Annotated in this window: 93 protein-coding genes, 1 tRNA gene, 1 pseudogene and 1 riboswitch (1 of these 96 running past the window's edge); of the genes and pseudogenes, 48 read left to right on the forward strand and 47 right to left on the reverse strand. The window is 71.8% G+C overall.

The features are described from left to right. On the forward strand, positions 1–483 hold a 483-nt coding region (locus ABTY62_RS06550; RefSeq protein ID WP_502997414.1), incomplete at its 5' end, for an NsdA family TPR-like regulatory protein. A 96-nt stretch (positions 484–579) separates the two neighbouring features. Here the strand turns inward: ABTY62_RS06550 and ABTY62_RS06555 are convergent. From ABTY62_RS06555 to ABTY62_RS06575, 5 genes are all read right to left on the reverse strand, one after another. Beyond that, positions 580–1011 (reverse strand): hypothetical protein, encoded by a 432-nt coding sequence (locus ABTY62_RS06555; RefSeq protein WP_352128290.1) that lies wholly within the window; start codon positions 1009–1011, stop codon positions 580–582. Positions 1012–1122: 111 nt separating this feature from the next. After that, positions 1123–1195 (reverse strand) — tRNA-His (locus ABTY62_RS06560). A gap of 95 nt (positions 1196–1290) precedes the next feature. Further along, positions 1291–1899: an oligoribonuclease gene (gene orn, locus ABTY62_RS06565; RefSeq protein WP_352128291.1), complete on the reverse strand. Its 609-nt coding sequence runs from the start codon at positions 1897–1899 to the stop codon at positions 1291–1293. A 5-nt stretch (positions 1900–1904) separates the two neighbouring features. Next, positions 1905–3212, reverse strand: a complete 1308-nt coding sequence (locus tag ABTY62_RS06570) for a helix-turn-helix domain-containing protein (RefSeq protein ID WP_352128292.1) — start codon at positions 3210–3212, stop codon at positions 1905–1907. 438 nt (positions 3213–3650) lie between these two features. Beyond that, a complete protein-coding gene (locus ABTY62_RS06575) occupies positions 3651–3977 on the reverse strand; it encodes a hypothetical protein (protein ID WP_352128293.1) in 327 nt (108 codons plus the stop codon). Between the two features lie 452 nt (positions 3978–4429). Between ABTY62_RS06575 and ABTY62_RS06580 the strand changes: the two genes are divergently transcribed. Beyond that, on the forward strand, positions 4430–4951 hold the full coding sequence (locus tag ABTY62_RS06580; protein ID WP_311729707.1) for a universal stress protein: 522 nt from the start codon (positions 4430–4432) through the stop codon (positions 4949–4951). 305 nt (positions 4952–5256) lie between these two features. On the opposite strand, the gene glmS is transcribed toward ABTY62_RS06580, so the two are convergent. Together glmS and ABTY62_RS06590 are read right to left on the reverse strand one after the other, a co-directional pair. Then, positions 5257–7098: a glutamine--fructose-6-phosphate transaminase (isomerizing) gene (gene glmS / locus ABTY62_RS06585; RefSeq protein ID WP_352128294.1), complete on the reverse strand. Its 1842-nt coding sequence runs from the start codon at positions 7096–7098 to the stop codon at positions 5257–5259. Positions 7099–7143: 45 nt separating this feature from the next. Further along, positions 7144–7419 carry a hypothetical protein gene (locus ABTY62_RS06590; RefSeq protein WP_352128296.1) on the reverse strand — a complete coding sequence of 92 codons (276 nt, stop codon included), beginning with the start codon at positions 7417–7419 and terminating at the stop codon, positions 7144–7146. Between the two features lie 177 nt (positions 7420–7596). Here ABTY62_RS06590 and ABTY62_RS06595 point away from each other — a divergent pair, with 177 nt between their 5' ends. From ABTY62_RS06595 to ABTY62_RS06605, 3 genes are all read left to right on the forward strand, one after another. Next, positions 7597–8259 carry a response regulator transcription factor gene (locus tag ABTY62_RS06595; RefSeq protein WP_352128297.1) on the forward strand — a complete coding sequence of 221 codons (663 nt, stop codon included), beginning with the start codon at positions 7597–7599 and terminating at the stop codon, positions 8257–8259. Between the two features lie 86 nt (positions 8260–8345). Continuing rightward, on the forward strand, positions 8346–9635 hold the full coding sequence (locus tag ABTY62_RS06600; RefSeq protein ID WP_352128298.1) for a sensor histidine kinase: 1290 nt from the start codon (positions 8346–8348) through the stop codon (positions 9633–9635). 92 nt (positions 9636–9727) lie between these two features. Further along, on the forward strand, positions 9728–11326 hold the full coding sequence (locus ABTY62_RS06605) for a S41 family peptidase (RefSeq protein ID WP_352128299.1): 1599 nt from the start codon (positions 9728–9730) through the stop codon (positions 11324–11326). A 42-nt stretch (positions 11327–11368) separates the two neighbouring features. Here the strand turns inward: ABTY62_RS06605 and ABTY62_RS06610 are convergent, their stop codons facing one another. Then, the gene (locus tag ABTY62_RS06610; RefSeq protein WP_352128300.1) at positions 11369–12295 is read right to left on the reverse strand and encodes a DUF4429 domain-containing protein; all 927 of its coding nucleotides are present in this window, start codon (positions 12293–12295) and stop codon (positions 11369–11371) included. A 127-nt stretch (positions 12296–12422) separates the two neighbouring features. On the opposite strand from ABTY62_RS06610, the gene ABTY62_RS06615 reads away from it, so the two are divergent. Further along, complete coding sequence (locus tag ABTY62_RS06615) at positions 12423–14045, forward strand: beta-N-acetylhexosaminidase (RefSeq protein ID WP_352128301.1); 1623 nt, start codon at positions 12423–12425, stop codon at positions 14043–14045. Between the two features lie 36 nt (positions 14046–14081). On the opposite strand, the gene ABTY62_RS06620 is transcribed toward ABTY62_RS06615, so the two are convergent. From ABTY62_RS06620 to ABTY62_RS06635, 4 genes are read right to left on the reverse strand one after another with little or no spacing between them, the layout of a single operon-like run. After that, positions 14082–15248, reverse strand: coding sequence for an acyl-CoA dehydrogenase family protein (locus tag ABTY62_RS06620; RefSeq protein ID WP_352128302.1), 1167 nt, complete (start codon positions 15246–15248; stop codon positions 14082–14084). Positions 15249–15251: 3 nt separating this feature from the next. Further along, on the reverse strand, positions 15252–16196 hold the full coding sequence (locus ABTY62_RS06625; RefSeq protein WP_352128303.1) for a hydroxymethylglutaryl-CoA lyase: 945 nt from the start codon (positions 16194–16196) through the stop codon (positions 15252–15254). Continuing rightward, a complete protein-coding gene (locus ABTY62_RS06630) occupies positions 16196–18424 on the reverse strand; it encodes an acetyl/propionyl/methylcrotonyl-CoA carboxylase subunit alpha (RefSeq protein WP_352128304.1) in 2229 nt (742 codons plus the stop codon). Before ABTY62_RS06630 ends, ABTY62_RS06625 begins: the two co-directional genes overlap by 1 nt. Positions 18425–18454: 30 nt before the next feature. Continuing rightward, entirely contained in the window at positions 18455–20107 is a 1653-nt protein-coding gene (locus ABTY62_RS06635; protein ID WP_352128306.1) for a carboxyl transferase domain-containing protein, read from the reverse strand. 95 nt (positions 20108–20202) lie between these two features. Between ABTY62_RS06635 and ABTY62_RS06640 the strand changes: the two genes are divergently transcribed. The 3 genes from ABTY62_RS06640 (at position 20203) to ABTY62_RS06650 (ending at position 23098) form a co-directional block, all read left to right on the forward strand. Next, complete coding sequence (locus tag ABTY62_RS06640; protein WP_352128307.1) at positions 20203–20880, forward strand: SACE_7040 family transcriptional regulator; 678 nt, start codon at positions 20203–20205, stop codon at positions 20878–20880. Positions 20881–20987: 107 nt separating this feature from the next. Beyond that, positions 20988–22145 carry an acyl-CoA dehydrogenase family protein gene (locus ABTY62_RS06645; RefSeq protein WP_352128308.1) on the forward strand — a complete coding sequence of 386 codons (1158 nt, stop codon included), beginning with the start codon at positions 20988–20990 and terminating at the stop codon, positions 22143–22145. A gap of 50 nt (positions 22146–22195) precedes the next feature. Then, the gene (locus ABTY62_RS06650; RefSeq protein WP_352128309.1) at positions 22196–23098 is read left to right on the forward strand and encodes an acyl-CoA thioesterase; all 903 of its coding nucleotides are present in this window, start codon (positions 22196–22198) and stop codon (positions 23096–23098) included. A 37-nt stretch (positions 23099–23135) separates the two neighbouring features. On the opposite strand, the gene ABTY62_RS06655 is transcribed toward ABTY62_RS06650, so the two are convergent. The 3 genes from ABTY62_RS06655 to ABTY62_RS06665 form a co-directional block, all read right to left on the reverse strand. Continuing rightward, positions 23136–23936 (reverse strand): phosphatase, encoded by an 801-nt coding sequence (locus ABTY62_RS06655; protein WP_352128310.1) that lies wholly within the window; start codon positions 23934–23936, stop codon positions 23136–23138. A gap of 66 nt (positions 23937–24002) precedes the next feature. Continuing rightward, the gene (locus tag ABTY62_RS06660) at positions 24003–25487 is read right to left on the reverse strand and encodes a DEAD/DEAH box helicase (protein WP_352128311.1); all 1485 of its coding nucleotides are present in this window, start codon (positions 25485–25487) and stop codon (positions 24003–24005) included. 169 nt (positions 25488–25656) lie between these two features. Next, a complete protein-coding gene (locus ABTY62_RS06665; RefSeq protein WP_311729690.1) occupies positions 25657–25860 on the reverse strand; it encodes a cold-shock protein in 204 nt (67 codons plus the stop codon). A gap of 351 nt (positions 25861–26211) precedes the next feature. Between ABTY62_RS06665 and speB the strand changes: the two genes are divergently transcribed. The 5 genes from speB (at position 26212) to ABTY62_RS06690 (ending at position 29263) form a co-directional block, all read left to right on the forward strand. After that, entirely contained in the window at positions 26212–27195 is a 984-nt protein-coding gene (gene speB / locus ABTY62_RS06670) for an agmatinase (protein ID WP_311729689.1), read from the forward strand. Positions 27196–27251: 56 nt separating this feature from the next. Then, entirely contained in the window at positions 27252–27542 is a 291-nt protein-coding gene (locus tag ABTY62_RS06675; RefSeq protein ID WP_352128312.1) for a hypothetical protein, read from the forward strand. Positions 27543–27730: 188 nt separating this feature from the next. After that, positions 27731–27886, forward strand: a complete 156-nt coding sequence (locus ABTY62_RS06680) for a hypothetical protein (protein WP_352128313.1) — start codon at positions 27731–27733, stop codon at positions 27884–27886. A 35-nt stretch (positions 27887–27921) separates the two neighbouring features. Beyond that, on the forward strand, positions 27922–28464 hold the full coding sequence (locus ABTY62_RS06685; protein WP_352128640.1) for a sigma-70 family RNA polymerase sigma factor: 543 nt from the start codon (positions 27922–27924) through the stop codon (positions 28462–28464). After that, entirely contained in the window at positions 28448–29263 is an 816-nt protein-coding gene (locus ABTY62_RS06690) for a hypothetical protein (protein WP_352128314.1), read from the forward strand. Before ABTY62_RS06685 ends, ABTY62_RS06690 begins: the two co-directional genes overlap by 17 nt. A 134-nt stretch (positions 29264–29397) precedes the next feature. On the opposite strand, the gene ABTY62_RS06695 is transcribed toward ABTY62_RS06690, so the two are convergent. Beyond that, on the reverse strand, positions 29398–29865 hold the full coding sequence (locus tag ABTY62_RS06695; protein ID WP_352128315.1) for an ATP-binding protein: 468 nt from the start codon (positions 29863–29865) through the stop codon (positions 29398–29400). A gap of 141 nt (positions 29866–30006) precedes the next feature. On the opposite strand from ABTY62_RS06695, the gene ABTY62_RS06700 reads away from it, so the two are divergent. From ABTY62_RS06700 to ABTY62_RS06710, 3 genes are read left to right on the forward strand one after another with little or no spacing between them, the layout of a single operon-like run. Further along, entirely contained in the window at positions 30007–30861 is an 855-nt protein-coding gene (locus tag ABTY62_RS06700; RefSeq protein WP_352128641.1) for a helix-turn-helix domain-containing protein, read from the forward strand. An 11-nt stretch (positions 30862–30872) separates the two neighbouring features. Further along, on the forward strand, positions 30873–31091 hold the full coding sequence (locus tag ABTY62_RS06705) for a DUF397 domain-containing protein (RefSeq protein ID WP_352128316.1): 219 nt from the start codon (positions 30873–30875) through the stop codon (positions 31089–31091). Beyond that, positions 31088–32071, forward strand: a complete 984-nt coding sequence (locus tag ABTY62_RS06710) for an aldo/keto reductase (RefSeq protein ID WP_352128317.1) — start codon at positions 31088–31090, stop codon at positions 32069–32071. Before ABTY62_RS06705 ends, ABTY62_RS06710 begins: the two co-directional genes overlap by 4 nt. 9 nt (positions 32072–32080) lie before the next feature. Here the strand turns inward: ABTY62_RS06710 and ABTY62_RS06715 are convergent, their stop codons facing one another. Further along, a complete protein-coding gene (locus ABTY62_RS06715) occupies positions 32081–33250 on the reverse strand; it encodes a serine hydrolase domain-containing protein (RefSeq protein WP_352128318.1) in 1170 nt (389 codons plus the stop codon). A 319-nt stretch (positions 33251–33569) separates the two neighbouring features. Here ABTY62_RS06715 and ABTY62_RS06720 point away from each other — a divergent pair, with 319 nt between their 5' ends. After that, a complete protein-coding gene (locus ABTY62_RS06720) occupies positions 33570–34421 on the forward strand; it encodes a calcium-binding protein (RefSeq protein ID WP_352128319.1) in 852 nt (283 codons plus the stop codon). A 43-nt stretch (positions 34422–34464) separates the two neighbouring features. Here ABTY62_RS06720 and ABTY62_RS06725 read toward each other — a convergent pair whose 3' ends face one another. Next, positions 34465–35730, reverse strand: a complete 1266-nt coding sequence (locus ABTY62_RS06725; RefSeq protein WP_352128642.1) for a M20 metallopeptidase family protein — start codon at positions 35728–35730, stop codon at positions 34465–34467. Between the two features lie 323 nt (positions 35731–36053). Here ABTY62_RS06725 and ABTY62_RS06730 point away from each other — a divergent pair, with 323 nt between their 5' ends. From ABTY62_RS06730 to ABTY62_RS06750, 5 genes are all read left to right on the forward strand, one after another. Further along, positions 36054–36887, forward strand: coding sequence for a hypothetical protein (locus ABTY62_RS06730; protein ID WP_352128320.1), 834 nt, complete (start codon positions 36054–36056; stop codon positions 36885–36887). An 84-nt stretch (positions 36888–36971) separates the two neighbouring features. Next, entirely contained in the window at positions 36972–39704 is a 2733-nt protein-coding gene (locus tag ABTY62_RS06735) for a discoidin domain-containing protein (protein ID WP_352128321.1), read from the forward strand. A gap of 234 nt (positions 39705–39938) precedes the next feature. Then, entirely contained in the window at positions 39939–40229 is a 291-nt protein-coding gene (locus tag ABTY62_RS06740; RefSeq protein ID WP_352128322.1) for a helix-turn-helix domain-containing protein, read from the forward strand. Positions 40230–40332: 103 nt separating this feature from the next. Continuing rightward, positions 40333–41451, forward strand: a complete 1119-nt coding sequence (locus ABTY62_RS06745) for an esterase-like activity of phytase family protein (RefSeq protein WP_352128323.1) — start codon at positions 40333–40335, stop codon at positions 41449–41451. Positions 41452–41583: 132 nt separating this feature from the next. Then, the gene (locus tag ABTY62_RS06750) at positions 41584–45534 is read left to right on the forward strand and encodes an ABC transporter ATP-binding protein (protein ID WP_352128324.1); all 3951 of its coding nucleotides are present in this window, start codon (positions 41584–41586) and stop codon (positions 45532–45534) included. Between the two features lie 111 nt (positions 45535–45645). Here the strand turns inward: ABTY62_RS06750 and ABTY62_RS06755 are convergent, their stop codons facing one another. Next, positions 45646–46089: a hypothetical protein gene (locus tag ABTY62_RS06755; protein WP_311729675.1), complete on the reverse strand. Its 444-nt coding sequence runs from the start codon at positions 46087–46089 to the stop codon at positions 45646–45648. A gap of 146 nt (positions 46090–46235) precedes the next feature. On the opposite strand from ABTY62_RS06755, the gene ABTY62_RS06760 reads away from it, so the two are divergent. The 4 genes from ABTY62_RS06760 (at position 46236) to ABTY62_RS06775 (ending at position 52629) form a co-directional block, all read left to right on the forward strand. Next, on the forward strand, positions 46236–47651 hold the full coding sequence (locus ABTY62_RS06760) for a S28 family serine protease (protein WP_352128325.1): 1416 nt from the start codon (positions 46236–46238) through the stop codon (positions 47649–47651). A 236-nt stretch (positions 47652–47887) separates the two neighbouring features. Continuing rightward, positions 47888–48052, forward strand: coding sequence for an SCO0268 family class II lanthipeptide (gene lanA, locus ABTY62_RS06765; RefSeq protein ID WP_311729673.1), 165 nt, complete (start codon positions 47888–47890; stop codon positions 48050–48052). An 81-nt stretch (positions 48053–48133) separates the two neighbouring features. Beyond that, the gene (locus tag ABTY62_RS06770) at positions 48134–51277 is read left to right on the forward strand and encodes a lantibiotic dehydratase (RefSeq protein WP_352128326.1); all 3144 of its coding nucleotides are present in this window, start codon (positions 48134–48136) and stop codon (positions 51275–51277) included. Further along, on the forward strand, positions 51274–52629 hold the full coding sequence (locus ABTY62_RS06775; RefSeq protein ID WP_352128327.1) for a lanthionine synthetase C family protein: 1356 nt from the start codon (positions 51274–51276) through the stop codon (positions 52627–52629). Before ABTY62_RS06770 ends, ABTY62_RS06775 begins: the two co-directional genes overlap by 4 nt. Before the next feature lie 24 nt (positions 52630–52653). On the opposite strand, the gene ABTY62_RS06780 is transcribed toward ABTY62_RS06775, so the two are convergent. The 3 genes from ABTY62_RS06780 to ABTY62_RS06790 form a co-directional block, all read right to left on the reverse strand. After that, positions 52654–54627, reverse strand: coding sequence for a glycoside hydrolase family 3 protein (locus ABTY62_RS06780; RefSeq protein WP_352128328.1), 1974 nt, complete (start codon positions 54625–54627; stop codon positions 52654–52656). Positions 54628–54809: 182 nt separating this feature from the next. Continuing rightward, positions 54810–55334, reverse strand: a complete 525-nt coding sequence (locus ABTY62_RS06785; protein ID WP_352128329.1) for a hypothetical protein — start codon at positions 55332–55334, stop codon at positions 54810–54812. A 758-nt stretch (positions 55335–56092) separates the two neighbouring features. Further along, positions 56093–56998: a LysR family transcriptional regulator gene (locus ABTY62_RS06790; RefSeq protein WP_352128330.1), complete on the reverse strand. Its 906-nt coding sequence runs from the start codon at positions 56996–56998 to the stop codon at positions 56093–56095. 88 nt (positions 56999–57086) lie between these two features. Between ABTY62_RS06790 and ABTY62_RS06795 the strand changes: the two genes are divergently transcribed. Next, positions 57087–58067, forward strand: a complete 981-nt coding sequence (locus tag ABTY62_RS06795; protein ID WP_352128332.1) for an EamA family transporter — start codon at positions 57087–57089, stop codon at positions 58065–58067. Here ABTY62_RS06795 and ABTY62_RS06800 read toward each other — a convergent pair. Then, positions 58057–58731, reverse strand: a pseudogene (locus ABTY62_RS06800) (sugar phosphate isomerase/epimerase family protein); the annotation flags it as partial. The gene ABTY62_RS06795 and the pseudogene ABTY62_RS06800 sit on opposite strands and share 11 nt — an antisense overlap. A 45-nt stretch (positions 58732–58776) precedes the next feature. Beyond that, positions 58777–59925, reverse strand: coding sequence for a methyltransferase (locus tag ABTY62_RS06805; protein WP_352128643.1), 1149 nt, complete (start codon positions 59923–59925; stop codon positions 58777–58779). Between the two features lie 196 nt (positions 59926–60121). Between ABTY62_RS06805 and ABTY62_RS06810 the strand changes: the two genes are divergently transcribed. Beyond that, positions 60122–60832, forward strand: coding sequence for a lytic polysaccharide monooxygenase auxiliary activity family 9 protein (locus ABTY62_RS06810; protein WP_311729666.1), 711 nt, complete (start codon positions 60122–60124; stop codon positions 60830–60832). 239 nt (positions 60833–61071) lie between these two features. On the opposite strand, the gene ABTY62_RS06815 is transcribed toward ABTY62_RS06810, so the two are convergent. After that, the gene (locus ABTY62_RS06815; protein WP_352128333.1) at positions 61072–62124 is read right to left on the reverse strand and encodes a LacI family DNA-binding transcriptional regulator; all 1053 of its coding nucleotides are present in this window, start codon (positions 62122–62124) and stop codon (positions 61072–61074) included. A 180-nt stretch (positions 62125–62304) separates the two neighbouring features. Between ABTY62_RS06815 and ABTY62_RS06820 the strand changes: the two genes are divergently transcribed. The 11 genes from ABTY62_RS06820 (at position 62305) to ABTY62_RS06870 (ending at position 74148) form a co-directional block, all read left to right on the forward strand. Then, a complete protein-coding gene (locus ABTY62_RS06820) occupies positions 62305–63471 on the forward strand; it encodes a Gfo/Idh/MocA family protein (protein WP_352128334.1) in 1167 nt (388 codons plus the stop codon). Between the two features lie 2 nt (positions 63472–63473). Further along, positions 63474–64439, forward strand: coding sequence for a DUF6807 domain-containing protein (locus ABTY62_RS06825; protein WP_352128335.1), 966 nt, complete (start codon positions 63474–63476; stop codon positions 64437–64439). Between the two features lie 7 nt (positions 64440–64446). Further along, positions 64447–65196 (forward strand): cupin, encoded by a 750-nt coding sequence (locus ABTY62_RS06830; RefSeq protein WP_352128336.1) that lies wholly within the window; start codon positions 64447–64449, stop codon positions 65194–65196. Between the two features lie 90 nt (positions 65197–65286). Then, on the forward strand, positions 65287–66576 hold the full coding sequence (locus tag ABTY62_RS06835; protein WP_352128337.1) for an ABC transporter substrate-binding protein: 1290 nt from the start codon (positions 65287–65289) through the stop codon (positions 66574–66576). Beyond that, entirely contained in the window at positions 66573–67538 is a 966-nt protein-coding gene (locus ABTY62_RS06840) for a carbohydrate ABC transporter permease (protein WP_352128338.1), read from the forward strand. The genes ABTY62_RS06835 and ABTY62_RS06840 overlap by 4 nt, the downstream gene beginning before the upstream one ends. Next, positions 67535–68416: a carbohydrate ABC transporter permease gene (locus ABTY62_RS06845; protein ID WP_352128340.1), complete on the forward strand. Its 882-nt coding sequence runs from the start codon at positions 67535–67537 to the stop codon at positions 68414–68416. The genes ABTY62_RS06840 and ABTY62_RS06845 overlap by 4 nt, the downstream gene beginning before the upstream one ends. A 6-nt stretch (positions 68417–68422) precedes the next feature. Next, positions 68423–69058 (forward strand): hypothetical protein, encoded by a 636-nt coding sequence (locus ABTY62_RS06850; RefSeq protein ID WP_352128341.1) that lies wholly within the window; start codon positions 68423–68425, stop codon positions 69056–69058. Beyond that, complete coding sequence (locus tag ABTY62_RS06855; protein WP_352128343.1) at positions 69055–70854, forward strand: hypothetical protein; 1800 nt, start codon at positions 69055–69057, stop codon at positions 70852–70854. Before ABTY62_RS06850 ends, ABTY62_RS06855 begins: the two co-directional genes overlap by 4 nt. Positions 70855–70997: 143 nt before the next feature. Continuing rightward, entirely contained in the window at positions 70998–72149 is a 1152-nt protein-coding gene (locus ABTY62_RS06860) for a Gfo/Idh/MocA family protein (protein WP_311729657.1), read from the forward strand. Continuing rightward, the gene (locus ABTY62_RS06865; protein ID WP_352128344.1) at positions 72146–73318 is read left to right on the forward strand and encodes a dihydrodipicolinate synthase family protein; all 1173 of its coding nucleotides are present in this window, start codon (positions 72146–72148) and stop codon (positions 73316–73318) included. Before ABTY62_RS06860 ends, ABTY62_RS06865 begins: the two co-directional genes overlap by 4 nt. After that, on the forward strand, positions 73315–74148 hold the full coding sequence (locus tag ABTY62_RS06870; protein WP_352128346.1) for a sugar phosphate isomerase/epimerase family protein: 834 nt from the start codon (positions 73315–73317) through the stop codon (positions 74146–74148). Before ABTY62_RS06865 ends, ABTY62_RS06870 begins: the two co-directional genes overlap by 4 nt. A gap of 178 nt (positions 74149–74326) precedes the next feature. Here ABTY62_RS06870 and ABTY62_RS06875 read toward each other — a convergent pair whose 3' ends face one another. Further along, complete coding sequence (locus tag ABTY62_RS06875) at positions 74327–75202, reverse strand: glycosyltransferase family 2 protein (RefSeq protein ID WP_352128347.1); 876 nt, start codon at positions 75200–75202, stop codon at positions 74327–74329. Between the two features lie 97 nt (positions 75203–75299). After that, positions 75300–75387: riboswitch (ZMP/ZTP riboswitch) on the forward strand. Positions 75388–75409: 22 nt separating this feature from the next. Between ABTY62_RS06875 and ABTY62_RS06880 the strand changes: the two genes are divergently transcribed. Continuing rightward, positions 75410–76270, forward strand: a complete 861-nt coding sequence (locus tag ABTY62_RS06880; RefSeq protein WP_352128348.1) for a bifunctional 5,10-methylenetetrahydrofolate dehydrogenase/5,10-methenyltetrahydrofolate cyclohydrolase — start codon at positions 75410–75412, stop codon at positions 76268–76270. A 336-nt stretch (positions 76271–76606) separates the two neighbouring features. Further along, positions 76607–77623 carry a phage baseplate protein gene (locus ABTY62_RS06885; protein WP_352128349.1) on the forward strand — a complete coding sequence of 339 codons (1017 nt, stop codon included), beginning with the start codon at positions 76607–76609 and terminating at the stop codon, positions 77621–77623. Positions 77624–77696: 73 nt separating this feature from the next. On the opposite strand, the gene ABTY62_RS06890 is transcribed toward ABTY62_RS06885, so the two are convergent. Then, positions 77697–78578, reverse strand: a complete 882-nt coding sequence (locus ABTY62_RS06890; RefSeq protein WP_352128350.1) for a fructosamine kinase family protein — start codon at positions 78576–78578, stop codon at positions 77697–77699. A gap of 43 nt (positions 78579–78621) precedes the next feature. Further along, complete coding sequence (locus tag ABTY62_RS06895) at positions 78622–79728, reverse strand: alkene reductase (RefSeq protein ID WP_352128644.1); 1107 nt, start codon at positions 79726–79728, stop codon at positions 78622–78624. A gap of 73 nt (positions 79729–79801) precedes the next feature. On the opposite strand from ABTY62_RS06895, the gene ABTY62_RS06900 reads away from it, so the two are divergent. Further along, the gene (locus tag ABTY62_RS06900; RefSeq protein WP_311729647.1) at positions 79802–80245 is read left to right on the forward strand and encodes a MerR family transcriptional regulator; all 444 of its coding nucleotides are present in this window, start codon (positions 79802–79804) and stop codon (positions 80243–80245) included. On the opposite strand, the gene ABTY62_RS06905 is transcribed toward ABTY62_RS06900, so the two are convergent. Next, a complete protein-coding gene (locus ABTY62_RS06905) occupies positions 80169–81725 on the reverse strand; it encodes a substrate-binding domain-containing protein (RefSeq protein WP_352128351.1) in 1557 nt (518 codons plus the stop codon). The two genes, ABTY62_RS06900 and ABTY62_RS06905, sit on opposite strands and share 77 nt — an antisense overlap. A gap of 84 nt (positions 81726–81809) precedes the next feature. Continuing rightward, a complete protein-coding gene (locus ABTY62_RS06910) occupies positions 81810–82499 on the reverse strand; it encodes an SDR family NAD(P)-dependent oxidoreductase (protein ID WP_352128352.1) in 690 nt (229 codons plus the stop codon). A gap of 89 nt (positions 82500–82588) precedes the next feature. On the opposite strand from ABTY62_RS06910, the gene ABTY62_RS06915 reads away from it, so the two are divergent. Then, on the forward strand, positions 82589–83005 hold the full coding sequence (locus ABTY62_RS06915; protein ID WP_352128353.1) for a MerR family transcriptional regulator: 417 nt from the start codon (positions 82589–82591) through the stop codon (positions 83003–83005). Between the two features lie 101 nt (positions 83006–83106). After that, positions 83107–84204, forward strand: coding sequence for a serine hydrolase domain-containing protein (locus tag ABTY62_RS06920; protein WP_352128354.1), 1098 nt, complete (start codon positions 83107–83109; stop codon positions 84202–84204). 59 nt (positions 84205–84263) lie between these two features. Here the strand turns inward: ABTY62_RS06920 and lanM are convergent, their stop codons facing one another. From lanM to ABTY62_RS06975, 11 genes are all read right to left on the reverse strand, one after another. After that, positions 84264–89300 carry a type 2 lanthipeptide synthetase LanM gene (lanM, locus tag ABTY62_RS06925; RefSeq protein WP_352128355.1) on the reverse strand — a complete coding sequence of 1679 codons (5037 nt, stop codon included), beginning with the start codon at positions 89298–89300 and terminating at the stop codon, positions 84264–84266. A gap of 1 nt (position 89301) precedes the next feature. Then, the gene (locus ABTY62_RS06930) at positions 89302–92340 is read right to left on the reverse strand and encodes a type 2 lanthipeptide synthetase LanM family protein (RefSeq protein WP_352128356.1); all 3039 of its coding nucleotides are present in this window, start codon (positions 92338–92340) and stop codon (positions 89302–89304) included. Between the two features lie 127 nt (positions 92341–92467). After that, on the reverse strand, positions 92468–92668 hold the full coding sequence (locus ABTY62_RS06935) for a class II lanthipeptide, LchA2/BrtA2 family (protein ID WP_311729640.1): 201 nt from the start codon (positions 92666–92668) through the stop codon (positions 92468–92470). Positions 92669–92694: 26 nt separating this feature from the next. Beyond that, positions 92695–92898 (reverse strand): lichenicidin alpha family lanthipeptide, encoded by a 204-nt coding sequence (locus ABTY62_RS06940; protein WP_311729639.1) that lies wholly within the window; start codon positions 92896–92898, stop codon positions 92695–92697. A gap of 149 nt (positions 92899–93047) precedes the next feature. Then, positions 93048–93836 (reverse strand): AfsR/SARP family transcriptional regulator, encoded by a 789-nt coding sequence (locus ABTY62_RS06945; protein ID WP_352128357.1) that lies wholly within the window; start codon positions 93834–93836, stop codon positions 93048–93050. Positions 93837–94316: 480 nt separating this feature from the next. Further along, a complete protein-coding gene (locus ABTY62_RS06950; RefSeq protein WP_352128358.1) occupies positions 94317–95147 on the reverse strand; it encodes an endonuclease/exonuclease/phosphatase family protein in 831 nt (276 codons plus the stop codon). A 285-nt stretch (positions 95148–95432) separates the two neighbouring features. After that, positions 95433–95837 carry a D-ribose pyranase gene (rbsD, locus tag ABTY62_RS06955; protein WP_352128359.1) on the reverse strand — a complete coding sequence of 135 codons (405 nt, stop codon included), beginning with the start codon at positions 95835–95837 and terminating at the stop codon, positions 95433–95435. Then, positions 95834–96814 (reverse strand): ribokinase, encoded by a 981-nt coding sequence (locus tag ABTY62_RS06960; RefSeq protein WP_352128360.1) that lies wholly within the window; start codon positions 96812–96814, stop codon positions 95834–95836. Before ABTY62_RS06960 ends, rbsD begins: the two co-directional genes overlap by 4 nt. Before the next feature lie 95 nt (positions 96815–96909). After that, the gene (locus tag ABTY62_RS06965; protein WP_352128361.1) at positions 96910–98865 is read right to left on the reverse strand and encodes an ABC transporter permease/substrate-binding protein; all 1956 of its coding nucleotides are present in this window, start codon (positions 98863–98865) and stop codon (positions 96910–96912) included. After that, a complete protein-coding gene (locus ABTY62_RS06970) occupies positions 98855–100387 on the reverse strand; it encodes a sugar ABC transporter ATP-binding protein (RefSeq protein ID WP_352128645.1) in 1533 nt (510 codons plus the stop codon). The genes ABTY62_RS06965 and ABTY62_RS06970 overlap by 11 nt, the downstream gene beginning before the upstream one ends. A gap of 71 nt (positions 100388–100458) precedes the next feature. Then, positions 100459–101466 carry a LacI family DNA-binding transcriptional regulator gene (locus tag ABTY62_RS06975; protein ID WP_352128362.1) on the reverse strand — a complete coding sequence of 336 codons (1008 nt, stop codon included), beginning with the start codon at positions 101464–101466 and terminating at the stop codon, positions 100459–100461. Between the two features lie 195 nt (positions 101467–101661). Between ABTY62_RS06975 and recD2 the strand changes: the two genes are divergently transcribed. Then, positions 101662–103872, forward strand: a complete 2211-nt coding sequence (gene recD2, locus ABTY62_RS06980) for an SF1B family DNA helicase RecD2 (protein WP_352128363.1) — start codon at positions 101662–101664, stop codon at positions 103870–103872. Between the two features lie 203 nt (positions 103873–104075). Then, entirely contained in the window at positions 104076–105365 is a 1290-nt protein-coding gene (locus ABTY62_RS06985; RefSeq protein WP_311729631.1) for a citrate synthase, read from the forward strand. Positions 105366–106007: 642 nt separating this feature from the next. On the opposite strand, the gene ABTY62_RS06990 is transcribed toward ABTY62_RS06985, so the two are convergent. The 3 genes from ABTY62_RS06990 to ABTY62_RS07000 form a co-directional block, all read right to left on the reverse strand. Next, positions 106008–108359 carry a heavy metal translocating P-type ATPase gene (locus ABTY62_RS06990; protein ID WP_352128364.1) on the reverse strand — a complete coding sequence of 784 codons (2352 nt, stop codon included), beginning with the start codon at positions 108357–108359 and terminating at the stop codon, positions 106008–106010. An 82-nt stretch (positions 108360–108441) separates the two neighbouring features. Then, a complete protein-coding gene (locus tag ABTY62_RS06995; protein WP_352128365.1) occupies positions 108442–108681 on the reverse strand; it encodes a heavy-metal-associated domain-containing protein in 240 nt (79 codons plus the stop codon). A gap of 180 nt (positions 108682–108861) precedes the next feature. Next, positions 108862–109521 (reverse strand): TetR/AcrR family transcriptional regulator, encoded by a 660-nt coding sequence (locus tag ABTY62_RS07000; protein ID WP_352128366.1) that lies wholly within the window; start codon positions 109519–109521, stop codon positions 108862–108864. 173 nt (positions 109522–109694) lie between these two features. Here ABTY62_RS07000 and ABTY62_RS07005 point away from each other — a divergent pair, with 173 nt between their 5' ends. Beyond that, the gene (locus tag ABTY62_RS07005) at positions 109695–112004 is read left to right on the forward strand and encodes an MMPL family transporter (protein WP_352128367.1); all 2310 of its coding nucleotides are present in this window, start codon (positions 109695–109697) and stop codon (positions 112002–112004) included. A gap of 36 nt (positions 112005–112040) precedes the next feature. On the opposite strand, the gene ABTY62_RS07010 is transcribed toward ABTY62_RS07005, so the two are convergent. The 3 genes from ABTY62_RS07010 to ABTY62_RS07020 all read right to left on the reverse strand — a co-directional run. After that, complete coding sequence (locus ABTY62_RS07010) at positions 112041–112247, reverse strand: helix-turn-helix transcriptional regulator (RefSeq protein WP_311729626.1); 207 nt, start codon at positions 112245–112247, stop codon at positions 112041–112043. Between the two features lie 189 nt (positions 112248–112436). Beyond that, positions 112437–113456 carry a Gfo/Idh/MocA family protein gene (locus ABTY62_RS07015; RefSeq protein ID WP_352128368.1) on the reverse strand — a complete coding sequence of 340 codons (1020 nt, stop codon included), beginning with the start codon at positions 113454–113456 and terminating at the stop codon, positions 112437–112439. A 66-nt stretch (positions 113457–113522) separates the two neighbouring features. Next, positions 113523–114275, reverse strand: the 3' portion of a protein-coding gene (locus ABTY62_RS07020; protein WP_352128369.1) for a sugar phosphate isomerase/epimerase family protein. The gene runs 165 nt beyond the window's last position; only the last 753 of its 918 coding nucleotides appear in the window; the start codon falls outside the window, past its right edge — the gene reads right to left on this strand; the stop codon is at positions 113523–113525.

Consider the following 114275-nt stretch of genomic DNA (forward strand, 5'->3'; position numbering starts at 1 on the left):
GTCGTGCACGCCCACACCCTGGCCAAGTCCGGGCAGCGGCGGGCAGCCATTGCCGAGGCTGAGCGGGCGCGGACCCTCCTGGCCGCCGACCGGGGAGACGAGGTGCCCTTCTGGGCCCTCGCCTGGGGGCCGCCTGCCGCGTCGGTCTACTCGCGCAACGCGAAGGTCTACGAGACGCTGGGCGACCGAAAGACAGCAGCGGAGCAGTACGCGCGGGCCGCCGCATCCCGCCCAGCAGACTATGCGCGGATAGTTGCCCTCGACCTGGTGGCGAGCGCCGAAATGCAGATCAAGGGCGGCAGCATCGAGCAGGCATGTGCCACCTGGAATCGGGCGATGGACCACATGGACGGTGTGCGATCCGTCCGCACCCGCAAGGCCGTGACTCGGATGCGCAGAGATCTCGCCCGCTTCCGCGCCCGCGGCGTGCGCTGTGCAGCAGACCTGGACGAGCGGGCTATCGAATTCCTGCGTCCGAGCTGATCGGCGCCGAGCACCTCACTGCGGGCAGGAAGGAAGCCCCTCGCTGGCCCGGAGGCCGACATGAGGGGATGCGCACAGGTGCCCGAAGCATCGGACTTATGATCCAGCCGTGGACATCCCCGACAGACTCATCACCCAGTCGGTGACGTCGTCCTCGGTCAGGTTGGCGATCGTCGCGGGTACGACCTGGCCGGTCGGCTCGACGTGCTGGAGCAGGGAGAGGTGCAGCCGGATCTCGCGGTGGTAGTCCTCCCGGGTGCGGTCGTCGATGCCAGTGAGTCGGTTGACGTAGCGCTCGGCGTAGGCCAGGAAAGTCATGTCGCCGGGGACCTCGGGCTGCTCGACGAATCCCTCGCCGCGGACCCAGCCGTATGGCCAGCGGCCGCTGTGGGCCTCGACGAGGCTCTTGAACGCGTCGGCGCTGTCCTGGTCGCCGAACTTCTCGGTCTGCCACTCGCCGTCTTGGCGCCACTTCACCTGAAAGGTGCTGGTGCCGTCCTTCCTGGGGCGTTCCACGATGCTCGCCATGGACGGACCATACGACCGGATCAGGGCGGGGGTGTTCCCGTCGTGTTTCCAAATCTTTGGACATGACAAAGGGCTGACCTGTTTACCCAGGTCAGCCCCTTGACTATTCAGGGTGAGTAACGGGACTCGAACCCGCGACATCCTGGACCACAACCAGGTGCTCTACCAGCTGAGCTATACCCACCATGACCGGCGCTTTCCGTTCCGCACCGGCCGAGAAAAAGTGTACAGGGTCCGCGGGGGTGCTCGCTCCCGGCTTTTCGGGCCGGGAGCGAGGCGTCACGGCCGCCGGGCGGGAAGGACGTGCTTCGCCGCGATCGACTTGGCCGTGTCGGAGTCCGGGCCGGGCTGCGGGACGAAGACCGCCTCCCGGTAGTAGCGCAGCTCCGCGATGCTCTCGTGGATGTCCGCGAGGGCGCGGTGGTTGCCGTTCTTCTTCGGGCTGTTGAAGTAGGCCCGCGGGTACCAGCGGCGGGCCAGCTCCTTGATCGACGAGACGTCGACGATCCGGTAGTGGAGGTAGCTCTCGAGCTCGAGCATGTCCCGGAGCAGGAAGCCGCGGTCGGTGCTGACCGAGTTCCCGCACAGGGGCGCCTTGCCGGGCTCCGGGACGTGCTCGCGGATGTACGCCAGGACCTGCCGCTGGGCGTCCTCCAGCGTGGTCCCGCCGTCCAGCTCCGCGAGCAGTCCGGAGGCCGTGTGCATGTCGCGCACCACCTCGGGCATGGTGGTCAGCGCTTCGGCCGGCGGCCGGACAACGATGTCCACTCCTTCGCCCAGGATGTTCAGCTCGGAGTCGGTGACCAGCGCGGCCACCTCGATAAGCGCGTCGTCCGACAGCGAGAGCCCCGTCATCTCGCAGTCGATCCACACCATGCGATCGTTCATACGTCTCACCCTACGGGGCGCTCCCGCTGGCCGGGCAGGGTCGGGCGGCCCGGCACACGCCCGGTGGCCTGCTCGGGCAGGCGCGGGACGTAGGCGTCGGACTCCGGCTTGCCGGGGTCCCCGCCGCCGTGCGGGTGCGGGGCGTGATGGGGGTGGGCGGGATGCCCGAGGGGCCCGCCGGGGCGCCGCAGCGGCATGGAGTGCTCTCCGGGCCGCTGCTCGCCCAGCTCGGCCCTCTCCAGCCGGTCGGCCCGCTCCAGGCGCTCCGGGCGGTCCGCACGGTCGGGGCCGCCGCCCTGGGGCCTACGGGCGCGGTACGCGGCCCGGTAGGCGGCCGGGGAGGACCCCAGCTGCCGCCGGAAGTGTCCGCGCAGCGCGACCGGGGAGCGGAAGCCGCAGCGCCCGGCGACCTCGTCGACGGAGTAGTCGGAGGTCTCCAGGAGACGCTGGGCCTGGAGCACCCGCTGGGTGATCAGCCACTGGAGTGGAGCGCTCCCAGTGAGGGAGCGGAACCGGCGGTCGAAGGTGCGCCGGCTCATATAGGCGCGGGCGGCCAGGGCCTCGACGTCGAACTGCTCGTGCAGATGCTCGAGCGCCCACGCCACGACCTCGGCGAGCGGATCCGCGCCGATCTCCTCTGGTAAAGACCTGTCCAGATATCGCTCCTGCCCCCCGCTGCGGCGCGGCGGCACGACCAGGCGGCGGGCCAGCGCGCCCGCGGCGTCGGCTCCGTGGTCGGTGCGCACGATGTGCAGGCACAGGTCTATGCCCGCGGCCGTGCCCGCCGAGGTCAGGATGTCGCCGTCGTCCACGAACAGCTCGCGCGGGTCGACGTGGACGGACGGATAGCGCTTGGCGAGCGTCGGCGCGTACATCCAGTGGGTGGTCGCCGGGCGGCCGTCCAGCAGCCCCGCGGCGGCGAGTACGAAGGCCCCGGTGCAGAGGCCCACGATGCGCGCGCCCTCCTCGTGCGCGCGGCGCAGCGCGTCGAGCGCGGCGGTCGGTGGCGGCTGCGTGATCGACCGCCAGGCCGGTACGACGACGGTGCCGGCCCGGGACAGCGCCTCCAGGCCGTATGGTGCGGTCAGTTCCAGTCCGCCGGTCGTTCGCAGTGGCACATCTTCGCCCGCGCACACCAGCAATCGATACCGCGGGACTCCGGCGTCCTGACGGTCGATGCCGAAGACGGAGAGCGGGATGGAGCTTTCGAAGATAGGGCCGCCGCTGAAGAGCAGCACCGCGACTATTTCTCGTCGCCGGCGTCCGGAGAGCTTGCGCGAGGTCTCCGGTACGGTCGTGGAGTCCTGGCTCATCGAACTAAGCCCCCCTCGGTGGTCGCGTCCTCTCGGTCCTGCACGTTTCCCCTCGGTCCTGAACGGTTCCCCCGCCGGTCATGGCCAAGATCGAATCTACTGTGTCGCGTGTGGTCGCCGTGACCAGTTCACCACCCGCCACTATGTCGACATGACAACTTGGCGGGAAGCATTCGATCACGAAGCGTTGCACTCGTGGGCCTCCCTGTGAAGTACGCCTAGCCTTCGTACCCACTTCGCGTAGGGGGTACGGCCCGCTCATACCCCTTTCCGCGCTGGTCGGAGGGGGTTGGGCCCGGCGTTTGCCAAGGAAAGAACTTTCACGGGAAGTTGGCTGAAAAGGAGTGGGCGCAGACGTACGGAAGGGTCCTCCGCCGGGCGTACGACCCGCACGGTGACTCTCACCACTGTGTACCCGGAGCGCTACGGAGCGCGCCTTCAGCCGCGCCGGCCGCCCCTGTGCGCCCCGATTCCGGTGCGCCCATGTCGTCCACGATGTGGACTCACCACCGTGCCGGCGAGCCGGGCGGCGGTGCGCTCGTAGCGGCGCAGCAGCGTCCGGCAGACGGCGGTGACCGCGGCCAGCCCGAGGGCGGCGCCTGCCGCCGCGCCGAACGGCGAGCCGCACGCCAGCAGGACGACCGGCACCAGGGCGCAGCTGAAGGCGCCCCAGCGGATCACCTCGTCCGCCGCCTCGCCGGCCGGGGTCGGGGAGGGGTGGCCCCGGCCGTCGCGGGGCGCGTCGTACTCGGGGGTGGCGGGCACGTATCTGCTCCTCGGAGAGCGGGCGGACGGGGGGCCGGGGCGGTCGCGATCACCGCGCGGCTACTACAACGCCGGGCGGGCTCCCGGGTCACTGCCGACCATCCGCACGGTGTACGCGGGGCGACGACTCGGGGTTTGCTCAAGGCTCACTCAGGCCACGCCGCACAGCCGCACATCGGCACTGTCGGGACCACTTGGGGCATTGCGTTACCGGCCGCCCTCCGGCATGCTCCGTGGAACGCCTCGGGCGGTTCGCCGTCCAAGAGCTCTCTGGGCAGGAGGGGAGTGGCGCCGTACCCTTAGGGGTAAGGGCTTGGAAAGATGAATCCCGGACGGATTCGGTTCGTTCGATACGCTCCCCCGAGCGCCGGCGAGCCGCCGCCCCCGACAACCGCAACCCCTCAAGCCCCCGCCGATCCCTCCTCACGAGGACTTCCTTCGCCGAGACACCGATGGCCGGTCACGAATTCCCCGAACCCGCGGACCGCAAGCGGGTCGCCGATCACATGGCGCACCCCGAAGCGGCGGAAGAATCACGTCATTCCTGCGATCCGGCGTTCCAGCACGGCGTCGTGGTGGGATTCGACGGTTCGACATCGAGCGAGCGCGCCCTCGCGTACTCGATCGGCATGGCCCGGCGCTCCGGCTCCGGCCTGATCATCGTCCATGTGGCCAACCGGCTGCCGACGACGGTGTGGGCCGGGTGCGAGCCCCCGGTCTTCGTGGATGTGCCCGACCATCGCACCGAAGTGCTGGGCCTGGAGCTGGCCTGCGCGGACCATCTCGCCGAAGTGCCCTGGATCCTGGTGGAGCGGGGCGGGGACATCTGCCATGAGCTGGAGGAGGTCGGCCGGGAGTACGCGGCCGACGCGATCGTGGTCGGCTCCACGCACGGGCTGGTGGGGCGGATCTTCGGCTCGGTCGCGGGGCGGCTGGCCCGGCGGGCGCAGCGGCCCGTGGTGGTCATTCCCTGACCCGGCACCCACCGGTTTCCGGTGGGCCGGCGGCGGGCGTTGGGAATCGGACACGGCCAACTCCCCTTGACAGCTGGTGAGATGGCGACAAGTCCCGCTTGACAGTCGATAAATCTACCCGTGCGTAGAGGTGGATTGTGCGTTTGTGACGGGTACAAACCGAGCGAACGGGCGAGTGTTCACGTGCCGTCGGCCGGGAAGTGACGGTTCCTGTCGGCGGCCCACCTGCCGGCGTTAGGGCGACGCCGGCACAGGGGAGGCGGCCCCCGCGTGCGTGGTGGCTCACGCGGGGGACCGCCGAGCGGTCACTCCACCGTCACGGACTTCGCCAGGTTCCGCGGCTTGTCGATGTCGCGGCCGAGCGCCAGCGCCGTGTGATACGCGAGGAGTTGCAGCGGAACGCCCATCAGAATCGGGTCCAGCTCCACCTCGTTGCGCGGGACCACGATCGTGTGGTCCGCCTTCTCCTGTTCCTGGTGCGCCACGGCCAGGATCCGGCCGCTGCGGGCCTTGATCTCCTCCAGCGTCGCGCGGTTCTTCTCCAGCAGGTCGTCGTCCGGGAGCACCGCGACGGTCGGCACCTCGGGCTCGATGAGCGCCAGCGGGCCGTGCTTGAGCTCGGAGGCCGGGTACGCCTCGGCGTGGACGTAGGAGACCTCCTTGAGCTTCAGGGAGGCCTCGCGGGCGACCGGGTAGCCGCGCACCCGGCCGATGAACATCATGCTCTTCGCATTCGCGTATTCCGCGGCGAGCTCCTTGATCTTCTCCTCGCCGCGCAGCACCTCCGCGATCTGGTCCGGCAGCCGCCGCAGTCCGGCGATGATCCGCTTGCCGTCGGCGACCGACAGATCGCGGATCCGGCCGAGGTGGAGGGCGAGCAGGGCGAAGGCGACGGCCGTGTTGGTGAAGCACTTGGTGGACACCACACAGACCTCGGGGCCCGCGTGGACGTACACCCCGCCGTCCGTCTCGCGGGCGATCGCGCTGCCGACGACGTTGACGACGCCCAGCACGCGCGCGCCCTTGCGCTTGAGCTCCTGGACGGCGGCCAGGGTGTCGTAGGTCTCGCCGGACTGGCTGACCGCGATGTAGAGGGTGTCCGGGTCGACGACGGCGTTGCGGTAGCGGAACTCGCTCGCGGGCTCGGCGTCCGCGGGGATACGGGCCAGCTCCTCGATCAGCTGGGCGCCGATCAGGCCCGTGTGGTACGCCGAGCCACAGCCGAGGATCTTCACCCGGCGCACCCCGCGCGCCTCGCGGGCGTCCAGGTTGAGCCCGCCGAGACGCACGGTGGCGAAGCGGTCGTCGATCCGCCCGCGCAGCACCCGGTCCACGGCGTCGACCTGCTCGTGGATCTCCTTGTGCATATAGGTGTCGTGGCCGCCCATGTCGTACGACTCGGCCTCCCACTCCACGGTGGTCGGCGTCGCGGAGGTGCGGGAGCCCTCGGTGGTGTACGTGCGGAAGTCGTCGGCCTTGAGGGTGGCCATCTCGCCGTCGTCGAGGGTGACCACCTGGCGGGTGTGGCTGACCAGGGCGGCGACGTCCGAGGCGACGAACATCTCCTTCTCGCCGATGCCCAGCACCACGGGGGAGCCGTTGCGGGCGACGACGATCCGGTCGGGGAAGTCCGCGTGCAGCACGGCGATGCCGTACGTCCCCTCGACCAGGGCGAGGGCCTGGCGGACCTTCTCCTCCAGCGTGGCGGCCTGCGAGCGGCCGATCAGATGGGCCAGGGTCTCGGAGTCGGTGTCGGAGGCCAGCTCGACGCCGTCGGCGGTGAGCTTGGCGCGCAGCTCGGAGGCGTTGTCGATGATGCCGTTGTGGACGATCGCGACCTTGCCGTCCGCGTCCAGGTGCGGATGCGCGTTGACGTCGTTGGGCGCGCCGTGGGTGGCCCAGCGGGTGTGCGCGATGCCGACGGTGCCCGCGAAGCGCTTGGGGAGCCTGGCCTCCAGCTCGCGGACCCGGCCCTTGGCCTTGGCGGTCTTCAGGCCGGGGGACTGTGCCGCCTGACCGGACTTGGCGGGCTTGGCGTGGATCGCGATCCCGGCCGAGTCATAGCCGCGGTACTCCAGGCGCTGAAGGCCCTCGAGCAGCAGCGGCGCCACATCGCGTTTCCCGATATATCCGACGATTCCGCACATGGTGGTGTCAGTCCCTCCCTGGTGGGTCGCTCATGAGTGCTCGGCTCAGCCGTAGACGATGCGGCGCAGCTGGCGCAGCGAGAGGTCCGGCGGCGCCATCGCGCGGTGCGGCAGCTCGGCTGTGATCCGCTCGAAGATGTCCGGGTTGGTCAGCCCGCCGGACTGGAGCTCCCGATGGCGGCGGCGGACGTATTCCTCGGTCGTCTCGTCGAAGTACGCGAGCACGTCCAGCACCACCCGGGCGGCCTCGCCGCGGCTGAGCGGCGTGCTGCGTACCAGGTGGTCGATGAGGTCATCGTGGGACATACGGCGATCGAGCACCCGTTGATACTGCGGTGAGCCGCCCCGTTTCGCAAGAATCCTGCCCGATATCGGGCAGGGGGACCAGCTCGATGCGTGCCCGGTGTGTCACTGGTACGTTCGCCCGGCCGGCGCCGGAGCCGGCCCGGTGGGGCTGCGGGGCGCCGGGACGACGACACGAGAGGGGGTGCCGGGGGGATGCGCGTGCTCATCGTCGATGACGACGAGGAGATGGCACAGGTGGTCGCGGTGGGCCTGCGCCGTGCGCAGATGGCCGTCGACGTGGCGTTCGACGGTACGGAGGCGCTGGAACGGCTGGGCGGCGCCGACGGCGACGCGTACGACGTGGTCGTCCTGGACCGGGACCTGCCCGGGACGCACGGCGACGAGGTCTGCGCGGCGCTGATCACCGCCGGGTGCCGCAGCCGCATCCTGATGCTCACCGCCGCGGGAACGGCGGACGACATCGTGGACGGGCTGGGCCTGGGCGCCGACGACTACCTCCCCAAGCCCTTCGATTTCCCCGTACTCGTCGCCCGGATCGCCGCCCTGGCCCGCCGTGCGCATCCGGCCGTACCGCCCGTGGTGCGCCACGGCGACCTCCTGGTCGACAGCGCTCGGCGCACCGCCGTACGGGCGGGCCGGGCGCTGGCCCTCACGCCCAAGGAGTTCGGCGTCCTCGAACTGCTCCTCGCCGCCGGGGGCCGTGCCGTCTCCGCCGAGGAGCTGCTCGAACGGGTCTGGGACGAGGCCGCCGACCCCTTCACCAGCGCCGTGAAGATCACGATCAGCCGGCTGCGGGCCAAACTCGGGGCGCCGCCGGTCATCGAGACGGTGGCCAGGAGCGGTTACCGGATCTGAGGGGTTGCGGGGGCGGAGCGGCCGGGCCCGTCGGCCGCTCCGACCGAGCACAGCGCAGGATCCAACCGAAAGGTCGCCACGTTCACATGCCTGTCCGCGTCCTCGCGCCCGCCGCTCTGCGCCGGCTCACCGGCCGGATCGTGCGCGCGGGTCTGCCCCGCCGCACCGTACGGTTGCGGCTGACCGCCTTGTACGGAGGGCTGTTCCTGGTGTCCGGCGCCGCGCTGCTCGCGGTCACGTACGGCCTGGTGGCCGGCGCCGTCGACCGTCCGCCCACGGTCCTGAAGCGGGAGGTGACCGTGGCCGCCCCCAGCCCGAGCGCACCGGAGGGGACACGGCCTGCCGAGCCCGGCGACCGGGCCGCCATGGACACCGCCATGGCGGCCCTGCAAAAGGACGTACAGCGGACCGTCGACCACCAGAAGTCCGCCATGCTGCACACCCTGCTGGTCCAGTCGGGGATCGCCCTGGGGCTGATGTCGCTGACATCCGTGCTGCTGGGCTGGGTGGTGGCCGGCCGTGTCCTGCGCCCGCTGCGGACCATCACCTCCACCGCGCAGGACATCTCGGCGACCAGCCTGCACCGGCGGCTGGCCCTGGCCGGCCCGCGGGACGAACTGCGGGAGCTGGGCGACACGTTCGACGCGCTGCTGACCCGGCTCGACGGTTCCTTCCAGGCGCAGCGGCAGTTCGTGGCCAACGCGTCCCACGAGCTGCGTACGCCGCTGGCCCGGCAGCGCGTGCTGGGCCAGGTCGCCCTGGCCGACCCCGAACCGACCGTCGAGTCCCTGCGCACGGCCCACGAACGGATACTTGCCGCCGGACGGCAGCAGGAACGGCTCATCGAAGCGCTGCTGACCCTGGCCCGCGGCCACGCGGGCCTCGACGAGCGCCACCCCTTCGACCTGGCCCGGCTCGCCCGGGAAGCCGTGGCGGCGCGCGCCACCGCGGCCCACGAACGGCAGGTGACGCTGCGCCCCCGGGCCGGCGCGGCCGTCTCCTCGGGCCACCGGGCGCTCGCCGAGCGGCTGGTGGCCAATCTGCTGGACAACGCGATCCGCTACAACATGCCCGGCGGGCAGGTGGACGTCACCACCGGCACACAGGCCGGCCGCGCGGTCCTCACGGTCGCCAATACCGGCCCGGACGTCCCCGCGGACGCCGTCGAGCGGATCCTCCTGCCCTTCCAGCGCCTCGGCCCGGCTCGCACCGGCAGCGGGGCCCGCGGCGCGTCGTCCCAGGGGTTCGGCCTGGGCCTGTCCATCGTCTCGGCCATCGCGGCCGCCCACGATGCCACCCTCACCGCCGCCCCGCGGCCCGGCGGCGGCCTGGTCGTCACGGTCGGCTTCCCCACCGCGACGACGCAACCGCCGTGAAACCGCCCGCCGCGTAGAACGTCCGTCAGCGACGCCGCGCCGACCGCGGCGACGCCCACGGCACGACCGACGCGAGTTCAGGAGCACTCCGCATGAGCGACACACCGGCCGACCCGCTGCCGGCCGCAACCACACCGGCCGACCCGCTACCGGCCGACCCCACACCGGCCGAGACCCCGGCCGCCCAAGCGCCGTCGGCCGGCCGCGGGCTCGGCCACCGCCGGATCGGGCTGCTGCGGCAACGGCGTGTACTGGTCACGACCGGGATCGCCGTACTCGCGGGCAGCGTGCTCGTCACCGCCCTGACCGCGTCCGCCAGCCCATCGGCAGAGCCGCACCAGGCCGACCGGCCCGCCGCCTGCGCACCGCAGGACCCGACCGGCCCCCAGCCGCCCGCGCAGGACCCGGCCCCGACCTCCGTCAGCACGGTGGAGCAGGCGTACTACTGCATCTTCGACAACTATTACGGCGGGTCCCGGCTCGATGACCGCCCCCTGCTCCAGTACGCCGCCCAGGCCGTCGTCCGGGAACTGCGCAAACGCGATGTCGACCAGCCGTTCGCCGTCCTGCCGGCGCTGACCGGCGACCGGGACAAGGACTGGCCGCTCTTCGCCGAGCGGCTCCAGGAAGTGCTGGACGCGGTGCCGGACGACCAGGCACTGCGCTCCTCGCTCGCCGTCGCCGCGATCCAGGGGATGCTCACCGCCCTGCACGACAACCACGCCGACTACCAGGGTCCCGGCAGCCCGGGTGCCACGCCGGACGCCCACCCGTGGGGCCTGGGCATCGGCCTGAACAGAACCCTCCCCCCGGCCGCGACCGCCCCGGACTTCACCGGTCCGCTCTTCCTCACCACGGTCGGCACCGGTACTCCCGCCGCCGCGGCCGGGCTCAAGCCCGGAGATGTCATCGAGGCGGTGAACAATGTCCCGGTCTTCACCAACGGGCAGCTCAACCCGGGAGTTGTGGACTCCCTCCGCCCCTCGTATCCCCGGCGCGTCCCGGTGACCCTCACCGTACGGCGGCCCGCCACCGACCGGACCCGGCGCGTGCGTGTCACCCCCGGCCCGCTGCCCGCGCAGCCCAAGCCGCGCGTGGACGTCACCCTGGTGGCCGGCGGTATCGCCGACGTCCGCTTCGACGCCTTCTATCCGGGCGTCGCCCAGGAAGCCCTCAAGGCCATCGCCGACCTCAAGGCGACCACCAAGCTCACCGGCATCATCTTCGACCTGCGCGGCAACCGTGGCGGCGTCGCCGACGAGGGCAACAAACTGATGGGCGCGTTCGTCCACGACGCGACGGCCGTCTCCTTCTGCGACGCCGACGGCGACTGCGACCCCCAGCCCGTCGACAACAGCACCCCGCTGCTGCACCTGCCCATGGTCACGCTCACCGACGACGGCTGCGCCTCCGCGTGCGAGGTGTTCGCGACGGGCGTCAAGGACCTCCACCTGGGCGCGCTCGTCGGCACCCGCACCGCGGGAGTGAACTCCGGCCCCGCCCGCCTGTACGCGCTCAACGATCACACCAGCCTGATCCGCTTGCCGTCGCAGCGCGTCATCGGCGCGAACGGCGAGATCATCGACGGTGTCGGCGTCCCCCCGGACCACTTCGCGCCGCTGACCGCGGCGGACGTGTCCGCCGGCAAGGACCCGGCCCTCGACAAGGCGACGGCGATCCTCTCGTCGTAGCCGACGCGGCGGCCCTGCCTCTGGTGAACTGCGGATCGAGTCTCAGAAACGGCGGAGCACGGCCTGTTTGACGGTGCTGAACTCCTCCTCCGTGAGCACCCCGTCGCGGCGCAGCTCGCCGAGCTCGCGCAGCCGGCGCAGCAGCGCGTCGTGATCCGCGTCACCGCCCCCGCCCTGCCCGGCCCCGGCCCCGATCTCAGCGGGATCCTTCGTCAGCGCCACCGGGACGGCGTCGGCGGGCTCCGGCGGCCCGGCGGGGTGCGGCGGCCCGGCGGGGTGCGGCAGCCGGGCCGTGACCGCGGCCGCGACCAGGGCCATCAGCGGGTCCCGCTTGAGGCCGTACATCACGACGGCGTACGGGTCGTACTTGGGCGGGGCCGAGGTCGGGACCTTGAACAGGGCGAAGCGGAGGTAGCCGTTCTCCAGGCCCTTGGCGGGGCTCCACTGCACCGCCTCGACGTCCGACACCGGGAAGACGCGCGGCCCGCCCGACTTTTTCGCCTGCTCGGTCTTCCAGTTCCACTCCAGGCGGATCTGCTCGCCGTCGAAGGAGGCCGTGCCGTCGCCCGCCGAGGCCGACAGCGGCACCGAGGGGCCCGGGAGCAGATAGCGGTCGCAGGGCCCGGCGTCCACCTGCTCCAGCAGCAGCGCCTGGCGCACCTCGTCGACCATGTACTCGGCGACGCCCGCGCGCTCGGAATCCACCGGCAGCTGATACGGGTCGGCGGCCTCCGGCAGCTCGCCGCCCGCCGCCTGGAGCAGCGGGTCCGCGCCCTCGCGCAGCTTCAGCCGCAGCCGCCCGGTCCGGCGCCCCGGCTCGTACGCGATGCCCGCCAGCGCCTCCAGCGGCACCGCGAGTTCGCCGAGCGCCTGGCGCGCCGGGTTCACGCGCTTGTCCCGGCCGGGGACGATCCGCACGGTGTCGCCGTCGAAGCTCCACGTTCCATCGCGCTGGGTGATTTCCGCCATGGCGTGAATTCTGACAGGTGAACAGACACGTATTGGTCTGGACCTTGACCTCAACTGGGCCGCGCGGTACGCAGGATGTACGCCTGGTTCGCTTGGTCCGCCTTGTCCGTCTGCCGAAGGAGACGCCATGGGACGACGCCGGATCCGCCTCCGACTCCTGTGCTCCCTGCTGCTCGCCGTGGCGGCGAGTACGGGGACCGCCGGCGCCGCGCAACCGGGCGCCACCGAGGCGGGCGCCACGGCCGCCGGGGCGCGGCCGGTGCCGCTGGACCGGGTGGTGCCCGCCCCCGCCTCCGTACGGCCCGCGGAGACCCCGTACACGCTCGGCCCGCGCACCCGGATCCTGGTGGACCCCGGCTCCCGCGCGGCGCGCCAGGTGGGCGACTATCTGGCGGGCGTGCTGCGCCCGTCCACCGGGTACCGGCTGCCGGTCGCCGCGCACGGGGGCGGCGAGGGCATCCGGCTGCGGCTCGTCGGCGAGGCGGCCGGCGGGCGCGGCCTCGGGGCGGAGGGCTATCGGCTGGAGGTGACCCGGCGCGGGATCACCATCAGCGCCCGCGAGCCCGCGGGCCTGTTCCACGGCGTCCAGACCCTGCGCCAGCTGCTGCCCGCCGCCGTCGAGCGGAAGACCTCGCAGCCCGGCCCCTGGACCGTCTCCGGCGGCACCGTCACCGATGTGCCGCGCTACGCCTACCGGGGCGCGATGCTCGACGTGTCCCGGCACTTCTTCACCGTCGGCCAGGTCAAGACCTATATCGACCAGCTCGCCCTCTACAAGATCAACACCCTGCATCTGCATCTGTCGGACGACCAGGGGTGGCGGATCGCCATCGACTCCTGGCCCAGGCTCACGACCTACGGCGGCTCCACCCAGGTCGGCGGCGGGCCCGGCGGCTTCTACACCAAGGCCGACTACCGGGAGATCGTGCGGTACGCGGCGAGCCGCCACCTGACCGTCGTCCCCGAGATCGACATGCCGGGCCACACCAACGCCGCCCTCGCCTCCTACGCCGAGCTGAACTGCGACGGCGTGGCGCCCCCGCTCTACACCGGCACCGAGGTCGGCTTCAGCTCGCTGTGCGCGTCCAAGGAGGTGACGTACGACTTCGCGGACGACGTCATCCGGGAGCTCGCCGCGCTCACCCCCGGCCGCTATCTCCACATCGGCGGCGACGAGGCGCACTCCACCAGCCATGAGGACTTCGTGGCCTTCATGGACCGGGTCCAGCCGCTCGTCGCCAAGTACGGCAAGACGGTGATCGGCTGGCATCAGCTGACCGGTGCCCGGCCCGCGAAGGGGGCCATCGCCCAGTACTGGGGGCAGGACGGCAGCGAGAAGGAGGTCGCGGACGCGGCCAGGGCGGGCACCCGGCTGATCCTCTCGCCCGCCAACCGCGCCTACCTCGACATGAAGTACGACAAGGACACGCCGCTGGGGCAGGACTGGGCCGGGCTGGTGGACGCCCGGCAGTCCTACGACTGGGACCCGGGCGCGTATGTCCAGGGAGCGCCCGCCTCCTCGGTCCTCGGGGTCGAGGCGCCGCTGTGGACGGAGACCCTCTCGACGAGCGCGCACCTCGAGTACATGGCCTTCCCCCGGCTCCCGGGCATCGCCGAGCTCGGCTGGTCCCCGTCCGCCACACACGACTGGGCCGCCTACCGGGTGCGGCTGGCCGCGCAGGGGCCGCGGTGGGACGCGCTCGGCATCGACTACTACCGCTCGCCCCAGGTGCCGTGGCCCACGCGCTGAGCGGCGCGGGCCACGGCCGTGCGGGCGCCCTCGCTGTCAGCCCACGAGGCCCAGATCGCGGGCGATCAGCATCCGCTGGACCTCGCTGGTGCCCTCGCCGATCTCCAGGATCTTGGAGTCCCGCCACATCCGGGCCACCGGATACTCGTTCATAAAGCCGTATCCGCCGTGCACCTGGGTGGCCTCCCGGGCGTTGGTCACCGCGACCTCGGAGGAGTAGAGCTTGGCGATCGACGCCTCCTTCTTGAACGGCTCTCCGCGCACCAGCCGGGAGGCCGCGTCCCGCCAGGCCACCCGGGCCATGTGCGCCCGCATCTCCATGTCCGCGATCTTGAACTGGATGGCCTGGTTGGCGCCGATGGGGCGGCCGAACGCCTCGCGGGTCTTCGCGTACGCCACCGACTCGTCCACACAGCCCTGGGCCAGGCCGGTGGCCATCGCGGAGATCGCGATCCTGCCCTCGTCCAGGATCTGTAGGAACTGGGCGTAGCCGCGGCTCTTCTCGCCGAGCAGATGGTCCGCCGGGACCCGGCAGTCGGCGAACGACAGCTCGCGGGTGTCCGACGCGTTCCACCCGACCTTGGAGTAGGGCGCGGCGACCGTGAGGCCGGGGGTGCCCGAGGGCACGATGATCGTGGAGATCTCGGGGCCGCCGTCGGGCTTGCGGCCGGTGACCGCGGTGACCGTGATCAGCGCGGTGATGTCCGTGCCGGAGTTGGTGATGAAGCACTTGGTGCCGTTGATCACCCACTCGCCCGTGGCCTCGTCCAGCCGGGCGGTGGTGCGGGTGGCCCCCGCGTCCGAGCCGCCGCCGGGCTCCGTCAGGCCGAACGCGCCCAGGGACTCGCCCGAGCACAGGCCCGGCAGCCACTGGCGCTTCTGCTCCTCCGTGCCGTAGCGGAAGATCGGCATCGCGCCCAGCGAGACGCCCGCCTCCAGGGTGACCGCCACGGAGGAGTCCACCCGGGCCAGCTCCTCGATGGCCAGACAGAGCGTGAAGTAGTCGCCGCCCATGCCCCCGTACTCCTCGGGGAAGGGCAGCCCGAACAGGCCCATCCGGCCCATCTCGCGGACGATCTCGTACGGGAACTCATGCTGCTCCCAGAACTCCCCGATCTTCGGGGCCACCACGTCGTGCGCGAACGCCTCGACGGTACGGCGCAGTTCCTCGTGCTCGGGAGAGAGACGGTGGTCGGTCGACATGGCTCAGATCTCCTTCGGGGAGAGCGCGCGGACGGTACGGGAGGGGCTCGGGCGGCCCAGATGGCGGGCCATCCACGCGCTGGTGGCGGCGAGCCGGCGGAGGTCGACCCCGGTCTCGATGCCGAGGCCGTCGAGCATCCACACCAGGTCTTCGGTGGCGAGATTGCCGGTCGCGCTCTTCGCGTACGGGCAGCCGCCGAGGCCGCCGGCGGAGGCGTCGACGCAGGTGACGCCGTACTGGAGCGCCGTGAGGGTGTTGGCCAGCGCCTGGCCGTAGGTGTCGTGGAAGTGGACCGCCAGCTTCTGCGCCGGGATGCCCGCCTCGCTCAGGGTGGCCAGCAGCTCCAGCACATGGCCGGGGGTGGTCACGCCGATGGTGTCGCCCAGGCTCAGCTCCTCGCACCCCATGTCCAGCAGGCGGCGGGCGACCGACACCGTCTGCGAGACGGGGACCGCGCCCTCCCACGGGTCGCCGAAACACATGGACAGATAGCCGCGCACCCCGGCGCCCGCGGCGCGGGCCTCGGCGACCACGGGCTCGAACATCTCCAGCACCTCGCCCACCGAGCGGTTGAGGTTGGCGCGGGCGAAGGACTCGGTGACGCTGGCGAAGACGGCGACATCGCGCGCGCCGAGCGCCAGCGCGCGCTCCAGGCCGCGCTTGTTCGGCACCAGCACCGGCAGCCGGGCCTCGGTGCCCTCCAGCAGCGGCATCAGCTCCTCGGCGTCGGCCAGCTGGGGCACCCACTTGGGGTGGACGAAGCTCGTCGCCTCGACGGTGGTCAGCCCCGCCTCGACGAGCCGGCGGATGAACTCCGCCTTCACCGCCACGGGGACCAGCGTCTTCTCGTTCTGAAGCCCGTCCCGGGGGCCCACTTCATGGATGCGCACCCGGGCGGGCAGCCCGGGGGCCGGGAAGGTCATCGGGAGGGTGTCGGGGAGGGCCATCACTCACGCTCCTCGGTGTCGTGCGGGGTGACGACCGCCAGCGGCTGGTCCATGGCGACCGTGGAGCCGGGGGCCACATCGAGTTCGGTGACGGTGCCGTCGTGCGGGGCGGAGATGACGTGCTCCATCTTCATGGCCTCGACCACCACCAGCCCCTGCCCGGCGGTGACCCGGTCGCCGACGGCCGCCTTGACCACCGTGACCGTGCCGGGCATCGGCGCGGTGAGCTCCCCGGCGTGGACGCCGGCGGCCCCGCCGCGCAGCGCCGCCTCCACCGGGTCGTGGCCGGCCACCTGCCAGGCGTCGCCGTCCCGGCCCAGCCAGTGGCCGGAGCCCTGCGCGGCGTACGCGAAGGTGTGGGTGACGCCGCCCCAGTCCAGCACGGCATGGGCGCCGTCCCCGTCGAGGCGGCCCGCCCTTCCGGCCGCCGGGCCTGCGGCGGGCAGCACCGTCAGCCGCGCCCGGACGATCCGGGGCTCGCCGCTGTCGGCGGCTGCCGTGTCGCCGTGGGCCTCGGCCGGCGCTTCACTGCGGCCGGGCGCTGCCGCGGCTCCCGGGGGCGCGCCCCCGGCGCCGGCCTCCTCCACCCACACCTCCGCGTCGTGGGCCCGGCCGCGCACCCGGACGGTCACCGGGGCGTGTCCGGGCACCTGCAGCGCATGGATGGTCCAGGCCGGCTCGCCGCCCAGCCGCCAGCCGGTCGGGACGGAGAACGGGTCGACCCAGCCCCGCGGGCCGCTGGACCCGGAATGCCCGCCCGGCGCGGAGAGCCCGTCCGCGGCAGGCCCGCCCGGCTCCAGTGCCGCCTGGCGCAGCAGGGCCGCCGCCGCGTACACCTCGTCCGGGACGGTGGGGGGCACCAGGCCGGGGGCCTCGCGGTCGACGAGGCCGGTGTCCAGGTCGCCTGAGGCCACGGCCGGGTGGGCGGCGAGGCGGCGCAGAAAGCCGGTGTTGGTGTCCAGGCCCAGGGTGGTGGTGCGGGCCAGCGCGGCACGCAGCCGGCGCAGGGCGGTGGGACGGTCGGGGCCGTGGGCGACGACCTTGGCGAGCATCGGGTCGTACACCGTGCCGACCTCCGTGCCGACGGCCAGCCCGGAGTCGACCCGCACGCCCTCCCCGTCCGGCTCGGACAGCGCGAGCACGGTGCCCGCCGAGGGCAGGAAGTCGACGGTGCCCGAGGCGGTGATACGGGCGGTCTCCGCGCAGATGCGGGCCTCGACGGCGTGGCCGGTGAAGGTGATGTCGTCCTGGGCGAGCGGCAGATGCTCGCCGGCCGCGATCCGCAGCTGCCACTCCACCAGGTCGAGCCCCGTGATGAGCTCGGTCACCGGGTGTTCGACCTGGAGGCGGGTGTTCATCTCCATGAAGCAGTACGCCGCCGGGTCGTCGCCCGGGACGATGAACTCCACCGTGCCCGCGCCCACATAACCGCAGGAGCGCGCGGCCTGGACCGCGGCCTCGCCCATGACCGCCCGGGTGGCGGCGTCCAGCAGGGGGCTCGGCGCCTCCTCGATGATCTTCTGATGGCGGCGCTGCAACGAGCACTCGCGCTCGCCGAGGTGGATGACGTGGCCATGGCCGTCGGCCAGCACCTGGATCTCGATGTGCCGGGGGCGGTCGATCCAGCGCTCGACCAGCAGCGTGTCATCGCCGAACGCGCCGCGGGCCTCGCGCCGCGCGGCCGCGATCTCATCCGCGAGCCGCGCCTCCTCCCGCACCAGCCGCATGCCCTTGCCGCCGCCGCCTGCCGAGGGCTTGAGCAGCACCGGCATGCCGATCTCGCGGGCGGCGTCCGCGAGCTGGGCGTCGGTGAGGGCGCTGCCGGTGGAGCCGGGCACCACGGGCACGCCCGCGGCCCGCACGCTCTCCTTGGCGCGGATCTTGTCGCCCATCAGCTCGATCGCGGCCGCGGGCGGGCCGATGAAGGCGAGCCCGGCGCCGGTGCAGGCGCGCGCGAAGGCCGCGTTCTCCGCGAGGAAGCCATAGCCGGGGTGCACGGCCTGGGCGCCGGCCCGGTCGGCCGCGTCCAGCAGCCGCTTGGCCGACAGATAGCTCTCGGCGGGGCTCGCCGGGCCCAGCCTGACCGCCGTGTCCGCCTCGCGCACATGCAGCGCGTCCGCGTCGGCGTCGCTGAACACGGCGACCGAGCGCACACCGAGCCGCCGCAGCGTACGGATCACCCGGACGGCGATCTCCCCGCGGTTGGCCACCAGGACTGTCTCGAACATCGGGCTCACACTCTTCAGCTCCACGGTCCCTCACATCCGGAAGACGCCGAAGCCGGGCGTCACGGGATCCTGGCCGGGCTTGCCGGGAAGCGGCGCGTTCGCACAAGCGGTGAGGGCGAGGCCCAGCACCGTGCGGGTCTCCAGGGGGTCGATCACGCCGTCGTCCCACAGCCGCGCCGTCGCGTAATAAGCGTTTCCCTGGGTCTCGTACTGCTCGCGGATCGGCGCCCGGAACGCCTCCTCCTCGTCCGCCGGCCACTCCTCGCCGCGCGCCTCCAGCTGGTCGCGCTTGACGGTGGCCAGCACGGAGGCCGCCTGCTCGCCGCCCATCACCGAGATCTTCGCGTTCGGCCACATCCACAGGAAGCGCGGCGAATAGGCGCGCCCGCACATCGAGTAGTTCCCCGCGCCGTACGAGCCGCCGACGACGACCGTGAGCTTGGGTACGCGGGTGCAGGCCACGGCGGTGACCATCTTGGCGCCGTGCTTGGCGATGCCGCCCGCCTCATAGCTGCGGCCGACCATGAAGCCCGAGATGTTCTGAAGGAACACCAGGGGGATGCCGCGCTGGTCGCACAGCTCGATGAAATGGGCGCCCTTCTGGGCCGATTCGGAGAACAGGATGCCGTTGTTGGCGACGATGCCCACCGGATGGCCCATGATGTGCGCGAAACCCGTCACCAGGGTCGTGCCGAACTCGGCCTTGAACTCGGCGAACCGCGAGCCGTCCACCACCCGCGCGATCACCTCGCGCACGTCGTACGGCGTGCGCGAGTCGACCGGCACCGCCCCGTAGAGGCCCGCCGGGTCGACCGCGGGCTCCTCGGAGGGTCTCACCGCCCACGGCAGCTCCCCGCGCGCGGGCAGCGGCTCGGGGAGCGTCGAGACGATCGTGCGGACGATGCGCAGGGCGTGGGCGTCGCTCTCCGCGAGGTGGTCGGTGACGCCGGAGACCTTGGAGTGGACCTCGCCGCCGCCCAGCTCCTCGGCCGTGACGACCTCGCCCGTCGCCGCCTTCACCAGCGGCGGCCCGCCCAGGAAGATGGTGCCCTGCCCGCGCACGATGACCGCCTCGTCGCTCATCGCCGGGACATACGCCCCGCCCGCCGTGCAGGACCCGAGCACCGCCGCGATCTGCGGGATGCCGGCGCCCGACATCCGCGCCTGGTTGTAGAAGATCCGGCCGAAGTGGTCACGGTCGGGGAAGACCTCGTCCTGCATGGGCAGGAAGGCGCCTCCGGAGTCGACCAGATACACGCACGGCAGGCGATTCTCCAGCGCGACCTCCTGGGCGCGCAGATGCTTCTTGACCGTCATCGGGTAGTAGGTGCCGCCCTTGACCGTGGCGTCATTGGCGATCACGACCACCTCTCGGCCCGCCACCCGCCCGATCCCCGCGATCACGCCCGCCGCCGGGGCCTGGCCGCCGTACATCCCGTCGGCCGCGAGCGGGGCCAGCTCCAGGAACGGCGAGCCCGCGTCGAGCACGGTGTCGACCCGGTCGCGGGGGAGCAGCTTGCCGCGCGCGGTGTGCCGCGCCCGCGCCTTCTCGCCGCCGCCCAGCCGCGCCGCGGCCAGCTTCTCGCGCAGCCGCGCGGCCAGCTCGCGGTGCGCGGCCTCATTGGCCGCCCAGGCGTCGGACGCCGGATCGGCGGCGCTGCCCAGCACCGGTGCCTGCTCCATGACTACGGGCTCCCTTGCTCGTGGTCCGGTTAATGAGCGTTAACCCATCCCTGCCAGGTTAACGACCACTAACGCCGCTGTCTAGAATCTCTTCCATGAGCACGCAAGCCCCTGCCCCCACCCGCCGCGAGCAGATCCTGAAGGAGGCGGCGCGGCTGTTCGCCGAGCGCGGCTTCCACGGCGTCGGCGTCGACGAGATAGGCGCGGCGGTCGGCATCAGCGGACCGGGCCTCTACCGCCACTTCGCGGGCAAGGAGGCCATGCTGGCGGAGCTGCTGGTCGGCATCAGCGGCCGGCTCCTGGCCGGCGGCAAGCAGCGCGCCGCCGAGGCCTCGGAGCGGGAGCGGGACCCGGCCGCGGTGCTGGACTCGCTGGTCCGGAGCCATATCGACTTCGCCCTCGACGACCGCCCGCTGATCATCCTCCACGACCGCGAGCTGGACCGGCTCCGGGACACCGACCGCAAGCTGGTGCGCTCGCTCCAGCGGCAGTACGTCGAGCTGTGGGTCCAGGTGGTGCGCGAGGTCCATCCGCGGCTCGCCGAGCCCGAGGCCCGGGTGTGCGTCCACGCCGTGTTCGGCCTGCTCAACTCCACCCCGCACCTCAGCCGCCCCGGCACCCTCCCGGGCCGCGCCGCCGCCGCCGGGCTGCTGCACCGCCTGGCGCTCGGCGCCTTCAACGCCGCGGCGGACGGGGGCGCTCCGGACGCCGGGGACGAAGCCGGATCCGAAGCCCGGCCCGAAGCCGGGTCCGGGGCCGGGTCCGAGAGCTGAGCCGCGGGCCCTCCGGGCGGGGGCGGACGGGCCTGGACAGGCGGCCGACCGGCCGGTAGCTTTCGCTGAGCAAGCGCTTAGCCAGCTGACCGAGGAGGCCGCCGCAGATGCGTCGCACGGTGTTCAACGAGGACCACGAGGCGTTCCGGGAGACCATCCGCGACTTCATCGCCGCCGAGGTCGTGCCGTACTACGAGGAGTGGCGGGAGGCGGGCCAGGCCCCGCGCGAGTTCTACAAGAAACTCGGCGAGCTGGGCATCTTCGGCATCGAGGTGCCCGAGGAGTACGGCGGCGCGGGCGAGACCAGCTTCAAGTTCAACGCGATCATCACCGAGGAGGCCGCCCGGGCCGGGGTCAGCTTCGGCGGCAGCAGCGTGCACACCGCGCTGTGCCTGCCGTACCTCCTCAAGTACGCCACCGAGGAGCAGAAGCGGCGCTGGCTGCCCCCGTTCGTCTCCGGCGACCTGATGACCGCCATCGCCATGACCGAGCCGGGCACCGGCTCCGACCTGGCCGGTATGAAGACCACCGCCAAGCTGTCCGAGGACGGCACGCACTACGTCCTCAACGGCGCCAAGACCTTCATCACCGGCGGCGTGCTCGCCGACCGCGTCCTGGTCTGCGCCCGCACCGCCCCCGCCACCCCCGAGGACCGCCGCGGCGGCATATCCATCCTCGTCGTCGACACCAGGAGCGAGGGCTACGCGGTCGGCCGCAAGCTGGAGAAGCTGGGCCTGAAGACCTCCGACACCGCCGAGCTGTCCTTTACCGACGTCAAGGTGCCGGTCGAGGACCTGCTGGGCGAGGAGGGCCGGGCGTTCGCGTACCTCACCCACAACCTCCCGCAGGAGCGCCTGGGCATCGCCGTCAGCGCGTACGCGCAGGCCGCCGCGGCCGTCGAGTTCGCCAAGGCGTATGTGGCGGACCGTACGATCTTCGGCAAGACGGTGGCGTCCTTCCAGAACACCAAGTTCGTGCTCGCCGACTGCAAGTCCGAGGTGGACGCGATGCAGGCGGTCGTCGACCGGGCCCTGGAGGCGCACGACGCCGGCGAGCTCACCGCCGCCGACGCCGCCTCCGCGAAGCTCTTCACCACCGAGCGCGCGGCCGTCGTGATCGACAAGTGCCTCCAGCTGCACGGCGGTTACGGCTACATGATGGAGTACCCCATCGCCCGGCTGTACGCGGACACCCGCGTCACCCGCATCTACGGCGGCACCAGCGAGGTCATGCGGTCCATCGTCGCGAAGTCCATGGGCCTGTGAGACCCGCCCGTAAGACCCGTGCAATCTTGGTCTGCAAAACTCCTTAAACCATGAACGAAGCACCACAAAGCGCGCTCCAGAACCTGCTGGATCTGCTCGACCTCGAGCGGATCGACGAGGACATCTTCCGCGGCACCAGCGGCGCGGCACCCCTGGTGCCGCGCGTCTTCGGCGGACAGGTCGCCGCCCAGGCCCTGATCGCGGCCGGCCGTACCGTCCCGGCCGACCGCCCGGCGCACTCGCTGCACTCCTACTTCCTGCGCCCCGGCGACCCGAACGTGCCCATCGTCTACACCGTCGACCGCATCCGCGACGGCTTCTCCTTCACCACCCGCCGGGTGGTCGCGGTCCAGCACGGCCGGCCGATCTTCCACCTCTCGGCGTCCTTCCAGCGCCACGAGGAGGGCCTCGAGCACCAGGAGCCGATGCCCGACGTGCCCGACCCGCTCACCCTCCCGGCGGGCGAGGAACTGCTGCCCCGGTACGCGCACCTCTTCAGCGGCCCGAGCGTGATCGAGCGGATGCTGGAGGCGCGGGGCGCGATCGACCTGCGGTACGTGGACGCGCCGCCGTACGCGAGCGTGGGGCAGCCGCGCGAGCCGAAGTCGCAGGTTTGGTTCCGGACGAACGGCAAACTGGACGGCGCCGCCGACGACCCCCTGATGCACATCTGCCTGGTCACCTACGTCTCCGACATGACGCTGCTGGACTCGGTGCTGCTCGCCCACGGCCGCGGCGGCTGGGTGGTCGGCGACATCGTCGGCGCCAGCCTGGACCACGCCATGTGGTTCCACCGCCCGTTCCGCGCGGACGAGTGGCTGCTGTACGACCAGGAGAGCCCCTCCGCGTCCGGCGGGAGGGGCCTGGCCAAGGGTCGTATCTTCACCGCCGACGGTCAGCTGGCGGTCTCGGTGATCCAGGAAGGCGTCATGCGCGTCCCGCGCCCCCGTTAACGACAGGCCCTGGGGGTCTGGTTCGGGCCCGCTCGGGTCAGAACCGGGCCGTGAGCCCCGCCGCGTCCAGCAGATAGGCGACCATCGGGTCGTAGAACCGCGGGCTGGTGACATGGTCGTCCAGCGGCACCACCACCTGGAGCGTGCCCTCCGCCTCGCCGAGGAACAGTGCCGGGTCGTTGCAGTCCGCGTACCCCACCGCGTCGATGCCCCGCTGCCCCGCGCACCCCGCCCAGCCGTGGTCGGCGACCACCAGATCGGGCAGCGGCCGCCCCTCCCGCTCCAGCCCGTCCAGGATCGCGGCCATCGGGGCGGGGGAGTGGGTGTGCCACAGCGTGGCGCCGCGCTCCAGCATCGCCACGTCGCAGAACTGGAAGACGTACCCCTCGTCCGCCTCCAGGCCGCCCGGGATCTCCACGATCTCGCACCCCGCGGCCCGCAGCGCCGCCGCCGTGGAGCGGTGCACCTCCAGCAGCCCGCCCGGGTGCCCGGTGGCGAACAGCACCCGCTCCTTCGCCTCGGCCGCCTTGCGCAGCACCGAGGCCATCCGGTCCAGCGCCCCGACCGTGAGCTCGGGGTCGATGGTGTCCTGCCCCATCCGGTGCTGCGGGTCGTCGACCACGCCGCAGCGCTCCGCCATGACCGCCAGCACGTCCTGTTCATCGGCCCAGCGGTCGCCCAGCTCCAGACCCAGCCAGTAGTGGCGGTCGCCGTTCGCGAGCTTGCGGTAGTGGGAGAGGTTGTTGTCTCTGGGCGTGGCGACGTCGCCGGCGATGCGAGTACGGACCAGGTGGTCGATCAGTTCGGCCCGGCCGGGCACGGAGCTGGGTATCGGCATGGGGCCTATTGTCGCCCCTCTCACGAGGAAATGGGGGCGACTACCGAGGTGCGGGCCCTGACAGGATCATGATGCCGACCTCGGCCGGGACGCCCCCGCCCGGCGGCCGCGCCGCCGGCCACGGCCCCGGCGCTGCCCGCCGGCGCCCGGCGCCGCCTGATCCGGGGCCGGTGCGCTGATGGTGACGGGGACACCGGAGGGGGCCTGCGCGCCGGTGATCCGGGCCAGCTCGGCGTCCTCGGAGTGGACCCGGGCGATGTGCGGGGAGATGCCCGCGTCCGTCATCAGGCCGGTCATCGCACGGCGCTGGTCGGGCAGGACGAGGGTGACGACGGTGCCGGAGCCGCCCGCGCGGGCGGTGCGGCCGCCGCGGTGCAGATAGTCCTTGTGGTCGGCCGGCGGGTCGACGTTGACGACGAGATCGAGGTCGTCGACGTGGATGCCCCGGGCGGCGACATTCGTGGCCACCAGCACGCTGACGTGGCCGGTCTTGAAGTAGTCCAGCGTCCGGGTGCGCTGCGGCTGGGATTTGCCGCCGTGCAGCGCCGCCGCCCGCACCCCGCTGGCCAGCAGGTGCTTGGTCAGCCGGTCGACCGCGCGCTTGGTGTCCAGGAACATGATGACGCGGCCGTCGCGGGCGGCCACCCGGGTGACGACGGTGCGCTTGTCGGTGTCCGCGATGTGCAGCACATGGTGCTCCATCGTGGTGACGGCGCCCGCGGAGGCGTCGACCGAGTGCACGGCCGGATCGTTGAGGAAGCGGCGCACCAGCTGGCCGACGTTGTGGTCGAGGGTCGCCGAGAACAGCATGCGCTGACCGTCGGCCGGGACCTGCCGCAACAGCCGGGTCACCTGGGGGAGGAAGCCCATGTCGGCCATCTGGTCGGCCTCGTCGAGAACCGTGATGCGCACCTGGTCCAGGTGGCAGTCGCCGCGTTCGATCAGATCGTGAAGCCGTCCCGGGGTGGCTATGACCACCTCGGCGCCGTCGCGCAGCGCGCCCGCCTGGCGGCCGATCGACATCCCGCCGACCACGGTGGCCGCGCGCAGCCGCAGCGGCCTGGCGTACGGGGTGAGCGCGTCGGTGACCTGCTGGGCCAGCTCCCGGGTGGGCACCAGGATCAGGGCGAGCGGGTGGCGGGGTTCGGCGCGCTGCCCGGCGGTACGGGCCAGCAGGGCCAGGCCGAAGGCCAGGGTCTTGCCGGAGCCGGTCCGTCCACGGCCCAGGACATCGCGCCCGGCGAGCGCGTTGGGGAGCGCGGCCGCCTGGATCGGGAAGGGCACGGTCACGCCCTGGCGCGCCAGCTCGGCGGCGATCCCGTCCGGCAGGTCCAGCTCGGTGAAGGAGTCGACGGCGGGCAGCAGCGGGGTGGTGCTCGGCGGCAGGGCGAACTCGTTCCCGTCGGCCGGTATGGGGGCGGGCGCGGCGGCAGGGCGACGGTTGCGGGGGCGCGCGGAGCCGTTGCGGGACGAGGCGCTGCGGGACGACGCGCTGCGCGCGGAGGCGCTGCGGGGCGAGGCACTGCGGGACGAGCGGGCGGGGCGGTTCATGCGGAGCCTTCCTCGTACGGCGCGTTTCGAGGGGGACTCCTCAGCGGGGATGATCCCGGGAACGAGAGATTGCAGAACGTGCCGGAGAGCGGAATGGGTGACGGGCAGGCGCGAGCCGGGGCCCGCACCCTTTCGGGCGCGGGCCCCGGCTCACTCACTGTGTACTACGTCAGGCGGGCACGATGTTCTCGGCCTGCGGGCCCTTCTGGCCCTGCGTGACGTCGAACGAGACCTTCTGGCCCTCGTGGAGCTCGCGGAAGCCCTGGGTGGCGATGTTCGAGTAGTGGGCGAAGACGTCGGCGCCGCCGCCGTCCTGCTCGATGAAGCCGAAGCCCTTTTCCGCGTTGAACCACTTCACGGTGCCAGTCGCCATGTCATTCTCCTTTGACAGGTGCAGAACCGAAATCCGAACCTTACGGATTCCGCGTCGCCGCAATGACCCCATCCGGAAATGACCGGAAAAACAGAAATGCGCCTGATCGCTACATACTCGTCAGGCGCACATAACGTTCATGGGTACCAAAACTGCAACTACTAACACGCTAGCACGTGTGGTACCCGGGCGGGGGAGCCACGCCGTGTGATTCTGCGCGTCCGCATCGGGCCGCGGGCCGGCGGCCCGATGCCAAAACGGGCGGGACATGGACGTGGCGTCCAAAACGGCCGCCGTGATCATCGGGAACGTACATGTGCCGGGATGCCCGGCCTGCCTACCCTCTGAGCCATGACCACAGCAGACCGCCGCCCCCTCGGCCCCGTCGACTCCTCCCGCGTCCCCCGCTACGCGGGCCCCGCCACCTTCGCCCGGCTCCCGCGCGTCGACGAGGTCGGCGGCGCGGCGGACGTCGCCGTGGTCGGCGTGCCCTTCGACAGCGGCGTCTCGTACCGCCCCGGCGCCCGCTTCGGCGGCAACGCCATCCGCGAGGCGTCCCGGCTGCTGCGCCCCTACAACCCGGCCCAGGACGCGTCCCCCTTCGCCCTCGCCCAGGTCGCGGACGCCGGTGACATCGCCGCGAACCCCTTCAACATCAACGAGGCCGTCGAGACCGTCCAGGCCGCCGCCGACGACCTGCTCGCCACCGGCGCCCGCCTGATGACCCTCGGCGGCGACCACACCATCGCCCTGCCCCTGCTGCGCGCCGTCGCCCGCAAGCACGGCCCGGTCGCCCTCCTCCACTTCGACGCCCACCTGGACACCTGGGACACCTACTTCGGCGCCGAGTACACCCACGGCACGCCCTTCCGCCGAGCCGTCGAGGAGGGCATCCTCGACACCTCCGCCCTCTCGCACGTCGGCACGCGCGGCCCCCTCTACGGAAAGCGGGACCTGGACGACGACGCCAAGATGGGCTTCGGGATCGTCACCTCCGCCGACGTCATGCGGCGCGGCGTGGACGAGGTCGCCCAGCAGCTGCGTGAGCGCATCGGCGACCGCCCCCTCTACATCTCCATCGACATCGACGTCCTCGACCCCGCCCACGCCCCCGGCACCGGCACCCCCGAGGCGGGCGGCCTCACCTCCCGCGAGCTCCTGGAGATCCTGCGCGGCCTGGCCTCCTGCCACCTGGTCTCCGCCGACGTCGTCGAGGTCGCCCCGGCCTACGACCACGCCGAGATCACCTCCGTCGCCGCCTCCCACACGGCGTACGAGCTCACCACGATCATGGCCCGCCAGATCGCGGCGGGGCGCGCTTCCGGCGGCGCCTGAGGGGGCCTCAACGGGCAGGGTGTGCTTGGGCGGTGGCACGGCATAGCGTCGGCCGTGTGATGATCGAAGACCTCAAACACGGCCGGTGTGCTTCTTGCGGAAGCCAAGAGATCTACCAGGCGGAGATCTACGTCTCAGCCGGGCGGTTCAGCATCCGCAAGCCCGGTCGCTTCAAGGTGAGGCGGGCTGAGTTTTCGGCCTTCGTCTGTGCCTGGTGCGGCTTTGTCCAGTGGCATCTGATGCTCGACCAGCACGCGCGCCACTGGCTCCAGACCACGTTGCCCCGCGTCCCGTCGAGCCCGGCCCAGCCGCCTGCGCCGCCCCAGCCCCCTCAGCCGCCTGTGTGACGGCCGTCGCCGCCGGTGTCGGCAGGGCCGTCTGTAACCGGACCGGTGCAGTCCGTAAGAATTTCGTATTGTCTGATGCACATTCGGACTCTCGCGAACGCTAGAGGTAACAGAGGGCGCAAGTTGGCGCACTCGCGGGGCGGGGACGGGGCCGCCTCGTACGACCGATAGAAGGACAGCGAAAGTCCGTGAATCTTCAACTCATAGGGGATCTCGCCACCGCCGCGCTCGTCATGCGCGTTTTCGGCGGCGACGTCATGGCCCTGCTGCGCCGCGCCGCCGCGGCCGGGGTCCGCGTGGGCATCTCGGAACTGCACCAGGGACACGAGGAGGGGAAGCGGTGACGCGGGACCACCTCCACCCGCGGGGTGTGACCTCGATGACCGGACTGCCCGACGAACTCCCACCGGACTTCCGCGCCTTCCACCAGCTTCACCGCGGCGCCTATGTCCACCGGGCCGAGGTCTACCTCGGCAACCGCGCCGACGCTGAGGAAGCCGTCGACGAGGCGTTCGAACAGCTCGCCCGTTCCTGGACCCGTGTCCTGGCCATGGAGAACCCTGCCGCCTATGCCTGGAAGGTGATGAAGCACCGCGCCATCGACGTGGCGCGTGCGCGAAAGCGCGGCCCCTGCCTCGTGGACAACGCGACCTTCGAAACCGCCGCCCTGCGCGACGCGATCGACCCCATCGCGATGCTCGAGGAGAGCCTGAACCTCTATCAGGCGATCAAGAAGCTCCCGGAACGCCAGCAGGACGTGGTCATCCTGCTCCACTGCCGTGGCTACACCGTCGCCCAGACCGCCACCCACCTCGGCATCACCGAGGCCGGCGTACGTTCCACCGCGCGCTACGCCCGTCGCCGCCTTCAGCAACTCCTCGAGACCAGCGAAGGAAACAATGCCGATGACCTCGCTCATTGACCACGTCCTGGCGCGGGCTCTGCTCAACCCCACCCCTGCCCCCGACCTCGCCGCCGCCGAGGCCCGCCTCGCCGCCCGCCTCGCCGACGGTTCCCCGGACTGCGCGGCGACGGCCGACGGCCGGGACCCCGTCGCCGGCCATGTGCCGGATACGGACGAGCGGATGGCGCGGGACCTGCGAACCCTGTGCGAGGCGATCATCGGGCGAGACGGCGCTCTGGCGCAGTTGCAGGAGGTCATCACCCACCGCATCCTCGAGCCGCCCGGCGCGCGAGTTCTGGGCTGCGTCCTGCAACTCGCCGGCCACGAAGACAGCGCGCAGTTCTGGTGGCAGTTCGCCGGCGGCGCCGGTGACCCCGCCGCCGCCTACTGTCTCTACCTCCACCACATGGCCCTCGGGGAGGAGGCCCAGGCCCACTGGTGGCTGGCCTGGTGGCACGAACAGGCGGGCAGAGGCATTCCACCCGTGACCGACCCGGAGAAGGAGTCGGCCACCACCGACCACGAGATGGCCATCGCCCTGCGCATCCTGCGCGGTCTCAAGAAGGGCACCGTCGCCCCCGCGGCCACCACCGCGGTCATCGAGTACGTCGCCCAGGCCGTGGACTTCATCGACGACCTGGACCTGCCCCTGCCCGAACCGGAGTTCGCCGACCGCATCGAAGACCTCACCGCCACCGAGACCGTCACCTTGAGCGCGGCCCCGCCCGGCAGGGCCCTCCTCCCCGAACGCCGGTCCGGCCACCCATCCGGGTGCGGCAGGGCCCGGGGAGCGGTGAAGGCGACCAGCGGCGCGTGAGGGCCCGCGCGGAATTGATCGACCCCGGCATCCGAACTGGCGGGGTCGATCAACAGCCGTGCGGTGGGCGCAGGTCCCGCCGGGTCGAACCCTGTCGCGTCGGGTGTGCGCGGGCTCGGGATGGCGGAGCTCCCCTACAGAGCTTTGAGTACCGGAGCATCGGACAGCGAGAACCACACGCTTTTGCTGGTGGGGTGTAGCCCGCCGTGCCACACCGTCCCCCAGGCGTCGGCACACGCCTGGACCAGCAGGAGGCCACGCCCGTGTTCCGCGTCGGCCTCCGCCTCGGGGGTGCGGGGTGCAGGCGGCCAGGGGGTGCCATGGGGGTCGTCGTCCCGTACGGATACGTGAAGTTGGTGGCCCCGGACCGTCGCTTCGAGTGAGAGCAGCGGCACCTTGGTGTGCAGGTGGACGTTTGCGACGACCTCGCTGACCAGGAGGCGCGCGGTCTCGACGAGGGCGGGGTGGCCGGTGGCCGCCAGGAGGCCCGCGACCATGTCGCGCGCCACTTTGGCGGTTTCGGGGATGTTGGGGGCGCGGAGTCGGTAGCGGTGGGCCGGTTCGGTTGCCTCGATGAGGAGTTGGGCTGGCAGGTCGGCCATGGTGGTACTTTCCGGCGCCGCGCGCGTGTCACATCAGTAGCGGTACGATCACAGACGGTATGGATAAACTCTGTGCCGGTACAAGGTTTTTCTCCGTGTCTCACTCGTGTGGGTGGCGGAGAAGGAAGGACTGTGACGGCCATGCCGCCAAGGGACACTCCGACGGTTCGACAGATGCGCCTCGGGTCCGAGCTGCGGAGAATGCGGGAGCGAGCGGGCAGGACCGCCCGGGAGACCGCGGCGCTGCTCGGCGTCGACCAGGCCAGGGTGAGCAACATCGAAGCGGGCCGGATCGGGATCAGCGGCGAGCGCATCCGCCGGCTCGCCACCTTCTACGCGTGCGCTGACGCCGCGTTGGTCGACGCGCTGTGCGCCATCGCGGAGGAGCGGCGGGGGCAGTTCTGGTGGGACGAGTATCGCGGAATCCTTGCACCGGGCTTTCTGGATGTCGCCGAGATGGAACACCATGCCGTGTACGTCCGGTCCATGCAGGCGATGGTGATCCCGGGTCTGTTGCAGACCGAGGACTACGCGCGTGTTCTCTTCCAGGGCGTTGTTCATTCGCTGCCAACCGAGGAGATCGACGCAAGGGTTGAGCACCGAATGCGGCGGCAGACGATCCTGGAGCGCGACGAGCCCGTACGGCTGACGGCGACGATCCACGAGGCGGCGTTGCGCATGCGGTTCGGCGGTCGCAAAGTGGCTCGCGCGCAGCTTGAGCACCTGATGACAGCGTCCGACCAGGAAGCGGTCACCGTGCGCCTCGTCCCCTTCACCAACGAACACTTCGTCGAGACCACCAACCCGATCCTGTATGCCGGGGCGCCGATTGCCCAACTGGACACGGTTCAGGTGGACAACGTCGTCGGGGGACGCTTCCTGGACGCCGAGGCCGAGCTTCACAGGTATCAAAAGCTGCTCGACAGGGCTGAACGCCTGGCGCTCGATGCGGAAGAATCGCGGCAGCTCATCCATCACATCGCGCGAGAACTGTGAGAGGCGTGGTCATGAGTGCATCGATCCAGTGGCGGAAGTCATCATTTTCGGGCGGTGACGGGCCGGAGTGCGTCGAGCTCGCCCGGCGCGCCGACACCACCCTCATACGCGAGAGCGACGACCCCCACGTCGTCCTCGCCGCCACCCGCCCCGGCCTCGCCGCGTTCATAGCCGCCGTGAAGGCAGGGGACTTCGACGACCTGGCCGTACGAGGAGGATCCGCGGGATGAGGACGAACCGGCTCGGGCGCAGCGCGGTCGAGGTTACGGAGCTGGGGTTCGGGGGCGGGCCGCTGGGTGGGCTGTTCGAGGCGCTGGACGACGAGACCGCGGCCGGCGCGCTGGCCGAGGGGTGGGACCTCGGCATCCGGTACTTCGACACCTCGCCCCACTACGGCATCGGCCACTCCGAGCGCCGGATGGGCGAGCTCCTCCGCGACAAGCCGCGCGACGAGTACACGCTGTCGACGAAGGTCGGCAGGCTGCTCGTCCCGCAGGACCCGGCGGGCCGCATGGATGAGGCGTTCCAGGTGCCCGCCACACACCGCCGCGTGTGGGACTTCTCCCGCGACGGCATCCGCCGCAGCGTCGAGGACTCCCTCACCCGCATGGGCGTCGACCGCATCGACATGCTCTTCCTCCACGACGCCGAGAAGCACTTCGAGGACGCCCTGCGCACCGGCTACCCCGCGCTCGCCGAGCTGCGCGCCGAGGGCGTCGTGGGCGCCATCGGCGCCGGGATGTACCACACCGGCATGCTCACCAAGCTGGTCCAAGAGGCGGACGTGGACGCGGTGATGCTGTCCGGCTACTACACGCTCCTCCAGCACAACGCCCTCGACGACCTGCTGCCCGCATGTACCGAGCGCGGCGTCTCCGTACTCGCGGCGTCGATCTTCAACTCGGGTCTGCTCGCCACCCCGCGCCCGGCCGAAGGTGCGCACTTCGAGTACGCGCCCGCCTCGCAGGAGCTGGTCGGCCGGACGCATCGCATCGCCGATGTCTGCGAGGCGCACGGCGTGACGCTTCCGCAGGTGGCGATGGCGTTTCCGCTGCGGCATCCGGTCGTCGCGGGCATCGTCGTCGGCATGCGCACCGCCGAGGAGGCGCGGAGCAACGTCGAGTCGTTCGGGGCCGGGATCCCGGACGGGGTGTGGGCCGATCTGCGGGGCGAGGGGCTGCTCGACGAGCGGGCGCCGACCACTGCGTAAGGCCTGAATTCAACCGGCCTTCTCGAAGGCGGCGTTGATGACGGCCATGACGTAAGGCCGTTCGGAGGCGGTGCCCGTGGGGTTGAGGGAGTAGACCACACGGCGTGTCAGGTCGCGGGTGGCGAACACGCCGTTGGTCCACCCCGGGAGGGAGCCGGTCTTGCCCCACACGGTGACGCCGTTGTCGAGTGTGACCCGCATCAGGCCGCCGGCGCTGAAGCAGCTCGTTCCGTTGATGCAGTTCGTGTTGGTCGGCGCGCTGGCTACGTCGGGCACGGTGAATGCCAGCTTCTGCTGGGCGGGCGGGAGGAGCCGGCCTCGGAACAGGGCGGTCATGAACCGGTCCAGATCGGCGGCGGTGGAGATCATTCCGCCCTCGGCCCAGGCCCAGGGGCTCTGCTCGGTCACCTCGTCGGCACCGACGTGGACGCGAGCGTGCGGTGTGGCGATCGACAGGTCGTCCGATGCGGGGAGGCTGGTGTCGCCCAGCCTCAGCGGCAGGATGATGCGGCGGGTGAGTTCGTCGCCGAAGCTGCGGCCGGTCACCTTTTCGACCAGCAGGCCGAGGACGAATGTGTTGACGCCGTTGTACTGCTGGACACTGTCGGGCTCGGTCGGCTGAGTTCTCTGGCTCGCGGCGGCCGCGAACGCATTGCGCACCACGTCCCGCGGCGACACGCTCTTCCGCCACCAACCGGGGCCGTCGGCAGGCCCGGGTATCCCGGCCGGGGCCGGCAGACCGCTGGTGTGGTCCAGGAGTTCGCGTACGGTGACCGCGCCGTACGCGGCCGGGATGAGGTCGGGCAGATAGCGCCGGACGGGCGCGTCGACGGCGATCCGGTGCTCGGCGGCCAGCTGGAGCACGACCGTGCTGGTGAAGATCTTCGTCACGCTCCCGATGCGGAAGTGAGCGTCCCGGGACACGTCCCCCGCGGTTCCGGCCCACGGCATCGCCGGGCCGTCCCCCGCCACCATGACCAGCGCACCGGCGACAACCGGATCGGGGAGGCGAGCGAGCAGATCCCGCATCGGCGCGGGGTCGAACGAGGCGGCGACCGCCGCGCGTTGCGGCACCGCGGCAGTCGCCATGGCGGCGGGAACGCACGTACCCGCGGTGATCGCGGCGAGGGCGACGCCGGTCACGGCCAGGCGGCGGAGGGCGGACGGGCGGTGGTGCATCGGGCTGCTCCCAAGGGTGTTGCCACAGAGCGGGGTAATGGTGAACCGCGGGCAACTCTGCCCGGCCCGAACTCAGGAGCCATCGGGGATCACCCCGGAAAGCCCCCTCGGCCAAAGGGGCCCCGCCCGTAGGGGTTGCCGTCCGGTGCCCTGAGAAAGAACACCAGGAAGCCCCGGAATGACATGTTCGCCCCGGGCAACCGAAGTGCTTTTTCCGGCGCAACCCCCGCCCCCGGCGCCGTGTCTACGCGGGTGTTCGAAAGACACCGGCCGAAGACACCGGCCGATTCACCCCCGTTCCGCGAAGGATCACTTCTCCATGCGTAGCAAGCACGGAATCATCGCCGCCACCTCCACGCTCGCCCTCGCCCTGGGCGGAGCCTTATTCGCGGCACCCGCCGCCCAGGCAGCCACACCGGTGGCCTCCGTCGTCCACGAGGACGGCGAGCTCTGGTACAAGGGCGCCCCCGGACAGACGAACAAGCTCAAGGTTTCCGTGAAGGTGGCAGAGCGGGGCGAGTGGGAGTCGTACTACATCATCACCTTCCGCGACCGGGGTGCCATCACCATCGACCCGAGCGCGGCGACCGCCGACGAGTGCACGTACCCCTCGGCGGCCGACCACACCGTCGTCCGGTGCGCGACCATGGTCCCGCTGGGCTCCGACGACTCGGACAACTTCGACGTCAACCTCGGTGACGGCAACGACACCGCGACCGTCGACGCCGACAGCCCCGCCTACTCCTCGATCTACGGCGGTGCCGGCGACGACGTCATCAAGGGCTCCGCGCGGGATGTGCTCCACGGCGGCGACGGCGACGACCGCCTCGACGGCGGCGGCGGTGTCTGGAGCGTCGGCCCCTACGGCGATGCCGGCGACGACACCATCACCAACTGCGCGATGGACTGCTACGGCGGTCCCGGCAACGACTCCATGTCCGGAGGCACCAACGACACCGAGAACAACATGTACGGCGAGGACGGGAACGATGTGATCCACGGTCTGTCCGACGCCGACCACATCTACGGCGGCCGGGGCAACGACATCCTCTACGGCGAGGAGGGCAACGACACGATCTACGGCAACAGCGGAAACGACACGCTGTACGGCGGCCCGGGCACGGACACGCTCTCGGGCGGCCCGGGCACCAACAAGGTCTACCAGGACTGAGCGGCCCGCTCGCGGCTCTGCCACCGGGCCCGCCGGGGCGGCCTCACGCCCCGCGGGTCCGCTGCGCGACCCAGCCCGCCATCGCTCGTACGCCGACGCCGATCGCGCGCTCGTCCGGGAGGAAGTCGGGGTAGTGCGGGTAGCAGGCGGTGATGGGCGCGCCGGGGGCGCGGACGCCGAGGAAGGTGTACGTGCCCGGGACGCGGTCCAGGTAGAGGGCGAAGTCCTCGCCGTTGAACGGGAAGGCGGCGTGGAGCTCGGTGACCGGGTCCCCGCCGAGTTCGCGGCGGAGGTGGCGGGCGAGGGCGCGGGCGTCCGGTTCGGGGCAGACCATGGCGGGGAACGGCTCGCCGGGGAAGCTCACCCCGGCCCCCGCGTACGACATGGCCAGCCGCCGGATGTCCGCGCGGACCTCCGCGTAACGCTCCTGGGGCCAGCAGCGGTAGGACACGCTCACCTTGGCCTCCTGCGCCCTGGCCCGGACGGCCACGAACCGGGCCAGCGGCCCGTCGGGCGTCTGGACGTCGGCGACCATCCGCTCCAGGTCCGCGGGGGTCTGCGGCGGCGCCACCGTGGCGAGCGCGCCGATCTCGGCGGCCAGGCGCCGCGCGGCGTCGGGCGCGTCCGGCCCCGGGAGGGTCACCTCCGCGCGGTCCTGGCCCGGCAGCCCGTAGCCCGGGGTCACGGCGAACCGCCCGACCGGGAACGGCCCGCAGTGCAGTGCGTGGATCTCCTCGACGCGGGTGTGCTCGAGCACACCCGCGTCGATCATCGCGCGGGCCCCGGCCAGGGCCTCCTCGGCGGGCTGGAAGAGGAACACCACTGTTCCGCTGAGCTGTCGCCGCAGCCGGGCCAGGACCTTCGCCACGCCGAGGGCCACCGTGGTGTGAATGTCGTGGCCGCAGAGGTGGGCCGCCGCCGGGCCGCCCCCGACGATGTCCCCGGGCGGCACCGCGTCCATGTCCGCCCGGTACGCGACGGTGCGGCCCGGCAGTGAGCCGTGCAGGACGCCGACGACGCCGTGGCCGCCCACCCCGGTGGTGACGGCCAGCCCGGCGGCCCGCAGCTCCCGGGCCACCACGCCCGCGGTCCGCTGCTCCTGCCCCGGCGCCTCGGGGTGTTGGTGGATGTCGCGCCGCAGCTCGATCAGCCCGGGCTCCAGGCGCGCCACTTGGGCGTCCACCGCCCCCTGCGCCACCGTCCGCCCCCGCCCGCCGGCGGCGGCCGTCCCCGCGGTTCCCCAGCCGATTCCCGCGGCGGTGGCCGTCGCGCCGGCGAGCAGTGAGCGGCGTGTGAGGGCGTGCTTCATGGGCTCTTTCACCGTTTCCCGATCCTTCATGTGGTCTTCCGGAACGTTCGACACACCATCGCCGTTCGCGGGTGTCACGGCCCATCCGGCTGACCACCAGGTGGGGGTGGGGGTAGCCCCATCATGGCCGACCAGAGGATGAGCAGCGGGCCGTCGGCGAGGCGGCTCGCGCGGGGGCGCTGGGACGCATGTGGCGCCTGGCGTGTCGCGGCGGTGTTACGGCGAGCCGGTGAGTGTCCACCCGGCGATGTAGCCGCCAGGGCCGAGCCGGCAGGGCCGACCGGCCCTCGTCCCGTCCGTGCGCCCGGTGTGACAATCCGGCGATGGGACGGACCTCTCGGCAGACCTCGCCTCCCCTGCTGCGCGCCGGCACCCTCTGGGCCCGGGTGGCTTTCGACGGGAAGGCGGTGAGCGTCACGTGGCGGCTCCTCCCCGTCCCCGGCCTGCGGACCCGGCGGTATCCGCTGGCCCAGGTGCTGGCCGCGGACTACGTCTGGCTCGGCCAGGACGGCGAGTGGCACCGCTTCGGCCTGGCCCTGCGCGGGCGGAAGCCGATCCGCGTCGGCGTCTACCTGGGGCTGCGCGGGCGTGGCCGCCGGAAGGACAGCCGCTGGGGGGAGTTGGTCGCCACCGTGAACGCGGCGGTCGGGCAGCGGATGCGGTGCGTTCTGTACGGGACCGTGGGGCGCCCGCCGTGGAGCGAGGAGGTGTGGCGGCGGGTCGAGGCGCTGGTGCCGGAGCTGACGTGTTTCGAGTACAGCCATTGGCGCCGGGACGAGGAGGTGGGGCACCGCCAGGCGATCGAAGAGGGGGTGCTGGCGGACCTGTCCCGGGCGGACTCCGATGTGCCGCCCCCGCCCTATCCGCCTCCCCGGGCGTGGCACGACCGGCCGCCAAGGGGCGGCGGCGCGCTTGTCGGTCGGATCGCAGACCCCCGGGACGATCCGCGCGAGCGTGAGCGCGACCTGCGCCGGGCCGAGGCCTGGCACGATCTCATCGACGCGCTCGGGCAGGGGCAGGAGGCCGCGCTCTCGGCGCGGTGGGCGGCCGTGGAGGCCCCGGCGCTCCTGGCCTGGGGGCACTACTACCTTCAGCGCAAGCTCAACCGGAAGCCGACGCGTGTCATCCACACTCGTGTTCGGCGGCCGAAACGCTGACGTGATGTGTCGTATCGTCCCGTTCGCCTCCTTGTGGCCGCTATGGTCGCTGCGACCGTCACCGGCGAACCACGACGGAGAACCATGACGCACGCGCCCCGGCTGCCCCGCCCCGCCCGGCTGATCGCCCCGCTGCTCGCGGGCGCGCTGATCGCCGCGGTCCCCCCGGATTCCCCCGCGTCCGCCGCCCCCGCCCCGCGCGACACCGCCTGCCCGCAGGGCGAGGACGGCGACGGCTGGGCGCTGTCGGCCGACCGGATCGATCCGGACAGCGGCTTCGACGCCGTCGTCGGCAACGGCTATCTCGGCCAGCGCGTGGCCCCCCACGGCACCGGTTACGCCGCCACGGGCGCCAAGACCGGCTGGCCGCTGTTCACCCCGCGCTACGACGGCTCCTTCGTCGCGGGCCTGTACGCGCACAACATCGCGACGACCGAGGACCGGCAGGTCGCCGCGGCCATCCCGACCTGGACGTCCCTGGACGTGACGACCGGCGGCGCCGGCGCGGAGACCTTCTCCTCCGACACCCCCACCGGCCGGGTATCCCACTACCGCCAGACGCTCCACCTCCGCTGCGGCCTCGTCCGCACCTCCCTCACCTGGACCGCGTCCGACGGCCGCGCCACCGACCTCGTGTACGACGTGCTGGCCGACCGCGTCAACGCCCATGTGGGCGCCGTGCGGCTGCGCATGACCCCGCACTGGAGCGGCGAGGCGACCGTCACCGACCGGATCGACGGGCGCGGCGCCCGCCGGATCAGCCAGACCGGCGGCAGCGGCTACAGCTACGGCGGCCGCACGATGGACGTCGCGTTCCGTACGGACGGCACGGACACCGACGGTGCGGTCGCCTCCACGCTGCGGCCCGGCGCGGGCGTACGCGACGAGGGGCCGCACCGGGCGGGTCCCGTCAAGGATCTGTCGGCCCGTCAGTACGTCACGTTCCCCGTCGAGCGCGGCCGCTCGTACGAACTCGCCAAGTACGTCGGCGTGGACACCGCACTCACCTCCCGCACCCCGCGCGGCGCCGCCCGCGCCGCGGCGGAGGGGGCGGCGGGGCGGGGCTGGGCCGCGCTGTTCGCGGGTCACGCCGCCGCGTGGGACCGGCTGTGGCGGGCGGACATCGAGGTGGCCGGGCGCGGGCAGGAGGCGGGGGAGCTGCGGCGGTGGCTGCGCTCGGCGCAGTACGGACTGCTGTCCGCGACCCGCCCCGGCGCCCGCGACAGCATCTCCCCGACCGGCCTGACCAGCGACAACTACGCCGGGCTGATCTTCTGGGACGCCGAGACCTGGATGTATCCGGGACTGCTCGCCGCCCACCCCGAACTCGCCGCGACCGTCGTCGAGTACCGCTACCGCACCCGCGCCGCCGCCCGCGCCAACGCGCGCGCGCTCGGCTACCCCGGCCTCTTCTACGGCTGGACCAGCGCGAGCCGGGGCGATCTGTGGTCCGAGTGCCACAGCTGGGACCCGCCGCACTGCCGCACCCAGAACCACCTCCAGAGCGATATCGCGCTCGCGGCCTGGCAGTACTACCTGGCCACGGGGGACACCGACTGGCTGCGCGGGCGCGGCTGGCCGGTGCTCAAGGGGATCGCCGAGTTCTGGGCGGGCCGCGTCACGCGCAACGCCGACGGCAGCTACTCCATCAACGACGTCGCGGGCCCCGACGAGTACAGCAACGGCGTCGACGACGGCGTCTTCACCAACGCCGGCGCGGCCACCGCCCTGCGCGCCGCGACCCGCGCCGCGCGCGTCCTCGGCGAGTCGGCCCCCGCCGCGTGGAACCGGATCGCGGGCGGGTTGCGCATCCCGTACGACGCGCGGAAGGACGTCTTCCTCCAGTACGCGGGCTACGACGGCTCGCTGATCAAGCAGGCGGACACGGTGCTGCTCATGTATCCGCTGGAGTGGCCGATGTCCGCGCGGACGGCCGCCGCCACCCTCGACTACTACGCCGCCCGCACCGACCCCGACGGCCCGGCCATGACCGACTCGGTGCACGCCATCGACGCGGCGGGCATCGGCGCGCCCGGCTGCTCGACGTACACCTATCTGACCCGCGCCATCAGGCCGTTCGCGCGCGGGCCGTTCGAGCTGTTCTCGGAGGCGCGCGGGCAGAAGGCGGGCGCCGCGGACCCGCTGTCCGGCTCCCCGGCCCAGGACTTCCTCACCGGCAAGGGCGGGTTTCTCCAGGTCTTCACCCACGGGCTGACCGGCCTGCGGCTGCGCGAGGACCGGGTGCGGCTCGACCCGATGCTGCCGCCCCAGCTCGCCGCCGGGGTCACGGTGCGCGGGCTGCGCTGGCAGGGGCGCACCTACGACGTGGCGCTCGGCCCGCACGAGACCGAGGTGCGGCTGACGGACGGCGCGCCCTTCACGATCGAGACCCCGGAGGGGGAGCGGCTGGTGAGCGCCGGCGCCCCCGCCGTCCTGAAGACCCGCCGTCCGGACCTGGCGCCGACCGACAACCTCGCCCGGTGCCGCGCGGCGACGGCGACCTCCGAGGAGCCGGGGATGTACGCGGGAGCGGCGCTGGACGGCAGTCCGGCGACGGCGTGGGTGCCCGACGGCGTGTCGGGCTCGCTCACCGCCGACCTGGGACGCGCCGTACGGATCGCGGAGATCACGCCCGAGTGGACGGCGACGCGTCCGGCCTCGTACGAGGTGGAGACGTCCCTGGACGGGCGGGCCTGGCACGCGTGGGGCTCTGCCGGGGGCTCGGGGCTCGCACGCTATGTGCGGGTGACCGTGCGGTCGGCGGACGACGGGCGGCGGGCGGGGATCGCGGAGTTGAGCGTGACGTCGGCGGGGTAGCGGCCTCCCGGCGGCCCAGGGGGTGTCCGGCGGATCTTTTCCCCTACCCGCCCCTTCCCGTAACCAGGGGCTTCGCCCCTGGACCCCCCCGGGTCTGGGGCGGAGCCCCAGTTTCGGGAAGGGGCGGGGTGGGGGACGAGCCCGCCACAGGCGTCAAGATCCGCCGGCAGGTCCTAGTGCGTTGGCGACGTGGCGCGCCGCCCCGATTCTTATACCGGCATTAGTATCACGGACATGGTGCGCACCCCTCTCACTCCGCTGGAACGCGAACGCGGCCGGCACCTCGGCCTCCTCCTCCGCCAGGCCCGCGGCGAACGCAGCATGGCCGAGATCGCCGCCGCGGCCGGGATCTCCGCCGAGACCCTCCGCAAGATCGAGACCGGCCGGGCCCCGACCCCCGCCTTCTTCACCATCGCGGCCCTGGTCGGCACGCTCGGGCTCACGCTCGACGAGCTGGCCGAGCGGTGCGCGGCGGTCACGGTCGCGGCGGAGGCCGCACCGGCGGAGGCCGGCGCCGCGGCATAGCGCGGCGCTCAACCCGGGCTCCAGCTGGGCGAATTAGCGTCCCGGCCGCGTCGGCCACCTCGGCCGCGCAGGTCAGGACGCATTCCACCGAGGAGAAACGCCCATGCGCCGCCGTCTCCGCATCGCACTCGCCACCACCACCGCCGCCCTCGCGCTCTGTAGCTCCCTGGGCGTCGAGGGTGGCAGCGCCACCGCCCGCGCCCGTGCCCAGAACGTCGACCACAAGTGCTCCGACCACGTGGACGCCGACGGCTTCTCCGACTCCCTCGACGGGACCCTCTTCCGGAAGAGGTACGTCGGAAACCTCTCCGGCCTCGCCGTCGACAGCGACGGCTCCATCGCCGCGGTCTCCGACCGGTCCCTGCTGTTCCGCCTGAAGGTGCAGAGCCAGAACGGGAACCCCACCGCCGAGCCGAGCGGGGTGACCGACCTCAGGGACGAGCAGGGATATCCCTCACTCGACTCCGAGGCCCTGGTGATCGACAGCGACAAGACCCGCCTGGTCACGTCCGAGATCGAGCCGTCCATCCGGATCTATGACGAGTCCGGCCGCAATCCCGTCAAGCTGCCCATGCCCAAGAGGTTGCTGGTCAAGCCCGACGGGCGGGCCCCCGACCGGAACCTGACCCTCGAAGGGCTGACCCTCCAGCCCGGAGGCAGGACGCTCGTCGCCTCCATGGAGGGGCCGCTGGAAGGGGACGGCAAGGACACCGCGGGGCATACGCTGGTGCGGCTTCAGAGCTGGCAGCGGGGGCAGGGCCAGAGCGCGAAAGAGTTCAAGATCGCCGCGCAGTACGGCTACCCGGTCGACAAGAATCCGGACGTCGCGAGCAAGGATCTCGGCATCTCCGAGATCGCCGCGACTCCCGACGGCCGTCTCCTCGTCATCGAGCGCGGCCATTCCCCGAGCGGCAACACCGTCCGCCTCTACCTCGCCGATCTGAGCGGGGCGACCGACGTCACCAATACCGAGAACCTGCCCGGGTCGGCCCAGCTGGTGAAGAAGACCCTGCTCGCCGACCTCGTCAAGTGCCCCGACCTCGGCGCGCCCGCCAAGCAGCCCCAGCACAACAAGCTGCTCGACAACATCGAGGGCATGGCCGTCACCGGCGCCACCGGAGGGACGCTGAAGCTCCTGCTCGTGAGCGACGACAACGCGAACGTGGTGCAGATCACCCGCCTGTACGCGCTGACCGCCAAGCTGCCCAGCAGCGGGTCCTAGGGGCGGGAACCACAGGTCACAGCGGGGTCCAGGGGGCGAGCCCCCCGGGCCCCGTTTTGTTGCGGCAGGATGAAATCCGCACGCCAGGGTGTTGGTGTCTTCCGGTAGCAAAGGCGGATCGGGAGGTCACGGGTGGCGGACGACGCGGATATAGCGGATACGCGGGAGGGCTGGGCGCGGCGGCTGATCCGCTACTGCTGGCGGTACCGCCGCGACGTGACTCTGGCCCTCGGCGCCTCGCTCGGCGGGATGGCCGTGACGGCGCTGGTGCCGCTCGTCACGAAGCTGATCATCGACGATGTGATCGTCAAGCACGACCGCTCGCTCGCGCCCTGGGCCACCCTGCTGGTCGTCGCCGCGCTCGTCGTCTACGGGCTCACCTTCGTCCGGCGCTACTACGGCGGCCGGCTCGCCCTGGACGTGCAGCACGAGCTGCGCACCGAGATGTTCGCGGCGATCTCGCGGTTCGACGGCAGGCGCCAGGACGAGCTGAGCACCGGGCAGGTCATCGGCCGGGCCACCAGCGATCTCCAGCTCGTCCAGGGGCTGCTCTTCATGGTGCCGATGATGATCGGCAATGTCCTGCTCTTCGTGATCTCGCTGGCCGTGATGGCGGTGCTCTCGCCGGTGCTCACCGTCGTCGCGCTCGCCGTCGCCCCCGCGCTGTGGTTCATCGCCTCGCGCAGCCGCACCCGCCTGTTCCCCGCGACCTGGTACGCCCAGGGGCAGGCGGCGGCGGTCGCCGGGGTCGTGGACGGGGCGGTCACCGGCGTTCGCGTGGTCAAGGGGTTCGGGCAGGAGGAGCAGGAGACCGGGAAGCTCCGCGAGGTCAGCCGCCGGCTGTTCGCCGGCCGGCTGCGGACCGTCCGCCTGAACTCCCGCTACACCCCCGCCCTCCAGGCCGTGCCCGCCCTCGGCCAGGTCGCCATGCTGGCGCTGGGCGGCTGGATGGCCACCCGCGGCCAGGTCACCCTCGGCACCTTCGTGGCCTTCTCCACCTACCTCGCGCAGCTGGTCGGGCCGGTCCGGATGCTCACGATGATCCTCACGGTCGGGCAGCAGGCGCGGGCCGGTGCCGAGCGGGTCTTCGAGCTGATCGACACCGAGCCCGCCATCGCGGAGCGCCCCGACGCGCGGGAGCTGCCCGCCGACGCCCCCGCGACGGTCGAGTTCGACCATGTCTCCTTCGGCTACGACGCCGAACGCCCCGTCCTCGACGACCTGTCCCTGCGGATCGAGCCGGGCGAGACGGTCGCGGTCGTCGGCGCGTCCGGCAGCGGCAAGTCGACCCTCGCGCTGCTGCTGCCCCGCTTCTACGACGTGTCGGCGGGGGCGGTGCGGGTCGGTGGCCACGATGTGCGCGAGCTGACGTACGAATCGCTGCGCGCCGCGATCGGGCTGGTGCCGGAGGACAGCTTCCTGTTCTCGGACACGGTGCGCGCCAACATCGCGTACGGGCAGCCCGACGCGACCGAGGAGCAGATCCGGGCCGCGGCCCGCGCCGCCCAGGCCGACGGCTTCATCTCGGCGCTGCCCGACGGCTACGACACCGAGGTCGGCGAGCAGGGCCTGACCCTCTCCGGCGGCCAGCGCCAGCGTGTCGCCCTGGCCCGCGCCATCCTCACCGACCCGCGGCTGCTCGTCCTCGACGACGCCACATCGGCGGTGGACGCGCGGGTCGAGCACGAGATCCACGAGGCGCTGCGGGGCGTCATGGCGGGGCGTACGACGCTGCTCATCGCCCACCGCCTGTCGACCCTCGCCCTCGCCGACCGCATCGCCGTGCTCGACCGCGGCCGCCTCGCCGACATCGGCACCCACGAGGAACTGCGGGACCGCAGCGCGCTCTACCGGCGGCTGCTGACCGACCCGGACGAGCTCAGCGGGATCGCCCGCGACCCGGCGGGCAGCGTGGCGGCCGGCGCGGCGGGCGGCGACGGCGCGGTGGCGGTCGCCGGGGCCTTCGGCGGCGAGGCGTCGGCCACCGGGCTCGCCGTGCCGTACCTCGACGGCGTACCCGGCCCGGACGGCGAGAGCTGGGGCGCCCGTACGGTCATCAGCAGCACTCTCGCGCGGCAGGACGGCGACGACGACGCGGCGGAGGGCGGTGTGACGCCCGAGCTGTGGGTGCGGCGCGCCGACGCGGAGGGGGACGGCGACCTGCCCGGCTCTCGTGGAGCGGTTCCCGCCACCGCCGCGGCTGCCGCCCCCGCCCCCGGCCCCGGGATGGCCGGGGCGCTCGCCGGGATGCCCGCCACCCCCGAGCTGCTGGCCAAGGTCGCGGCGCTGCCCCCGGCCACGGACACGCCCGACATCGACGAGCAGCGGGCCGCGTGCCCCGAGCGGGCGTACGGGCTGCGGCAGTTGCTGCGCGGGTTCGGCGCGCCGCTCGCGGTCAGCCTGCTGCTGGTCGCGGTCGACGCGCTGGCCGGGCTGCTGCTGCCGGTGCTCATCCGGCACGGCATCGACCAGGGCGTCCAGCGGATGGCGCTGGGCGCGGTGTGGGCCGCCTCCGGGCTGGCGCTCGTCGTCGTCCTCGCGCAGTGGGCCGCGCAGATCGGCGAGACGCGGATGACCGGGCGGACCGGCGAGCGCATCCTGTACTCGCTGCGGGTGAAGATCTTCGCGCAGCTCCAGCGGCTCGGGCTCGACTACTACGAGCGCGAGCTGACCGGCAAGATCATGACCCGGATGACCACGGACGTGGACGCGCTGTCCACCTTCCTCCAGACCGGCCTGGTCACCGCCGTCGTCTCCCTGCTGACCTTCTTCGGCATCCTGGTCGCGCTGCTGATCATCGACGTCCAGCTGGCGCTCGTGGTGTTCGCGGCGCTGCCGCTGCTCGTCGTCGGCACGATCTTCTTCCGGCGGCAGAGCGTCAAGACGTACGAGCTGGCGCGCGAGCGGGTCAGCGTGGTCAACGCGGACCTTCAGGAGAGCGTGGCCGGGCTGCGCATCGTGCAGGCCTTCCGCCGCGAGCGGGCGGGCCGGGAGCGGTTCGCGGGGCGCAGCGACGCGTATCGCCTGGCGCGGGTGCGCGGCCAGTGGCTGATCTCGGTGTACTTCCCCTTCGTCCAGCTGCTGTCGTCCGTCGCGGCCGCGCTGGTGCTGATCGTCGGCGCGGGGCGGGTCGGCGACAACACGCTGACGGCGGGCGCGCTGGTCGCCTATCTCCTCTACATCGACCTGTTCTTCGCGCCCGTCCAGCAGCTCTCCCAGGTCTTCGACGGCTACCAGCAGGCCACCGTCTCGCTGCGCCGCATCCAGGAGCTGCTGCGCGAGCCGACGAAGACCCCGCTCGCCGACGCGCCGCGCGAGGTACGGGCGCTGCGCGGCGAGGTCACCTTCGACGGGGTGCGCTTCGGGTACGGGGACGACGGCGACGAGGCGCTGGCGGGCATCGACCTGACGATCCCCGCCGGGCAGATCGTCGCTTTCGTCGGCGAGACGGGTGCGGGCAAGTCCACGCTCGTCAAGCTGGTCGCGCGGTTCTACGACCCCTCCGCCGGGGCCGTGCGGGTGGACGGCACGGATGTGCGCGAGCTCGATCTCACCGCGTACCGCAACCGCCTGGGCGTCGTACCGCAGGAGCCGTATCTGTTCCCCGGGACGGTGCGCGACGCCATCGCGTACGGGCGCCCGGACGCGAGCGACGCGGAGGTGGAGGCGGCGGCCCGCGCGGTCGGCGCCCACGCCATGGTGGCCTCGCTCGACGGCGGCTATCTGCACGAGGTCACCGAGCGCGGGCGCAATCTGTCAGCCGGGCAGCGCCAGCTCATCGCACTGGCCCGCGCCGAGCTGGTCGGCCCGGACATCCTGCTGCTCGACGAGGCCACGGCCGCGCTCGACCTGGCCACCGAGGCCCTGGTGAACCAGGCCACGGACCGCCTGGCGGGCAGGCGTACCACGCTGGTCGTCGCGCACCGGCTGACGACCGCGGCCCGCGCGGACCGGGTGGTGGTCCTGGATCACGGGCGGGTCGTCGAGGACGGTACGCACGAGGAGTTGGTGGCCCTCGATGGTCGGTACGCCGAGTTGTGGCGCACCTTCACGGGGGAGACGGCTCCGACGGCCGTCGCCTGATGGTGTCGTCGCTCGAGGGCGGCGTCGTCCGTTGACGGCGTCGTCCGACGGCTTTTACCCGTAACCCCCGTGGTGACTCTCGGCATTCAGCCGATGTTACCCACCGTTACATCACGGTTCCATACCGCTGGCCCTGGCTATCCCCTCCACCTCACGCCGGTCTCGTTCCCGCTGTTCCGCGTCCGCGGCCACCCGCTGCTTGTGACGGAGGAGGAAGTCGGGGTCCTCCGCCCGGTCCTGGGGCACCAGGACCTTCATGCCCTTGGCGTGCGGGCTGTCGCCGAGGTCGACGACCACCCGCTCGTCCTGGGAGGTGAGCAGGCCGAACAGCACCAGCAGCTCCGCCTGTAGAGCGGGGGTGAACAGCTCCTTCTCCTCCGGCCCCATGCCGAGTTCGTACGTCCCCCCGTGGACGGCCGGTGAGGTGCTCAGCTCGCGCAGCAGCCGCATGAGCAGCTCCAACGAGCGAGGATCGATTCGGTTCTGCAATTCGGTCAGATACTGGGTCAGCCGCTCGGCCCGTTCGCTCCGGTCGTGCCGTTCGTCTCGGTCCATGTAGGCAGGATGAGCCATCACAGCCCGCTACGAAAGAGGGCGGAGCCCACAACTCTCCGTATTCGGGCTCCGGTTGCCGGGTCTGGCGGCCCCACCTGTGCCCCGATAGGTTCTCGGCGATCCGTGCGAACTCATGGGGAGGGCGAATGGGCAAGGCGCTCAGATGGCTGTTGGCGCTGGTGATGCTCGTGGGAGCGGTCGGCGCCGGCGTCGGCAGCGCGTCCGCGGCACCGGCCACCGCGAAACCGGCCACCGCGGAGCCTGACATCAAGGACCGAATACTCGCGATACCCGGAATGCGGCTCGTCGAGGAAAAGCCGTATGACGGCTACCGATTTTTCGTACTGACCTACACCCAGCCGATCGACCACCGTCACCCGGCCAAGGGGACCTTCGAGCAGCGCTTCACCCTGCTGCACAAATCCACCGACCGGCCCACGGTGTTCTTCACCTCGGGCTACAACGTCAACACCAGCCCGCGCCGCAGCGAGCCGACCCAGATCGTCGACGGCAACCAGGTGTCGCTGGAGTATCGCTTCTTCACCCCGTCCCGGCCCCAGCCCGCCGACTGGTCCAAGCTCGACATCTGGCAGGCGGCCAGTGACCAGCACCGCCTCTACCGGGCGCTGAAGCCGGTCTACGGCAAGAAGTGGCTGGCCACCGGCGGCAGCAAGGGCGGCATGACCGCCACGTACTACCGCCGCTTCTACCCGAACGACATGGACGCCACCGTCGCCTACGTCGCGCCCAACGACGTGGTGAACAAGGAAGACTCGGCCTACGACCGCTTCTTCGCCTCCGTCGGCACCGCCGAGTGCCGCACCAAGCTGAACGCGGTGCAGCGCGAGGCGCTGGTGCGGCGCGAGGAGATCCTGGCCCGCTACCAGAAGTGGGCGGACGACGAGGGGCAGACCTTCACGGTCGTCGGCAGCGCGGACAAGGCGTACGAGAACGTCGCCCTCGACCTGGTGTGGGCCTTCTGGCAGTACCACGGGGTGAGCGAGTGCGCCGACGTGCCCGCGCCGACCGCCTCGACCGACGAGCTGTACACCTTCGTCGACGACATCTCCGGCTTCGCCGCCTACACCGACCAGGGCCTGGAGACCTACACGCCGTACTACTACCAGGCGGGCACGGAACTGGGCTCGCCCAGCTTCGAAACCCCGCACCTGGACGGGCTGCTGCGCTACCCGGGCATCTACACCCCGCGCAGCTATGTGCCGCGTGAGATCCCGATGCGCTTCCGGCCGAACGCGATGCGGGACATCGACACCTGGGTGCGGCACGACGCGCGGCGGATGCTGTTCGTGTACGGGCAGAACGACCCGTGGGGCGCGGAGCGGTTCCGGCCCGGCAAGGGCGCCGAGGACTCGTACGTGTACACCGTCGCCGGCGGCAACCACGGCTCGAACATCGCCCAGCTCGCGGCCGACGAGAAGGCCAAGGCCACGGCAGCGGTGCAGCGGTGGGCGGGCGTCCAGCCCGCGGCGAAGCCGCTGGCCCCGTACGACGCGCGGCTCGACCGCCGCGAGGTCGAGCGCGAGCCGGCCCTGCGGCCGTAAGGAGCCCTGGGCACGGAGGGGCGGCGAGACAGGACTCGGCGAGTGCGTCGAAGTCCGCTCGCCGCCCCTTTTGCGCATTGAGGGCTTCCGCGGACCCGCGGACACATCAGCCCCGCAGATCATGGCTGAAAATCGACTCCCTGACGGGTGAATCGGGAGTGACAGTTAGGGCTGCCGAGGAGAACCAGTGCTTCGGCTAGTTCCAGTCCGTGCACCTTGACACACCAGGGAGAAGCATGCGTACTGAGATTGTTCTTAAGAATGATGACCTTGACCTCGACCTAGACCTCGACCTGCGCGTCTCCGACCTTCCGGAGGGCACGGAGCAGTTCGGGCAGGGCACCTTCACTTCGCCGAGCAGCTACGCGATCGGCACCCGCTGCCCCGTCTGTTGCGCGTAACGGCCGGATGATCGAGCGGGGCAGGCAGTGCCTGCCCCGCTGTTCTGTATCCCAGGCGAGGCGAGGCGAGGAAACAGGGACGTGCGACCGGAGTCCGAAATCTTCGAGGTACGTGAACCGGTGCTGGTGCGGATCGCGAGCAGGCCCCGGGACCGCGCCGAGGCCGTGATCAGCCCCGACGACCCGCTGCCCGGCATCCGCAGCCTGGCCGCCGACCCCCTGCTCCAGCAGGCCGTCCACGTCGCCAGCGGCAGCCTGGCCCTCAGTCTCCGGCGCCTGGGCGACGACGAGGAGGCGGCGGCCTACGGCCGCAAGCGCACCCTGAGCGCCGCACGGACCCTCACCCGGTACGCGCGGCGGTCCGGTGGACGCCCCACCCCCTTCGGGCTCTTCGCGGGAGTGGGCAGCGCCCGCTTCGGCCCCGCCGCCAAGGCGGGGTCCTGGGGCTCCGGCGAGGTGTCGGTCCGCCTGGACGGAGCCTGGCTGCACCGCCGCGTGACGGCCTGGCTGGCCGACCCCGGGGTGCGCCGCCGGGTGGATGTCGTCCTCAACGACCTGTGCGTCCTCCGGGACGGCCGGCTGACGCTGCGCACCGGCGAGCGGCAGACCTCGGTCCGCGACAACGCGCTGGTCGCCGCGGTGCGCGAACTCACCGCCGGCCCCGTCCCCTACGCCGCCCTGTTCGACGAGCTGTCCCGCCGCTTCCCCACACTCTCCGCGGAGCGCCTCGACGCCCAGCTCGGCGGCCTCGTCCAGCATGGCCTCCTGCTCACCTCGCTGACCCCGCACCGCATCGACGACGAGTACCTCGACCGGATCGAGGCCGCTCTCCAGGACACCCTTCCCGACACGGCCGCGGGACTGCGCTCGATCCGCTCGGCCGCCGCCGTTCACGAACAGGACGCTCCCGGCGAGGGACTCGCCTCCTGGCAGGCACTTCTCGACCGGGTCCGCCGCCTCGACGCACCCGGGGAGAGCGGTGACGGGCACCAGCGGCCACCGGTCCACGTCGATCTGCGGATGCCCGCCGACTTCGTCGTACCGCACACGGTCGGTGCGGAAGTGCGCCGCTACGCCGCCGCGATCTGGGCGATGACGCCCGAGTGGACGACGCTCGAGTACATGCGGGACTACCGGGACCGCTTCATCGAGCGGTACGGAACCGCGTCGGCCGTGCCCCTCGCCGATCTCGTCGACCCGCACCGCGGTCTTGGCCTGCCGCCCGAGTACGCGGATCCGCCCGCCCATCCGCGCACGGGACCGGGCGACGACGCCGACCGCCCGCGCCGCGGTGTGATCGCGGAACTCGTCCAGCAGGCCGTCCTCGCCGGAACCGACATCGAGCTCACCGACGACGACGTGGCACGTCTGGCCACTGCCGCGGGACACGACCCCGACGCCAGACCGCCGCGCACCCTCGAACTGTGCTTCCAGATTCTCGCGGACAGCCTGGACGCCCTGGACCGGGGAGACTTCCAGCTCCTCGGCAGCCCGCACATCGGCTCCTGGACGGGCGGCGCCACCGCGGGCCGATTCGCCGCCACCACCGGCCTCACCGGGGAACTCTCCCGGCTCGTCTCGCACTCCGCCGGCTCGGACAGCCTGCTGGCGCAGGTGGACGTCGCGCCCCGCGACCCCCGTTCGCTCAACATCGTCCAGGTGCCGCGCCTGCTGGCGCACCGCATCCCCATCGGCGTCGCCGACGACCGCGGCGACCCCCACTGCCTGGACTGGCGTACGTTGCTGGTGGCGGCCGGTGCGGACGGACTGAGACTGCTGCACGAACCCACGGGCCGTCAGGTCGTGCCGGTGTTCCCGCACATGCTGGCGCTCGACACCCAGGCGCCCTCGGTGGCCCGCTTCCTGTCGGATCTGGCCGCGGCCCGTCCCCGCGTATGGTCCGGCTGGGACTGGGCCGGCCTGGACGTCCTGCCCTACCTGCCCCGGGTTCGCTACGGCCGGGTCCTGGCGGCCCCCCGCCGCTGGCTGCCGGGCCGGCGGCTGCGCGACGCCGCCCGCGCGCAGGGCGGAGCCGCGTGGCAGGAGGGGCTGCGCGAGTGGCGGCAGCGCCTCGTCGTACCCGACCGCGTGCAGATCGCCAGGAATGATCAGATGTACCCGATCGACCTGCGCGACCCATGGGACCAGGACCTGCTGCGTTCCGAACTGACCGCGGCGCAGCCCCGCTTCGTCCTGTACGAGGACATCACCGCCGACGGTGCGCACCTGGGCTGGAACGCGGGGCACAGCACCGAGATCGTGGTGCCTCTGGTGCGCACCTCCGCGCCGTCCGCCTCCGCGCCGTCCGCCTCCGCGTCGTCTGCCTACGCACCGGTCCGGCGTGCCCCGACCCGGGTCCACCTGCCCGGTGAGGACTGGCTGTTCGTCAAGGTGTACGCGGAACCGACGGCTCACGACGCACTGTTGACCGACCACCTGCCGCGGTGGCTTTCGGACATCGAGAAGGACATCGACCGATGGTTCTTCCTGCGCTACCGGGATCCCGAGCCGCATCTGCGGCTGCGTTTCCATGGCGATCCGGACGTGTTGAACGGTCGTGTCCTGCCCGTCCTCAGCCGCCACATCCGCGATTCGGTCGGTTCCGGTGCCCTGCGCACCATGGCCCTGGACGTCTACCGGCCCGAGACCGACCGTTACGGCGGCGACTCCCTCCAGGAGGCGGCCGAGCGTCTGTTCCAGACCGACAGCCTCTCCGCACTGCTCCAGTTGCGTGCGCGCGGGGCGGGGGCGTCAGCCATGCCCGACGAGGTGCTGGCCGCCCTGGGACACGCTGTCCTGCTGGACTCCATGGGGGACTGGGACTGGTGCGCCTGGGTGGACCGTATGATCGCCAAAGGACCGGAACATGACGCTTACCAGCGGCATCGGTCGACGGCCCACCACCTGATCCGCCCCGGTGAGCCCGGCGAGACGGCCCGCCTGGCCGCGCAGGAACTGTCGTCCCCGGCGCTCGCGCGGCTATGGACCGAGACACCGGAACCGCGCGCCTACGGCCGTCTGATTCTGGCCACTTCGCCCGCCGACCTCGACGAGGCGGTGCTCTCCCTTCTCCACATGCGGCACAACCGTTTGTTCGGCGTCGGTCCGGCGGCGGAGGCCCGCGGATACGCCGTACTTCGCGGCGTGGCCCGCGCCCACATCGGAAGGAGGGCTCACGCTCCCCGCCCTGCCTCCTCCCAGCCGACCCCCGGGAGGGCCGGATGAGCGGCACAGCCCACAGCGAGCCGGCCACCGCGCGGACACGTGCCGCCGTACGTGAACGTGCCCTGGCCGTCTCCGCCCAGATCCTCGACCGGCTGGCCGACCCCGCTGCCACTATGGCCGCCACACGCATCCCCGCCGAGGCCGCCGACGACGGTGTCCCCGAAGGCATCTGGGCCGAACTGACCCTCGGCAGTGGAAGCCCCGGCCTGGCCATCGCGTTCAGCGGAGTGAGCCACCGTGCGGCTGAGCAGGCGCCCCGGGCGCATGCCTATCTCGGAGTGGCGACCCGGGCGGTGGCCTCCGGGACCGTCGCCCCGAGCGGCATCTTCAAGGGGCCGGGAGCACTGGCCTTCGCGGTGCTGATCGCCCATCGCGGCACCGGCGGTTACCTCTCCGCGCTCCAGCGTCTCGACGCCTACCAGCGTGATCTGGTGGGCACCGTACTGCCTCCGGACGTGGACGACGCCCCGCTTCCCACCATCGGCCACTACGAGGTGGTCCGCGGTCTGACTGGAGTCGGCCGCTACCTTCTCGCCCGCGTCGAGAGCTGCGGTGAGGCGCTCGAAAGCGTCCTCGACTACTTGATACGCCTGGCGCGCGGCACCGTCGGGCACCGCGGGCACCGCGTGCCCCGGTGGTGGGCCCTGGACGCTCCACGCATCGGTTCGGAGGCCGCGTTTCCCGGCGGCCACCTCAACCTCGGCATCTCACACGGTCTCGCGGGTCCTCTCGCGCTGATGTCGCTCGCCTGGCAGCAGGGCGTCAGGCTGCCGGATCAGCGGGAGGCCATCGAGTCCATGGCGGACCTCCTGGTCCGGTGGTCGGTCAAGGACGGGCACGGCGTCTTCTGGCCCGGCCATCTCAGCCTCGCCCAGTGGGTGGCCGGCCCGGAGGAGTACGGCGAGCCCGCCGGATGGCCGTCGTGGTGCTACGGCGCCCCCGGCGTCTCGCGCGCCCTCCAGCTGGCCGGACTGGCACTGGGACGCGAAGACTGGGCGGCCCTGTCGCGAGCGTCGGTGGAGCGGCTGCTGACCCTGCCCATGCACGACTGGGGCATCCACGATCACGCCCTGTGCCACGGCTGGGCAGGCGCCCTGCACCAACTCGGGCGTCTCAACGAACCCTTCGGCGACCCGCGGATCGAGGATCTCCGGGACCGGCTGGCCACCGAGCTGACCAGTGCCTTCGACCCGGACCTGCCGTTCGGCCACCGCTTCACCATGACAGCGGTGCCCTACGGCTCCGACGTCTCGGGCTACCTGGACGGTGCCGCGGGCGTCGCCCTGGCCCTCGATTCCTACGCGGCGGGAACCACCTCATCCGGCTGGGACATGCCCTTGCTGCTGTCCTGACCTCCGCCGGGGAATCCGACCAGCTCAGTACGACAGGCCGTGGCCTCTCGGGTACAGCACCCGGTGCGGCGCGTCCGCGCGCCGTACCGGGACGGGCAGCCTGCCGCGCGGGTTCACCCGGCCCGCGATGACGCGCGCGGCGGCGCGCAGCTCGACGTCCGTCCAGGAGTAGGTGGCCAGGGAGGCGATGGGGACGGCCTCGGGGGCCGCGTCGGGGGCAGCCGCGGGGGCGGCCTCGGCCGCTCTGCCGGCGCCGACGCGGTTGGTGCTGCGGTTGCCGTTGCCGTGGGTGAGGTTGAGGTACGCGACGTCGTACGGGTTCCGGATGGCCACGTGGACCAGCGGGACGCCCGTGGCGGCGAGCTCGGAGACGAGCCTGCGCTGGCGGGACCCCGCGTCGACGTCGTACGTCGTCACGATCACCGCGTCCTGATTTTTGGCCGCCTCGACCGCCGCTTTGATCCGCTCCGGTGTCGGCTCGGGTGCGGTGCCGGTGGACAGGGTCTCGGCGGTGAAGCCGAGGGCGGTCAGCGCGCGGCCCAGGACCGCCGTCGGCGGGCCGCCGGTGCCGGAGGGGGCGGCCGGGTCCGGGCCCACGACCAGCAGCTTGCGGTGGTGCGAGAGGGACAGCGGCAGCAGGCCGCCCTCGTTGACGAGGAGAGTGGTGGTGCGCTCGGCTATTCGGTCGGCGGTGGCGCGGTGTTCGCGAGAGCCGACCGTACGGTTCACCTCGCGGTCGCTGGTGTGGGGGGCGTCGAACAGGCCCCGGCGCGCCTTGAGTTCCAGGATGCGCAGTACGGACTCCTCGATGCGGGCCTCGCTGAGCACCCCCTCCCGGACCGCCCGGCGGACGGCCGCCCAGGCGGTCGGCAGGTCCGGCGGGTTCAGCAGCTGGTCCGCGCCCGCCTTCAGGGCCAGGACCGGCACCCGTCCGTCGCCGTACTTCTTCCGCACCCCGGCCATCCCGAGCGAGTCCGTCACCACCACGCCGCCGAATCCCAGTTCACGGCGGAGTACGCCGGTGATGATGGGCTTGGAGAGCGTGGCGGGGTCGTCGACCGGGTCGAGCGCGGGGAACAGCAGATGCGCCGTCATGATCGCGTCGATGCCCGCCTCGATGGCGGCCCGGAACGGCGGTGCGTCCAGCCGCTCCCACTCGGGGCGGGAGTGCGTGATGACCGGGAGGCCGATGTGGCTGTCCACGGCCGTGTCGCCGTGCCCGGGGAAGTGCTTGGCCGTGGCCGCGACCCCGGCGCTCTGATACCCCTCGACCTGGGCCGCGACCAGGCGGGCCACGGCCCTGGGGTCGGCGCCCAAGGAACGTACGCCTATGACCGGGTTCGCCGGGTCGACATTGACGTCCGCCACGGGCGCGTAGTCCTGCCGGATGCCGAGCGCGGCGAGCTCGGCGCCCGCGATCCCGGCGGCGGTGCGGGCGTCCGCGGCGCTGCGGCCCGCGCCGAGGGCCATCGCGCCCGGGAGGAGCGTGGCGGGGGCGCCGATGCGCGTGACGATGCCGTGCTCCTGGTCGGTGGACAGGAGGACGGGGACGGGGGCCGGGCCCGCGAGCGCGGCCTTCTGGATGCCGTTGGAGAGCGCGGCGAGCTGGTGGGGGTCGCGGATGTTGTGCGCCCACCCGACGTACATGATGCCGCCGACGTGGTACTTCGCTATCAGCTCGGCGGCGTTGGCGACGCCGGCCTCCTTGCGGTTCTGGGCGGCGTCGGCGGGGTCGGGGGCGGTGGCGGAGTGGCCGTAGACCCGCGCCACGAAGAGCTGGCCGATCTTCTCGTCCAGGGTCATCCGGCCCAGGAGCGCGTCGATGCGCTTGCGGTCGCGGTCGCGGGTGGGGGTTTGGGTCGGCGGCGGGTTCGGGGTGGTCTTGCGGTCCCGGGTGGCGGCGGACGGCTGTGGCGAACACGCGGCGGCGGTGGCCGCGAGGGCGGCGGCCAGGAGGGCGCGGCGGGAGGCCGCCTGAGGGAATGCAGGGTTCTGCACCCGCGCTCCTTCCGTAGGGTCGGGGAGGGGGTGGCTGTGGTCCGCATGAAGCGAACATGCGGAAAATATGCGGGAAGTGAGGCTGGGTCAATTCGGGGGACGGAGGGGAACAGCCTCGGTCAATCGGCGTGCGGGGCCGGTCACGGGGCGGCCGGACGCTGTCGGGGAGCGGCGCGCGGCGGTCAGTCCGCGAAACGTGGCTGCGCGGGCAGCCGGTCCTCGGGCACCTGGAAGACCGCGATGGTGTGGAAGGGCGCGTAGCACTCCGGCGGCGGCTTCGGGTGCGGGGCCGGGATCAGCCTCAGCGTGTCATCGGTGCGGTAGAGGCGCGCGGACGGCCACTGGGCACAGCCGGTGATCGTGGACCAGCCGACCAGGGGGGTGCGGGTGAAGTCGATGTCCTTGGCCCTGGCGGTGATCTCGCGTGACCGCTCGCCGAAGAGCCGGGCGAAGGCGCTCAGCTCGTCCGGGCGGCGCAGCACGGCACGGACTTCGCGGACCGCACCGGGGGCGCTCGTGAAGTAGACGAGCCCCGTGTCGACGCGGCCCTGGCGGGAGGGGGTGCCGGGCGGGGAGCTCGGGGTGCCGCCGTCGGCGCGGTTGACGGGGGGCACGCCGACGGCGGGATGCTGCTGGCCGCAGGCCGTGGAGAGGGAGGTCAGCGACGCAGCCAGCAGCGAGGCCGACACCGCCCTGCGGAGACTCACCGGCAGCACGCCCCTTGGACGGCCCGCGCCCCCTGCCGGTTCCGCGGCGGGCGCGGCCGCGCGGAATCGGTTACGGGCGGTACGCATGTGGTCATGTTGGCAGCGGCGGTCGTGCGCGGTGCGGTGGGCGCGCCGGGGTTGCGCCGTGTGGGGGGTGCGCCTGCTGTGTGTACGTGGTGCCGGGGGCGGGGCCTCCGGGGCTGTCACTCCTGGACCGCGCCGGTCCGGTGGGGGGTGCGCCTGCTGTGGGTGCGTGGTGCGGGGGCGGGGCCTCCGGGGCTGTCACCCTGGACCGCATATTTACGGCGCCGGTGCCCGGAAGCGAGACCTTGCCCGGAACTTGGCGCCACAAATATGCGTAAGCGTCCAGGGCACCACCCCTGCACCCCCACCCCCTCACGTCTCGTCGGCGGCTCCCCGCCCGGTGCCCCCGGCCCGGGACGGGAGGGCTGTCCAGCCGTCGCGGCGGCTCCCCCGGTGGGCCGACTTCGCCCGGGGCGGTGCGGGGCGGCGCCCCCTTACCCCCCTCGGCACGTCGCCGAAGACATCGGGGGCCTGGGGGTCTCCCCCAGTTGTGGGAAGGGGCGGGTTGGGGAAAAGCCCCCCACGCGCGTCACCCCGCCCTTGCGCCGCGCCCGAGGGCCACGCGCGGAGCCGCGTGCCGGACCCGCCCGCCGGGTCACCGGGGCGTATCGGGGGGCTGGGGGTGTTCCCCCAGTTGCGGGAAGGGGCGGGGTGGGGAAAGGCCCCCTCGCGCGTCAGACCGCGCGACTCGGCCAGTGCACGCGCAGCAGCCGCACGGTCTCCGTGATCGCGGGCCGCCGCGCCGCCCCCGTGCGCCACAGCGCGTACAGGCGGCGGACCGGCACCGGGTTCAGGGGGACGGCCAGGACGCCGTCCGGGAGGGGGCCGCGGCCGAGGCGGGGCATCAGCGCGATGCCGAGGCCCGCCGCGACCAGGGCGACCTGGGTGTGGTTCTCCGCCGCCTGGTACGCGAGGTCGGGCTCGGTGCCCGAGGCGCGCAGCGTGCGGACCAGCCAGTCGTGGCAGACGGACCCCGGCGGCTGGCAGATCCACCGCTGCCCCGACAGGTCCTCGCGGCGCAGCGGGCCGGGCCCGGCGAGCGGGTGTCCGGCGGGTACGAGGACGTCGCACAGGTCGTCGCCGAGGACGGCCCGCTCGAGGCCGTCGGGGGCGGGCAGCGGCGCGATGTCCCAGTCGTGGGCGACCGCGAGGTCGATGACTCCTTGGGCCGCCAGGTCGGGGGAGAGGTGTGGGTCGACCTCGATGAGGCGGGTGTCCAGGGAGCGGTGCCGCTCGGCGAGTTCGGCGAGGACTTGAGGCAGCAGCCCGCGGGCCGCCGACGCGAAGGCGCCGATCATCAGCCGCCCGGCGGGCAGTCCGCGCCGCTCCTCGAGTGTGGTCTCGGCCCGCTCGACGATCGCCAGCAGTTGCTGGGCGGTGGCGGCCAGGTGCTGGGCCTCGTCGGTCAGCGCGATGCCCCGGCCCTGGCGCTCCAGGAGCGTGGTGCGGGTCTCCCGTTCGAGCTTGGCGATCTGCTGGGAGACGGCGGAGGGCGTGTAGCCGAGCGCGGTGGCCGCCGCGCTGACCGAGCCGTGGACGGAGACGGCGTGCAGTGCGCGGAGCCGGGCCAGGTCGAGCATGGTGACTCTTTCTTTTAAGAGACGCTGCAACCAACCATGAAGCAATCCGTGCTGGTGCTACAAGGTCGGCTGCCGTGATGCTCGACTCATGCGACCTGCACACGTGCTTCTGGCCGTCCTCGTCACCGCGGTTTGGGGCGTCAACTTCGTCGTTATCGATATTGGGCTCGACCATTTCCCGCCGCTGCTGTTCGGCGCGCTGCGCTTCCTCGTCGCGGCGCTGCCCGCCGTTTTTCTGGTCGGCCGGCCGAAGGTGGCGTGGAAGTGGGTGCTCGGGGTCGGTCTGGCGCTGGGCGTGGCGAAGTTCGGGCTGTTGTTCATCGGCATGCACGAGGGGATGCCCGCCGGGCTGTCGTCGTTGGTGTTGCAGGTCCAGGCGGTGTTCACGGCGCTGTTCGCGGCTGTGGTGCTGGGGGAGCGGCCGGGGCGTATGCGGTTGGTGGGCATGGGGGTGGCGCTGGCCGGTATCGGGGTGGCCGCTGTCGATGAGGGGACTTCCGGGCCGCTGCTCTCCTTTGCGCTCGTGATCGCCGCCGCTGTTTTCTGGGGCGTGTCGAATGTTCTGACCCGCAAGGCCGCGCCGCCCGACCCGGTCAGCTTCATGGTCTGGGTGAGCCTGGTGCCGGTGTTGCCGCTGCTGGGGCTGTCCCTGCTGTTCGAGGGCGCGGACCCCGATCTGGAGGCCCTGCGCTCGCTCGACTGGGCCGGGGCGGGCGTGATCGTCTACGTCGCCTGGATCGTGACGCTTCTCGGCTTCGGCGCCTGGAACTTCCTGCTGCGGACCTACGACGCCTCGGCGGTCGCGCCCTTCACCCTGCTGGTGCCGGTCTTCGGGATGTCCTCGGCCGCGCTGGTGCTGGGGGAGGGCATCAGCCCGCTGCGCTGGCTGGCGGCGGCGCTGCTGGTGGGCGGCGTGGCGCTGACCTCGGTGTCGTTCAGGCGGCCTCGGCGAGCAGCCGCAGCAGATGGTCCCGCGCCGCGGGAAGCAGCCCCGGAAGCTCGGCCGCCTGTGGGTACCACCGCTTCTCGTACTCCCAGCACAGCCAGCCGTCCCAGCCCGCGCGGCTGAGCAGCTCGACGGACTCGGCCAGCGGCAGCACGCCTGCGCCGAGCGGCAGCGGGGTGGTGTCCTCGGCCGAGGCGATGTCCTTGACCTGCACATAGCCCAGGTGCGGGGCGAGCGCGGCGTGGGTGGCGGAGGGGTCCTCGCCGCCCAGCCAGGGGTGCATCACATCCCAGATCGCGCCAACGCTCGGGTGGCCGACCTGGTTGAGGACGCGGGCCACGTCGGCTCCGGTGCGGTGGGAGTCATGCGTCTCCAGGAGCAGCTGTACGCCCAGGTCGGCGGCGTACGGCGCGGCGGCCGCGAGGCGGCGGGCGGCGTTGGTGTCGGCCTCGGCGGCGTCGAGGTCGCCGCCGCCGGGGAAGACCCGGACGTGCGCCGCGCCCAGGTCGTGGGCGAGTTGGAGGAGTTCCCGCAGGTCGTGCAGCGCGGGCTCGTCCGGGCCGGCGGCGGCGGACCGGACGTAGCCGGCGATCGTGAGCACCGCGAGCCCGGCGGCCTCGAACTCCGCCGCCACCCGCGCCCGCTCGGCGGTCCCGATCCCCGGGTGCACCGGCTCCTCGGGGTGCGCCCGCAGCTCGACGCCGTGGTATCCGGTGTCGGCGGCGAGCCGCACCACGTCCGGGATCGGCAGGCCGGGGACGCCGAGGGTGGAGAAGGCGAGCTGCATACGGGCTCCGGTTCTTCGCAGTGGATCAGGTCTCCATTCTGCTCGTTACCCGGCCGCGAGGCGCCATAGCGAGGTCACCTCCGCGGCGCGGGCCTCGTGCAGCGGGTCGCCGGGGTCGGTGGCGCGGCGGTGGACGGGGCGGGTGTCCAGCCGGTCCAGGACTTTCAGGCCCGCCCGCTCGAACGCGGCGAGCAACTCGGCGCGCGGGCGCAGACCGAGGTGTTCGGCGAGGTCGGACAGGATCAGCCAGCCCTCGCCGCCCGGGGCGAGGTGGTCGGCCAGCCCGTCGAGGAAGCCGTGGAGCATCCGGCTGTCGGGGTCGTACACCGCGTACTCGACCGGCGAGGTGGGTCGGGCGGGCACCCAGGGCGGGTTGCAGACGACGAGCGGGGCCCTGCCCGGCGGGAAGAGGTCCTCCTGGACGACATCCACCTGTTCGGTCAGACCGAGTCTTGCGATGTTCTCGCGTGCGCAGGCCAGGGCGCGGGGGTCCTGGTCGGTGGCCGTGATCTTCTGGACGCCCCGGCGGGCCAGTACGGCTCCCAGGACGCCGGTGCCCGTGCCGATGTCGTAGGCGAGGGGTGGCGGGGTGTCGGGGAGGGGGGCTTGGGCCACGAGGTCCACGTATTCGCCGCGTACGGGGGAGAACACGCCGTAGTGCGGATGGATCCGGTCGCCGCCCAGCGCCGGTACCGCGACGCCCTTCTTGCGCCACTCGTGCGCGCCGATCAGGCCCAGCAGTTCGCGCAGGGACGTCACCGAGGGCCCGTCGGCCGGTCCGTACGCCTCCTCGCACGCCTGCCGTACGTCGGGGGCGCGGCGCAGTGGCACGCCGTAGTCGCCGTCCAGCGGGATCAGCAGCATGCCGAGCACCCTGGCCCGCCGGGACTGGGCCTGGCGGTGCTGGTGGAAGGCCTCGGCGGGGGAGGCCGCGGGGGCGCGCCGGGGGCGCGGCCGGCGCGGGCCGCGGTCGGCGCGCCGGGCCATGGCGGTCAGCAGCTGGCGGGCGCCCCGGTAGTCGCCGCGCCACAGCAGCGCGGTGCCCTCACAGGCGAGGCGGTAGGCGGTGTCGGCCGTCATGCGGTCGTCGGCGGTGGTCACCCGCCGGGGTGGGGGCGTCTGGTTCTCGGAGCGCCAGCGGGCGTCGTGGGTGTGCCCGGCTTCGGTCCATTCGATGACCTGATGCGTACTCAGGGGGTTACCTCGTGGTTGGTTTGGTGCCGATGTCGTTCTCCCTATCGTGCTACGGACTTTGGCGCGAGTCGTTTTCGGCCGGATGACGCCCCCTCAGGTCTCTGGTCGGCCCGGGGGTCCGGTTCTACGATGGGAGCGCTCCCGCGCATCTCGCGCACCCCGCATCAGAGGAGAACAAGGGACACTTGGAGCCGTCATGATTTGTCATGAGCACAACCGGAGAAGGTGGGTGGCGCGGGCCTCGGCCGCCGCGTCCGCCGCCGTCCTGATGATCGCTATTCCGCTGGCGGACACCGCCGCCGCCCACGGCTCGGCCATCGGCCCGGCCTCGCGCAACTACGGCTGCTGGAAGCGCTGGGGCAGCGACTTCCAGAACCCGGAGATGAAGACCAAGGACCCCATGTGCTGGCAGGCCTGGCAGGCCGACACCAACGCCATGTGGAACTGGAACGGGCTCTACCGGGAGGGCGTCGCGGGCAACCACCAGGCCGCCCTCCCCGACGGACAGCTCTGTAGCGGCGGGCACACCTCGTCCGGCCGCTACAACGCGATGGACGTGCCCGGCAAGTGGGAGGCCACGGCCGTCAGCAACAGCTTCACCTTCAAGAACCACGACCAGGCGAAGCACGGTGCGGACTACTACCGCATCTATGTGACGAAGCAGGGCTACGACGCCACCACGCAGGCGCTGCGCTGGAGCGACCTCGAGCTGGTCGCCCAGACCGGCAAGATCGCCCCCGGCGTGGGGGAGCCCTCCACCGACCCCGCGCTCAACGGGGTCACCGTCTCGATCCCGGTCAACGCCCCCGGGCGCACCGGCCGCCATGTCGTCTTCATGATCTGGCAGGCCAGCCACCTGGACCAGTCGTTCTACTCGTGCAGTGACGTGATCTTCCCCGGCGGCTGAGCCCGGCCGGTCTTGGCGCCTGCGGCGGGCCGTTCCCCTACCCGGCCCCCTGTAGCCACGTGGCGGGAAGGGAAGGGGCTGGGGGCAAGATCCGCCGGACACGCAGCCTTCCCTGCCCGCTTCTCTCCGTGGGGTGGCAAGGGCTCCGCCCTGGACCCCGGGGTCTGGGGCGGAGCCCCGGCTGCGGGAAGGGGCGGGCAGGGGAAGGAGCCGCCGGGCACCCCCAGCCGCGGGCCCCGTTACCCGGCGCGCCGCGGCGGAGCCGTGGACGCGCGGGCCATCAGTTCGGAGCGCACCATCGCCACCCCGCCCGGCGGCTGCGGCTCGCGGCCCAGCGCCAGGCGGCCGGCGCGGGCCCCCGCCTCGTGGAGGGGGAGCCGGACCGTGGTGAGCGCCGGGACCGCGTCCGCGCTGAACGGCAGGTCGTCGAAGCCCGCGACCGACACGTCGTCGGGGATCCGCAGCGCCTGGTCGCGCAGCGCCGCGCAGACGCCGAGGGCGATCGTGTCGTTGGCGGCCACGATCGCCGTCAACGCGTCGTCGCGGCGCAGCAGTTCGAGCGTGGCGTCATAGCCGGAGGAGCGGTCGTACAGGCCGTGGACGGTCAGTCGGTCCGCCGCCTCGACCAGGCCCGCCGCCGCCAGGGCCGCCCGGTGGCCGTCCAGGCGGTCGCGGGTCGTGGTGCGCTCGGCGGGGCCCGCGACGTAGCCGATCCGGCGGTGGCCGAGGGTCAGCAGGTGCTCGGTGAGCCGCCGGGCGCCGCCGCGGTTGTCGAAGGTGAGGGTGACCGCGTCCTCGATCGGGGGGCGGCCGCACAGCACCACGCGGGTGCCGGACGCGGCGAGGCGGGACGCCTTGGCGGCGACCGCGGCCATGTGGTCGGGGTGTTCGACCGCGCCGCCGGTGAGCACCACCGCGGCGGCCCGCTGCCGCTGGAGCAGGGTGAGGTAGTTGAGTTCGCGCTCCGGGGAGCCGCCGGTGTTGCAGACGACGGCCAGCTTCTCGCCGTGGCGCCCGGACTCCGCGACCGCGCCCATCTCGGACTGCACGGCCCCGGCGATGATCCCGAAGAAGGGGTCCGCGATGTCGTTGACCAGCACGCCCACCAGATCCGACGTGGCGGCGGCGAGCGCGCTCGCCGGGCCGTTGACCACGTACTCCAGCTCGTCCACCGCGCGCAGCACCCGGGCCCGGGTCGATTCGGCGACCGGATAGTTGCCGCTCAGGACGCGCGACACGGTGGCCGCCGAGACCCGTGCCCGTGCCGCCACATCGGCCAGGGTCACTGCCATGATTCCTCCGTTGGATGGTCCGCTGGTGGTGCGCCGCTCGGTCCGTGCCCATGCTCTCACTGGTCAGGGCCGGTGCCGGAGGACGGATGCGATTGTGCTCTCCCAGGTCTTGTCCGGTCATCAGGACCATGTCTAGGGTCCTCCCCAGCAAGCGCTTTCCCTCGGCGAGGAGCCCCGCCCATGGCCGCAGCCACCACCCGTATCCGTGCCGCCGTCGTCGGCACCGGAGGCATTGTCTCCGGCAGCCATCTGCCCGCGCTCCGCGCGCTGGCCGACCGCGTGGACCTCGTCGCGGGAGTCGACGTGGACGAGGGCCGCCTGGAGGCGTTCCGCGCCCAGGCGGCCGAGCCCGGCGAGGCGGGCCCCGGGTTCACCGTGACCGGGTACACGGATCTGTCCGCCATGCTTGAGGCCGAGCGCCCCGACCTGGTCCTCATCGGCACCCCGCCCTCGCTCCACCGCGAGCAGACCGTGGCCGCGCTGCGGGCCGGTGCCTGGGTGCTGTGCGAGAAGCCGCTGTGTCTCACGCTCGCCGAGTACGACGAGATCGCGGCGGCGGAGGCGGCCGAGAAGCCCGACGGCGGCCCGTACGCGTCGGTGGTCTTCCAGCACCGCTACGGCTCGGGCGCCGTCCACGCCCGGGAGCTGCTGTCGAGCGGCGAGTTGGGCAAGCCGCTGGTCGCCCACTGCCAGACCACCTGGTACCGCAACACGGACTACTACGCGGTGCCCTGGCGCGGCCGCTGGGACAGCGAGGGCGGCGGCCCCTCCATGGGCCACGGCATCCACCAGATGGACCTGCTGCTGCATCTCCTCGGCGACTGGAGCGAGATACGCGGCATGGCCGGGCGGCTGGTCCACGACGTGGAGAGCGAGGACGTCTCCACCGCGCTGGTCCGCTTCGCCAACGGCGCCATGGCCACCGTCGTCAACAGCGTGGTCTCGCCCGACGAGGTCAGCCGGATCCGCGTCGACTGCGCCGACGCCACGGTCGAACTCACCCATCTGTACGGGCACACCAACGACGACTGGGCCTACACCCCCGCCCCGCACGCGGCCGACGACGCCGACCGCGTCGCCCGCTGGCGCACCCCCGCCGCCGACCTGCCCAGCTCGCACAAGGCCCAGCTGGCGGTCGTCCTCGACGCGATGCGGGACGGCGTACGGCCCCCGGGCAGCGGCCCGGACGCCCGCCGCACGATGGAGTTCATCGCCGCGCTCTACAAGTCGGCCTTCACCGGACGGCCCGTCCACGCGGGCGAGATAGCCCCCGGGGACCCGTACTACGACGCCATGCACGGAAACCACCCCGACTTGGCCCCCGCCCCGTCCGCGAAGGAGCAGTGAGCATGACCGAGCCGATCACCGTCACCCATATCCACGGCGAGCGCGTCACGGTCGCCTCCGGGGGTGTCGAGCTGCTGGCCTACGTCTACCGGCCGGACGCCGACCCGTTCGAGTCGCTCAAGCCGTACACCCACCCGCTGTGCACCCTGGCCGGCAACGCGGTCTCCGGCTACCGGCCGAACGACCACCGCTGGCACAAGGGCCTCCAGATGACGGCGAGTCATCTGTCCGAGCAGAACTTCTGGGGCGGCAACTCCTACCTCGGCCCCGAGGAGGGCTACCGGCGGGTCGAGGAGCGCGTCGGCTCGATGCGCCACGACGGCTTCGAGGAGTTCACCGTCGCCGACGACCGGCTGCGGTTCGCCGAGAAGCTGACCTGGGTGGCCCATCCTTCTGAACAACACAGCGGTGGCCAGGAGTGGGCCGAGGAGCTGCGCACCGTCGAGGTGCACTCCGTGGAGCCCGCCGAGGGCACCTGGGCCATCGACTGGTCCATCCGCCTCACCAACATCCGCGGCGAGGAGCTGCGCTTCGGCTCCCCGACCACCGCGGGCCGTGAGATGGCCGGCTACACCGGGCTGAACTGGCGCGGCCCCCGCGACTTCACCGGCGGCGATGTGTTCGGCCCCGGCGGGCGCGGCGGCAAGGGCGAGGAGGGCGCGTCCGGCCTGATGGGCACCCCGGCCGCCGAGGCGCCGTGGATCGCCTTCACCGCCGAGCACGACGACGTGGACGGGCACTCCACGCTGCTGTTCTCGCATGCTCCCGAGAACGCCGAAGCCATTCACGCCTCCCACTGGTTCGTGCGCTCCGAGCCCATCCCCTCGGTTGCCTTCTCCTGGGCGTTCTTCGAGGAGTTCGCGCTGCCCCCGGGCGAGAGCCTCGCGTACCGCTACCGCGTGGTGATCGCGGACGGCGCGTGGGACCAGGAGCGCGCCGAGACCTACCTCAAGTCCCACGGGTGGTGAGCCGGCGATGACCGGGATCACCGACCCGCTGCCGGGCGGGGTGGGTCTTTCCCACATCAGCGCGTATGAGTGGGAGGCCGCCGACGGGGTGTGCGGCGGCAGCCCGCACCTCCACCTGGCCTGCACCGAGGCCTATGTGGTGACCGGCGGGCAGGGCGCCGTGCAGACCCTGACCGTCGAGGACGGTTACGTCGAGACGCCGCTGGAGCCGGGCGCCGTGGTGTGGTTCTCGCCCGGCACGGTGCACCGCATGGTGCAGCGCGGCGGGCTGAAGGTGACCGTGCTGATGCAGAACAGCGGGCTGCCCGAGGCGGGGGACGCCGTGTTCACCTTCCCCGGGGAGGTGCTGGCCGACCCCGAGGCGTACGCCTCGGCCGCCGCCCTGCCCGCCAAGGAGGGGCCCGAGGCCGACGCGGCGGCCCGGCGCCGCCGGGACCTGGCGGTCACCGGCTATCTGGAGCTGAGGGAGGCCCTGGAGAAGGGCGACGACGGCCCGCTGCGCGCCTTCCACGAGGCCGCGGTGCGCCTGGTCGGGCCCAAGCTGGCCGGGTGGGAGCCCCGCTGGCGCGCGGGCGCCCTCGCCGCCGCCCAGCGCACCGGCGACCATCTGGCCGCGCTCGCGGCCGGCGACCCGGCGCATCTGGCGCAGGCCCGTGTCCGCGCGGCCGGGCCCACCCGGCAGGGCGGCTACGGCATGTGCGGCCGCCGCGACGAGTACGAACTCCCCGGGGTCACGCTGCCGTACTACGGCGAGTGACCTGAACCGCTCTATCAGCACGGCCGGAACAACCGCGATCATCGCTGGCCGACCGTAATCGGAAACATCAGAAGGGAGGCTGGCCACAGCATGCTTCGAATCAGGACAAAGGTGTCCTGCGCTCTGGCCCTCACCTTCACCCTCTGCGCGACCCTGACCGGGTGCGGCGGCGGTGAAGGCGGCGGCTCGGGCGGCAAGGTCACCCTGCGCTTCACCTGGTGGGGCAACCCGGACCGGGCGGCCCGCACGGAAGAGGCTGTCAAGCTCTTCGAGAAGAAGAACCCCAACATCAACATCAGCACCTCGTTCGCGGGCTTCGACGCGTACAAGCAGAAGCTCGCCACGCAGGCGGCGGGCGGTGACGCCCCCGATGTGATGCAGCTCGACTACCGCATGATCAACCAGTACGCGGACGGCGGTGTCCTGCTCGACCTGGGCGAGCACAACGAGCTGCGCACCTCCGAGATGGACAAGGGGCTGCTGGCCACCGGCGTCGTGAACGACAAGCAGTACGCGATCCCGGTGGCACGCGGCTCGGAGACCGTGGTGTACGACTCGGTCCTGTGGCGCAAGGCCGGGGTGCCCGAGCCCAAGGTCGGCTGGACCTGGGACGACTGGGCGGACGCCATGGTCAAGCTGTCCAAGTCCAAGGCGACGGGCGGCCGGGTGGGCGGCACCGACCCGGGCCAGAGCGAGGACGTCTTCGAGATCTGGCTGCGCGGCCAGGGCAAGGTCCTTTACACCGACGACTACAAGCTCGGCTTCACGGCGGACGATCTGGCGCGCTACTGGGAGTGGTGCACGAAGCTCCGCAAGCAGGGCGCGGTCAGCTCCGCCCAGCAGACCACCCAGATGGACGGCTCGGTGGAGAACACCCCGTTCGGCCGGCTCACGGCCGTCTCGGACTTCAACTGGGACGCCCCCGCCAGCGGCTATCTGGCGATCGTCGGGGAGGGCGTGAAACTCGCGCCGATGCCGTCGGGCGAGGACGGCACGCCCGGCCAGTACTTCAAGCCGTCGATGTTCTTCGGGGCGTCCGCGAAGACCGGCCACCCCAAGGAGGCCGCCCGGTTCATCGACTTCCTGCTGAACGACCCCGACGCGGGTGCCATCCTCGGCAACTCCCGCGGCATCCCGGCCAACGACTCCATCCGCAAGGTGGTGGCGCCCAAGCTGGAGGGGTTCGACGTGGTGGTCTCGTCGTACCAGAAGCAGTTCGAGGGCAAGCTCAAGGATCCGCCGCCCGCGCCGCCCAAGGGTGACGCGTCGTTGCAGACCACCTTCAGCCGCGACTACGACCAGGTGTCGTTCGAGCAGATGTCGCCGCGTGAGGCGGCCGAGGACTTTGTCACCGAGGCGAAGGCGGAGCTGAGGCAATGAGCGCGACCGCAACCCGCCCCCAGCCGGCCCCGGCGAGCGCCGGCCGGCCGGGCAAGCGCCCCCCGAAGCGCGAGCGCCAGGGTGCCGCCTGGGTGTTCCTGTCCCCGTGGGTGCTCGGCGCCAGTGTGCTGACGCTGCTGCCCATGGCCGTCTCGCTGTATCTGTCGTTCACCAACTACGACATGTTCAACAGCCCCAGCTGGGTCGGCTTCCGCAACTACGTCCAGATGTTCACCGAGGACCCCCGCTACTGGCGGTCGGTCACCTCGACCCTCACCTATGTCGTGATCGCGGTGCCGCTTCAGCTCGCGCTGGCCCTCACGGTCGCGCTGGCGCTGAAGTCGGTCAAGCGCGGCAAGGGCTTCTACCGCTCCGCCTTCTACGCCCCCTCGCTGCTCGGCGCGTCCATGAGCATCGCGCTGGTCTGGCGGGCGGTCTTCAACGACGGCGGCACCGTGGACAACATGCTGTCCTGGTTCGGCCTGGACATCGGCGGCTGGATCAACAAGCCGGGCTGGGCCCTGCTGGCCGTAGCGCTGCTGACCGTCTGGCAGTTCGGCGCCCCCATGGTGATCTTCCTGGCCGGGCTCCAGCAGATACCCGGCGAGCTGTACGAGGCGGCGGCCATGGACGGGGCCGGATGGTGGCGGCAGTTCCGCTCCATCACGCTCCCCATGCTGTCCCCGGTGCTCTTCTTCAACCTGGTGCTCCAGACCATCCAGGCGTTCCAGGTCTTCACCCCGGCCTTCGCGGTCAGCGGCGGCAAGGGCGGACCCGCGGACTCCACGCTCTTCTACACGCTCTACCTCTACGACCGCGGCTTCACCGCCTCCCACATGGGCTACGCCTCGGCCATGGCCTGGGTGCTGCTGGCGGCCATCGGCATCGTCACCGCGGTGCTGTTCCGCACCTCCCGCTCCTGGGTCTTCTACGCCAACGACGACAATGAGGGGGCCCGATGACCACCGTGGACACCACCGTGGCGGCGGCCGCCACGGCCCGCCGCCGCCCGCGCCCCGCCCGGATCGCCCTGCACGTCGTGCTGATCGCCGTGCTGCTGGTGATGCTCTACCCGCTGGCCTGGCTGGTCGCGACCTCCTTCAAGCCGGCCAACGAGGTGATCGCCAGCCTCAAGCTGCTCCCCAGCCACCTGGAGTGGAGCAACTACTCCACCGCGCTGGACGGCGTGAACGAGGTCAGCGTCGGCCAGCTGCTGTGGAACTCGCTGCTCATCGCGGGCGGCGCGGTGCTCGGCAACGTCATCAGCTGCTCGCTCGCGGCGTACGCTTTCGCGCGGCTGCGGTTCAAGATGCGCGGCCCGCTGTTCGCCTTCATGATCGCGACGATCATGCTGCCGCACCACGCGGTGCTGATCCCGCAGTACATCGTGTTCAACCAGCTCGGCATGGTGAACACCTACTGGCCGATGATCCTGCCGAAGTTCCTGGCCACCGACGCCTTCTTCGTCTTCCTCATCGTGCAGTTCATGCGCTCGCTGCCGCGCGAGCTGGAGGAGGCGGCGCGGATCGACGGCTGCGGGCCGTTCCGCTCGTTCTTCAGCGTCATCCTGCCGCTGACCAGGCCCGCCCTGATCACCACCGCGATCTTCACCTTCATCTGGACCTGGAACGACTTCTTCACCCAGCTCATCTACCTCTTCGAGCCGGAGAAGTTCACCCTCACCCTGGCCCTGCGGTCCTTCGTGGACGCCTCCAGCCAGTCGGCCTTCGGCCCGATGTTCGCCATGTCGGTCTTCGCGCTGCTGCCGATCGTGCTGTTCTTCCTCGCCTTCCAGCGCTTCCTGGTGGAGGGCATGGCCAACTCCGGACTGAAGGGCTGAGCCGCCATGCCCCACGCCACCACCCGGGAGCCCGGGGAGCTGGTCGGCCCCCGCTTCGCCCTGTTCTCCGATGTGCTGCTGCTGGGCCTGTCGACCGCCATCGCCTGTCTGCCGGTGCTCACCGCGCCCGCCGCGATGTCCACCGCCTGCGCCGTCCTCGAGCGGCGGGTCCGCCACGACGAGACGGTCACCGTCACCGGCTACTTCCGCGCCCTGCGGGCCCGGCTGCGCACCGGCGACCTGCTGGCCGGCGCGGCCGTCGTGGCGGGCGGCGCGCTGGTGCTGTTCAACGCGCTGGTGGCCGGGGCGGGACTGCCGGGCGCGGCGGTCTTCCGCCCCGCCCTGCTGGCCGCCGGTGCCCTGCTGGCCGTCGTCCTGCTGCGCGCCTGCGCCCGCCCGGAGTCGGCCACCAGCTGGCGGCAGGCGGCGCGCGCGGCGGCGTACGAGACGGTGCGCGCGCCGCGCGGCAGCGTCGTCCTGCTGCTGGCCGTGGCCACCGCGGCGGTCTGCGCCTGGGCCTACCCGCCCCTGGCCCTGCTCGTCCCCGGCCCCCTCGCGCTGGCCGCGCGGGCCGTCGAGCACTCGGGGGCCGGCTCGGCCACTCCTGAGCTTTCCCGAACCACCACGGAGCGCCACAGATGACCCTGCACCGCCGCCACTTCCTCGCCGGGACCGCCGCCGTCGGCGGACTGCTGGCCGCCGCGCCGGAGTCCGTCGCGGCCCCGGCCCGGGCCACGGATGTCGACAAGGAGTTCCTGGCCGTCCTCACCAAGGCGGCCGACGGCCGGGTGGCCGAGGTCCTGGACGGGCGCGCCGCCGCCATCGCCGAGCTGACCAACCAGGGCAAGGCCCGCTGGGCCGCCCGCAGCCTGCGCCTGCTGGTCTCGGTGTACGTGTGGGCCGACGCCGACCACCACCACGACGCCGCGCTGATCGCGCCGCTGACCGAGCTGGCGGACGCGCTGGCCGCCGCGCAGTTCGACGACGGCCTCTACGACCAGGGCGCGGTGCACTCCCCGCCGGACACCGGATTCTCGATCGTCGACCTTGGTCTGGCGTACGGGCTGCTGGACGAGGACGGCCACGCGGCCACGAACGGGGTCCGTGCCACCCTCAAGAAGATCCTGCTCAAGGCAGGCAAGGGGCTGGCCGAGGGCGGGGTGCACACCCCCAACCACCGCTGGAAGATCTGCGCCGCGCTCGCCCGCGTCAACTCCTTCTGGCCGGACAGCAGTTACACCCGTCGCATCGACGCCTGGCTCGCGGAGGGCGTCGACCAGTACCCGGCCGGCCAGTACAGCGAGCGCAGCGCCACCTACGCGCCGATCGTCACCAACCCCTCGCTGCTGACCGTGGCGCGGCTGACCGGCCGGCCGAAGCTGTACGACGACGTGCGCCGCAACCTGGAGGCGACGCTCCACCTGATCGAGCCGAACGGCGAGGTCGAGACGGTGCACTCGCGCCGCCAGGACCAGAAGTCCATGAAGCATGTGTCCGAGTACTGGCTCCAGTACCGGGCCCTGGCGCTTCGGGACAAGGACGGGCGGTTCGCGGCCGTCGCCGAGACCATCCAGCGGCGCGGCAAGGACCAGATCTTCGACGAGACCCCGCTCGGGGACTTCCTCGCCGAGGTGCTCGACCACCCGGAGCTGGCCGAGCCACTGCCCAAGGCCACGGAGATGCCCGGCACGTTCACCTTCCACGACAAGGAGTGCGGCCTGGTCCGGATCGGGCGGGGAGCCGCCCGTACGTCGATCTTCGGCGGGACCGACTTCCCCGATGTGCGCGCCATCGCCTCCGGCCTGTCCACCAACCCGACCTTCCTCAAGTGGCGCAAGGGCGGGGCGATCCTGGACTCGCTGCGGCTGTCCCCGCAGTTCTTCTCCACCGGCCACTTCCGCGCCGAGGACCTGGTGCGCACATCCGACGGCTGGCGGCTGTCGGCGGAGGTGCGCGCCGCGTTCCATCTGCCGCTGCCGCCGCAGCACCGGCGCTCCGACGGGCAGTACCCGCTGACCGACGACGGCCGGTTCTGGTCCGCGATGGACTTCCCGCACCGGCCCAAGCAGTGGCGCACGCTGCGGACGGAGGTGCGGCTGAGGGAGTCCGGCGGCGGCTGGGACCTGGACTTCTCGGTCGGCCCCTCCGAGGTCCCGCTCGCCCTGGAGCTGTGCTTCCGGCCGGGCGGCACGCTCGGCGGCGTGGAGCCGGTCTCCGGCCAGGCGGACACGTACCAGCTGGTGAAGGGGTACGGGACGTACACCGTGGGCGATGACGTGATCACCTTTGGGCCGGGCAACGGCAGCGGACCGCGTCAGCCGGCCACGGTGGACGCGGGGGAGCGCTACAGCTGGATGGCCGGCAGCCTCAATGTGTCCGGCATCCGGGTGCTGATCACCGGGCGCTCACCGTTCGGTTACCGCCTGACGCTGCGCTGATGCGCCGACCGCCCCGTGTCCGCTCTCTGGCTCCACTCTCTCTGTGGACATGGGCGGGCCGGGGCGGTTAGCGTGGTAGATAGAAAGCGCTTGCTATGACCCTGGCGACGTCTGATGAGGACCTCGGTGAGGAGAAGAAAACCGTGACACGCAAGACAGTGCGGATCGCCATGAACGGCGTGACGGGGCGTATGGGCTACCGCCAGCACCTCGTCCGCTCCCTCCTCGCCATCCGCGAACAAGGCGGCCTCGACCTCGGCGACGGCACCGTGCTGTGGCCCGAGCCGGTCCTCGTCGGCCGCCGGGACCACGCCCTGAAGGCCCTGGCCGAGCGCCACGGCCTGGACCACTGGACCACCGACCTGGACGCCGTCCTCGCCGACGACTCGATCGACATCTACTTCGACGCCCAGGTCACCGCCGCCCGCGAGGAGGCCCTCAAGAAGGCCATCGCGGCCGGCAAGCACATCTACACCGAGAAGCCCACCGCCACCGGCCTGGACGGCGCCCTGGAGCTGGCCCGGCTCGCCGACGCGGCCGGCATCAAGCATGGCGTGGTCCAGGACAAGATCTTCCTCCCCGGCCTGCTCAAGCTGAAGCGGCTCATCGACGGCGGCTTCTTCGGCAAGATCCTGTCGGTGCGCGGCGAGTTCGGCTACTGGGTCTTCGAGGGCGACTGGCAGAGCGCCCAGCGGCCCTCCTGGAACTACCGCGCCGAGGACGGCGGCGGCATCGTCGTCGACATGTTCCCCCACTGGGAGTACGTGCTGCACGAGCTGTTCGGCGCCGTACGGTCCGTCCAGGCCCATGTCACCACCCACATCCCCACCCGCTGGGACGAGCAGGGCAAGCCGTACGACGCCACCGCCGACGACGCGGCCTACGGCATCTTCCAGCTCGAAGGCGGCGCCGTCGCGCAGATCAACTCCTCCTGGGCGGTCCGCGTCAACCGCGACGAGCTGGTCGAGTTCCAGGTCGACGGCACCGAGGGCTCGGCCGTCGCGGGGCTGCGCCGCTGCCGCGTCCAGCACCGCTCCGCCACCCCCAAGCCGGTGTGGAACCCCGACATCCCGCTCACCGAGTCCTTCCGCGACCAGTGGCAGGAGGTCCCGGACAACGAGGAGTTCGACAACGGCTTCAAGGCGCAGTGGGAGCTGTTCCTGCGCCATGTCGCCCTCGACGAGCCCTGGCACTGGGACCTGCTGGCCGGCGCGCGCGGCGTGCAACTCGCCGAGCTGGGCCTCAAGTCGTCGGCGGAGGGCCGCCGCCTGGACGTCCCGGAGCTGGGCCTGTGACCATCCACCTCCCCGCAGAGGGCGGCGCCACTCGCCCGTACCAGCCCCGCACCGAACCCGCGGCCTTCGCCCCCGGCGGTGCGCCGCTCGCCTGCCGTACGGTCTTCTCCGCGGCGCATGTCGTCGCCGACCCGTACGCCGATGTGACCCCCGACGGCCCCGCCGCCGTCGACTGGGACGCCACCCTCGCCTTCCGCCGCCACCTGTGGTCCCACGGGCTCGGCGTAGCCGAGGCGATGGACACCGCCCAGCGCGGCATGGGCCTGGACTGGGCCGGCGCCGCCGAGCTGATCCGCCGCTCGGCCGCCGAGGCCAAGGCGGTCGGCGGCCGCATCGCCTGCGGCGTCGGCACCGACCAGCTTCCCGCCACCGAGATCGGCTACCCGTACAGCCTCGAGACGGTCAGGGCCGCGTACGAGGAGCAGCTGGAGGTCGTCGAGACGGCGGGCGCCCAGGCCATCCTGATGGCCTCCCGCGCCCTGACCGCCGTGGCCAAGGGCCCCGAGGACTACCTGGAGGTCTACGGCCACCTGCTGCGCCAGGCCGCCGAGCCGGTCGTCCTGCACTGGCTCGGCCCCATGTTCGACCCGGCGCTCGAGGGCTACTGGGGTTCCACCGACCTGGACGCCGCCACCCGCACCTTCCTCGACGTCATCGCCGCCCACCCCGACAAGGTCGACGGCATCAAGGTCTCCCTCCTCGACGCCCAGCGCGAGATCGAGCTGCGCCGCCTGCTGCCGGACGGCGTGCGCTGCTACACGGGCGACGACTTCAACTACCCCGAGCTGATCGCGGGCGACGACCGCGGCTTCAGCCACGCCCTGCTCGGCATCTTCGACCCGCTGGGCCCGCTGGCCGCCGAGGCGGTGCGCAGGCTGGACACCGGCGATGTGGCGGCCTTCCGCGGGCTGCTTGACCCCACGGTCGAGCTGTCCCGCCACCTCTTCCAGGCCCCGACCCGCTTCTACAAGACGGGCGTCGTCTTCCTCGCCTGGCTGGCGGGCCACCAGTCGCACTTCACGATGGTGGGCGGCCAGCAGTCGTCCCGTTCGCTCCCGCACCTGGCGCGCGCGTACGAACTGGCGGACGGCCTCGGCCTGTTCCCGGACCCGGGGCTCGCGGAGTCGAGAATGAAGAATCTGCTGGCGGTATACGGAGTGGCGCAATGACCCAGGACCTCACCCGCCTGAGCCTCAACCAGGAAACGATCAAGCAGTGGTCGCTGCCCGAGCTGGCGGAGGGCTGCGTCAAGGCGGGCGTCCCGGGCGTGGGCCTGTGGCGCGCGCCGGTGCAGGAGTACGGCGTCGAGGCGGCCGCGAGGCTGATCCGCGACGCGGGCCTGGCCGTCACCTCGCTGTGCCGGGGCGGCTTCTTCACCGCGATCGACCCGGACGAGCGCGCCGCCGCCCTCGCCGACAACCGCGCCGCCATCGACGAGGCCGCCACCCTCGGCACCGACACCCTCATCCTGGTCTCCGGCGGCCTCCCGCCCGGCAGCCGAGACCTGTTCGCGGCCCGCGAGCGCATCGCCGACGCGCTGGCCGAACTCGCCCCGTACGCCGCCGAGCGCGGCGTCCGCCTGGCCATCGAGCCCCTGCACCCCATGTACGCCTCCGACCGCTGCGTCGTCTCCACCCTCGCCCAGGCCCTCGACCTGGCCGAGCGCTTCCCGGCGGAGCAGGTGGGCGTCGTCGTCGACACCTACCACCTGTGGTGGGACGACACCGTGGCCGCCCAGATCGCCCGCGCGGGCGCCGGCGGCCGCATCGCCTCCTTCCAGCTCGCCGACTGGATCACCCCCCTCCCGGAGGGCGTCCTCCTGGGCCGCGGCCAACTCGGCGACGGCGCGGTCGACTTCCGCTGGTTCCGCGAGCGGGTCGACGCGACGGGCTTCGACGGACCGATCGAGGTGGAGATCTTCAACCCGGCCCTGTGGGCACGGGACGGCGCGGAGGTACTGGCCGAGGTGGCCGACCGCTACCGCACGCTGGTGCTGTAGGCGGCGTCCGGCGGATCGTGACGCCTGCGGCGGGCCTTCCCCACCCCGCCCCTTCCCGTAACCATGGGCTTCGCCCCAGACCCCCGGGGGTCTGGGGCGGAGCCCCAGTTTCGGGAAGGGGCGGGGTGGGGAAAGATCCGCCGGCCCCCGGCGCGGGGTCCGTAAATCCGCCGCCTGATCAGATGACCGGCGGTCGGCCCAGCCGGGTCATCCGCCATACCGTGGCCCACCGCATCGGCCGACGCGGTGGGCACGGGGTGCGCAGGCCCTCGACAAAGCCTCCGAACCACGCCCGCAAACCCGCCGCCGACCTGGTGCGGGCCACGGTCAGCGCGGTCCAGACGCCCAGGTAGACGGGGACGAGGAGGGCGGGAAGGTGCCGCTTGGCCAGCCAGACCCGGTTGCGGGCGACCATGCGGTAGAAGACCGCGTGCCGGGTCGGCGACGTCCACGGGTGCCGGAGCACCAACTCCGGCTCGTAGAGCACCTTCCATCGCGCGTCCAGGGCCCGCCAGGCCAGGTCGGTCTCCTCGTGGGCGTAGAAGAACGGCTCGGGCCAGCCGCCGACTTCCTCCAGCATCCGCATGGACAGGCCGTGGCCGCCCCCGAGGAACGTCGTCACCAGCCCGCCGCGCATCGGATCCGAGGCACGCAGCCGGGGGACGTGGCGGCGCTGGGTGCGGCCCCGCTCGTCGGCGACACGGAAACTGACGATGCCCAGCCGCGGGTCGGACTCGTACAGGTCCACCAGCCGCGTGAAGACGTCCGTGCTGATCAGCAGCCCGTCGTCGTCCAGGTCCACCACCACATCGACATCCCCGAACTCCTTCAGCCGGGCCAGCGCGACGTTCCGGCCACCGGCGATGCCCAGGTTCTCCGGCAGTTCGACACCGGTGACCCCGTCGGGGAGGGGCGGCAGCGGCGAGCCGTTGCCGACGACCACCACCCGCGTCGCGGGGGTGTCCTGCTCGGCGACCGAGGCGAGCAGGTCGGCCAGTTCGGCGGGCCGAGTGCCCATGGTCAGGATGGCGACGCCAACGCGCGGGTGACGCACGGGTGAACTCCGTTCCTCGGGCCGGTTTCCGGCGATGCTATCCGCCCCCCGGGACCGGCCGCCGTCCGCCGCCGGGCGGCGTACCTCCCCTACAGTGGACGCGGGCCGTGACTGGCGCTGAGGTGGAGCACCACCGGGGAGCGGCCTGACACCGGTTGTCGATGCCGCGCGCCTGGGCGACTCATGCGAGTGCCTCAGGAGTGGCGTATGGACCGGACCCGAACAGCTCGCCTGATGGACGGCACCGGCCTGGCCGGGCGTATCACCGAGGACACCGCGAAGGCCGCCGCGGACATCGCACTGCGCACCGGGACGGCGCCCTGCCTGGCCACCGTGCTGGTCGGAGAGGACCCGGCCTCGGTGACGTATGTCCGGATGAAGCGGGCCAGGTGCCGGAAGGCGGGGATCGAGTCACGGCATGTGGCCCTGCCGGCCTCGGTGAGCACCGGCGTCCTGGTCGACACCATCACCGAGCTGTCCCAGGACCCCGGTGTGCACGGCATCCTGGTGCAGCACCCCATGGGCCCTCACATCGACGAGCGCGCCGCCTTCGAGGCGATCGCCCCCGAGAAGGACGTCGACGGAGTCACCATGCACTCCTTCGCGGCCATGGGCTTCGGCCTGCCCGGCTTCGCGTCCTGCACCCCCGGCGGCATCGTGCGGCTGCTGGACGAGTACGACGTCGACGTCGCGGGCAAGCACGCGGTCGTGGTGGGGCGCAGCGCCATTCTGGGGAAGCCCGCCGGGATGCTGCTGCTCGGCCGGGACGCCACGGTGACGTACTGCCACTCGCGCACCACCGATCTGCCGGCGATCGTGCGCGAGGCCGATGTGCTGGTGGCCGCGGTCGGCCGCCCGCGGTTCATCTCCGGGGCCGATGTGAAGCCGGGCGCCGTGGTGATCGACGCGGGGTACAACCCGGGGAACGTCGGGGACGTCGACTTCGAGACCGCGAGGGAGCGGGCGAGCCTGATCACCCCCGTCCCGGGCGGGGTCGGCCCCATGACCATCGCCGTGCTGCTGGCGCAGACGGTGGAGGCGGCGGCACGGCAACTGGGGCTGGCCTGACACCGGATGTCGTGAGGGGCATGGGCTCCGAGGGGCGCGGGATCATCCGGCCACGGCTGCGGCTGCGTGACGTACTGCTGCGGGGGCGCTGTACGGGCCGGACGCCATCTGGTTGTACGGGGCGATCGACAAGGCGGCGTACAACCGCTGGCTGTACGGCAGTTGAAAGGCGCTCGGCAGCGGCGCGGCCGACGACGCCCGGCGGGTCGATGCCACCGGCACAAGCGCCGCAGGTTAGCCTGTTTGGCTCGGCGGGAAGTAGATTCGTCCTCTGACCTGCGGATTTTCGGTCGATTTACCGTCTGCTTCCCGATTTCGACAAACGGGGAGAAAGCCATGCGCAAAAGCTCATCTGAGGGGAAGCACCGGCTGCTCAGCAGGCGGCGGCTGCTCACGACCGGCGGGGGCGTCGCCGCCGCGGGCGCGCTCGGGACCGCCGGCCTCCTGCTCGCCACCGACTCCGCGAACGCGGCGGTGGCGAACTCCAAGCGGTTCAAGCTGGACGGAGCGGGGGGCAACCCGGTCCTGAAGGCCTCGCTGCATGCCAACTGGGTGATGCAGTCGTTCGCCTACGACAACGTGCATCAGCACATCTACTTCGCGCAGGTCAACAACCAGAACACCAATCCCGACCGCGTCGGCGACATCTGGATCACCAAGACCGACACCTCCGGGAGGCAACTGGGTGCCATGGCCCTGCGCAACTTCGGCCACGGGGTGTCGATCGCGGTGGAGCCCTACGACGGATCCGTCTATCTGTGGACCGAGTGGAAGTCGAGTGCCAAGGGATTCGGCACCAGGATCGGGCGATTCAAGTTCGTCAACGGCGCCACGCTGAAGAAGACCGACAGCGCGATCCAGGACCGCACGCCCTCCATCGGCGACACCATGATCAACCCACAGCCCGCGATCGATCCGTCGACCAACCGGCTGCTGGTGCGTTACAAGACCGGTACGGACAAGCCGCGCCTCGTCGCCTTCAAGCTCAGCGATGCCCGCGCTGGTCGGCTGACCAAGGGCTACCGCCTGGTCGAGCGGGCTCTGCCGTCGCGCGGATCCTGGGGCAAGGACAATCCGTTCCAGGGCTACACCGCCTACGGCCGTTACGCCTACCTGCTGGAGGGCAGGCCCAACAGTTCGTCGTACATCACCGTCATCGACCTCAACGGCACTGGTCAGTCCACTGTGGTGAACAAGTGGAAGACCACGGCCGGCCAGTCGCTGCGCGGCCGCGAGCCGCAGGGCATGGCGATCTGGCTGCCTTCCGGCGGCCCACGGCTGACCTTCGGTTTTCACTCCAACACCTACGGCGTGCGGCAGGCCAGCGTCTTCCACAAGAGCCAGTTCGTGTGACCGGGTGGCCCTGCCGGGCAACCGGCAGGGCTTGCCCCCGGGCCGGTCGGGCTGTGCAGGCGGTTGAGGGCGGTCAGGCAGTCAGGGCCGCGTGGGCCGCGGCGACGGCCTGTTCGGCGTAGCCGCGGCCGAAGAGGACCGCGTGGACCAGGAGCGGGAAGAGCTGGTGCAGGCCGATGCGGTCGGGCCAGCCGTCGGCGAGCGGGGCCGCTTGGCGGTAGCCGTCCAGGACGTGGTCCAGGTGTGGGCAGCCGAAGAGGTGGAGCATCGCCAGGTCGGTCTCGCGGTGTCCGCCGTGCGCGGCCGGGTCGATCAGCCAGGCGTGGCCGTCGGTGCCCCACAGCACATTGCCGTTCCACAGGTCGCCGTGCAGCCGGGCGGGCGGCTCGGCCGGGCCCGCCAGGTCGGGCAGCCGCTCGCAGACGCGCTCGACCACGGCCGCCTCGGCGGGGCGCATGGTGCCGTCGTCCACCGCGCGGCGCAGATAGGGCAGCACCCGGTGGTCGGCGTACCAGGTCGGCCAGTCGGCGCCGGGGACGTTGCGCATCGGCGCGAGCCCGATGTACGCGTCCTCGGGCCCGCCGGGCGGCGGGGCGCCGAACGCGGGGGCGCCGGCGGCGTGCAGGGCGGCCAGGTCGCGGCCGAACCGGGCCGCCGCCTCGGGGCTCGGGCGGCCGGTCGGGACCCGCTCGGTCACCAGCCAGTGCGGGTCGTGGCCGTGCACCGCCGGGACGCGGACCGTCCCGGCCTCGGCCAGCCAGCGCAGGCCCGCCGCCTCGGCCCGCGCGGCGCCGGGGTCGGTGCCGCGCTTGACCATGACCACCTGCCCGCCGTCGAGCACGACTTCGGCGAGCGCCCCCGACAGCGGGCGCAGGGCGGTCACCGGGCGGCCGGTGAGGCGGGCCGCCGCGGCGCCGGGGTCTTCGCCAGCTCCGACTTCGTACGTGGCCGACATCGCGTCGTGTCCCTCCGGGCCGCGGTCGTACAGGTCCGAGCCATCAGCGTACGGCGCCGAGGGTCGGGTAGTCGGTGTAGCCGGTGGGGCCGCCCACGTACATCATGTAGCGGTCTCGGACCGGGTTGACGGGCGCGCCGGTGCGGAGCCGCTCCACGAGGTCGGGGTTGGCGAGGAAGGGCCGGCCGAGCGCGACGATGTCGGCCCCCGCGGCCAGCAGCCGCTCGGCCGCCTGCCGTCCGCCGTCGGCGGGGATCTGCTCGCGGGGCAGGACCGGGTTGCCGATCAGCGTGCCGGGCCAGTCCGCGCGGATGCGCTGGAAGAGGGGCTGCTCCGGGTCGGCGGAGACGATGTGGAGGTAGGCCGGGTTCCGGGTGGCCACCTGCGCGAGCAGCGCCGGGTACAGGGCGTCGGCGTCGGTCTCGGCGATGCCGTTGACCGTGTTGCCGGGCGAGACGCGCAGGCCGACCCGCTCGGGCCCGATCGCCGCGGCGACGGCGTCGACGACCTCGACCACGAACCGGACGCGGTGGTCCACGCTGCCGCCGTAGGCGTCGGTGCGCCGGTTGGTGTTGGGGGCGAGGAACTGGTGGAGGAGGTGGCCGTTGGCGGCGTGCACCTCGACCCCGGCGAACCCGGCGTCCAGCGCCCGGCGGGCCGCGGCGGCGAAGTCGTTGACGGTGGCGCGGATGTCCTCGGGTGTCATCTCGCGCGGGACCACCGCGTCCTGGCGGCCGGTGGGGGTGTGGATGGTCTCCGGGAGCGGGATCGGGGAGGGGGCCACGGGGGTCAGCCCGCTGTTGTCGGGGTGTCCGACCCGGCCGCCGTGCTGGATCTGGAGAAACATCGGACCGCCGCCCGCCGCGGCCACCGCCTCGGTGACCCGCCGCCACCCGGCCACATGGGCGTCGGTGTGGATGGCGGTGATGTTCGGGTAGGTCTGGCCGACGGCGTTGGGGGTGGACGCCTCGGCGATGATCAGCCCCGCGGAGGCGCGCTGGGCGTAGTACTCGGCCATGAGCGGCGTCGGGCTGCCGTCGGCGGCCGCCCGGTTGCGCGTCAGCGGCGCCATGACCAGGCGGTTCGGCAGGTTCAGGGGGCCGAGGCGGGTGGGGGCGAAGAGGCGGGAGGTGGTCGCTGTGTCTGTCATGGTGTCCGTCATGCGGGTACCGTAGAACTTGCCATTGATGTCAGATTCAAGCTCGTGCGGTGTGAGGTGCGTCATGCGGATCGGTGAGCTGGCCCGGCGTACGGGAGTGAGTGAGCGGTCCCTGCGCTACTACGAGGAGCAGGGTCTGCTGGTGGCGCGGCGCACCCCCGGCGGCCACCGCGAGTACGCGGACGTCGCCGTCGACCGGGTGCTGCGCATCCAGGAGTTGTACGCCGCCGGGCTGACCAGCACGAAGATCGGGCAGCTGCTGCCCTGTATGCGGGACGCCGACGGCGGCCCGTCCGAGACCGCCGACGCCCGCCTGGTCACGGACCTCACGGCGGAGCGGGACCGCATCGACCGCATGATCGAGGACCTGCGGCGCTCGCGCGCGGTCCTGGACGAGGTGATCGAGACGGCCTCGGGCAGCCCCGCCGGTCTCACGCGCGATGCGCCCGCCGGCACGCCTGCTGGTTCTCCGGGGCCGAGCAGGGCAGATGGCCGTGGCGCTCGATGAGGTTCCGTCCGGTGTCACCGGCCAGGAAGTCCAGGAACTTTGAGGTGAGGGAGTTGGGCGACGGGGTCCCGTAGGTGTACGCATACTCGGGCTCCCAGAACGGATATGTCTCGTCCCTGACGGTGTCGATCGAGGGCCGGTGCCCGCCCAGGCCCAGCAGCCGCACATCCTTCCGCTCCTCGGCGCGGTCGTTGGCCGCCTTCAGCTCGGTGTAGCCGATCGCGCCCGGCGTCCGCGCCACGGTCTTCAGCACCTCGTCCGTGCTGTCGAGCTCGCAGCGCACGAGGCGCGTGTTGTCGAACTTCGGCGTTCGGCAGTTGTCCGACGTACGCGCGGGCTCGGTCGTGCTGCCGAGCACCCGGTTCTCGAACACCCCGCGCGTGCCCGACTTCCCGTCCCGGCTCACCAGCCTGATCGGCAGATCGGGCCCGCCGGCGAGCCGCTTCCAGTTGGTGATCTCGCCCGAGTAGATCTTCCGCACATCGTCGAGGGTCAGATTCGATATCCGGACCTCCTTGTTCACCACCATCGTGAACACGGACAGCGCGGTCAGATGCTCCTTGAGCCCCGGATCCCCGCTCCCCTCCCGCCCGTCGGAGAACGACAGATACGCCGGAAACCCCTTCGCGCCCTCCCCGACGTCCCGCAGCGTGTCCGTGCCGCGGCCGCTGCCCTGGGCGTCGACGGTGATGTGGGCGGCGCCGTCGCAGTCCTCCTCGTACGCCTTGTCCAGGTCGTTCATCACCGGCTCGAACGCGGTGGAGCCGACGACCGTGAGCGTCCCCTTGGCGCAGCCTTGACGCAGCGGGTCCGGTTCCAGGAGCTGAAAGCCGATGGGCTGGAGGATCATGAGAACCACCAGGCTGCCGATGAGCCCCAGCACGCGGTTGCTGGGCCGCCGGAAATGCTCGTTGTTCCGGATCCTGCCCTCCCGGATGCGCCCGGCGACATACGGCTGCTTGTCCGTCCCGGCGCCGGTCAGCAACACCAGCAGCTTGAAGTGGTCGCCCTTGTTCAGCGGCACCCTCGGCAGGGAGATCTCGTTGCCACGGCAGATCAGCCCCGGATTCGTCACGGTGCCGCGCTGGGGCAGATGGCGCAGCAGATCCGGATGGCTGGGCTCGGTGACGGCGACATCCCTGACCGTGCGGTTGGGGAAGATGGCGGTCAGCCCGCGGTGTTCGGTCGAGGGCGCGGTGATGTAGTCGTCCACGTCGACGCTGCGGAAGCCGTCGTTCTCGATCCGCAGCAGCACGAGCGAGGCCCCGGCGAGGTCGGGCGTGTTCTCCAGCATGCGCAGCCGCTGGTGCAGCGGGCCGTCGCTCGTGCTGTCGTCGATCAACGTGTCCATCTGCACGCGGTATCCGATGCGTTTCCGCCCCGGGATCAGCCGCTCGTACGACAGCCCCCCGACCGTGACCACGACACCGAGCAGCGCCAGCAGATTCTCCGGAGCCACCAGCTCCTTCAGCCATCCCATGAACTTTTCCCCCGTCAGGTCATGAGCCCTGAGGGGGCGAATGTATGTCTCCGGGACGGATACGGGGCCGACGTGGCCGAACTCTCATGAAGTGTTCGTCTCGCGTTCAACCGTCGACGGCGTTCGCCCGGTGTGAAGGACCTCCCGTTTCCACGGGCGCTGTTGTTGCGTATGCAGCCGCCAGTAGTGCTCGGCGATGACATCCGGGTCGAAGTCGGTGCCGGGGGCGACCGGGCCGTCCACGGTCACGGTCGCCACATGGACGCCGGACGGGCCGTACTGGTCGTCGAGAAGTGTCACCAGCGACCGCACACCGGCCTTGCCGAGCGAGAGGCTGAGGTACTGGGGCTTCGGCTCGGGCATCCCGCCGGTGACGAGAAACGAGCCGCTGCCGCGCTCCGCCATGGCCGGGAGGACGTGCGCGGCGGCGGTGATCGCCCCGACCACGTTGACGGCCCAGGCGTCCAGGTGCGCGGACGCGGACAGGTCGCCGAGCGCGTCCGACTGGATGATCGCGGCGTTGTACACGACGACGTCGGGCAGGCCGAACTGCTCGGTCGCGGTGTCCAGGGCGGCGCGCAGGGCGCGTTCGTCGGTGGAGTCGGCGACCAGCGGGAGCGTCGGCACCCCGGTGGGGGAAACGGCCTCCGCCGTGGCCGTCAGTGTCGTCTCCGACCGTGCGACGAGGGCGATCGGCAGGCCCTCGCGCGCGAAGCGGCGGGCGACCGACCGGCCGATCCCCGGCCCCGCTCCGATGATGACCGCACCCGGCATGATTGCTCCTTCGTCGTCGGCATTCCCCGGCGAAGGAAGGCTAAAGTCTCACATCCATGTGAGGGTCAAGCGCGAACGGGGGAGCTCACGTGCGGATCGGCGCCTTGTCCCGCGCAACGGGGGTGAGTCATCGGCTGCTGCGGTACTACGAGGAGCAAGGTCTCCTCCGGCCGACGCGGCTCCCCAACGGCTACCGCGAGTACGCCGAATCGGACATCGCCGCGGTCAGGCATATCCGGGCCCTGCTGGCGGCCGGTCTGCCCAGCGCGGTCATCGCCCGGGTCCTGGGCTGTGTCCACGACGAGGGAGAACAGCTCATCCCGTCGTCGTGCCCCGGCATGGTCGATCACCTGCGACGGGAACACGTCCGGATCAGCGAGGCGATCGTCCAGCTCCAGAGTTCTCAACAGGCCCTCGACGGGCTGCTCGACGCGGCTCTGAGTCACTCCCGCGAGTCCCGCGAGTCCCGCGAGTCCCCTGAGTCCCGCGAGTCCCGCGACGACTGAGGCCGTTGTCGTCGCACATACCCCATGGGGGTATTGTTCCGAGTCGTTGAAGTCACGGGGCGCTGCGCCGCGCCGGTGCGGCGGAATGGGGGCATGGGGGCATGGTGGACGTCGAGGGATTCGCGGCGGACGGGTACGACGCGGTGCGTCGGGTCTTCCAGAGGCTGGTGGACGACGGCTCGGAAACCGGCGCGGGCCTGTCGGTGTGGCGGGAGGGGCGCGAGGTCGTCAGGCTGAGCGGGGGGTGGTCCGATGCCGGGCGGAGCCGTCCCTGGCGCGACGACACGCTGGTCCAGCCCTACTCGCTGTCGAAGGCGTTCGTCACCCTCGCCGCGCTGGCGGCGGTCCGTCAGGGCGCGCCGGGGCTGGACGAGCCGATCGCCGGGTACTGGGGCGAGTACGGGGTCCGGGGCAAGGACCGGACCACGCTCCGGCATGTGCTGACGCACCAGGCGGGCCAGCCGCGGTTCGCGGCCGAAGCCGCGGGGATCGATCTGCTGGATGACGGCGCGCTGCGGGAGAGCCTGGCCCGGGCGGCGCCGGAGTACGCCCCTGGGACGTCCCTGGGGGAGCACGCGCTGACCTACGGCCACCTGGTGGACGGCATCCTGCGCGCGGGCGCCGGTACGACGCTCGGGGAGATGTTCCATGACGTGGTGCGGCCCGCGCTGGGTCTGGACGCCTGGTTCGGGGTGCCGGATGACGCGCTGGGCCGCGTGGCCGATCTGGAGTACGCGAACCCGGAGTGGCCGCGGCGGTTGCACGCGGCGCCGTGGCTGGAGACCCCCGACGGCGCCCTGGACGTGGAGCGGGTGAACTCCCGGGCCTGGCGGCAGTCGGTCTTCGGAGCGTGCAACCTGCACACGACCGCGACCTCCATGGCGGCGTTCTTCTCCCGCCTCACCAGCGAGGACGGACCGGTGCGCGAACTGCTCGGGCCGGAGCTGCACGCCGAACTCCTCGCCTCCCAAGTCACCGACTTCGACGAGGTCTTCGGCACCAGGATCACCTGGACGCTCGGCTTCGTACGCGACCGGGGCAAGATCGCCAAGGGCGGGATCGGCGGCTCGGTCGCCTGGTGGTCGCTCCGGCACCACCACGCCTGCGCGTACCTGACGCGTCGGTTGGACGACCACTCCCGGGCCGCCGGGATCGCCGCCGCCTTGGGTGACGACCTGGCCGTGGTGGGCGAGGACTGAGCGACCGAGGACAGCGACACGCCGTGACGACGGCGTGTCGCTGTCCGGTACTCACCACATCAGCCCGCCGGCTGGGCCGACCGCGTGAATTCCGAGGTCATCGCGACCGGGACGCGGAAGAAGCCGTCGTCGTGGTTCTGCTCCGCGGCGTGCAGCAGGGCGTCCGTGTCGCCGACGCCGGCCCAGCCGAGCATGTAGCCGAGCAGTGAGGTGCGGCCGGGTGCCCCCGTGTAGAACCCGTTGTCGCGGGCCCTGGCCAGGACGAGCTCCTGGTATTCGCGCGCCCGGGTCAGCAGCGAGTCGTCGCCGAGCACGCGCCCCGTGGCGATCAACGACTGGACGACGCCGCTGCTGCCGTGGCAGACCGACAGGTCCACCGGGCGACGGGCGGGCAGCCGCGTCGCCGCCTCGACCAGGGTCGTCAGCCGACGGCCGGAGAGTTCGTCCGCCCGGCCGGCGGAGAACAGGATCTCGGCGGAGGCCAACAGCAGACCGGCGGCGCCGTTGCACCACCCCGCGAGCGAACCGCCCGTGCCGGAACCGGCCCGAGTCGTCAGCCAGTCGGCGGACTCCCTGGCGAGCGCCTCGTCGCCGAGGACCCTTCCGATACGGGCGCGGGCCCACTGGAGCCCCAGCTCGCCGTGCGCCAGATCGAACCACGGTGCGGTCCTGGGGGCCTGGAGATGGCCAAGGGCCAGATCGCGCAGGCGCACGAGCCGGTCTTCGCCGCACAGGGCGGCCGGGTCGTCGCCGGCCTCCAGGCGGGACAGCAGGACCATCAGCAGACCGGCCGGGCCGTTGCTGAGGTCGGTCTCCAGGTCGTTCGACGCGGACCGGGCGTCGATCTTGTCGAGCAGGGATCCGAGCCAGTCGGTCGGCGCCGTCTGCGGCCGGGTGAGCAGCAGGGAGGAGGCGCCGCTGAACACGGACTCCGGCATCTGGTTCAGGCTCTCGCCGTAGCCCGCCAGGAGCTCGTCGAGCCCCCGGTCCGCACGGAGGTGAATGTTCCGGAAGCCGTCGTCCAGGCGGGTGGCCCGGTTCAGGAAGGCGACGATGCCACCCATGTCGTGGAACGAGACGAAGTTGCCCGGGGTGATGGTCGCCGCGGCCCGCCCGGGGCCGATGCCGCCCAGCCAGCCGGTCCGCGGGCCGTCCGGCGTGTGCAGGGTCACGCCGAGGTCGGCGATCCGCCGCGCGATCTCCGGCCACCACCTGCCCGGGCGGGCGTGGCGCAGGGGCGCTGCGAACACGCTGTGCCGGGACAGCCCGGCCGGGTTGTCCTCGCCGAACACCTCGCCGAAGCACTCCTCGAGCAGGTGGTGGTGGTAGCCGTCCGGCCGGGCGGCGTTGAGGGTGACGCCACGCCGGGCGTGGTCGACCGAGGAGGTCTTGAACACCTCCGGGAAACGCACCCGCGAGGTCGCCAGGTCGGTGGAGTCCGCCCGCGAGCTGAAATAGGGCACGTTCCCCGTGTGCATACCGGCGCGCTCCTCGTCGCCGACGCGACGGGCCAACTCGGCCGTGAACTGGCCGGAGTTCCCGAGCAGCCCGAACAGCCGCTCGGCCTCCTCGGGCCGGGAGAGGTAGGAGGGGTGCGTCGAGGCGTCCATGAACCGGCTGTAGACCAGCGTCGCCCGCAGCACATACCGGACGGGCATGTCCCGATGCGTGTCGAGGAGCGCCGGGATCGAACCGCCGCGCACGAACTCGAGGGCGTCGGTGTAGCCGGCCAGCACATCGGAGAAGTAGTCGGTCGCGGACAGCGGCGCGTCCCCCAGCCGTGGCAGGTTGGCGTCCTGCCGGTAGGTGATGGGGTCCCGCCCGACGGACATGCCGTCGGTGCCGATGTCGCGGATCACCGTCCGGGTCATCTTGGACGGCTGATCGCCGGCCACACCCACCCCCGCCATGAGGAAGTCGACGGGGGAGGCAGGGCTCATCGAGGGGACGAGCATCGTGGAGGCGACCGACAGTTTCATGTGATTGATCAGCAGGTGCGGAAGCGTGTCGTTCTCGACGCCCGCGTCCGGCCGCAGGACGGTCTCGGTGTCGATCACGCAGGGGTGTTCGCCGTGGGCCAGCAGATTCTCGTCGTGCAGATCGGATGCCCCGATGGCGGAGAGGATCGCGCACAGCGCGCCGAACCGGTAGAAGTACCGGGCCGGTTGATCGGGCGAGGTCATCGGCTCCGAGGGGATGAACTGCTGCCAGCCGTGCGAGCCGGACGTCACCGACATGGGCAGGCAGTCCCGCAGCGAGAAGGTGAGGTAGGGGTCGGCGGCGGTGTACAGGTCCCGTACGAAACTGTCCGTCGCCAGGGCGCGTGGCTTGAAGATCAGCCGCGCGCCGCTGGTCAGCCGCACCCCGATCACCTGGCGGTTGTCGTTGTGCGGATCGGACCCGGTGAGGAAGATGTCCTCGACCAGCTCCCCGGCCGCCGCCGTACGGGGCGTCAGGCAGTCGGCCCGCAGCGCCTCCTGGTCCGCCGTGTACGCGGCGAACATATCGGTGTACGCGTCGAGCGAGTTGTCCACCAGAGCCGCCAGGCGCTGCCGCAGCACCGGGTAGGCGTCGGAGATGCGCCGGCAGGTGCCGGGCGCGCCGAGATGCCTGCGGAACCGCTGTAGCGCCTCGTCGACATCGGCCGTCATGGGCAGCCCCAGGCCCTCGCGGAAGGTGTGGAACTCGCCGATCAGCGTACGGAAGGAGTGGCCCTCGACAGCCGTCAGCAGCTCCCCCCAGATGGTGTCCACCACCGCCTCGCGCCGTTCGGGGCGCGTGACCGGGGCCATGACCTCGCGCAGCGCCGCGACCACGGAACTCCTGGGCACGAGGTGCTGATAGAAGGGGAGGAATGCGGGGATCGAAACGTCCGGGTCGGGGACCGGGCCCTCCGGGCCGGTTATGCCTTCCGGTCCCGATATCAGGACATCGGGGTCACTTTCCGCGTAGAGATTCATGTAGACCGGTCCTCCGTTCAGCAATTCCTCGTGTGTGCCTTGTTCGATGACGCGTCCGCGGTCGAGCACGTAAATGCGGTCGGCCGCTTTGATGGTCGCCAGTCGGTGGGCGATGATGATCTGTGTCGCGCCTATGTCCTGGATGATGTCCGTGACGCGTCGCTCGTTGATGGTGTCCAGCGAGGCCGTCGCCTCGTCGAGCACCAGGATCGCGGGCCGCTGGAGCAGGGTCCGTACGATGGCGAGCCGCTGCCGCTGACCGCCGGAGAAGTTCGCGCCCATTTCCGAGATCAGGGTGTTGAGCCCCATGGGAAGGTCCTGGAGGAAGTCGAGAATTCCGACGCTCTCGCAGAATTCGCGCACTTGTTCCTCGGAGATGTCCTGGCCCATTGTCAGGTTCTCCAGGATCGTGCGATTGTGTAGATGCACTTCCTGGGGGATGTATCCGATGGAGCGGCGCAGCGAATCCTTGTCGTATTCGGTCATGTCCCGCCCGCCGAACTCGATGGTGCCCCGCGTCGGTTCGTAAAGACCGCAGATGATCTGCCCCAGCGTGCTCTTACCGGATCCCGAGGTGCCGACGAGGGCGACCTTGGCCCCGGCCGGAATGTCGATCGAGACATCGCTCAGGACCGGGTCACTGTGGGCCGTGTACTGGAAGCCGATGTCGGTCAGGCGGATGGAGGTCGAGGGCAGCTGCTTGAGGTCGCCGCCCCGGTTCTCCGACGGCGTCTCGACGATGTCGTTGAGCCGCGCCATGTAGCGGGACGCCTCGGCGAACTCGGTGCAGGTCTGGAACACCGACGTCGACAGCGCGAAGTAGGTGCCGGACACCGTCTGCACCGCCATGGCCTGGCCCAGGGAGATCTGTCCGTGGCCGACGAGGTACAGGCTCGACAGCAGCAGAATCAGCGGGCCGAACATCTGGGTGGTGGAGGTCAGGCCCGAGATGCGGCCCTGTTGCAGGCGCATACGGTCCTTCATCGCCTGGAGGGACGAGGAATAGACCTTGCTCCAGCCGGTCAGGAACTCGGCCGCATAGCCGCCCATTTTGATGGTGGGCACCGAGACGATCGCGTCCAGCTGGGCCGACTGGCTCCTGCTCAGCTGAGTCATTTCCGCGTCCACGGACTCCAGCACCCGGACCCGGGTCTTCATCAGATACAGGGCATTGGCCAGGGACAGTCCCGCCGTTACCAGGCCGAGCCGCCATTCGGCGATCAGCAGATAGCCGCTGACGCATATCAGCGTCCCGACGTCCAGCACACCCTGCGCCACGCGCGAGGAGAGCAGATCCCTGATCACATTCACGCTGCTGAGCCGGAACAGAAGGTCGCCGGGTTGTCGCGTCGTGAAGAACTTGTACGGCAGGGAGAGCAGCTTGGAGAACGTCTGGATCATCAGATGCTCGCCCATCATCGCCACCACGGACGAGAGCACGGCGACTCTGAGCAGATACAGCGCGAAATACCCGACGGCTACGGCGACGATGACCGAAAGGACCGTGGCCAGGTCGTCCAGGCCTCCCCAGCGGACGTACCGGTCGACCGCCCATTCCGTCAGCATCGGTATGCCGAGGGTTCCCGCGTATCCACCGAGCGAGAGAAGCCCCACCAGCGCGATGCGCCTGCGCGAACCCTTTGCGAAGAGCGGGACACCGCGCCACTCCGCCATGAACTTCCGCGGCGTCGGTTCGAAGTCGGGGCCGGGCTCGGCGGATACGGCGATACCGCTGAAGCCGGCCTCCAGTTCCTTCCTGCTGAGGCGCCGCCGCCCGAGCGCCGGGTCCATGATGACCGCTCCGCGGCCGTCGAACCGCTCGAGCACCACGAAGTGGTAGTCCTCCCAGTAGAGGATCACCGGCGAGGTGAACTTCGCGAGCGCCGACACGTCCTTGACGCGGAAGAGCTTCGCGTCCATGCCGCGCTCCCGGAGGAAGCGGGCCAACTGGGTCGCGCTGAGGCCGTCCCGGCCGGCATCCATGACCTGCCGCGCGCTGGATATCTCCTCGGCGCGCCCGTGGTAGCGCAGCACCGCGACACAGCAGCACAGGCCGCATTCGGTCTGGGCCACCTGCGTGATCGTCGGTACCCGCCGGGCCGGGCCGGACCGGCGGAGGATGGTATTCCACGTCATGTCATCGGCCCTCCGCGCTCAGATCGACTTGGGACAGGTCGACGGGGGACAGGCGGACGGACGGATCGAGGCGGTTGACGAGATGGATCACCATCCCGGCGGTCCCGACGAGGAGGCTGTTGGTGTGCGCGTACCGGCTCCGTGTGTCCGCGGCCTTGCGGGTGAACACCTCGGGGCGCAGCCAGGTCCGCTCGACGACCGCGACCTCGGCGCGCAGCGAATCCTCTGTGCTCGCCACGGCGGAGAGGATGTCGTGGTTGCCGAGATCCCCATGGCACCAGGTCAGATTGCGCCCGAAGCCACGGCGGAGCATGTTGCCCACGGCCACCTTCCGCATGCGCTCCACCGACTCGTCGCCGGTCATCGCGCCGTACGCGCTCAGGGCGAGCGCGATGCCGGCCGAGCCGTGGCACCAGCCGGTGGCGAAGGACCAGGGGGTGGCCACGTTGGAGTACCAGTCGCCCTCACGAGGGGCGTAGAAGTCCCGCAGCCGCGCGATCAGGCGGGACAGCGTGGCGTCAACGGTTCCTCGTTGCTGCTCGGGCAGGCGCGGGTAGGCCCGGCTCAGCGCGTGGATGACACCGCTCACCCCGTGTCCGAAGCCGGACTGGTCGAGTACGGGGTGATGGGCGTCCGGCCGCAGGGCGTCCGTGACCATGGCCGTCAGCGCGGCGGCCGACTCGCCGGCGTGCGGTCCGCCGATCGCCGTCACGCAGGACAGGACGCCCGCCAGTCCGCTGATCATGTCCAGGGGCCGGTCGGCGGCAGGGTGAGCGCCCACGAGATCGAGGACATCGGGCACCGCCTGCTGCGCGGTGCGGACCCAATCGGGCTGTCCGAGCAGCCTGCCCGCCGCCGCCAGCGCGAACGGCGTGCCGGCCGATCCGGCGTAGGCCGAGAAGGGCGCCGTCTGCCGTGTGTCCGATGTCTCGGACGGTGTATCGGACAGGCCCTCCGCGATGGCCGAGAAGATCTGTGTGGCGAGGCCCCGGTAGGCGGGGTGGTCCAGGACGCGGCCGGCCGCCGCCAGGGCCAGCGCGGGGCCGACCCTCCCTGTGTACAGGTCGTATCCGAGCACCGCGGGCGGCCATGGCCGATTGGACTGGGCGGAGGCGAGCGGACCGATCCAGGTGTGGGGAAGATCGGCGTACCGGTCGGGCAGGGCCGAGGCGACCATGGTGTCGCACAGCCGGGTCACGACCCCGGCGAGCGTGTCGCCCGGGTCCCCCGTCGACCGCCCGCCCGCCGTGGCGCCGGGCAGCGGGGGTTCGAAGTCGTCGGCCGAGGTCAGATGGTCGTCGGGGAACCGGCAGGAGAAGGCAGAGCGGATGAGCCTCAGCTGCTCGCTCACCTCGAACTCGGTCAGGGCGGTGACCTTCGCCGCGGCCAGTTCGAGTGGCGATGTGGTCAGCACCGCCCCGACCTCGGCGCCCTCGCCGTCCATGAGGGCCACGTCCGCCGCGGCGACGGTGAAGTAGGGGATGTCGCGACCCGCGAGCTGCCGCAGCTCGGAGCGGACGATCGCGCGCGCGGCGGACTGGCTGGCGATGGCCACCCGCTTCAGCACCGCCAGATAGGACGCGCGGTCGCTCATGGCCCGGGCGCTCGACGCCGTACGCAGCGTCTGCGCGTACACCATCGTCGGATGGTGGAGGTAGCGCACGCGTACACCGGCGGCCGCCTTGCGCACCAGCGCCGTCCAGCGCCCCTTGTCCGACATCACCGCGCGGCACACCCGGACGAATCCGGCCGCCATCCCCTCGCCGAGCGCATGGACCTCGTCCTGGCTCAGCGTCCCCACGACCGTCTGCCGTTCCTCCGCCGCCTGCTTGCTCAGCGTCAGTCGCACCTCGTCGGTGAACGGAGCCTCGAACTGAAGGGACTTGAACGGCGACTCGCCGCCGCCCTGTTCGCCGAGAAAGCCGAGGTCGACATAGCCGGAGTCCTCGTCCCGGCCGCCCATGAGCAGGGGCAGGATCCCGATGCCGTAGACCGACTGTGTGATCCTGTGATGGGCATTGTCCGGTGTCTCGGCGGGCGTGCCGAGGTGGAGCCGGACGGGCTGGAGGATCGTCTCCAGATCGATCGGCACCGGGCCGCGGCGGGTGGCCACGACATTCTCGAAATGCATGTCCTGCGCGTTGAGCAGGTACATCACGGCGGCGAGCTCGCCACTGGCCTGCATGAACGGTGCGGAGATGTCGGCGACGTCCTCCGCCGCCACGTACTCCACGTATCCATAGCCGGCCCGCTCCAGGACCTTGGCGGCGACCAGGGAGGTGCCCAGCCAGTCGTTGGCCTCGCGGGCGATGACGGTGTACGCGGCCTCGCAGGACACGTCCCGTGGCTTGTAGGCCAGCTTCCTGCCGGACCGGAACTCGAGGACGGACACGCTGCGGCCGTGGTGGTGCGCGTCGCCGTCGGCGAACCCGCAGGAGACGACCTGGTCCGCCGGGTCGATGCCGAAGGTGGCGGCGATCGCGTCCCGGTCGGCCGTGAGCCTCTGGCAGAGCTCCCGGAAGTTATGCGCCTCGTAGGTCAGCACGACGCGTGTGACATGCCGCAGTACGGGAAACGACAGGCCGCTCAGTTCTTCGAAGGACCCGCGGATGGACTGGTCGACGAAATGCTGGTACCGCAGAGCCGGGTCCGCACCCACGAGCCGACCCTGCCGGCGTGCGTGGTTGATGGCGGCGACCAGCGGCCTGGTGTACACCTCGCGCAGCCGGGCCTCGGCACGCTCCAGCAACTGCCGCAGCACAGCCGGGGGATCGGTGAACAGCGGCGCGAACGGGGTGACCGGATCGGGGTCCGTGAGTGAGGCGGCGGCGATTCTGGTGATCCTCTGGAACGGATAACGCTCGGGCGCCGCGCACCACTGAACCACCGCGGCGCGGATGGCCGGGAGCTCGGTGGCACGGGGACTTTCTGTGCCTCGAAACACTTCGAGGGTCTGTGCGTCGAATTGCGCCAGCGGCGCAATGGCATCCGAGATCTGGGCTTCGCTCAGTTCCGGATAGTACGGGGCTGTGGTTTTCACGACTCGTCATACTCCATATTCATGTGGGCGCGCCGGATTTGGCGGACGGGGCGGAACCGGGGGCCCGTACGCGGGCCCCCGTTCCACCGCGATGCGTTACGCACTCACCGAACCGGGCACCCGGCGCTCAGCACCTGCTGGTGCACTTGGTGGTGGGGCAGAACGCCGCGGAGACCGCGGTGGCGACCCCGGCCTGGATGGCGGTGATACCGAGGATGAGGCCGGTGGCGACGCACGCGGGCCCGGTGCCCCCGTGGACGTCCGCCTCGCTCAGTTCGACGAGCTCGGTTTCGTCCCATGCGCCGAGGATGTCGGTGTCCTTCTGCATGGCAATTCCCTTCTGTGTTTGGTTCGTCAGTTGCAGTTGGGCTGGCATTCCTTGGTCAAGGTGCAGAACAATCCGAATCCGCCCTTCCCTCCGTAGTGCGCACTGACGCGCATGATGAAGGGAGCCATTTGGTCCGGGCCGATCGTGCCGCCGTTCTGTGCGGCGTCGTGGAGGTCCTGCTCCGCGAGCTCTTCCACGAGGGGAACGTCGCCCTCGAATTCCTCACGCATTTTCTTTCTCCTTCGTCGGATTGAATACGGGCGCCGAGCGCCCCGCTGTTCCGGCGGCCCGTGAACTCAGTCTGCGAGGCCGTTGTTGACTGGCCGCATCGCGAAGCGCGGGGTTCGCGCACAGGCCGTGCATACGGCCCGCACAGGCGTCAGGCGGCCGGCGCCAGCGCCGCCACGAGGCGCTGGGCCTCCGCGCGGTCCCAGTTCAGCGCCGCGGTCCGCATCGCCGCGACGTTCGGCGGCAGGTCGAGCCCCAGGTCGTCGGCGAACAGGCGTTGGCACCGCCCGATGACGTCCAGGGCGCCGACGGCGTCGCCGTTGATGCAGTGCACCGCGGACAGCAGCTCCCAGAAACGCTGCCGATAGGGCGCCTCGGCGAGGGCGCTCTCGATCCGATAGGAGAGCGTCTCGGTGCGGTCGGCCAGAACGGCCGCGGTGAACAGGTCCTGGTACGCGTCGAAGCGCGCGCTGTTGAGCCCGGCGACATGGGCGCCGAACCAGCGGGTCGGCGGCAGGCTCGGGCCGAACGGGCCGCGCCACAGGGCCACCGTCTTCTCCAGCGCGGCCACCGCCCGGTCCGCGTCGCCGCGCAGGAGCAGGTTCCGGCCGTGCCGGGCGGACACCATGAACATCGGCACGTCGAATTCCTCGGGGGCGACGTCCAACGCGTAGCCGCTGAGGCTTCCGCGGCAGGTCCGCACCCGTCGGCTCAGCCCCGGTTCGATGTCGTCGAGGTCGCGGCGCAGGGCCGTGAGGTGACTGCGGATGTTGGCCGCGGCGGAGGCGGGTGGTTCGTCCCACAGCAACTCGGTGAACTCGGCCACCGTGATGGCCTGCCCGGTGCGGAGCAGAAGGGCGGTGAGAATGGCCCGCCTGAGAGGTGAGGCCGGTTCGTGTCCGCCGAGGACTTCCATCGGGCCGAGAACTCTGAAGAGCATGAGCGATTCCGCCGCCCGCGGTTCCCGGTCGATGGTCGAGAGGGACGCCGTTTCCCCCTCGCTTTTCATGGCTGTCTTTATGGCCGTCAACTCTCTTCTCCCCGTTTTCCAGCTCGTCGAGATCGAGCAGACCGTGATGTCGCCTGATTGCCGGCAACAAAATTCCTACCAAGGCGGACCGGGCGGAACAACGGATGGACGTCGTCCCGGACAGTCCGCCGCCGTCCCGTCCCGGCCGGCGCTGTCCTGCCTGGTCAGAGACGTGCGGGACGGTCGTCCGGGACGTCCCGGACGACCGTGGGAATTCCTCTGTCGCATATCCGGGGGAGGCTCGGACACGTAGAGGCGGAAGCTACGGGAAGAAGCCATGCTTCGTACGCCGACGTGTTCATCCCAGGAACGTCGACGACATCGTCGGAGAGATATTCCTCGCCGCGGGCGCGGCCTTCATGGCCGCCTGCCGAAGCGGCGGCGGGCGGCCTACCAGCCGCCCGTCGCAAGCTCCGCCACGACCGCCGCGTGGTCGGAGGGCCAGACGCCGACCTCGTCGACGGGCCCGTCGCCCGCGCGGCGTACGGAGCGGACGTGGCCGAGGCCGTCGGGTCCCGGCGGGCCGACGTGGATGTAATCGATGCGCGCGCTCGGCTCGAAGGTCCGGGCCACGTACGGGTTCGCGGCGTCCCAGGTGGCCGACGGCGCCGCCGGGTCGGCGTACTCCCAGGCGTCCAGCAGGACCTGCCCGGGGACGGCGGGGGCCGTGCGGTAGCCGCCGTGCAGCCGCATCTCGTCGGAGTCGGGCCAGGCGTTGAAGTCCCCGGTGACCACCGCCGGGAAGGGCGTGGCGCCGCGGCGCTCGGCGATGAACCGGGCCAGGGCGGCCACTTGGGCGCAGCGCACCGCGGACTCGTGCAGGTCGGCGTTGAGGTGGGTGGTGAAGAACGGCACCGCGTGGCCGGGCGCGTCCACCAGGGCGTAGAGCGCCAGCCGCCCGTCGTCCGGGCCGCCCGCGGCCGGCAGCCGGGCCACGTCCCGCTCGGCGATGGGCCAGCGGCTGAGCACCGCGTTGCCGAAGTCGATGGTCGGGTCCCCGATGCGGCGCTGCCACTTCTGGGGGCGGTCGGAGGCGGCCCAGGTCCAGTGCATGCCGAGTTCCCCCGCGAGCCACTCCGCCAGGTTCTCGGCGCCGTCCGCCCACACCTCCTGGAGGCCGAGCACATCGGGCCGCACCGAGCGCAGGGTGGCGAGGATCGCCTCGCGGCGTCGCTCCCAGGGGCCGAATCGCCACCAGACGTTCCAGGTCATCACCCGCATGCCGCCGCTCCCGCCTTCCGGTCCCGCGCGTGATCACCCTCCCGGTGTGATCATCACCGGCTCGACCATATGCGGCGCGGGCGGCGGCGGGGAGGATGTCGAAACTCCGGGAATTCGTGCAACCCTTCCGGCCCCGCGCGGGTCGTATCTGGCGTCAGGCTTCCTGGGGGATCCGGGGGGATTGAGAGGAAGCCTTGCGGAGGGGGAAACGAGGGGCCCGGCCGATGGCCGGGCCCCTCGAAGTATCTCCGCAGATGTCCGCGCGTGCGCCCGGCGGGCGACCGGTCAGAACGGCACGCCGCAGCGCAGCAGCACATTCGCGTACGGCCGCGCCTCGCCCGTACGCACCACCAGCCGCGCCGCCGCCGTCCGCGCCTTGAGCTCCTCGTGCGGCACCAGCTCCAGCGCCGGACCGGGGAAGAGGCCGTCCAGGAGGGCGGTCGCCGACGGGTTGTGCTCCCGCACCTCCAGGGCCGCGGTCGCGCCCTCGACCACCAGCTCGTCGAGCAGCGCCGTCAGCACCTGCTCGAAGGACGGCACCCCCGCCACGAAGGCGAGGTCGACCACGGGCGGACCGGCGGGCCCGGAGGGGATCGGCAGCCCGGCGTCGCAGACCATCACCGTGTCGGTGTGGCCCAACTCGGCCAGCGCCCCGCTCAGCTGACGATTGAAAATCCCGGACCGCTTCACAGCGCCGCGACCTCCTCCGCCGTGGGGAAGGACTCCTGCGCGCCGTCGCGGGTCACCGCGGCCGCGCCGACCCGTACGGCGAACCGCACCGCCGTCTCCAGGTCCTCGCCGAGGCCCAGACGCCAGGCCAGCGCGCCGGTGAAGGCGTCCCCGGCGCCCGTGGTGTCCACCGCCTTGACCGGGAGGCTCGGGACCAGGGCCGTACGGTCGCGGTCGGCGACCAACGCGCCCGCCGCGCCCAGGGTGACCACCACCGAGCGCGGGCCGCGCGCCAGCAGGGCGGCCGCCCAGGCCTCGGGGGCCTCCTCGCGGCCCGCCGGGTCGTCGCCCAGCAGGAAGCGCGCCTCGTGCTCGTTGACCACCAGCGGATCGCAGACGGCCAGCACCTCGGCGGGGAGCGGGGCGGGCGGCGAGGGGTTGAGGACGACCCGCGGGCCGCCCTCGCCCGTGCCGTCGCCGCCCCCGTCCGTGCCGTCGCCGCCCTCGCCGACGCCGTCGCCGCCCCGTGCCGTACGGACCACCTCCGCGACCGTGGCGACCGTGTCCAGCGGGATCTCCAGCTGAAGCGAGACCACACGGGCCGAGGCCAGCAGCGCCGCGGCGGCCCGCACGTCCTCAGGGCTCAGCCGGGCGTTGGCGCCGGGGGAGACCACGATGCTGTTGTCGCCGGACGGGTCCACGGTGATCAGCGCCACGCCGGTGGGCGCGCCGCCGACCAGGACACCCGCGGTGTCCACGCCCGCCGCCCGCTGCGACTCGAGCAGCAGCCGGCCGTAGGCGTCGTCGCCCACGCGGGCCAGCAGGGCCGTACGGGCGCCCAGCCGGGCGGCGGCGACGGCCTGGTTGGCGCCCTTGCCGCCCGGGTGGACGACGAGGCCGGAGCCGAGGACGGTCTCCCCGGCGGCCGGGCGGCGTTCGACGCCGATCACCAGGTCGGCGTTGGCCGACCCTACGACCAGCAGGTCGTAGTCGGGCATCCTGCACGTCCTTTCGCTTCGCTGCATGTGTGCGTGTGTGAGTGAGGGGTTCGGGCGCTCCGGCCGGCCCCGGGGCGGGGCCGGCCGGACCCGCGTCACTTCGCGGCGACGACCTTCACCGGCACCTTCACCGTCTGGTCGACCTTCTGCCCCTTCGCGACCTTGATCGCGTTCTCCACGGCCATCTTGCCGAGCACCTTGGGTTGCTGGGCGACCGTCGCCGCGAGGGTGCCCTTCTGGACCGCCGTCAGGCCGTCGGGGGTGCCGTCGAAGCCGACGACCTTGACGGACTTGCCGGCCTTGGAGCCCAGGGCCTTGACCGCGCCCAGCGCCATCTCGTCGTTCTCGGCGAAGATTCCGCTGATCCCGGAGTGCGCCTGGAGCAGGTTGGTGGTGACGTCCAGGCCCTTGGTGCGGTCGAAGTCCGCGGGCTGCTTGGCGACGACCTGGATGCCCGGGTAGGCCTTCAGGCCCTCCGCGAAGCCCTGGCCGCGCTCACGCGAGGCCGAGGTGCCGGCGGTGCCCTGGAGGACCAGGATCCGGCCCTTGCCGCCGAGCTGCTCGGCGAGCGTCTTGGCGGCGAGCTTGCCGCCCGCGATGTTGTCGGAGGCGACGAGCGTGGCGATGTCCGCCTTGTTGACCGTGCGGTCGGCGGCGAGCACGGGGATGCCGGCCTTGTTGGCCGCCCTGACGGACGGTCCTGACGCGTCGGAGTCCACCGGGTTGATGATGATCGTCTTCACGTTCTGGCTGGTGAAATTCTGTATCTGGTTGGCCTGCTGGGAGGCGTCGTTCTGCGCGTCGGTGACGGTGAGGCTGATCCCCTGGGCCTTGGCCTCCGCCTGCGCGCCCTGCTTCAGCTGGACGAAGAAGGGGTTGTTGAGGGTCGAGACCGACAGGGCCACCTTGATCTTGCCGCCGCTGCCGGAGGAGTCGGAGCGCCACACCGCGGCGCCGATCACCACCGCCACCACGGCCACCGCCGCGACCGCGTACTTGCCGATCTGGGCGGGCGTCATCCTGCCCCCGGGGCCGCCGGCACCGCCCGCGGCGCCGCCGGGCGCGCCCGGGCGGGACCCGGCGCGGCGGCGCACGGTGTCGAGCAGCACGGCCAGCGCGATGACGACGCCGATGACGACCTGCTGCCAGAAGGCGGAGACCTCCAGCAGGTTGAGCCCGTTGCGCAGCACGGCGAGGATCAGCGCGCCGATGAGCGTGCCGGAGGCCTTGCCGACGCCGCCGGAGAGGCTGGCGCCGCCGATGACGACCGCGGCGATCGCGTCGAGCTCGTAGCCGACCGCGGCCTGCGGCTGCGCGGAGGACAGCCGGGAGGCGAGCACGATGCCCGCGACGGCCGCGAACGCGCCGGACAGGGCGTAGATGGCCAGCTTCTGGCGGTTGACGCGGATGCCGGAGAGCCGGGCGGCCTCCTCGTTGCCGCCGATCGCGTACATGGCGCGGCCGACGTACGTACGGGCCAGGAGGCCCGCGGTGAGCAGGCCCATCACGACCATGACGATGACCGGGACCGGCAGCCAGCCGCCGATGGTGTCGCCGAGGTGCGAGACCGAGTCGGGGAACGGGATCGGGCTGCCCTGGGAGATGACCAGGGACAGGCCGCGGCCGACCGACAGCATGGCGAGGGTGGCGATGAACGGCGGAAGCTTGCCGAAGGAGATCAGCGCGCCGCTGACCAGGCCGCAGGCCAGGCCGGTGGCGACGGCGAGGATCACCGCGAGCCACACCGGCAGGCCCTGAGAGGTCGCGGACCAGGCGAGCACGGTCGCCGACAGCGCGGCCACCGAGCCGACCGACAGGTCGATCCCGGCCGAGACGATGACGAAGGTGACGCCGAAGGCGAGGATCGCGGTGACCGCCGCCTGGACGCCGACGTTGAGCAGGTTGTCGGTGGTGAGGAAGTCGCCGGACAGCAGCGACATGGCGGCGAGGAGCAACACCAGGGCGCTCAGCGCGCCGTTGTCGAGCAGCACCCGGCGCAGCGCCGACGTGCCCCCGGAGCTCCCCCGGGTCTTGATCGTGTCAGTGGCCACGGGAGCCCTCTCTTTCCTTGTCGTCGCCGAGCGCCTCGACGGCGTCGGCGTTGACGGTTTTGACGTCCTTCACGGCCAGGGCCATCACGGCGTCCTGGGTCGCTTCCTGGCGGCCCAGTTCGCCGGTGATCCGGCCCTGTGCCATGACCAGCACCCGGTCGCTCATGCCCAGCACCTCGGGGAGGTCGCTGGAGATCATCAGCACCGCGTGCCCGGAGGCGGTGAGTTCGTTGATGAGCTGGTAGATCTCGACCTTGGCGCCCACGTCGATGCCGCGGGTGGGTTCGTCGAGGATGAGCACCTTGCTGTCGGCGAGCAGCCACTTGCCGATGACGACCTTCTGCTGGTTGCCGCCGGACAGGGTGCGTACATGCTGGTCGAGACCGGCCATGCGGACCGCGAGCTGCTCGGAGATCCGGGCCGCCGCGCGGCGCTGTCCGGCCCGGTCGACGAGCCCGGCGCGGGTGGCGCGGCGCAGCGTGACCAGGCCGAGGTTCTCCTGGACGGAGGCGTCGAGCACCAGGCCCTGGCCCTTGCGGTCCTCGGGGACGAGCCCGATGCCGGCGGCCATGGCGGCGCCCACGTCGTGGCGGGGGAGCCGCTCGCCGAGGACCTCGATGGTGCCGGAGTCGTAGGGGTCGGCGCCGAAGACGGCGCGTACGACCTCGGTGCGGCCCGCGCCGACGAGCCCGGCGAGCCCCACCACCTCCCCGGCGCGCACCTCGAAGGCGACGTCATGGAAGACGCCGTTCCGGGTCAGCCCGTCGACCTTGAGCAGGGGCGCTCCGGCCTCGGCGGGCTGCCGCGGGTACTGCTGCTCGATGGAGCGGCCCACCATCAGCCGGACCAGCTCGTTCTCCTCGGTGGAGGCCGGGACCTGGGTGACGCTGCGGCCGTCGCGCAGGACGGTGACGCGGTCGCCCAGGGCTGCTATCTCCTCCAGGTGGTGGGTGATGAAGACGATGCCGACGCCGTCCGCGCGCAGGGTGCGGACGATCCGGAAGAGCTTGTCGACCTCTTCGGTGGTGAGTACCGCGGTCGGCTCGTCCATGATCAGGACGCGGGCGTCCAGGGACAGCGCCTTGGCGATCTCGACCATCTGGAGCCGGGCGATGCCCAGGTCGCGGATGCGGTCGGCGGGGGAGACGTCCACCCCGACGCGGGCCAGCAGCTCGGCGGCCCGCTGGTGCATCGCCTTGCGGTCGATCAGCCCCAGGCGGCGCGGCTGGCGGCCGAGGAAGATGTTCTCCGCGACGGTGAGGTCGGGGACGAGGTTGAACTCCTGGTAGATGGTGGCGATGCCGAGCCGCTCGGCGTCCTGGGCGCTGTGGATGCGCGCCGGGGAGCCGTCGACGAGGATGCGGCCGCCGTCGGGCCGGTGGGCGCCGGAGAGCATCTTGATCAGCGTGCTCTTGCCCGCGCCGTTCTCGCCCAGCAGGACGTGCACCTCGCCGCGGCGCAGGTCGAAGTCGACACCGTCGAGCGCGACCACTCCGGGGAAGGTCTTGCGGACGCCCTCCATGCGCAGCAGCTCGGCCGCGCCCTCCGCGCTCGGCGGCACGCCCTGCGGCGGCTGTATGGCGCTCGGCGTGCTCATGGCTTGCTCCCTTCGGGCTCGCCGCAGGAACGGCGGGTGACCAGGCGGGCGGACAGGATCACCGAGTCGGCGGTCCGCCCCTCGACGCGGTCGATCAGCGCGCGCACGGCGGCGCGGCCGAGTTCGCCCGTCGGCTGGGCGATGGCGGTGATCGGGGGATCGGTGTGGACGAACCACGGGATGTCGTCGAACGCGGCGAGCGCCACGTCGTCGGGCACCCGCAGGCCGCGCGCGCGGATCTCGTCCATCGCGCCGAGCGCCATGAGGTTGTCCGCGGCGAAGATGACGTCGGGGGGCTCGGGCAGGTCGAGGAAGCGGGCGGTCATCCGCCGTCCGCTGTCCGCCTGGAAGTCGCCCTGTCCTATGTGGTCGGCGGGCAGGGCCAGGCCGAACTCGCGCAGCGCGGACCGGAAGGCCTCCACGCGCTCGCGGCCGGTGGTGGTGGCGGCCGGGCCGGCGATGATGGCGAGCCGGCGGTGGCCGAGCGCGCACAGATGGGCCACCAGGTCGCGTACGGCTCCGCGGCCGTCGGTGCGGACCACGGGCACGTCCACGCCCCTGATCCAGCGGTCGACGAAGACCATCGGGGTGCCCGAGCGGGCGGCGTCCAGCATCAGCGGGGAGCCGCCGTCGGTGGGGCTGACCAGCAGGCCGTCGATGCGGCGGTCCATGAGGGTGCGCACATGGTGGTCCTGAAGGTCGGGGCGCTCGTCGGCATTCCCGATCACCACGCTGTAGCCCAGCGCGCGCGCCTCGTCCTCGACCGAGCGGGCGAGCTCGGTGAAGAACGGGTTGAGTACGTCGCTGATCACCAGCCCGAGGGTGCGGGTCTGGTCGGTGCGCAGGGAGCGGGCCACGGCGTTGGGTCGGTAGCCGAGGTCGGCGACGGCGGTGAGCACCCGGTCACGGGTGTCCGCGCGGACGGACGGATGGTCGTTGAGCACGCGGGAGACCGTTGCCACGGACACTCCGGCGTGGTGCGCCACGTCCTTGATGCTCGCCATTCCACCTCCTCGTGGAATCGATTACAAAGAGGATTGGAATCGATTACACGGGGCCGGGCAAGGGTGTGGCGACACTCGAAACCGGATCGTAATATTCCGGTCGATGGCCGCCCATGATCGGCTCCGCGGGAGTTGTGCACAGGGTTGTGCACAGGGGCCCAAGGGCCTGTCGGCGTCCGGCGGTACCGTCGGGACATGCTCAAACTCGCGGTGGTCGAAGGGGTCCTGGAGCGGATCACCTACGCCAATGAGGAGAACGGGTACACGGTCGCCCGGGTCGACACCGGCCGTGGCTCCGGCGATCTGCTCACCGTCGTCGGCTCGCTGCTGGGCGCGCAGCCGGGCGAGTCGCTGCGGATGGAGGGCCACTGGGGCTCCCACCCGCAGTACGGCAAGCAGTTCACCGTCGAGAACTACACCACCGTGCTGCCCGCCACCGTCCAGGGCATCCGGCGCTATCTGGGCTCCGGCCTGATCAAGGGCATCGGGCCGGTCTTCGCCGACCGCATCACCGAGCACTTCGGCCTGGACACCTTGCAGGTCATCGAGGAGGAGCCGAAGCGGCTGATCGAGGTCCCCGGCCTCGGCCCGAAGCGCACGAAGAAGATCGCCGATGCCTGGGAGGAGCAGAAGGCGATCAAGGAGGTCATGCTCTTCCTCCAGACGGTGGAGGTGTCCACGTCCATCGCCGTGCGGATCTACAAGAAGTACGGGGACGCCTCGATCTCGGTCGTGAAGAACGAGCCGTACCGGCTGGCCGCCGATGTGTGGGGCATCGGCTTTCTGACCGCCGACAAGATCGCCCAGTCCGTCGGCATCCCGCACGACAGCCCCGAGCGGGTCAAGGCCGGCCTTCAGTACGCGCTGTCCCAGTCGACGGACAGCGGCCACTGCTTCCTTCCCGAGGAGCAACTGATCGCGGACTCGGTCAAGTTGCTCCAGGTCGACACCGGCCTGGTCATCGAGTGCCTGGCCGAGCTGGCGGACGAGGAGGGCGTGGTGCGGGAGAGCGTGCCGGGCCCGGACGGGGGCGAGCCGGTCACGGCCGTCTATCTGGTGCCCTTTCACCGCGCCGAGATCTCCCTGGCCGGCCAGGTGTTGCGGCTGCTGCGCGGCGGGGAGGACCGCATGCCCGCCTTCCAGGATGTGGACTGGGACAAGGCGCTGGCCTGGCTCACCCGGCGCACCGGCGCGGATCTGGCCCCCGAGCAGAGCGAGGCGGTCCGGCTCGCGCTGACCGAGAAGGTCGCGGTGCTGACCGGCGGGCCGGGCTGCGGCAAGTCCTTCACCGTGCGGTCCGTGGTGGAGCTGGCGCGCGCCAAGAAGGCCAAGGTGGTGCTCGCGGCGCCCACGGGCCGGGCCGCCAAGCGGCTGGCGGAGCTGACCGGTGCCGAGGCGTCCACGGTCCACCGGCTGCTCGAGCTCAAGCCCGGCGGGGACGCGGCGTACGACCGGGACCGGCCGCTCGACGCCGATCTGGTGGTGGTGGACGAGGCGTCCATGCTCGATCTGCTGCTGGCCAACAAGCTGGTCAAGGCGGTTCCGCCGGGTGCCCATCTGCTCTTCGTCGGGGATGTGGACCAGCTGCCGAGCGTGGGCGCGGGCGAGGTGCTGCGCGATCTGCTGTCCGAAGGCAGCCCCGTCCCGGCGGTGCGGCTGACCAGGATCTTCCGCCAGGCCCAGCAGTCCGGCGTGGTCACCAACGCCCACCGGATCAACTCCGGGGTGCCGCCGATCACCCACGGCATGCCCGACTTCTTCCTGTTCGCCGAGGAGGACACCGAGGCCGCCGGGAAGCTCACGGTGGATGTGGTGGCCCGTCGGATCCCCGCCAAGTTCGGCCTCGACCCGCGCCGTGATGTGCAGGTCCTGGCCCCGATGCACCGCGGCCCGGCCGGCGCCGGCACGCTCAACGGACTGCTTCAGCAGGCCGTCACCCCGGCCCGGCCGGATCTGCCCGAGCGCCGCTTCGGCGGCCGGGTCTTCCGCGTTGGCGACAAGGTCACCCAGATCCGCAACAATTATGAGAAAGGGGCCAACGGGGTCTTCAACGGCACGGTGGGCGTTGTCACCTCCCTCGACAGCGACGAGCAGTGTCTGACCGTGCTGACCGACGAGGACGAGGAGGTGGCGTACGACTTCGACGAGCTGGACGAGCTGGCACACGCCTATGCGGTGACCATCCACCGCTCGCAGGGCAGCGAGTACCCGGCCGTGGTCATCCCGGTGACCACCGGCGCCTGGATGATGCTTCAGCGAAATCTGCTCTACACGGCGGTGACCCGCGCCAAGCGTCTGGTGGTGCTCGTCGGCTCGCGCCGCGCCCTGGGACAGGCGGTGCGCACGGTGTCGGCGGGCAGAAGGTGCACCGCGCTGGACCACCGGCTCGCCACTTTCGGCCGATGAGGTTTGGCACGAGTGTCGGAGCGAACGTGTCAGGAGGGTTTCCGGACCGTCACGAACGGGGCAGGATGGGCGTGGACGCGGCACTCAGTGCCGCCAAAAGGCCCTTCGGCCGACCCCGAGTGCACGTTCATCGTCCGAATGGGGGAAGGTGGGGGGAGTCAGGGCACCTCGAAGAAGAGAACCAGACGTCGGTGAGGGATGACGTGAGTGACAACTCTGTAGTACTGCGGTACGGGGACGGCGAATACACCTACCCGGTGGTCGACAGCACTGTCGGCGACAAGGGCTTCGACATCGGCAAGGTTCGCGCCCAGACCGGTCTGGTGACCCTGGACTCCGGTTATGGCAACACCGCCGCTTACAAATCCGCGATCACCTATCTCGACGGTGAGCAGGGGATCCTGCGCTACCGCGGCTACCCCATCGAGCAGCTGGCGGAGCGCGCCACGTTCCTCGAGACGGCCTTCCTGCTGATCAACGGGGAGCTGCCGACCGTCGACGAGCTGGCCGAGTTCCGGGACCAGATCACGACGCACACGCTGCTGCACGAGGACGTCAAGCGGTTCTACGACGGCTTCCCGCGTGACGCCCACCCGATGGCGATGCTGTCCTCCGTGGTCAGCGCGCTGTCGACGTTCTACCAGGACAGCCACAACCCGCACGACGAGAAGCAGCGCTACCTCTCCACGATCCGGCTGCTGGCCAAGCTGCCCACCATCGCGGCGTATGCGTACAAGAAGTCCGTCGGCCACCCGTTTGTCTACCCGCGTAACGACCTTGGTTATGTCGAGAACTTCCTGCGGATGACCTTCTCGGTCCCGGCGCAGGAGTACCAGCTCGACCCGACCGTGGTCAGCGCCCTGGACAAGCTGCTGATTCTGCACGCCGACCACGAGCAGAACTGTTCGACCTCCACGGTCCGCCTCGTCGGCTCCTCGCAGGCCAACATGTTCGCCTCGATCTCGGCGGGCATCAGCGCCCTGTGGGGCCCGCTGCACGGTGGCGCCAACCAGTCGGTGCTGGAGATGCTGGAGGGCATCCAGGCCTCCGGCGGAGACGTCGACTCCTTCATCCGCAAGGTGAAGAACAAGGAAGACGGCGTGAAGCTCATGGGCTTCGGGCACCGCGTCTACAAGAACTTCGACCCCCGGGCGAAGATCATCAAGTCGGCGGCGCACGATGTCCTCTCGGCGCTCGGCAAGTCCGACGAACTGCTCGACATCGCGCTCAAGCTCGAAGAGCACGCTCTTGCCGATGACTACTTCGTGGAGCGCAAGCTCTACCCGAACGTGGACTTCTACACTGGTCTGATCTACCGGGCGATGGGCTTCCCGACCGAGATGTTCACGGTGCTGTTCGCGCTCGGCCGGCTGCCGGGCTGGATCGCCCAGTGGCACGAGATGATCAAGGAGCCGGGCTCGCGCATCGGCCGTCCGCGCCAGATCTACACGGGCGTCGTCGAGCGCGACTTCGTCCCGGTCGAGCAGCGCTGACACCCGGTGCCACCCCCGGCGAGTGAGCCGAAGGGGCGCGACCCTGTCGAAAGGGAGAGCGCGCGGAGACCCTGAGGCCGCAATCGACAGCGGCTCCGCCGCGCGGAGGGTCGAGGCTGCGATCGCCACACAACAGAGCCGCTGTCGATACAGCCGGCTACCGCCGCGTGGTCGACCGTCGACAGGGGCTGTGGCGCCCCTTGGGGGTGCCTCCCAGCGGTAGCTGGGGGTGAACCGGGCCCTGGAAAAAGAGCGAAAGCGCCCCGCTGCCGATCCCCCCACGGGTCGGAGCGGGGCGCTTCCATGCCCGGTTACGGATTCCCCCCACGGGATCCGGCCGGGTGTCCGCTGGCCGCACACGAGCCTTGCTTCGGTGCGGCACGCGATCTGCCGGGACGCGTACGTGCGGGAGGGCCGCTCAAAGCTCCCCGAGTACGTCGCCCCGGCCACGCGTAGCGGGATCCGTCCCCCAAGACGAATCCTCACCGCCCCATTAGACTCCCCACCCCCCATGATGGTTACGTTCGGTCGCCTGTGATCTGCGTCTCTTGCCATATAGGGGCGTAAAAGGGCAAGAGCCTCGATCTGAAGATCAGGGCCCCGGTGTATGGGTGTTGTGCGGCTTATGGGGACTTGGTGAATCTATGGAGATTCGGTGAAGGTCCGCAGTCGCAGGCTGTTGGTGACCACGAAAACCGACGAGAACGCCATCGCGGCGCCCGCGATCATCGGGTTGAGCATCCCGGCCGCGGCGAGCGGCAGCGCGGCGACGTTGTAGCCGAAGGCCCAGAAGAGATTGCCCTTGATGACGGCCAGGGTCCGGCGCGCCAGCCGGATCGCGTCCGCGGCCACCCGCAGATCGCCCCGCACCAGCGTCAGATCGCCCGCCTCGATGGCGGCGTCGGTCCCCGTGCCCATCGCCAGGCCCAGGTCGGCGGTGGCCAGGGCGGCCGCGTCGTTGACCCCGTCGCCGACCATCGCGACCGTACGGCCCTCCGCGCTCAGCCGCCGGATCACGTCCACCTTGTCCTGCGGCAGCACCTCGGCGATGACCTCCTCGATGCCCACCTCCCGCGCCACCGACTCGGCGACCAGCCGGTTGTCGCCCGTCAGCAGCACCGGGGCCAGGCCGAGTCCGCGCAGCCGGGCCACGGCCTCGGCGCTGGTCTCCTTGACGGCGTCGGAGACCACCAGCACGCCCTGTGGACGCCCGTCCCAGGCCACGGCGACCGCCGTGCGCCCCTCGGCCTCGGCGGCCGCCTTCGCGGCCGCCAGATCGTCCGTCAGCCCGATCCCGTGGGTCGCGAGCAGCTTCTCGCGGCCGACGAGGACCGTGTGCCCGTCCACGGCGCCCTGGACGCCGAGACCGGGCACGCTCTCGAAGTCCTGGGCCGTGGGCAGGGCGCCCGCGCGGGCGGCCGCCCCGTCGGCCACGGCGCGGGCCACCGGGTGCTCCGAGGCGTGCTCCAGGGCCCCGGCCAGCCGCAGCAGCTCGTCCTCGGCCACGCCGGGCGCGGGGTGGACGCCGTGCAGCCGCATCCGTCCCGTCGTCACCGTGCCGGTCTTGTCGAGGACGACGGTGTCCACGCGGCGGGTCGACTCCAGCACCTCGGGGCCCTTGATCAGGATGCCGAGCTGGGCGCCGCGGCCGGTGCCGACCATGAGAGCGGTCGGGGTCGCCAGGCCCAGGGCACACGGGCAGGCGATGATCAGCACGGCCACGGCGGCGGTGAACGCGGCGGTCGCGTCCCCGGTCAGCAGCAGCCAGGCCGCCAGGGTGCCGACGGCGATCAGGACCACGACCGGTACGAAGACCCCGGAGACGCGGTCCGCGAGGCGCTGCACCTCCGCCTTGCCGTTCTGCGCGTCCTCCACCAGCGCGGCCATCCGGGACAGCTGGGTGTCGGCGCCCACGCGGGTGGCCTCGACGACCAGGCGGCCGGAGGTGTTCACGGTCGCGCCCGCCACGCCGTCGCCCACCGCGACGTCCACCGGCACCGACTCGCCGGTCAGCATGGCGGCGTCCACGGCCGAGGCGCCCTCGACGACCGTGCCGTCGGTGGCGATCTTCTCGCCGGGGCGCACCACGAAGTGGTCGCCGACGGCCAGCCGGGAGACGGGGACGCGGACCTCCCGGCCCTCGCGCAGCACGGCCACGTCCTTGGCGCCCAGCTCCATCAGCGCGCGCAGCGCGGCGCCCGCCCGGCGCTTGGACTTCGCCTCCAGATAGCGGCCGAGGAGGATGAAGGCGGTCACCCCGGCGGCGGCCTCCAGATAGATCGTGGACGACCCGTCCGTGCGCGCCACGGTGAGGTCGAAGCCGTGGCGCATGCCGGGCATGCCCGCGTCGCCGAAGAACAGGGCCCACAGCGACCAGCCGAAGGCCGCCAGGGTGCCGAGGGAGACCAGGGTGTCCATGGTGGCCGCGCCGTGCCGGGCGTTCGTCCAGGCGGCCTTGTGGAAGGGCAGACCGCCCCAGAGGACCACGGGCGCGGCGAGGGTGAGGGACAGCCACTGCCAGTACGCGAACTGGAACGAGGGCACCATCGCCAGGAGGACGACGGGCGCGGACAGCACGAGCGAGACCAGGAGGCGGTGGCGCAGCGCGTCGTTCTCCGGGTCGGTGGGGGCGGCCTCCCCGGTGGTGCTGTCGGGCGCCGCTTCGGGCCCGGACCCCGGCTCGGGCCCGGGTTCCGGTTCGGCGGGCTTTGGCGGCTCGGCGGTGTAGCCGGTCCGGACGACGGTGGTGATCAGATCGGCGATCTGGGTGTCGCCGCCGTAGGTGACCTTGGCCTTTTCGGTGGCGTAGTTGACCGTGGCGGTCACGCCGTCCATGCGGTTCAGCTTCTTCTCGACGCGTGCCGCGCAGGAGGCGCAGGTCATGCCGCCGATGGTGAGCTCCACCTGTGACGTCGGGGTCGTCGGGGCCGTCGTCGGGGCCTGCTCCGCTGTGGGCGGCTGCCCCTTCGCGGCTTCCGGGGCCGTGCTGGTCATTCTCGGTCTCCTGGGAGGAGGGCCGGGCCGTGCGGGTGGGCGAGCGGGCGCCGCGCGGCCCGGCGGGGGTGTCGTCGGGCGCTCAGGCCCGGCCGGTGAGCTCGTAGCCGGCCTCGTCGACGGCGGCGCGCACGGCCTCCTCGTCCAGCGGGGCGGCCGAGATGACGGTGACCTGACCGGTGGCGGCGACGGCCTTGACGGAGCTCACGCCGTCGATGGCGGAGATCTCCTCGGACACGGCCCCCTCGCAGTGGCCGCAGGTCATGCCGGTCACCTGGTAGACGGTGGTGACGCCGGACGCGGTGGTGGCCTCGGTGCTCATGGCTTCTCCTGTGGTGAGCGGGCGGATGCGGCTGTGTTCATCGTGGTCAGGGGGGCAAGGGTGACCCGGTGGCCCTGATGATGACACCATGATACCCCTAGGGGGTATGGAATGGACCGACCTCCCCCCTTCTTTCCCGGGGCGCCGTGTCGGACGGCGATCGGCGGGAGGCGGCCGCCGTCAGGGGGTGCGGGAGGGCATCCCCGCGCCGATGATCGGGGCGAGGTAGCCGTGGAGGGAGGCCTTCAGCTCCTCGACGTAGGCGTCCCGCTCCTCGCCCTCGTGGGCCAGTACGAGCTCGAGACCCGCCTTGAACAGGGAGAACACCATCGTCGCGGTGCGGGTGCGGCGGTCGGCGGGGAGCGCGGGCTGGATGAGCTCGATCAGCTCCTCGAGGCGCGCTTGCAGGGCCACATGCAGCGCGTCGTGCTCCTCGGTCATCAGGCCGGGGACGTCGCCCGAATGGATGAGCGTCAGAAAGACGGGGTTCTGGCAGTTGAACTCGACCATCGGGTCGATCACCGAGTCCAGCATCTCGGGGAGCGGGAGCGAGGCGTACTCGGGGGTGAAGAGTACGCCGTGGGCCTCCCGCATCTGGTGGGTGAGGCGCTGGCCGAGCTCGACGGCGATGGCCTCCTTGTTCGGGAAGAACTGGTACAGCGTGCCGGGGGAGACGCCGGCTTCGCGGGCGATGGCGTTGGTGCTCGCCGCGGCGTAGCCCGTCCGGCTGAACACATCGGCCGCGGCGTCGAGCAGCTGCTGGATCCGGCGCTCGCCGCGCGCCTGCCGCCGGCGCGGCTTCGCTTCGCCGGCGGGCCGGTCCGCCTTGGTCTCGGTCACGCGTCCATCATCCCCAGTTTTCGATCCGCATTGACAAACACGAGCGCCCGCTCGCATTCTTGAGAAACGCGAGCGGTCGCTCGTGTTTGCCGCTCGTTGGGCAATCAGCGACCCATGCTGCCTGCGACAACGACGGCTGGGCGCATGGGCACAGGTGAAGGGGACACCGCGCTATGACCGTTGTCAACCGGCCGCACGAGAGCCGGGGCAGAGGCTGGACGGGGGTGGTGACCGCCCGTCCGCGGCTGACCCTGCTGCTCGCCCTGCTGTTCACGGCCCTGGCCGTCGTGGCCGGCAGCGGGGTCGCCGACCGGCTGGGAAGCGGCGGCTGGCAGGACCCGGCCGCCGAGTCGGCCTACGCCACCAAGGCGCTCGAGAAGCACTTCCCGGCCTCCCAGCCGAATCTGCTCCTGCTCGTCGACACCGGCAAGGCGACGGTGGACACCCCGGCGGTCGCCGCCGAGGGCCGCGCGCTGGCCAGAAAGCTCGCGGGCGAGCCGTCGGTCACCGGCGTCACCTCCTACTGGGACGGGGCCGTCGGGCTGCGTAACCGGGACGGGCGCGAGGCTCTGATCGCGGCGCGGATCGTGGGCGACGAGACCGCCGCCTCGAAGGCGCTGGAGCGCATCGCCCCCGCCTACCGAGGCGACCACGGGCCGGTGAAGGTCTCGATCGGCGGCCCGGTCGCGGTGCGCCATGAACTTCAGACCACCATCCAGGAGGATCTGCTGCGGGCGGAGATGATCGCCCTGCCCATCACCCTGGTGCTGCTCGTCATGGTCTTCGGCAGCGCGGTCGCCGCCCTGCTCCCGCTGGGCGTGGGCATCATCGCGATCCTGGGGACCGACGCCGTGCTGCGCGGCCTCACCGAGTTCACCGATGTCTCGGTGTTCGCCCAGAACCTGACCACCGCGCTCGGCCTCGGACTCGCCATCGACTACGCCCTGTTCATCGTGCGGCGCTTCCGGGAGGAGCTGGCCCGGGGCGCCGGGACGCTGCCCGCCATCGCCACCACGCTGCGCACCGCGGGCCGTACGGTGCTGTTCTCCGCGCTCACCGTCGCCGTCTCGCTCGCCGCGATGCTGGTCTTCCCACAGTACTTCCTGCGCTCGTTCGCCTACGCGGGCATCGCCGTGGTGCTGATCGCCGCGCTGGCCGCGCTGGTGGTGCTGCCCGCCGCGCTCGCCCTGCTCGGCGAGCGGGTCAACGCGCTGGACCTGAACCGGCTGATCCGGCGCGGCCGCCGGGAGCGCGGCGAGTCCGGGGCGGGCTGGGCCCGGGTGGCCCGGCTGGTGATGCGCCGGGCCCCGCTGTTCGCGCTGGCCACCACCGCCGGTCTGATCGTCCTCGGGCTGCCCTTCCTGCGGGTGGAGTTCGGCACCGCCGACGACCGCCAGCTGCCCGCGAGCGCCGAGTCCCATGTGGTCCAGCAGCACATCAGGGACAACTTCCCCGGCAGCCCCGGCGGAGCGATCGACATCCTCGTCGACTCCCGGCCCGGCCAGGCGGCCCTCGCCGACTACAGCGGCCGGATCTCCGCCCTGCCCGGGGTGGCGCGTGTGGACAGCCCGGCCGGCCGGTTCGCCGGCGGCCGGCAGGTGGCGGAGCCCGGCCCGTCGGAGGCGCTGCGCGCCGCCGACGGCGCCGCGTACATCACGGTGATGTCCAAGGGCGAGGTCGTGGACCAGTCGAGCCAGCGGCTGGTGCGCGACATCCGCGCCCAGCACCCGCCGTTCGCCACCTCGGTCACCGGCGTCGCCGCGGTGCTGGTGGACAGCAAGCACTCCATAGCCGAGCGGCTGCCCTGGGCCCTCGCCATCATCGTGGTCGTCACCCTGCTGCTGGTCTTCCTGCTCACCGGAAGCGTGCTGATCCCCCTTCAGGCCGTGCTGCTCAACGCCCTCAGCCTGACCGCGATGTTCGGGGCGGTGGTGTGGGTCTTCCAGGAAGGGCATCTCTCCGGCCCGCTGTCCTTCACCAGCACCGGGGACATCGAGACGACGCTGCCGGTGCTGATGTTCTGTGTGGCCTTCGGACTCTCCATGGACTACGGGGTGTTCCTGCTCTCCCGGATGAAGGAGGAGTACGACCGCACGGGCGACCACCGGGCCGCCGTCGAGTTCGGCGTGCGGCGCACGGGCGGGCTGATCACCGCGGCCGCCGTGATCCTCGCCGTCGTCATGGTGGCCATCGGCACCTCACGGGTCACCAACACCAAGATGCTCGGCCTCGGCATCGCGCTGGCCGTCCTGATGGACGCCATGGTGGTGCGCAGCCTGCTGGTGCCCGCGGTGATGCGGCTGACCGGCCGGGCGACCTGGTGGGCCCCGGCCCCGCTGCGCCGGCTGCACGCCCGTATCGGCCTCAGCGAGGGTGAGTCCACGGGCCCGGCCCCCGGCGCCGCCCCCGTCGGGGGCGCGGACGACGGCGAGCGCGGCCCCGCGCGGGACGAGGCGCGGCGCCGGGTGAGCGCGGGCGGCTAGTGCCTGTCCGGGGGCGGGCCAGGGGCGTCCGCCCCCCTACGCCTCAGGCCCGCGGCGGGAGCGGTTGCCGGGTCTGAGGGTCACCCAGGTCCGGATGGTGTCCGCGTACCAGAACGGCTTGCCGCCCTCCACGAGATCGGGGGGCGGCAGCAGGCCGTGCTTGCGATATGACCGTACGGTGTCCGTCCGCACGCCGATGTGCGCGGCGATCTCCTTGTACGACCAAAGCCTCCGGTCGGTCATCTCTCGCGCCTTCCTCCGGGCGCCGCAGTCACGGTCCGCGAGGGGCCGTTGGGGGAAACTGCGGCGCGACCGCTTGTGATCACTCAGCCTGTGCCCGGTCAACGACGGTGAGTGACGCTCTGGTAGGCGTTGTTGAAGGCTTGTGACGGAAGGATCGCCGAGATGTGACGGCCGTGACAGCCGGGTGACTCAGCTGTAGAACGCGGGTCGTTCGATCATTTCCACGACCGTGCGCTCACCGGTGGTCTGGGCCCGGACCCCCGCCTCGGAGACGGCGGTGGCCGCATAGCCGTCCCAGGTGCTGGGGCCCTCCACCGTGCCGCGCCGGGTGGCGTTCACCCAGGCCTGGACCTCGCGGTCGTACGCCTCCTCGAAGCGGGCCACGAAGTCGGGGGCGATCTCGCCGCCCCAGCCGCTCGCGCGGTTGATCAGCATGCCGTGGGCGTCGCCGACCCGCGCGGTGCCGCGCTCGCAGACCGCCTCGGCCTGCACCTGATAGCCGTAGCCGCAGGTCACGAAGATCTCGACGTCGACGAGCGCTCCGCCGTCGGTCTCGAAGATCACCAACTGCGGGTCCCCGAGCCCCTCGGGGGCGTTCGCGGTGGGGGCCGGGCGCAGCACGGTCACCGCGGTGATCTCCTGCTCCAGCAGCCAGCGGGACTGGTCCATCTCGTGCACCACCGAGTCGGTGATGAGCATGTCGCTGGTGAAGTAGGAGTGCACCGAGGCGTTGCGGTGGCGGCAGTGCAGCAGCAGCGGACGCCCGAGTTCGCCGCCCGCGAGCAGCGACTTGAGCTTCATGAACTCGCTGTCGTAGCGGCGCATGAAGCCGACCTGGACCCGGCGGTGGCCCAGCCGCTGCTCGGCCTCCAGCACGCGCAGCGCGGAGGCCGGGTCCGGGGTGAGCGGCTTCTCGCACAGCACCGGCAGGTCGTGCTCGAAGGCGGTGAGCAGCGCGGCCTCGTGGGCCGGGCCGGGCGAGGCGATCAGCACCGCGTCCACGTCCGGGGCGGCCATGGCGGCGGCCGGGTCGGTATAGGCCCGGGCGCCCTCGACGCCGTCGGCGACATGCTCGGCGCGGGCCTCGTCGATGTCGACGACGGCGGCCACCCGCGCCCCGCTGATCACGTCGTTGATCCGGCGGACGTGGTCGGCGCCCATCATGCCGGTCCCGATGACGGCGACTCCGAGCGTCCCCTGCTGCGTCATGGTGTGTCTTCTCTCCCTGTTCTGGTGTGGCGGTGGCGGTGGGGTGGCGGGTGCGCGGGTGTGGTGTCACGCGCCGCAGGAGCGCAGGAAGCGGCGGGTGCGCTGGGCGATCGGGAACGGCTTGTCGGGAGGGCAGGGGTACATGTCCTGCTCGACGATGGCGAACAGGTCCACGCCCAGCTTCTGGGCCGCGGACAGCACCGGCTCGAGGGCGGGGACGCCGTTCGGCGGCTCGCACATAACCCCGCGCTGGACGGCGGGCCCGAAGGGCACCCCGTTCTTGACCACGTCGGCCAGGATCTCGGGGTCGACCTGCTTGAGGTGGAGATAGCCGATGCGCTCGCCGTAGGTCTCGATCAGCTTGACGCTGTCGCCGCCGCAGTAGGCGTAGTGGCCGGTGTCCAGACAGAGGCTGACCACGTCGGAGTCGGTGGAGTCGAGGAAACGGGCGACGTTCTCCTCGCCGTCGATGTGGGTGTCGGCGTGCGGGTGGACCACGATGTCGAGCCCGAACCGCTCCCGCACCTGGCGGCCCAGCCGCTCCATGCCGGTGGACAGATGGCGCCACTGCTCGGCGGTCAGCTGCGGGGGCTCGATCAGCTCGGCGGTCTTGTCGTCCCGCCAGAAGGCGGGGATGACGACCAGGTGGCGGGCGCCCATGGCCTGGGTGAGCCCGGCGACCTGGGAGACATGCTCCCAGGTGGCGTCCCAGACGCCGGGGCCGCGGTGCAGCGCGGTGAAGACCGTGCCGGCCGAGACCTTCAGATTCCGCCGGCCGACCTCCTCGGTGAGCCGCGCCGGGTCGCTCGGCAGATAGCC

It is taken from the genome of Streptomyces sp. NPDC097640, assembly GCF_040302705.1.
Lineage (GTDB): Bacteria > Actinomycetota > Actinomycetes > Streptomycetales > Streptomycetaceae > Streptomyces.

What these genes read in the sequence shown, in the direction of transcription:
- speB (WP_311729689.1), top strand. Translation starts at nt 26,212, where the DNA reads ATGACCACAGCAGACCGCCGCCCCCTCGGCCCCGTCGACTCCTCCCGC.
- glmS (WP_352128294.1), bottom strand. Translation starts at nt 7,098, where the DNA reads ATGTGCGGAATCGTCGGATATATCGGGAAACGCGATGTGGCGCCGCTG.
- ABTY62_RS06665 (WP_311729690.1), bottom strand. Translation starts at nt 25,860, where the DNA reads ATGGCGACTGGCACCGTGAAGTGGTTCAACGCGGAAAAGGGCTTCGGC.
- ABTY62_RS07005 (WP_352128367.1), top strand. Translation starts at nt 109,695, where the DNA reads ATGACCGTTGTCAACCGGCCGCACGAGAGCCGGGGCAGAGGCTGGACG.
- ABTY62_RS06960 (WP_352128360.1), bottom strand. Translation starts at nt 96,814, where the DNA reads ATGCCCGACTACGACCTGCTGGTCGTAGGGTCGGCCAACGCCGACCTG.
- ABTY62_RS06890 (WP_352128350.1), bottom strand. Translation starts at nt 78,578, where the DNA reads ATGTCGGCCACGTACGAAGTCGGAGCTGGCGAAGACCCCGGCGCCGCG.
- ABTY62_RS06745 (WP_352128323.1), top strand. Translation starts at nt 40,333, where the DNA reads ATGCGCCGCCGTCTCCGCATCGCACTCGCCACCACCACCGCCGCCCTC.
- ABTY62_RS06640 (WP_352128307.1), top strand. Translation starts at nt 20,203, where the DNA reads ATGAGCACGCAAGCCCCTGCCCCCACCCGCCGCGAGCAGATCCTGAAG.
- ABTY62_RS06620 (WP_352128302.1), bottom strand. Translation starts at nt 15,248, where the DNA reads ATGTCGACCGACCACCGTCTCTCTCCCGAGCACGAGGAACTGCGCCGT.
- ABTY62_RS06910 (WP_352128352.1), bottom strand. Translation starts at nt 82,499, where the DNA reads ATGCCGGGTGCGGTCATCATCGGAGCGGGGCCGGGGATCGGCCGGTCG.
- lanM (WP_352128355.1), bottom strand. Translation starts at nt 89,300, where the DNA reads ATGACGTGGAATACCATCCTCCGCCGGTCCGGCCCGGCCCGGCGGGTA.
- ABTY62_RS06755 (WP_311729675.1), bottom strand. Translation starts at nt 46,089, where the DNA reads ATGGACCGAGACGAACGGCACGACCGGAGCGAACGGGCCGAGCGGCTG.
- ABTY62_RS07015 (WP_352128368.1), bottom strand. Translation starts at nt 113,456, where the DNA reads ATGACGCAGCAGGGGACGCTCGGAGTCGCCGTCATCGGGACCGGCATG.
- ABTY62_RS06595 (WP_352128297.1), top strand. Translation starts at nt 7,597, where the DNA reads ATGCGCGTGCTCATCGTCGATGACGACGAGGAGATGGCACAGGTGGTC.
- ABTY62_RS06660 (WP_352128311.1), bottom strand. Translation starts at nt 25,487, where the DNA reads ATGAACCGCCCCGCCCGCTCGTCCCGCAGTGCCTCGCCCCGCAGCGCC.
- ABTY62_RS06710 (WP_352128317.1), top strand. Translation starts at nt 31,088, where the DNA reads ATGAGGACGAACCGGCTCGGGCGCAGCGCGGTCGAGGTTACGGAGCTG.
- ABTY62_RS06725 (WP_352128642.1), bottom strand. Translation starts at nt 35,730, where the DNA reads ATGAAGCACGCCCTCACACGCCGCTCACTGCTCGCCGGCGCGACGGCC.
- ABTY62_RS06815 (WP_352128333.1), bottom strand. Translation starts at nt 62,124, where the DNA reads ATGGCAGTGACCCTGGCCGATGTGGCGGCACGGGCACGGGTCTCGGCG.
- ABTY62_RS06690 (WP_352128314.1), top strand. Translation starts at nt 28,448, where the DNA reads ATGACCTCGCTCATTGACCACGTCCTGGCGCGGGCTCTGCTCAACCCC.
- ABTY62_RS06615 (WP_352128301.1), top strand. Translation starts at nt 12,423, where the DNA reads ATGGGACGACGCCGGATCCGCCTCCGACTCCTGTGCTCCCTGCTGCTC.
- ABTY62_RS06995 (WP_352128365.1), bottom strand. Translation starts at nt 108,681, where the DNA reads ATGAGCACCGAGGCCACCACCGCGTCCGGCGTCACCACCGTCTACCAG.
- ABTY62_RS06905 (WP_352128351.1), bottom strand. Translation starts at nt 81,725, where the DNA reads ATGGGATGGCTGAAGGAGCTGGTGGCTCCGGAGAATCTGCTGGCGCTG.
- ABTY62_RS06720 (WP_352128319.1), top strand. Translation starts at nt 33,570, where the DNA reads ATGCGTAGCAAGCACGGAATCATCGCCGCCACCTCCACGCTCGCCCTC.
- ABTY62_RS06625 (WP_352128303.1), bottom strand. Translation starts at nt 16,196, where the DNA reads ATGGCCCTCCCCGACACCCTCCCGATGACCTTCCCGGCCCCCGGGCTG.
- ABTY62_RS06555 (WP_352128290.1), bottom strand. Translation starts at nt 1,011, where the DNA reads ATGGCGAGCATCGTGGAACGCCCCAGGAAGGACGGCACCAGCACCTTT.
- ABTY62_RS06825 (WP_352128335.1), top strand. Translation starts at nt 63,474, where the DNA reads ATGACCGAGCCGATCACCGTCACCCATATCCACGGCGAGCGCGTCACG.
- ABTY62_RS06940 (WP_311729639.1), bottom strand. Translation starts at nt 92,898, where the DNA reads ATGCGTGAGGAATTCGAGGGCGACGTTCCCCTCGTGGAAGAGCTCGCG.
- ABTY62_RS06655 (WP_352128310.1), bottom strand. Translation starts at nt 23,936, where the DNA reads ATGCCGATACCCAGCTCCGTGCCCGGCCGGGCCGAACTGATCGACCAC.
- ABTY62_RS06970 (WP_352128645.1), bottom strand. Translation starts at nt 100,387, where the DNA reads ATGGAGGGCGTCCGCAAGACCTTCCCCGGAGTGGTCGCGCTCGACGGT.
- ABTY62_RS06990 (WP_352128364.1), bottom strand. Translation starts at nt 108,359, where the DNA reads ATGACCAGCACGGCCCCGGAAGCCGCGAAGGGGCAGCCGCCCACAGCG.
- recD2 (WP_352128363.1), top strand. Translation starts at nt 101,662, where the DNA reads ATGCTCAAACTCGCGGTGGTCGAAGGGGTCCTGGAGCGGATCACCTAC.
- ABTY62_RS06820 (WP_352128334.1), top strand. Translation starts at nt 62,305, where the DNA reads ATGGCCGCAGCCACCACCCGTATCCGTGCCGCCGTCGTCGGCACCGGA.
- ABTY62_RS06580 (WP_311729707.1), top strand. Translation starts at nt 4,430, where the DNA reads ATGGCCGGTCACGAATTCCCCGAACCCGCGGACCGCAAGCGGGTCGCC.
- ABTY62_RS06830 (WP_352128336.1), top strand. Translation starts at nt 64,447, where the DNA reads ATGACCGGGATCACCGACCCGCTGCCGGGCGGGGTGGGTCTTTCCCAC.
- ABTY62_RS06870 (WP_352128346.1), top strand. Translation starts at nt 73,315, where the DNA reads ATGACCCAGGACCTCACCCGCCTGAGCCTCAACCAGGAAACGATCAAG.
- ABTY62_RS06945 (WP_352128357.1), bottom strand. Translation starts at nt 93,836, where the DNA reads ATGCTCTTCAGAGTTCTCGGCCCGATGGAAGTCCTCGGCGGACACGAA.
- ABTY62_RS06835 (WP_352128337.1), top strand. Translation starts at nt 65,287, where the DNA reads ATGCTTCGAATCAGGACAAAGGTGTCCTGCGCTCTGGCCCTCACCTTC.
- ABTY62_RS06790 (WP_352128330.1), bottom strand. Translation starts at nt 56,998, where the DNA reads ATGCTCGACCTGGCCCGGCTCCGCGCACTGCACGCCGTCTCCGTCCAC.
- ABTY62_RS06920 (WP_352128354.1), top strand. Translation starts at nt 83,107, where the DNA reads ATGGTGGACGTCGAGGGATTCGCGGCGGACGGGTACGACGCGGTGCGT.
- ABTY62_RS06775 (WP_352128327.1), top strand. Translation starts at nt 51,274, where the DNA reads ATGAGCGGCACAGCCCACAGCGAGCCGGCCACCGCGCGGACACGTGCC.
- ABTY62_RS06730 (WP_352128320.1), top strand. Translation starts at nt 36,054, where the DNA reads ATGGGACGGACCTCTCGGCAGACCTCGCCTCCCCTGCTGCGCGCCGGC.
- ABTY62_RS06845 (WP_352128340.1), top strand. Translation starts at nt 67,535, where the DNA reads ATGACCACCGTGGACACCACCGTGGCGGCGGCCGCCACGGCCCGCCGC.
- ABTY62_RS06850 (WP_352128341.1), top strand. Translation starts at nt 68,423, where the DNA reads ATGCCCCACGCCACCACCCGGGAGCCCGGGGAGCTGGTCGGCCCCCGC.
- ABTY62_RS06795 (WP_352128332.1), top strand. Translation starts at nt 57,087, where the DNA reads ATGCGACCTGCACACGTGCTTCTGGCCGTCCTCGTCACCGCGGTTTGG.
- ABTY62_RS06610 (WP_352128300.1), bottom strand. Translation starts at nt 12,295, where the DNA reads ATGGCGGAAATCACCCAGCGCGATGGAACGTGGAGCTTCGACGGCGAC.
- ABTY62_RS06605 (WP_352128299.1), top strand. Translation starts at nt 9,728, where the DNA reads ATGAGCGACACACCGGCCGACCCGCTGCCGGCCGCAACCACACCGGCC.
- ABTY62_RS07010 (WP_311729626.1), bottom strand. Translation starts at nt 112,247, where the DNA reads ATGACCGACCGGAGGCTTTGGTCGTACAAGGAGATCGCCGCGCACATC.
- ABTY62_RS06635 (WP_352128306.1), bottom strand. Translation starts at nt 20,107, where the DNA reads ATGGAGCAGGCACCGGTGCTGGGCAGCGCCGCCGATCCGGCGTCCGAC.
- ABTY62_RS06885 (WP_352128349.1), top strand. Translation starts at nt 76,607, where the DNA reads ATGCGCAAAAGCTCATCTGAGGGGAAGCACCGGCTGCTCAGCAGGCGG.
- lanA (WP_311729673.1), top strand. Translation starts at nt 47,888, where the DNA reads ATGCGTACTGAGATTGTTCTTAAGAATGATGACCTTGACCTCGACCTA.
- ABTY62_RS06760 (WP_352128325.1), top strand. Translation starts at nt 46,236, where the DNA reads ATGGGCAAGGCGCTCAGATGGCTGTTGGCGCTGGTGATGCTCGTGGGA.
- orn (WP_352128291.1), bottom strand. Translation starts at nt 1,899, where the DNA reads ATGAACGATCGCATGGTGTGGATCGACTGCGAGATGACGGGGCTCTCG.
- ABTY62_RS06570 (WP_352128292.1), bottom strand. Translation starts at nt 3,212, where the DNA reads ATGAGCCAGGACTCCACGACCGTACCGGAGACCTCGCGCAAGCTCTCC.
- ABTY62_RS06975 (WP_352128362.1), bottom strand. Translation starts at nt 101,466, where the DNA reads ATGGCGAGCATCAAGGACGTGGCGCACCACGCCGGAGTGTCCGTGGCA.
- ABTY62_RS06735 (WP_352128321.1), top strand. Translation starts at nt 36,972, where the DNA reads ATGACGCACGCGCCCCGGCTGCCCCGCCCCGCCCGGCTGATCGCCCCG.
- ABTY62_RS06695 (WP_352128315.1), bottom strand. Translation starts at nt 29,865, where the DNA reads ATGGCCGACCTGCCAGCCCAACTCCTCATCGAGGCAACCGAACCGGCC.
- ABTY62_RS06810 (WP_311729666.1), top strand. Translation starts at nt 60,122, where the DNA reads ATGATTTGTCATGAGCACAACCGGAGAAGGTGGGTGGCGCGGGCCTCG.
- ABTY62_RS06880 (WP_352128348.1), top strand. Translation starts at nt 75,410, where the DNA reads ATGGACCGGACCCGAACAGCTCGCCTGATGGACGGCACCGGCCTGGCC.
- ABTY62_RS06705 (WP_352128316.1), top strand. Translation starts at nt 30,873, where the DNA reads ATGAGTGCATCGATCCAGTGGCGGAAGTCATCATTTTCGGGCGGTGAC.
- ABTY62_RS06855 (WP_352128343.1), top strand. Translation starts at nt 69,055, where the DNA reads ATGACCCTGCACCGCCGCCACTTCCTCGCCGGGACCGCCGCCGTCGGC.
- ABTY62_RS06630 (WP_352128304.1), bottom strand. Translation starts at nt 18,424, where the DNA reads ATGTTCGAGACAGTCCTGGTGGCCAACCGCGGGGAGATCGCCGTCCGG.
- ABTY62_RS06935 (WP_311729640.1), bottom strand. Translation starts at nt 92,668, where the DNA reads ATGCAGAAGGACACCGACATCCTCGGCGCATGGGACGAAACCGAGCTC.
- ABTY62_RS06600 (WP_352128298.1), top strand. Translation starts at nt 8,346, where the DNA reads ATGCCTGTCCGCGTCCTCGCGCCCGCCGCTCTGCGCCGGCTCACCGGC.
- ABTY62_RS06840 (WP_352128338.1), top strand. Translation starts at nt 66,573, where the DNA reads ATGAGCGCGACCGCAACCCGCCCCCAGCCGGCCCCGGCGAGCGCCGGC.
- ABTY62_RS06645 (WP_352128308.1), top strand. Translation starts at nt 20,988, where the DNA reads ATGCGTCGCACGGTGTTCAACGAGGACCACGAGGCGTTCCGGGAGACC.
- ABTY62_RS06740 (WP_352128322.1), top strand. Translation starts at nt 39,939, where the DNA reads ATGGTGCGCACCCCTCTCACTCCGCTGGAACGCGAACGCGGCCGGCAC.
- ABTY62_RS06650 (WP_352128309.1), top strand. Translation starts at nt 22,196, where the DNA reads ATGAACGAAGCACCACAAAGCGCGCTCCAGAACCTGCTGGATCTGCTC.
- ABTY62_RS06685 (WP_352128640.1), top strand. Translation starts at nt 27,922, where the DNA reads ATGACCGGACTGCCCGACGAACTCCCACCGGACTTCCGCGCCTTCCAC.
- ABTY62_RS06950 (WP_352128358.1), bottom strand. Translation starts at nt 95,147, where the DNA reads ATGCGGGTGATGACCTGGAACGTCTGGTGGCGATTCGGCCCCTGGGAG.
- ABTY62_RS06715 (WP_352128318.1), bottom strand. Translation starts at nt 33,250, where the DNA reads ATGCACCACCGCCCGTCCGCCCTCCGCCGCCTGGCCGTGACCGGCGTC.
- ABTY62_RS06900 (WP_311729647.1), top strand. Translation starts at nt 79,802, where the DNA reads ATGCGGATCGGTGAGCTGGCCCGGCGTACGGGAGTGAGTGAGCGGTCC.
- ABTY62_RS06700 (WP_352128641.1), top strand. Translation starts at nt 30,007, where the DNA reads ATGCCGCCAAGGGACACTCCGACGGTTCGACAGATGCGCCTCGGGTCC.
- ABTY62_RS06895 (WP_352128644.1), bottom strand. Translation starts at nt 79,728, where the DNA reads ATGACAGACACAGCGACCACCTCCCGCCTCTTCGCCCCCACCCGCCTC.